This is a genomic window from Acidovorax soli (assembly GCF_900107605.1).
GTDB lineage: Bacteria > Pseudomonadota > Gammaproteobacteria > Burkholderiales > Burkholderiaceae_C > Acidovorax > Acidovorax soli.
In genome coordinates this window covers 1-86952 of record NZ_FNQJ01000013.1, presented here as the reverse complement: position 1 = coordinate 86952, position 86952 = coordinate 1, and the positions used below count along the sequence as shown (strand labels likewise).

The following is an 86952-nucleotide window of genomic DNA, read 5'->3' as shown; positions in this document are numbered from 1 at the left end:
CTTCGAGCGCCGCATCGACATTCACGTCGCGTTGCTCTCCCTGGCTTGCTGTGTCATCTGCGTCCGAAGGCTCTTGCCGTTTTGTTAGCCGCTCTTATTGCTTGACAGCTTCGATCTGCATTACCAGACGCACGTTCTTCGGGAAGCCCCAGTCGATGCCGTAATTCAAACCGAACGCCGTGCGGTCAATGGTGGTTTCAAAGTCGCCACCGCAGACTTCGCGCTTGAGCATGGGGTTTTCATAGCAGGCAAACTGGTTGGCCTTGAGCGTGACGGGCTGGGTGTTGCCCAGCAGCGTCAGCTTGCCATCGACAGAGGCGAGTTTGTCGCCGTTGAAGTGGAACTTGTCGGAGACAAACTTGGCGGTGGGGTACTTGGCTGCGTTCAGAATTTCTTCAGCGATCAGATCCTTGTCAAAAACAGCGGTGCCGGTGTTGACCGAAGCGACGTCAAAGGTGATCTCGACCTTGCCGCTCTTGCCTGCCTTGTCGAACTGCACGGTGCCTTGTTTCTTGTCAAAGCGGCCGCGGTTCACGGACGCGCCAAAGTGGCTGATCTCGAAAGTGGCAAAGGTGTGCGTAGGGTCAATGGCGTAAGTGGCGGGGGCTGCATGGGCGGCAGTGGCCAGCACGGCGGTGGCAGCCAAGGCGAAGAGGGATTTACGCATCAAAAAACTCCTGAAGAAAAGGTTGGGAAAACAGGGGGAACAAAAAAAGCGATCAGAACTTGCCGACACCGCTGAGTGCCAGCTTGAATTTCACCTGCACATCGTCGGCCACCATGGACGTGTCAGCCCACTCGTTCTCGCCGATCTTGAATGCCAGGCGCTTGAGTGGCAGCACGCCGCTGGCGGTGGTGGTGGCGCCGTTTTGCACCAGCGTCACGGGCACCACCACGTCGCGGGCCACGCCCTTGATGCTGAGCTTGCCGGCCACCTCGAATTTGCCTGCGCCCAGGGCCTTGATGGCGCTGGACTGGAACGTGGCCTGCGGGAACTGGGGCACGTTGAACCAGGTGGGCTTGGGCAGTTCGGAGTCGGTTTCGCGCGAGCCCATGGTGGCGCTGCCGGTGTCCACCGTGAAGGCGATCTTGCTGGTGGCCAGCTTGGCGGGGTCAAAACTGACCTGTGCGTCGAACTTCTTGAAATGGCCTTGCAGTGGCACGCCCATCTGGCGCGCGGTGAACTGCACTTCGCTCTGGGCGGGCACCAGCTTTTGCTGCGCCAGTGCAGGCTGGGTCGCCAGCAGGGCGGCGCTGCCCAGGGCCAGGGCCGAGAAGTAGGAAGAAACTTGCATGGGAGGCACTCCTGAAAAATGGGGCGACGGGGATCAGCGGCGACCCGGCAGCATGCGCTGCAGCAGCCCGTCGCGGTCAATGAACTGGTGCTTGAGCACGGCAGCCACATGCGCCAGCACGAGTGCGGCCATGGCCATGGCGCTGAGCTTGTGCAATGGTTTCAGTGCATCGGCCAGATCCGGGCTGACCGGGGCGAAGTCGGGCAACTGCCACAGTCCGAGAAACACGATGGGAAAGCCCGCCGCCGAGCTGTAGGCCCAGCCCAGCAGCGGCACGGCGAAAAACAGCAGGTACAGCAGGTGGTGCGCGCCTTGGTGCGCCATCTGCTGCCACCGGGGCATGGCGTTTAGCATGCGGGCCGGCAGGTGCGGTGGCCGGTGCACCAGGCGCCAGGCCAGGCGCAGCAGCGACAGCACCAGGATGCTGACCCCGGCCCACTTGTGCCAGTTGTAGAGCTTCAGGCGCTGGGGGGAAAAGGGCAGGTCGGCCATGTACAGGCCGAGGCCAAACAGGGTGACCAGCGCAATGCCCAGCAGCCAGTGCAGCAGCATGGCGGTGTGGGTGTAGCGTGGGGCGGCGAGGGCCTGGCCGGGGTCGGAGGAAGGCATGTCGGGGAAAGCGTTGAGGGTTGTCCGTGGCGCGAGGCTGCACGGTATGCAGCAGTTGCCAGACGGATGCCGTGCAGGAATGGCTCCAGTTTAGGGAGTCATGGGACGGACGGGTTTCAGATGGATTGACGGTTCAATTCAAAAAAACTGAATTGATCGACCGTCTGCGCTCAAAGTTCCCCAATGCACGCCGTGCAGAGGGGCTGACCGCCAGGGCGGCGGCCCACTGCGCCAGCGCCGCTTCAATGCGCGAGTGCGGCCTTTTTCCAGGCGGCTGCGGCGGCTTCGCTGTCGTTGCGGCGCTCGGCCAGCTCGGCGAGATGGCGCCAGGCACTGGCGCGCAGGCCGGCGTCGGGCAAATGCGGGGTGGCCTGGGTCAGCAGTTGCTGCGCCTTGCCCCACAGCTCGCGTTTCAGGCAGGCCACGCCCGCCAGGTATTGCAGGCGGGCATCGCGCGGGTTGGCCTGCTGGGCGGATTCGATGCGCGCCAGCCAGGAGGCATCGAGCGTATCCAGGGTCGATTCGAGGGCCCGCACCAGTTTGAGCGCATGCGGGTCGGGCAGGGCTTGCGGCTGCTTGACCATGAGGTCCCAGGCCGGCAGCAGCCAGGCCCTCACCTGTGCCGGTTCGCCCCCCACGGTTGCCAGGCGCTGGGCAGCGTGGATGGCCAGCTCCGGCATGCCGCGTTCGGACTGTTCCAGGTGCAGCCAGGTCTGTTGCAGCTGGGCCGTGTCGCGCGCGCCATTGATGAGCTCGGTGGCCAGGCCGCGCACGATGCTTTGCGCGGCGCCGGCCGAGAAGGCGTGGTGCTTGCCCAGCAGGCGCGCCGTGTCCAGCGCGTCCTGCGTCTGCCGCGCCAGGCGGGTGGCCTTGAGCCGGATGCGCAGCGCCAGCGTGCGCCGGGCGGCGCCCTGCGGCAGAACGGCAAGCCGTTCGAGGGCGGCACGGGCGTCGCGGTCATCCAGCAGCCAGCGTGCGGCACGCATGTGCACGCCTTCGCGCAGTTCCTGCTCGTGCGCGGTGCCGCCTGCCGACACCTGGCCCAGGGCCTGTTGCAAATGGGTGTCGCGCGTGGCGCGGTCCTGCAGCGCGTGTGAGCTTTCGGCGGCCACCATGTGCGCCATGGTCCTCAGGTGGAGGCCGTGGGGCACTGTTTCACCGTCGGTGGTGAGTGCTGCTTCCTTGGACAGGGCCGTCAGTGCCGCCTTGCGTGAGCGGATGAAGCGACCGGCGAGCATGTGCGTCAGGGCATCCAGCATGGCGCCGTGCATGGCGCGTTCTTTTTGCTGCACGCGCCACCGCAGGGCCTGGCGCGGCAAATCCAGCAGGGCGGCCAGCGCGCTCATCGCGGCATACACCGTGACGAAGGTGCTCACCAGCAGCAGCACCACCATGTTCAGGGACAGGTCGATGCGGTAGGGCGGCCAGTACAGCGTGATGGTGCCCTGGTTGTTGCCCGCAAACAGGGCCGCGGCCACGGCCACGCCAAACAACGCCAAAAGCCAAAGTGCAGCACGCATATCAGTGATCCAATGTGCTATGCGCCGACCGGTGAAACTGGCACGGCCAAAGCCAGTACCCCCGCGCAAGGGCCGCCCCGCCGCGCTGGGGGCGTCCCCCTCCCGCTTCGCGCAGCGAAGCGAGAGAGGGGGAAGGCGCGAAGCGACTCAGGGGGCGCTTCATCATCTTCCCGCAGCGGCCGTGGCCAGTGCAGAGAGGGTTTCGTCCAGACGGGGCTGCTCGGCGGCCTTCATGCTGGCCTGGGCGGTCTGCAGCAAGGAGGCGGCGGCCTGCGTGCGGCGCGATGCAGGGTCGAAATACTTGTTGAGTGCCGCGGTGGCGGCGGCCAGGTCGGCGCGGGCCGACTCGAACTGGCGCGCCAGCACCCCCAGGCGGGCGTTGAGCAGCTTGAGCTTGAGGTTCTCGCGCAGGAAGAAAGTCTGCTCGGGGGCCAGCAAAATGGCCTCGGGCTGGTCGATGCGGCTCACGCGCACCAGGTTGCGGGCCTCGTCGCGCACGACCTCCCAGCTGCGCTGCAGCGTGGTCTGCCACCAGGCTTGGTCACCCTGCGGGGCTGCCCCCGCGTTTGCAGGGCCGGGGGCTGCGGCTGCCAGGCGGCGCGTGGCGGCGGCCTGGGCCACGGCATTCTGCACGGGCAGTTCATCCACCTGGCGCACCAGGTCGTCGAGGCGGACCAGCAGGCCGGCGGTGTCGGTGACGGTGGCGCGGGTGAGCCGGTCGAGGTCACGGCCGATGGCGCGCTGCACCGGGGCCAGGCGGGGCTGGGCCGCGCGCTCGATGCGCTGGTTTGCGCTCTTGAGCGTGGCCACCAGGGGTTCGAGGCTGCCCGTGAGCTGGGCCTGCTGTTGCGCCAGGCGGATGGCCGATTCAATATCGACCACGAGGTTTTCGTCGCGCGATCGCGACAGGCTTTGCATGAGTTCTTCGAGCTGGCTGCGCTGCAGTGCCACCTCGCCCACCCGGGCTTCAGTCACCGAGAGGCGGGCGGCCGTGTCGCGTACCAGTTCTTCGGCCTGGCGCGCCACGGTCCGCGCTTCGACGGCCTGTGTGCCTGCATCGGCCGACTGGCGTGCCAGCTGCTCCTGGATGGTGCTGAGCTTTTGCCACAGCAGCCCGCTGCTGACCAGGGCCGCGATGGCCATCGCGGCCAGCAGGTAGGTGCCAACGCCGGTGTGTCGCGGCGTGGCGACCGGGGCGACGCCCCCCGCCGGGCCCGCGCCGGATGCGGCGCTCACCGGGGTGCCGGGGGCGGCTGGGGTGGACGGATCGATGGAGGGCTCGGGGCTCATGCCGCCGATTCTATCGAGGCCATCACGTCGTCCAGTGCGGGCCGGCATTCCTGTACCTGGCCAAAACCGGCGGCGCGTGCCGCTTGCGCAATGCGCGGGTGCGTGGCCAGGGCGCGCGCTGCCTGCAGAGCCAGGCCTGGCACGGCGCTGGCCAGGTGCGTGAGGGCTTCCGAGCTGCTGAGCAGCCACCACGAGCCGTCGCTCGCGGCCGCATGGGCCAGCGCGGTCTGCTCGGGCGTGAGGCGCGGGGCGCCGCGGGTGTAGGCCACCACAAAATCCACCGTGGCGCCGGCCTGCTCGATCTGGCGTGCCAGCCAGTCCCGGCCCTGGCCCGGACCGGGAGCCGAGCCCTCGGAGCAGCCACGCACGATGAGAATGCGGTCGCCTGCGCGCACCTGCGGCGCCACCCGCTGCCACAGGGCTTCCGAATCAAACTGCAGGGCATCGGGCGCCGGGCTGTCGATGCGCTCGCGGGGAACCCCCGCATGCACCAGCGCCTGCACGGTTCCGGGGCCAGGTGCCCATGCTCTTGTTTTGATCGCTGATGGCGCAATCGCATCAGGCGCCAGAGGCGCTTCTTGTTCAAAAAAATAGTCCGCGGCATTGCCGCTGACAAACATGGCGGCGCGGTAGCGGTCGAGGTGTGCGCGGGCCTGGGCCAGCGCGGCCCGGGCAGCGGGGTCGGTGCAGGGGCCAATGGCAATCAGGGGCAGCGCCGCGGCGGCATGGCCGCGCGTGCCCAGTTGCTCCACCCAGCGCGCTGCCTCGCGCGCCGGTCGGGTGACGATGATGCGGGCGCTGGCCACCGCAGGCTCAGCCGGCCACCGGGTCAACGCCCCGGGCGCCACCGGCGCGCAGGCGGGCGGCAATCTCGACGCCCAGGGCATCGGCCGCCGCCAGCGTGGCCACCGGGGCGCTGGCGCTGGCGCGCACCAGGGGCGTGCGGCCGTCGGGGTCGCCCCAGGCGGCTTCCAGGTGCAGGGTGCCCTGCACCAGTCGGCCATGCGCGGCCAGCGGCATCGAGCAGCTGCCGCCCATGGAGCGGCTGACGGCACGTTCGGCCGTCACGGTGAGCCAGGATTCCTGGTGCGCCAGCGGTGCCAGGGCCTCCATCAGGTCCTGGCGGTCGCTGCGGATCTCGATGCCCAGGGCACCCTGGCCCGCGGCGGGCAGCATGTCGCTGGTGGCGAATTCGGTGCGTATGCGATCCTGCAGGCCCAGGCGCTTGAGGCCCGCGGCCGCCAGCACGATGGCGTCGTAGTTGCCTTCATCGAGCTTGCGCAGGCGCGTGTCGAGGTTGCCGCGCAGGGGCTCGATCCTGAGGTCGGGCCGCAGGGCCTGCAGCAGCACCTGGCGGCGCAGGCTGGAGGTGCCGACCACCGCGCCCTGGGGCAGGGCGTCGAGCGATGCGTAGCGGGGTGAGACAAAGGCATCGCGCGGGTCTTCGCGCTCCATCACGCAGGCCAGGGCAAAGCCTGCGGGCAAATCCATGGGGACGTCCTTGAGCGAGTGCACGGCGATATGGGCACGGCCTTCTTCGAGCGCCACCTCCAGTTCCTTGACGAACAGGCCCTTGCCGCCCACCTTGGAGAGGCTGCGGTCCAGGATCTGGTCACCCTGGGTGGTCATGCCCAGCAGCGATACGGAGTGGCCGCGCGCGCGCAGCAGGGCCTGCACATGTTCGGCTTGCCACAGGGCCAGGCGGCTTTCGCGCGTGGCGATCACCAGGGAGAGGGGTTGTGTCGGGCTCAATTTCGTAACCTATTTGTAATCATCGGGCAAGCAGCAATGCTAGCATCGCGCCGCACCGGTGGCTGGTGTCCGCACAGGCCTGCGCAGCAGGCGGGTAGCGGCCGGCTACCCCCTCAATCCGGAGACAAACCCATGAAACGATCCGACAAGGACCAGCCCCTGATAGACGACATCCGCCTGCTGGGGCGCATTCTGGGTGACGTGATCCGAGAGCAGGAGGGCGTGGAAGCCTACGAACTGGTGGAGCAGGTGCGCAAGCTCTCGGTGGCTTTCCGGCGCGATGCCGACCAGGAGGCCGACCGTGCCTTGAAAAAACTGCTCAAGTCGCTGTCGGGCGACCAGACGGTGAGCGTGATCCGCGCCTTCACCTACTTCAGCCACCTGGCGAATCTGGCCGAGGACCGCCACCACATCCGCCGCCGCGCCGTGCACGAGCGCGCGGGCGACACGCAGGAGGGCAGCATCGAGGTGGCCCTGTCGCGCCTGCGCTGGGCCGGCATTGCGCCCAAGACCATTGCGCAGACGCTGGCCAGCAGCTACGTGGCGCCGGTGCTCACGGCCCACCCCACCGAGGTGCAGCGCAAAAGCATCCTGGATGCCGAGCGCGACATCGCCCAGCTGCTGGCCGTGCGCGACGATATCCAGGTGCGCGCCCAGCTGTACAACAGCGCCAAGGATGCGCTCACACCGCGCGAGCTGGCGGCCAATGAAGCTCTGCTGCGCGCCCGCGTGGCCCAGCTGTGGCAAACGCGCCTGCTGCGCTACAGCAAGCTCACGGTGGCCGACGAGATCGAGAACGCGCTGTCGTATTACGAAGCCACTTTCCTGCGCGAGATTCCCAAGATCTACGCGGACCTGGAGCGCGAACTGGGGCAGTACCCGGTGCACAGCTTCTTGCGCATGGGCCAGTGGATCGGCGGCGACCGCGATGGCAATCCCAACGTGACGGCACAAACCCTGCAATATGCCTTGCGCAGCCAGTCCGACATGGCGCTGCGCCACTACCTCACCGAGGTGCATTTTCTGGGGGGCGAGCTGTCGCTGTCGGCGCGGCTGGTGGCGGTATCGCCCGAAATGCAGGCGCTGGCCCAGCGCTCGCCCGACACCAATGAACACCGCCAGGACGAACCCTACCGCCGTGCCCTGACCGGTATCTACGCGCGCCTGGCGGCGTCGCTCAAGGACCTGACCGGCGGCGAGGCCGCCCGGCATGCGGTGGCGCCGCAGAATGCCTATGCCAGTGCGCAAGAGTTCCTGGCCGACCTGCGCGTGATCGAAACCTCGCTCCAATCCCACCACGGCGAAGCCATGGCCGCAGAGCGCCTGCACCCGCTGATCCGCGCGGTGGAGGTGTTCGGCTTTCACCTGGCCACGGTGGACCTGCGCCAAAGTTCCGACAAGCACGAGGAGGTGGTGGCCGAATTGCTGGCCACGGCCCGCATCGAGCCCCACTACAGCAGCCTGCAGGAGGCCGCCAAGCGCGCGCTGCTGATCAAGCTGCTCAACGACGCGCGCCCGCTGCGCGTGGTGGGCGCCCCGTATTCAGCCCACACGCAAGGCGAGCTGGCCATCTTTGAAACGGCCCGTACGCTGCGCCAGCGCTTTGGCCACGAGGCGATTCGCCACTACATCATCAGCCACACCGAAACGGTGAGCGATCTGCTGGAAGTGCTGCTGCTGCAAAAAGAAGTGGGCCTGATGGACGGCACGCTCGATGCCGAGTCGAAAAACCACCTCATCGTGGTGCCCCTGTTCGAGACCATCGAAGACCTGGCGCATTCCGCGCCCATCATGCGCGAGTTCTATGCCTTGCCCGGCGTGGCTGCGCTGGTGCAGCGCAGTGGTGGCGAGCAGGACATCATGCTGGGCTACAGCGACAGCAACAAGGATGGCGGCATCTTCACCAGCAACTGGGAGCTGTACCGCGCCGAGATCGCGCTGGTGGAACTGTTCGACGAACTGGCCACCAGCCACGGCATCCAGCTGCGCATGTTCCACGGCCGCGGCGGCACCGTGGGCCGGGGCGGCGGCCCGAGCTACCAGGCCATCCTGGCGCAACCCCCGGGCACCGTGCGGGGGCAGATCCGCCTGACCGAGCAGGGCGAGGTGATTGCCTCGAAGTACGCCAACCCCGAGATTGGCCGGCGCAACCTCGAAACCCTGGTCGCCGCCACGCTCGAAGCCACGCTGCTGCAGCCCACCAAATCGGCCACCAAGGCGTTTCTGGACGCCGCCGCGCAGCTGTCAAAGGCCAGCATGGACGCCTACCGCGCGCTGGTGTACGAAACACCGGGCTTCACCGACTATTTCTTCAATTCCACGCCCATCCGCGAGATTGCCGAGCTCAACATCGGCTCGCGCCCGGCATCGCGCAAGGCCAGCCAGAAGATCGAAGACCTGCGCGCGATTCCCTGGGGCTTCAGCTGGGGCCAGTGCCGCCTCACGCTGCCCGGCTGGTACGGCTTTGGCGCTGCGGTGGAAGCCTTCGTCAACCTGGAGGGCAAGGACCCCAAGACCCAGATGGCTTTGCTGCAGCGGATGTACCGCCAGTGGCCGTTCTTTCGCACGCTGCTGTCCAACATGGACATGGTGCTGGCCAAGAGCGACCTGGCGCTGGCCTCGCGCTACAGCGAACTCGTCACCGACGCCCGCCTGCGCAAGAGGGTGTTCAGCGCCATCGAGGCCGAGTGGCACCGCACGGCCGATGCGCTGACCCGCATTACCGGCGACAAGCAGCGCCTCACGCACAACACGGCGCTGGCGCGCTCCATCAAGCACCGTTTTCCCTACATCGATCCGCTGCACCACCTGCAGGTGGAACTGGTGCGCCGCTGGCGCGCAGGCCAGGGCGACGAGCGGGTGCAGACGGGTATCCACATCTCGATCAACGGGATTGCGGCCGGGTTGCGCAACACGGGTTGATTTGTGGAGGTGCTGGGCGCGCGATCAGTCCCCCAGCAGCTCGCCCACCGGCTTCAGGTCCTCCACCCGGTCGCAGACGGCCTTCACGGCCATCATCACCGGGATGCCCAGCAGCAGCCCCCACAGGCCCCACAGCCAGCCCCAGGCGAGCACGCTCACGAACACCGCCACGGGGCTCATGCTGCTGGCGCGGCTGGTGAGCCAGGGGGTGAGCAGGTTGCCGACGATGGTGTGGATGACCAGCGAGGCGCCGCCGATCGCCAGGGCCATGTCCAGCGTGCCGAACTGCAAAAAGGCCACCAGCCCCGACGCCCCCGTCACCAGCGCCGAGCCGATGTAGGGCGCCAGGTTGAGCACCGCGGCCACCACGCCCCACACCGCTGCATTCTCCAGGCCCAGCGCCCAGTAGGCCGCACCGGTTGCCAGCCCCACCAGCACACTCGTGAAGACCTGGACCAGCAGGTAGCGCTGGATCTGGCTGGTGATGTCTGCGAGCACATGGATGGTGATCTTGCGCCGCTCCAGGCTGGTGCCCGCGATGCGCACCAGCTTGTCGCGCAACAGGTTGCCCGAGGCCAGCGCAAAGTAGGTGAGAAAAATCACCACCATGAGCTGCCCCAGCGCCGACATGAGCCCCTTGGTTCCGCTCCAGAGGTAGTCGCGGATATTGAAGGGCGGGCGTTCGATGATGACCCGCTGCACGCCGCGGCGTGCCGGGGTGCTGGCGCCCGTGTCAGTGGTGGCCTGCTCGATCTGCGTCGCGGCCTTTTGCACGGTGTCCAGGGGGCTGCTGGCGCCCGTGCGGTTCTTGAGGCTGTCGCGCACTTTCTTGGCCGCCACGGGCAGCGAGTCCACCAGCTGCGCTGCACCGTCGCTGAGCGACCAGGCCGTGGCTGCCAGGCCCGAGACAATGGCAATCAGCAGCACGCCCGCCCCCAGCCAGCGCGGCACATGCCAGCGCCACAGGGCTTCCACCATGGGCCTGAGGGCCGTGGTCAGCAGCAGGCTGAGCATGATGGGAATGAACACCGCGCTGGCCCAGTGCAGCAGTGCCACGCTGGCAAACAGTGCCAGCAGCGCCAGCGACAGGTTGCGCACATCCACCGGCATCTGCAGCATCACCGGCGCCCGCTGGCGGGGTGCGGCGGAGGCGGGCTGCGCGGGTGCAGCCAGTGTGGGGGCGGGCTCGCTGGCGGCGGTGGGCCGTGCATCGGCGGGATGGGGCGGCGAGGCAGGCGGCACCGGCGAAGCCTGCGGTGGGGGCGGGATGGGCTCTGTGGGCTCGGTCATGCGCGGATTGTGCGGCAGCCGCAACCCCTGCCCTGTAGGCGGCCATCGCTTGTCTGTGGGGGCAAAGTGCACGCCAAAACCCTCGTTGCCGACCTTCCTGGCCGAGTGCTGGATCAGCAGGCTCCCAGGCGTTGCCCCCCCTGAATTCTGCGCAGGGTGTTGACAGCGGCTGCAAACCCTCTTTTTTTGCGCTTTGGCAACCCAGGTTGCCGGATCTGGCCCTTTCAGCCTTTTTCGACGGGGCGGTCGGGGTCGGAGCACCATTCGCTCCAGCTGCCGGCAAACAGTGCGGTGGAGCCCAGGCCCGCCACTTCCATGGCCAGCAGGTTGGGCACTGCACTCACGCCACTGCCGCACTGGTGCACCACGGTGGCCGGGTTGCGGCCGGCGAGCAGTGCGTCAAACTCTGCACGCAGCACGGCCGCAGGCTTGAAGCGGCCATCGGTGCCGATGTTGTCGGCGAACGGGCGGTTAAGGGCGCCCGGAATGTGGCCTGCCACGGGATCCAGCGGTTCCACCTCTCCCCGGTAGCGGGCGCCTGCGCGGGCGTCGATCACGGTCTGGCCGGGCTGTTGCAGCCGTGCCAGCACCTCGCATGCCGTGGCCAGCTGGCGCAGGGGCGCGCCCAGCTGAAAGTTCGACTGGAAGTGCGCGGGCTCTGCACCGCTGGCGACCGCGCCGCCCGCTGCCTGCCAGGCCTGCAGGCCGCCATCGAGCACCGCCACGGCATCGTGCCCTGCCCACTTGAGCATCCACCACAGGCGCCCGCAGTAGTTGGCGCCGTTGCGGTCGTACACCACGGCCTGCATGCCGTTGGCAAAGCCCACGCTGGAGAGCCAGATGGCAAAGCGCTCGCGGCTGGGCAGTGGGTGGCGGCCGCCTGATGCGGGCTGGTCGGCCTCCTGCGCGGTGACGGTGCCGTGCGGGCCGGGTGTGCCGTGTTTGGCGCTCAGGTCGTTGTCGAGGTGGGCATACACCGCGCCGGGGATGTGGGCCTGTGCGTACTGCTGTGCACCGGCCGCTGGTTGCGTCAGGTCAAAGCTGCAGTCAAACACCATCAGCGGCGCGCCGCTGGCGATCAGGGATTGCAGGTCGGGGGCGGATACCAGGGTGGTGTAGGTCATGGGCTGTCGGGTACGCGCAGGCACCAGGGCGAAGGTGGAGGGCAATGGAGTGCCTCCATTGTGTCAATGTTCCTCGGCCGGTGCTCCGGGCGCGGCGCGGGTGCGCAGCACGGTGGCCACGATGCCGCTGCCCACGATCAGCACCATGCCGATCCAGCCCATGGGCGGAAGCTGGTCGCCAAACAGCGCCACGCTGTAGATGGCCGCAAACACGATGCCCGAATACTGAAGGTTGGCCACCACCAGGGTGCCGCGCTGGGTCTTGGCGCTGGCGTAGGCGCGGGTCATGCACAGCTGCCCGCCCGCCGCCAGCACGCCAATGGGCAGCAGCCACAGCGCGGGCCAGCCCGGCCAGGGCGAGGTGCCGGTGACCAGCAGGGCGGTGCCGCCGGCCACGGCCGAGCCCACCGCGAAGTAGAAGACGGTGCGTGACTCGGGCTCGCCCAGCCGCGACAGCGCGACCACCTGCATGTAGGCAAAGGCGGCTGTCATGCCCGACATGAGGCCGATCAGGCCGGCAAATGCCTGGTTCTGGTCGAGGCTGGGGCGCAGCATCATCACCACCCCGACAAAGCCGGTCAGCACCGTCAGCACCAGCGGGCCCTGGAACGCCGGACGTGGCGACGCGGCCGAGGGGCGCCAGGCCAGCAGCGCGCCGCCCACCAGAAAGGCGGCAATCCACACGCTGCTCATGTAGTTGAGCGTCATGGCCGTGGCCAGGGGCAGGTGGGCAATGGCATAGAACCAGGCGCCCAGCGATGCCACGCCGACCAGGCTGCGCCAGGCGTGCATGCCGGGGTAGCGCGTGGCCAGTGCCACGCGCTGTGAGCGTGCCAGCAGCCACAGGATCACGATGCCGATCAGGCCGCGATAGCAGACCAGCTCGGCGGCGTTGAAATGGGCCGAGGCGATCTTGACGCACACGCCCATGCTCGCAAACAGGAACGCGGCCAGCACCATCCAGAGGGCTTGCATGGGATCAATCGGGAAAAAGTGGGTTGAGCAACAAAAATAGCTGCCAGTGCTTGAAAAGCAAGCACTGGCAGCTATTGTAATGAGAGCGCCTGTGCGCTGTCGGGCTTATTGGGTGGGTTGGCTCGCCGTATTCAGGCCTTTGGCGTCGTCTGGCCCATGGCCTCGCGGTACCACTCATGAAAGTGCTGCATGCCGTCTTCCATGGGGCTCTGGTAAGGGCCCACCTCATTGTCTCCGCGCGCCAGCAGGGCCTTGCGGCCGGCGTCCATGCGCTCGCCGATCTCGTCGTCCTCGATGCAGGTCTCCATGTAGGCGGCCTGCTGGGCCTCGACAAACTCGCGCTCGAAGGCCGCGATTTCCTCGGGGTAGTAGAACTCCACCATGTTCAGTGTCTTGGTTGGGCTGACGGGGTGCAGCGTCGAGACGGTGAGCACATGCGGATACCACTCGACCATGATGTGCGGGTAGTAGGTGAGCCAGATGGCTCCGCGCTCGGGCATCTTGCCGCCGCGGTAGTTCAGCAGCACCTCATGCCATTTCTTGTACACGTCGGAGCCGGGCTGGCCGAAGGCCGAAGACACCCCCACGGTCTGCACCGAGTATTGCTTCTGGAATTCCCAGCTCAGGTCGTCGCAGGTGACGAAATGGCCCAGGCCCGGGTGGAAGGGGCCGACGTGGTAGTCCTCCAGATAGACCTCGATGAAGGTCTTCCAGTTGTAATTGCACTCGTGCAGCTCGATGCGGTCGAGCGCGTAGCCCTCGAACGAGAGCTCGGCACGCGGGCCCATGCCTGCGAGGTCGGCCCCGATGTCGCGGCCGTTGTCCTCGAAGAGCAGGCCGTTCCACTCGCGCAGCTGGTAGTTGTTGAGGTTCAGGCAGGGGTCGTGCGCGAAATGTGGCGCGCCCAGCAATTCGCCGCTGGCCTTGTAGGTCCAGCGGTGCAGGGGGCACACGATGTTGCCGCCCGCGCTGCCTTTTTGCTGGGTGTTCAGCGAACCGCGGCCCTTGAGCATGACCGCCTGGCGGTGGCGGCAGACGTTGGAGATCAGCTCCACGCCGCCCTGGGCGTTGCGCACCAGCGCGCGCCCTTCGCCCTCCTGGGGCAGGGCGTGGTAGTCGCCCGGATGGGGCACGGAAAGCTGGTGCCCCACATAGCGGGGCCCGCGCTGGAAGATGGTTTCCAATTCGCGCTGGAACAGCGCCTCGTCAAAGTAGCTTGAAACTGGTAGTTGGCTTGCGGCCTGCTGCAGTCGAAGACTTAAATCAGACATGGGGGACCTGACCTAAAGACTCCCCACAGGGAGGTTGTGGGAGGTGCGCCGGGGCGCATCTGGAAAAAGAAAACCGGCTAGGTGACTAGCCGGCTCGAAAGGAATGGGATTATAGGCGGTGGGGTTATTCCCGCACCCCCCTTACGTGTATTGCCAATCGCGTTAGGGCATGTGGCGGCTGCATGGCTCGGGGGTATCGGGCCGTGCGGCAGCCTGGTCTCCGGCGGGGTGCCGGGGCCTGTCGCGGGCGTGCGGCAGCGCCGTCTCATGGGTAGGCCTAAAATCGTTTGTTTTATCTGCGCAACTTCTGCCGTCCTGCCCATGCCCAAGGCCTCTGCCTCCACCGCCCCACCCGCCGAACCTGCCAGCTATGAAGCGGCGCTGGAAGAGCTGGAGCAGCTCGTGGGCCGCATCGAGTCGGGCCAGCTGCCGCTCGATCAGATGCTGGCCGGCTACCAGCGCGGTGCGGTATTGCTGGCGTTTTGCCGCCAGCGGCTCGAAGCGGTGCAGGACCAGATCAAGGTGCTCGATGAAGGCATGCTGCAGCCATGGGCGCAGGAATGATGGCGGCGCACGGCATCTCCACGGCTTTTGATCTGGCCGGCTGGAGCGGTCAGCACCTCGATCTGGTCGAGCAGGCCCTGGGGCAGTGGGTGGGCCGTGATGCGCCCGCCGGCCTGGGCGAGGCCATGCGCTATGCGGTGCTCGACGGTGGCAAGCGCCTGCGGCCGCTGCTGGTGCTGGCGGCCTATGAGGCCGTGCAAAGCGGGGCGGACGGCGCAGCGCGCGAAGCCGCCCCATGCGCCGGCATGGACCAGGCCGCTCTGCGTGCCGGCATGGACCAAGCGGCCCTGCGTGCCGGCATGGACCAAGCGGCCCTGCGTGCCGCGTGCGCCGTCGAGCTGATCCATGCCTATTCGCTGGTGCATGACGACATGCCCTGCATGGACAACGATGTGCTGCGCCGCGGCAAGCCCACGGTGCATGTGCAGTTTGGCGAGGCGCAGGCCTTGCTGGCGGGCGACGCGCTGCAGGCGTTTGCCTTTGAATTGCTGACACCCGATGACGAACGTGTTGCTCCGGCCGTGCAGGCCGCGCTGTGCCGCCAGCTGGCGCGGGCTGCCGGATCGGCGGGCATGGCGGGCGGGCAGGCGATCGATCTGGCCAGCGTGGGGCTGGCCCTGACGCAGGACCAGTTGCGCCAGATGCACCGCCTCAAGACCGGTGCGCTGCTCCAGGCCAGCGTGATGATGGGCGCGGCCTGTGGCGCGTCAGGTGCCGCAGCGCACAAGGCGCTGGCGGATTACGGCGCGGCGCTCGGCCTGGCATTTCAGGTGGTGGACGATATCCTGGATGTGGTTGCCGACTCGGCCACATTGGGCAAGACCGCCGGCAAGGATGCCGCCAGCGACAAGCCCACCTATGTCTCCCTGCTGGGGCTTGCCCCTGCGCAGGCCCATGCGCAAGAGCTGCTGGCGCAGGCGCAAGCCGCGCTGGCCGCCTCGGGCCTGGCCGATACGCGTGCGCTGGCGGCTCTGGCCGACATGGTGGTGAACCGATCGTATTGACGCCCGGTGCTTGTCCGAACCCCATGCTTTGAATGTCAAATTGGCCTCTGGTGCTTTTGTATGAAGCGTCAGCAGCTATTCCATAAATAGTAAATGTCCATGACATCCTTTCCCCTGCTGCAGACCATCAACGACCCCGCCGACCTGCGCAAGCTGTCCCGCGCCGACCTCAAGCAGCTGGCCACCGAGCTGCGCGCGTTCGTGATCGAAAGCGTGTCCCAGACCGGGGGGCACCTCAGCTCCAACCTGGGCACCGTCGAGCTCACCGTGGCGCTGCACCATGTGTTTCACACGCCTGAAGACCGGCTGGTGTGGGATGTGGGCCACCAGACCTATCCGCACAAGATCCTGACCGGGCGGCGCGACCGCATGCACACGCTGCGCCAGCTGGGTGGTATCTCTGGCTTTCCGCAGCGTGCTGAAAGCGTCTATGACACCTTTGGCACGGCGCATTCGAGCACCAGCATCTCGGCAGCCCTGGGCATGGCGCTGGCTGCGCAGCGCAAGGGCGAAGAGCGGCATGCCGTGGCCATCATCGGCGACGGCGCCATGACGGCCGGCATGGCCTTCGAGGCCTTGAACAACGCCGGCGTGGCCGATGCCAACCTGCTCGTCATCCTGAACGACAACGACATGAGCATCAGCCCGCCCGTGGGCGCGCTCAACCGTTATCTGGCCCAGCTCATGAGCGGCCAGTTCTATGCGGCCGCCAAGAACGTGGGCAAGAGCGTGCTCAAGAACGCGCCACCGCTGCTGGAACTGGCCAAGCGCCTGGAGCAGCAGGCCAAGGGCATGGTGGTGCCGGCCACCCTGTTCGAGAAATTCGGCTTCAACTATATCGGGCCCATCGACGGACACGACCTCGATTCGCTCATCCCCACGCTGGAAAACATCAAGGGCCTCAAGGGCCCGCAGTTCCTCCATGTGGTCACCAAGAAAGGCCAGGGCTACAAGCTGGCCGAGGCCGATCCCGTGGCCTACCACGGCCCCGGCAAGTTCGACCCGGCCGTGGGCCTGGTCAAAAGCGCGGCGGTGCCGAAACAGACCTTCACGCAGGTGTTTGGCGAGTGGCTGTGCGACATGGCCGCGCAGGACGACCGGCTGGTGGGTATCACCCCCGCCATGCGCGAGGGTTCGGGCATGGTCGAGTTTGAAAAGCGCTTTCCCGGCCGCTACTACGACGTGGGCATTGCCGAGCAGCATGCCATCACCTTCGCTGCCGGCATGGCCTGCGAGGGGGTCAAGCCGGTGGTGGCGATCTACTCCACCTTCCTGCAGCGCGGCTATGACCAGATGATCCACGACGTGGCGCTGCAGAACCTGCCGGTGGTGTTTGCGCTGGACCGCGCCGGCCTGGTGGGGGCCGACGGCGCCACCCATGCGGGCGCCTACGACATCCCCTTTGTGCGCTGCATTCCCCACATGAGCATGGCCTGCCCGGCCGACGAGCGTGAATGCCGCCAGCTGCTGAGCACTGCGTTCGAGCAGGACCACCCTGTGGCCGTGCGCTACCCGCGTGGCAGCGGAGCGGGCGTGCCCACCCTGCGCGGGCTGGAAGGTCTGCCGTTCGGCAAGGGCGAGATCCGCCGCGAACGCCAGGCCGGCGAGGCCGCTGCGGGCACGCCGCGCATTGCCATTCTGGCCTTTGGCACCTTGCTGTACCCCGCGCTGCAGGCCGCCGAGGCACTGGATGTCACCGTGGTCAACATGCGCTGGGCCAAGCCGCTCGATACCGAGCTGCTGCTGGAGGTGGCGGCACGCCACGATGCCCTCGTGACGCTGGAAGAGGGCGCCATCATGGGCGGCGCGGGCAGTGCCGTGCTGGAGGCGCTGGCCGCCGCCAAGGTGGTGCTGCCCGTGTTGCAGCTGGGGCTGCCCGATGCCTTCATCGAGCATGGTGATCCGGGCAAGCTGCTGTCGCTGCAGGGGCTGGATGCGGCCGGTATCCAGGCGTCGATTGCACGGCGGTTTCCCGCTTGAACGGAGCGCCTGGATAAGACCCGTGCGGTGGTGCTCGCGGGGTGGATCCCGCGGCGGGGGCGCCGCCATTCCTACAATGCTGGCGATGGCAAGACCATGGGCCTGCGTTGGGCCCCTGGTACGTGGCCGCTTGAGGCGTCTTGTTCCTTTCCTCCGGAGACAACTTCATGGATTCCATGGATCGCCGCAAACTCATCCAGCATGCGGGCATGGCTGGCGTGCTGGCTGCAGGTGCCGCGCCTGCGATTCACGCACAGCCGGTCCTGCGCTGGAGGCTGGTGTCGAGCTTTCCGCGATCGCTCGACACCATCTATGGTGTGGCGGAGGTCTTTGCACAAGCGGTGCGGGTGATGTCCAACGGGAGGTTCCAGATCTCCGTGCACGCTGACGGCGAACTCGTGCCGGCATTCGGTGTGGTGGATGCGGTGCAGTCCGCCGCGGTCGAGGCTGCGCACACGGCACCGTATTACTTCTATGGCAAGAGCCCCGCCTTCGCGCTGGGCTCCGCCATACCGTTTGGCTTCAATGCCCGGCAAATGAATGCCTGGATGCTGCATGGCAATGGCCGCAAGCTCATGGATGAGTTCTATGCGGGCTACAACATGCGCAGCTTTGCGGGGGGCAACACCGGCACGCAGATGGGTGGGTGGTTCCTTCAGGAGGTCCGCAGCCCGTCGGATTTCAAGGGCCTGAAGATGCGCCTGGGCGGTGGGCTGGTGGGCGATGTCCTGGCCAGGCTGGGGGTGATTCCCTCCAATCTGCCGGGGGGCGATATTTACCAGGCATTGCAGAAAAGGGAGCTCGATGCCGCGGAATGGGTCGGTCCCTACGACGACCAGAAGCTGGGGCTCCACAAGGTGGCACCGTACTACTACTATCCTGGTTGGTGGGAGGGCGGCCCGGAAATGGACTTCTACATCAACCTCAAAGCCTTCAATGCACTATCGGCCGATTACCGGGGCATCGTAGAGGCCGCGGCAGCTCTGGCGCACACCGACATGCTGGCGAAGTACGACGCACTGAACCCCGCGGCACTCAAGCAGCTGGTGGTGGCCAAGACCAAGGTGTCGCCATTCTCCCAAGGCATCATGGATGCCGCATTCAAGGCTTCGATGGAGGTGTTTGCCGGCAACGATGCCAGAAGCCCCGAGTGGAAGAAGATCTATGGAGACATGCGCAATTTCCAGCGCGACCAGATCCTCTGGTTCCGCTTTGCGGAGGCGCGGTACGACAGCTTCATGTCGGCCCAGAAAATCTGAAGCCCGTCCGTTGCTGGCCGCCGCGCCGCTAATGCTTGCAAAAGCCTGAATACACGGCCCAATATCGGTCTTGCGCGGGAAAACCCGCAAGAATAGCGGGAGGGGTATTTCTACAATGATCGATGGCTGAAAGAGCCCCTGGAGCACGTCCGCACAACGGGCGCAACTGAGTCTTGCAATCAATTTTCGGAGATAACCCTCATGGATCGTCGTTCCATCATCAAGCACGCCGGCATAGCTGGCGTTCTGGCGGCAGGTGCCGCACCTGCGGTACACGCGCAGGCCGCGGTCCGCTGGCGTCTCGCTTCGAGCTTCCCCAAGTCCCTGGACACCATCTTCGGCAGCGCTGAAACGCTGTCCAGGACGGTCAAGGCCATGTCGGGTGGCAAGTTTGAAATCTCCGTGCACCCTGCGGGCGAACTGATGCCCGCTTTCGGCGTGGTCGATGCGCTGCAATCCGACACCATCGAAATGGCCCAGTCGGCGGCTTATTACTTCACCGGCAAGGACCCTGCCTTTGCTTTCAGTTGCGCCGTGCCGTTCGGCCTGACCGCGCGCCAGAACACCTCCTGGAAGAAGTACGGCAACGGTGGCAAGCTGCTGGATGCCTTTTTCGAGAAATACAACTTCCGCACCGCCAGCGCGGGCAATACCGGCACCCAGATGGGCGGCTGGTACCGCAAGGAAATCAAGACCGTTGCGGATCTCAAGGGTCTGAAGATGCGCATGGGCGGCGGCGTTTTCGGTGAGGCCATGGCCAAGCTGGGCGTGGTGGCGCAGAACATGCCCGCCGGCGACGTGTACCAGGCGCTCGAAAAAGGCACGCTGGATGCCGCCGAGTTCGTGGGCCCCTATGACGATGCCAAGCTGGGCTTCAACAAGGTGGCGCCTTTCTACTATTACCCCGGCTGGTGGGAAGGTGGCGCGGACCTGGAATTCTTCGTCAACAACAAGAAGTTCGCCGCCCTGTCGGACGAAAACAAGGCCATCCTGAACGCTGCCATGGCCGTGGCAGCCACCGACATGACGGCCAAGTACGATGCCTACAACCCGATTGCACTGAAGAAGCTCGTGGCAGAAAAGACCAAGCTCACCGCTTTCCCCAAGGCAGTGATCGATGCCGGTTTCAAGGCCTGCATGGAAGTGTATGAAGAGCACAACGCCAAGTCGCCCGAGTTCAAGAAGATCTATGAAGACATGCGTGCCTTCCAGCGTGACCAGATCCTGTGGAACCGCTTCTCCGAGTATCCGTACAACCAGTACATGAACGGCGTCAAGATCTGAGAGCCGTTGCTGCGGGTGGCCCGCAAGGGCCCCCACATGTATTCAAGCCGCGCATGTCGCGGCTTTTTTGTTGGTGTTCCACGGGCGCCTGGCAGATGCATCTGGGTGCCAGGATTTGCAGGGGCGGCGTGGGCTGCACCACTCGTCCCTGGCTGGTTGTTCCTGTGCTGGTGGTTTGCAAAAAACCAGGAGGAGGTGCCGGCGCACAAGAAAAAGGCCCCGAAGGGCCTTTGAGGAGGTTGGCGTGGCGCATCGGGGGCGATGTGCACCGGATCCGCGCGGACCCGTTGCCGCGCGTCAGTTCGCCGGTTTCTTCAGCGCATCCTGCATCGCCTTCATCGGGTCGTCGGCAGGGGCTTCTTGTGCAGGTGCGGGGGCCGGGGTTTGTGCATCGGGGGTTGCGTCCGGGGCCGGGGGTGCGGTGGGCTCCTCGCTGCCGCCAAATGGTTCTTCGCCATAGGTTTCGCTTCCGGCGGGTCCACCCAGGGTGCCGCGCATCTGGTCGCCAATGCTCTCCATGTTGTATTCGACCTTGGCATCCAGCGCGCCGGTGACAATTTGCGGGAAGGCAATCAGCACGCCCACCATGGTCAGCTGGATCAGCAGGAACGGAATGGCGCCACGGTAAATCTGCATCGTCGTGACGGGTTCCATGGTCTTGCGCGTCACGCGGTCGACGTAGGGCTTGTCGGGTGCCACCGAACGCAGGAAGAACAGCGCAAAGCCGAACGGCGGGTGCATGAACGAGGTCTGCATGTTCACGGCCAGCAACACGCCGAACCAGATCAGGTCGATGCCCAGCTTGTCGGCCACGGGCGCCAGCAGGGGCACCACGATGAACGACAGCTCGAAGTAATCGAGGAAGAACGCCAGGAAGAACACCATGATGTTCACGGCGATCAGGAAGCCGACCTGGCCGCCGGGCAGGTTGGTGAGCAGATGCTCCACCCAGACCGGGCCGTCGGCGGCCTGGAACACCAGGCTGAACGTGGTGGCGCCAATCAGGATGAACATCACGAAGCTCGACAGCTTGGTGGTGGAGGCGAGGGCCTGCTTGAGCAGCTTCATGTCCAGGCGCTTGCGGCTCCAGCCCATGATCAACGCGCCCATGGCTCCCATGGCGCCCCCTTCGGTGGGGGTGGCGATGCCCAGGAAGATGGTGCCCAGCACCAGGAAGATCAGCAGCAGCGGCGGAATCAGCACAAAGGTCACACGTTCCGCCAGGCGCGAGAGCAGGCCCAGCTTGAAGCCCTTGTTGATCAGCGCAATGACCAGTGCCACCGCCGTGCCACCGCACATGGCCACCACGATTTTTTCGTCGGTGGCCACGGAGGTGACCAGCTTGCCTTGCCACCAGCTGTGCACCTCGGCCATGTGGCGTGCCAGGAAGACCGACACGGTGGCCGACAGCGCGGCCAGAACGGTCAGCGAGGTGTAGCCGCCACTGCCATTGGGTTCGCGGTAGGTGCGGGCTTCCGGGGGCAGGGCCGGCACCTGGTGGGGCTTGAAAATCGCCAGAAACATCACGTAGGCCACGTACATGCCCATGAGAAGGAAACCGGGGAGGAAGGCACCCTTGTACATGTCGCCCACGCTCCTGCCCAGCTGGTCGGCCATCAGGATCAGCACCAGCGATGGCGGAATGATCTGTGCCAGCGTGCCGGACGCTGCAATCACACCGCTGGTCAGCCGGCGGTCGTAGCCGTAGCGCAGCATGATGGGCAGCGAGATCAGGCCCATCGAGATCACCGACGCGGCAACCACCCCTGTCGTTGCAGCCAGCAGGGCGCCGACAAAAATCACAGCCAGGGCCAGACCACCGCGCATGGGGCCAAACACCTGGCCCACGGTATCGAGCAGGTCCTCCGCCATGCCGCTGCGCTCAAGAATCAAACCCATGAGCGTGAAGAAGGGGACCGCCAGCAAGGTGTCGTTGGCCATGATGCCAATCAGGCGCTGGGGGAGCCAGGCCAGCACCGAGCTGGGGAAAATGCCCATCTCGATACCCACAAAGCCGAAGAACAGGCCGCAGGCGCCGAGGCTGAAGGCCACGGGGAAACCCAGCAGCAGGAACATGATCAGCCCCGCAAACATGAAGGGGGCGAAATTGGCAGCGAAGAATTCCATGATGAAGATGCTCCGTGGGCTCAGCGTGCGGGCGTGGCAGGTGGGGTGGTGCCCGCGGCACTGGCTGCAGCCGCGGCGTCTTGCTGCTGCCGCAGGATTTCGACCAGTTCTTCCTCGGAGGACTTGTCGACGAGGCGACCCATGGGGTCGGGGCCCTGGCCGCGCAGGAAGGCGATGCGCTTGATGAGTTCAGACCAGCCCTGCAGCATCAGCAGCGCGAAGCCGACGGGCAGGGCCATCCACACGGGCCAGCGGATCAGGCCACCGGGGTTGCCCGACATTTCGCCGGTCTGGTACATCTGCACGACCAGGGGCCAGCTCAGGTACAGCACCACGATGCACAAAGGGGTGAGAAAGAGTGCAAAGCCCACGATGTCGATCCACACCTGCACGCGCTTGGGCAGGCGGCTGTTGACCACGTCGATGCGCACATGCTCGCGGTGCAGCAGCGTGAACCCGGCAGCCACCAGGAAAGACCAGGCAAACAGGTACCACTGTGCTTCCAGGAACGCATTGGAGCTGACCCCGAAAATCTTGCGCACCAGCGCGTTGACGGCGCTGACAGCGGTGGCGGCAAAGATCAGCCAGATGACGTACTTGCCGACAAAGGCATTGAGCCCGTCGATGGCGCGTGAAAATTTGAGAAGAGCCTGCATGGTGTCTCCAATGGAAAGGCTGTGCGTGCGACATCCCTTCCGCCCCGCGGGTAGGCGGGATGGCGGGACACATTTTTACAAAGGCGCGATTTTACGTAGCACTATAGTGGGAGCCTGACGGGAGTGTGACGGTGTAATCCCTTTGCACCGACTTGGCTTTTGTGCTCTTATATATATAGCAATCAGGGCTGCTTCCGGGGCAGCGGAGCGCGTTTCTTGCTTGCAAATTGCCACCATGGAAGCACCGTGCTCATGGCCAGCACTTCGCCACAGTGCAGAGGGGTGTAGCCCGGCAGTGCCTTCATGTGTGCCTGCCACTCGGGTGTTTGCAGCAAGCGGCGCAAGGCCTGCGTGGCGGGTTGGTCCAGGCTGGCCTTCAGGCAGGCCAGGTGGTAGCGCTCCTGCACCAGCGGCACGAAATCCAGCCCCCGGGTGCGCGCAGCCACCTCGATGCCCATGCCCACATCGGCCGCACCGGCCGCCACCGCCTGGGCAATGGCGGTGTGCGACGGTTCGTTGCGCATGTAGCCCGGGATGGCCTGGGCGTCCACACCCGCCTGGGCCAGCAGGTCATCGAGCAGCACGCGCGTGCCGCTGCCGAGTGGCCGGTTGATGAAGCGGGCGCCGGTGCGCACCACGTCCGCCAGGCTGTGGAGGCCGAGCGGATTGCCCGGGGCCACGATGAGGCCTTGCGTGCGCTGGGCAAAGCCGATGATCTTGTGCAGCCCGGGCTGCAGCAGGGGCTTGTAGGAGCGCGCTGCCACAGAGTCGGCGGCGGGCTGATCCACCGTGTGAAAGCCGGCCAGCGTGCAGCGCCCCTCGTTGAGTGCGCGGATTGCATCCACACTGCCGGTGAAGCGGATATCGAGGTGCAGCGCTCCGGCATCGGCCTGCGTGGCCGCATGGGCACGCAGCGCCACCAGGGCATCGTCGTGGCTGGCGTACAGGGTGAGCACATGGGCATCGGCGTCAAAGGCCACGGCAAAGGCGCGCTCCAGGTCGGCATGCAGGGCGGCGATCTGCGGCGCCAGGCGGGCCTGGGCCTGGCGCTCGGCCCACAGCAGCTTGGTGCCGAACTCGCTCAACTGGGCCGACTGGCCCTTGCCCCAGGTGACGAGTTCCCCACCGAGCTGGTCTTCCCAGCGCTTGAGGGCCCCCCACACATGGCGATAGGACAGCCCCAGCGCGCGCGCGGCGGCCGAAATCGAGCCTTGCTGCGCCACGGCCTGCAGCATCTCGGGCAAGGGGTTGCGGATCAGGGCGTCGCCGGCATCGCGGCTGAGCGTGTAGTGGAGTTGGACCCTATGCACAGGTGTTCATATCGCTGGAGATTGATTCGGTGCATACGATAGTCGAATCCATGTCCACTCTCTCTGAAAGCGTCCTCACGGCGCTGCATCTCACGGTTTCGGCCGACCCTGCTTTGTGGACCATCGTGGGTCGCTCCCTTGCTGTCAGCGGCACGGCCTGCCTGCTGGCCTGCGGCGGTGGCCTGGTGCTGGGCGCGTGGCTGGGCGTGGCGCGGTTCGCGGGCCGGGGGGGCGTGCTGGCCTGGCTCAACACCCTGCTGGCAGTGCCTTCGGTGGTCGTCGGACTCGTGGTCTATCTGCTGCTGTCGCGCAGCGGCCCGTTGGGCGCCATGGGATGGCTCTTCACCTTCAAGGCCATGGTCATTGCCCAGACCCTGCTGGTGCTGCCGGTCGTCACTGCCCTGACCTGCCAGTCGGTGGCCGATGCCGAGCGCAGCCATGGCGAGCAGTTGCAATCGCTGGGAGCGGGCCCCGTGATGCGCAGCCTGTTGCTGGCCTGGGACGAGCGCTATGCCCTCCTGACGGTGCTGATCGCATCGTTCGGGCGCGCCATTTCCGAGGTGGGCGCCGTGATGATCGTGGGCGGCAACATCGACGGTTTTACGCGCGTCATGACCACCGCCATCGCCCTGGAAACCAGCAAGGGCGATCTGCCACTGGCCCTGGCGCTGGGCCTGGTGCTGCTGGCCGTGGTGCTGGCACTCAATGTGCTGATTGCCGTGCTGCGGCGCTGGCGGGAAGGCGTGGACGGCACCTCGCAGGGCACCATGCCGGGGGTGCTGGCATGAGCGCAGTGCCCGCCGCGGGCGCGGCTGCGTCCTGGCCCGATGGTGTGAAGGTGGCGCGGGCGTCGTTGAGTCCGCCCGATCATCCCCCTGTTTTTTCCCTGCACGGCGTGGGTGTGCGCTATGGCCGCGTGCAGGCGCTCCTGGGTGTGAATCTGTCGGTGGCCCCGGGCGAGCGCGTGGCGTTGATCGGTGCCAATGGCTGTGGCAAGAGCACGCTGCTGCGCGTGCTGCACGGCCTGGCCAAACCCAGCAGCGGCCAGTTGCTGCGGAGCGATGGCCGCCGCCAGGCCATGCTGTTCCAGCGCCCGCACATGCTGCGCACCAGCGCCCAGCACAACGTGGCGCTGGGCCTGTGGCTGCAGGGTGTGCGCTGGCGTGACGCGCGCGCGCAGGCGTTGCTGGCATTGCAGCGCGTGGGGCTGGAGGGCATTGCGGCGCAAGGCGCGCGCACCCTCTCGGGCGGGCAGCAGCAGCGGGTGGCGCTGGCGCGGGCCTGGGCGCTGCGACCCGATGTGCTGCTGCTCGACGAGCCCACCGCCAGCCTCGACCCGCACGCCAAGCGCGAGGTCGAGCTGCTGATGGCCGACCTGGCCGCCAGCCACGGCCAGGCGGGCCCGGCCCACCCCGTGACCATGGTCTTCAGCAGCCACAACCTGGGCCAGGTCAAGCGGCTGGCCAGCCGGGTGATTTATCTCGAACACGGCGCTGTGCTGGCCGATTTGCCCGTGCACGACTTTTTCAACGGCCCCCTGCCCGACGCCGCCCGGTTGTTTGTCAAAGGAGAAATGGTATGAAGAACATGCAGTCTTTTGGGCTTCTGACGCTGACTTGTAAAGCGCTTTCAGCCATTGTTTTGGCCGTTTGTGGAGTCGCCAGCGCGCAGTCCATCACCATGGCGTCCACCACCTCCACCGAGCAGTCGGGCCTGTTCGGTTATCTGCTGCCCGAGTTCAAGAAGGCCAGTGGCCTGGACGTGAAGGTGGTGGCCCTGGGTACGGGCCAGGCGCTGGACACGGCGCGCCGCGGTGACGCCGATGTGCTGTTCGTGCACGACCAGGTGGCCGAGGAAAAGTTTGTGGCCGATGGCTGGGGCGTGAAGCGCTACCCCGTGATGTACAACGACTTCATCCTGGTCGGCCCCAGGAACGATCCCGCCGGTATCAAGGGCAAGGACATCGTGGAAGCGCTGAAAAAGCTGGCCGCTGGCAATGGCGAATTTGTCTCGCGTGGCGACAAGAGCGGCACCCACGCCGCCGAACTGCGCTACTGGAAGCTGGCGGGCGCCGATGCCGCCAAGGGCAGCGGCTACAAGGAGTGCGGCTGCGGCATGGGCCCGGCGCTCAACATTGCCGCCTCCAGCGGCGCCTATGTGCTGGCCGACCGGGGCACCTGGCTCAACTTCAAGAACCGCGCCGACCTGGCCGTGCTGGTGGAGGGTGACCAGCGCCTGTTCAACCAGTACGGCGTGATGGTGGTGAATCCCGCCAAGCACCCGCATGTGAAGGTGCAGGCTGCGCAGAAATTCGTGGACTGGGTGGTTTCACCCGTGGGCCAGACGGCGATCGCCAACTACAAGATCGGTGGTGAGCAGTTGTTCTTCCCGAACGCAGCGAAGTGACCCCCTGGGCCGCGTCGAGGCATCCCCTATGGGGACGCCACCAATGGCACGGCGCAGCCGGTTCCTCGGTGGCACTGGCATGGGCCATGCCGACTTTGTGGCGGTGGGGCCTTGTTTTGGGTAAGCAGCCGTAGCGCTTTGCGGGGCTGCTGCCTTAAGGGTGATCTTGCAGATCCTCCTCAATCCTCGTCTCTATGGTGGCTGCTGCGCCAGATGGCGCGCACCAGCCACAGCCCGCAGACCACGGCACCAAAGAAGCCCAGGAAGCCAAAGGCCGGTAGCCCGAACAGCGTGGGCCCGCCCTGCACGGTCATCACGATGGATGAGCCGATGATGAGGGCCGAGATGATGAGCGCCATCGACAGCCGGTTGGCAGAGCGGTCGATCTGGTCGCCCACCCGCTTGAGATGGGCCAGCTCGATACCCACCTGCAGGCGGCCCCGGCGCGCGTTGCGCAGCAGGCGCGCCAGGTCGTCGGGCAATTGCTCGGCGGTGGCCAGCGCCCGGCGCAAGGCCTGCCAGGCACGGCCGGCCAGTGCGCGCGGTTCATACCGTGTGCGCACCACCTGGTGCAGCAGCGGCAGGGCCTCGGTCGCCATGTGAAAGTCCGGGTCCAGGTTGCGGCCCATGCCTTCCAGCGAAATGAAGGCCTTGATGAGCAGGGCCAGGTCGGGTGGCAGGCCCAGGTGGTGCTCGCGCAGGATGGAGGTCACATCGGCCAGCATCTGGCCCAGCTGCAGTTGGGCCAGGGGCACGCCGTGGTACTGGTCGACAAAGGCCTCCACCTCCACCTCCAGTTGCCCCAGGTCCACGCCGTGGGCATCGCCCGCCCAGTCCAGCAGCACCTCGGCCACCGCCTGTGGCTGGCGCTCTACCAGGCCCAGCAGCATCTGCAGCAGCTCGTCGCGTCGCCGCTGCGACAGGCGTCCCACCATGCCGAAGTCGATGAAAGCGATGCGGTTGCCTTCCAGGTAGAACACATTGCCGGGGTGCGGATCGGCGTGGAAGATGCCGTCCTGCACAATCATTTTCAGCACGGCCTGGGCGCCGCGCCGGGCCAGTAAGGCGCGGTCAAAGCCGGCTTCGGGTGTCAGCACATCCAGCTGCCCGCCGGACACGCCCTCGATGAATTCCTGCACGTTGATGCGCTCACTGGTGTGCTCCCAGTAAACGCGCGGCACCACGATGTGGGGCAGACTGGTGAGGTTGCCGGCAATGCGCTCGGCGCTGCGGCATTCGCCCGCCAGGTTGAGTTCGCGCCGCAGTGAGCGTGCGAACTCGCGCACCAGCTGCTGCGGGCGGTAGGGCTTGAGGGCGGCCAGTTCGGCTTCGGCCAGCGCGGCCAGCCGCTCCAGCAGGCGCAGGTCGGCCTCGATCACCTCGCTGATGCCAGGCCGGCGTATCTTGACCACCACCTCGCTACCGTCGGGCAGCTGTGCGCGGTGCACCTGTGCGATCGAGGCCGCGGCCAGCGGCTCGGTGTCAAAGCGCGCAAAAACTGCCTCGGGCTCATCCCCCAGGTCCTGGCGCAACTGGGGGCGCAGCGCCTCCAGGGGAACGGCCGGGACATGGCTGTGGAGCTTCTCGAACTCGGCAATCCAGTCGGGGCCGAACAGATCGGCCCGGCCCGCCAAAAGCTGCCCGAACTTGACGAAGGTGGGGCCCAGCTCTTCCAGTGCCAGCCGTACCTGCACGGGCGGCTCGACGCGGGCCAGGTCGCCCGCCAGGTTCCAGTGGAGTGCCTGGCCGGCGCGCTCCAGCTTGTCGGCCAGGCCGAGGCGGCGCACGGTGTCGCCAAATCCGTGGCGCACCATCACGCCCAGAATCTCTTTCAGGCGCCCCAGGTCGCGCGCGGTGTCCAGGGTCTCGATCAGCATGGGGCGATGATAGTCCGGTGCTTTCAATGGCCCCCTGCAGGGCCATGCCGTCGCCTGGCGGTTGTGCGGGCCCGCCGCCGGGTATTCATGTCCAGTGGTAGTGGCCCGCGGCATGCAACGCCCAGCGGCCGTCGCCCGCCAGTTCCAGTACCTGGTGGTGGTATTCCAGCACGCTCCGGTGGTGGCTCACACTCACTGGCGTGATCGACAGGCCCGCCAGCTGTCCGTACAGCAGCGCCTCGTTGGCGGCATCGAGCGCACTGGTGGCTTCGTCCAGCAGCAGGTAGCGGGGCTTGGCCAGCAGCGCACGGGCAAAGGCCAGGCGCTGTTGCTCGCCGACCGACAGCACCTTGGCCCAATCGAGGTGGGCGCCCAGCCCGCCGAAGCGCTCGGCCAGTGTGGGCAGGTTCACCCGCTCCAGCCATTGCTGCAGCTCCGCGTCCGTAATTTCACGTTCCGTCTGGGGGTAGAGCAGCTGGCAGCGCAGGTCGCCCAGGGGCAGGTAGGGGTTCTGGGGCAGAAAAAGCATGTCGGGGTCGGCGGGGCGCACCACTTCGCCAGACCCGGTGGCCCACAGCCCGGCCACCACGCGCAGCAGCGAGCTTTTGCCCGCGCCGCTGGGCCCCACGATCAGCAGGCCCCGGCCAGGGTGCACGCGGAGCGTGAGGTCGCGCAGCAGCAGGTGTTCGCGGTTGGGGGTGAGCACCGTCAGCTGCGTGACCCCCAGTTCGAAGCCGGGCACGGTGTGGATATGGACCGCGGGTTCGAGGCTGGGCTCGCTGGTGCCCTGCGGTGCGGGGGGCACGGGGGGCACGGGGGGCAGCGCCTGGCCTTCGAGGGTGGTGGCAAACGCATGCAGCCGGTCCACGCCGGCCGAGAAGCGGCTCAGGCTTTCGAAATGCTCGACGATCACCGTCAGCGCGCTCAGGATGGCCGCAAAGGCGCCTGCGGCCTGAATGGCCCGCCCGACCTCCAGGTCGCCCGAGAGCACCTGGTTGGCAATGATCACGCTGGGCAGCACGATGGTCAGGAAGCTGTGGGTGTACTGGAACAGGTTGAGCTTGAACTGCCAGCGCAGCACCTGCTGGTAGTTGGCATACAGGGCGTCAAAAATGCGTCGCAGGGTGGACATTTCACGCTGCTCGCCACTGTGAAAGGCGATGGGCTCGGCATGCTCGCGCACCCGCACCAGGCTGAAGCGGAAATCGGCCTCGCGCTGCAGCTGGCGGTAGTTCAACCCGATCAGGCGCTGGCCAAAGACCTTGGCGGTGAACACGGTGCTGAAGATGGCGTAGCCGATCAGAAAATAGACCAGCCCCTGCGAGATGGCCCACAGCACACTGGCAAACGCAATCAGCTGGATCACCGCGCCCAGCGCGATCATCGAAAAATACAGCGACTGCTGCGTGAACGCGTTGATGTCTTCCGCGATGCGCTGGTCGGGGTTGTCGATGCCCACGATGGCATTCAGCCGGTAATAGGCCCGCTGCTCGAAATAGCGCGCCAGAAAATGCTGCGTGAGCCAGCGTCGCCAGCGCAGGCCCAGGGTGTCGCGCACGTAGTAATACAGCGCGTAGATCGGCACGGCCGCTACCAGGATGAGGGTGTAGCGCCGGATGGAAGCCCAGAAGCGGTCTGCATCGTGCGCCGCCAGCGCGGACGTGAATTCGCCGGTTTCGTGGTTGAACCACACATTGAAGGCGGTCTGCCCCAGCAGCAGCAACACCAGCAGCGCCAGCAGACCGCGCGAGCGCCAGCGCTCCTCGGATTGCCAGTAGGGCCGTGCAATCTGCACGAAACGGCGCCACAGGCGGGCGTTGAAGCCTGATGGATTTTCGTGGGGCATGGGTTGTTCGGTGTGGTGCACGGCTTGCCCTGAGGATTGTCGCCGCAGCCCAGCCTGCCGTGCGCAGGCCGAGAACCTTGCGGACAGTCGCAAGAGACAAGAAAAGCAACAAGATCGCTATTGAAAATATAGCTTTTGACGCTTTGTAGGAATGGGCGGATTCAAGTCCAAGCGCTATGGCCGCTTTTTACCAAAATTCGCGTGAACCCTGTCTTTTGACTGTCCCGAGCTTGCGGTACACCGTGGCGCGGCTGATGCCCAGTGCGCGGGCGGCTTCGGCCACGTTGCCGCGCGCATCCTGCACAGCCTGGCGGATGAGGGCGGCTTCGGCCGCGCGCAGCGGCGCCGGGCTGCTGGCGCCGGCCACCGCCGGGACGGTGTGCGCCAGGCGGGATGGCGTGCGGGCCGGATGGGATCGCAGGGCCAGGCCCTGCAGGCGCAGGCCCGACCACAGGGGCAGGTCCAGCGGCACGGCCGGTGGGCGCTGCCCCGCATCGAACAGCAGGGGCCACGGCAGGGCCAGCAGATCGCTGCAATGCACTGGCGCGCCGGGCTCGCGCAGCGGCTGCGGCACCAGCTGGCGTGCCATGGTGTTGGTGCCCAGCACGGCGCCGTCGGCGTCCAGCGCCATCAGGCCGTCGCCGTCGCCACCCAGCGTGCTGCCCGGCCAGTTGATGCGCAGCAGCAGCGCGTGCGGCAGTTGCAGCAGCAGGGCGTCCTCGATGGCGCGGGCCGAGCAGGCGACCAGGTGGCGCAGCTCGGGCCGCTCGGGCACATCCACGCCGGTCAGGTCGAGCATGTCCACGCACTGGCCCTGGGGCCCGAACAGGGGTGCGCCGGCGCAGCTGTAGCCGCTGTTGGCGTCAAAGAAATGTTCGCCCCGGTGCAACCACACCGGCTGCAGCTCGGCCAGTGCAGCGCCGATGGCGGTGGTACCCACGGCGGCCTCGGACAGGTCGATGCCCACGCGGCCGATGGCGCGGGCGCGGGGGTCATGGCGGTCCAACGCGCCCTGCACCGCGATCACCATGCCGCGCGCGTCGGTCAGCAGGGCGAAATAGTGCACGTCTGCAATGGCGCGGGCGAGTTGTTCCAGCACGGGCCGGGCCGCTTGCAGCAGCGTGGCGTGCTGCTCGGCGGTGCGCTGCACGGCGCGGGCGCTGACGACGTTGAACACCAGCGCCTGCGCGGGCCGGTGCCCGCTGGCCAGGCAGCGCTGCCACGAGCGCACGATCCAGGGCTCGATGGCCAGCGTGGCGGGCAAGGGCCCCTGGCTGAGCATGGCGCTGCGCGCCTGGGCAATCAGGTGCTGGCGCTCGGTGGGGATGGGCGGGGCAACGGCAAGCATGGAACCTCCGGTAGAGGGGGTGGCGCTGGGTGCGCGGCAGATGTGGCGCCGCCCTTGGGATGCAGTCCGCATGTGCACTGCAACATGTTTCATTTTGAGAATATCCCCTGCGGCCTTCCAGGAACCGAGGGTTCTCCCTAGGAATCAGTGGGTGCGCTCGGCCCAAGATGCGGTTTGCAGTTCCAGCCAACACCGCTTCAGGAGACAGCCAGATGCAAGTCCAGTTCACGGTCAACGGGCGTGCCGCCCGTGTTGACGTTCCTCCCAACACCCTGCTTGTCCATGCGCTGCGCGAGCACCTGCTGCTCACCGGCACCCATGTGGGCTGCGACACCAGCCAGTGCGGCGCCTGCACCGTGATCGTCAACGGCCGTGCCGTCAAATCCTGCGCCATGCTGGCCGTGCAGGCGCAGGGCGCCGAGGTGCAGACCATCGAAGGCCTGGCCGCGCCCGACGGCACCATGCACCCCATGCAGGCGGCCTTCAAGGAGTGCCATGGCCTGCAGTGCGGCTTCTGCACCCCCGGCATGGTGATGAGCGCGGTGGACCTGTGCAAGAACCACCCCCACGCCAGCGAAGGCGAGATCCGCGAGCTGCTCGAAGGCAACATCTGCCGCTGCACGGGCTACCAGAACATCGTGCGCGCGGTGCAGGTCGGCCAGAAGGCCATGGCGTCGGCATAAACACAGGGGAGAACAACCATGGGTGCATCCGACTTTTCCAAGCTGCCGCACATCGGCGAATCGCTCAAGCGCAAGGAAGACTACCGTTTCCTGACCGGTGCGGGCCAGTACACCGACGACGTGGTGCTGGCCGCGCAAAGCCACGCGGTGTTCGTGCGCTCGCCGCACGCGCACGCCAAAATCAACCGCATCAACGCCAGCGCCGCCCAGGCCGCGCCGGGCGTGCTGGGCGTTTTCACCGGCGCCGATGTGGCCGCCGACAGCATCAACGGCCTGCCCTGCGGCTGGCTCATCACCAGCACCAACGGCGAGCCCATGAAGGAGCCGCCGCACCCCATCCTGGCGCAGGGCAAGGTGCGCTACGTGGGCGACCATGTGGCCATGGTGGTGGCGCAAACCCAGCAGCAGGCGCGCGACGCCGCCGAGCTGGTGGAGGTGGACTACGACGTGCTGCCCGCCGTGGTCAACGTGGCCGATGCCGCCGCCGGCAAGGTGGCCGGGGCGGTGGTGCACGACATCGCTGCCGACAACCATTGCTTCAAATGGGCGATCGGCGACAAGGGCGCGGTGGACGCCGTGTTCGCCGGCGCCGCGCATGTGACGAAGCTCGATCTGGTCAACAACCGCCTGATCCCCAACGCCATGGAGCCGCGCGCCGCCATTGGCAGCTACAGCCGTGCGAACGACGAATACACGCTGTATGTGAGCAACCAGAACCCGCATGTCGAGCGCCTCTTGATGACGGCCTTTGTGATGGGCCTGCCCGAGCACAAGGTGCGCGTGATCGCGCCCGATGTGGGCGGCGGCTTCGGTTCCAAGATCTTTCTGTATGCCGAGGACGTGTGCCTGACCTGGGCCGCCAAAAAGCTCAACCGCAACATCAAGTGGGTGGCCGACCGCAGCGAGTCCTTCCTCTCGGATGCGCATGGCCGCGACCATGTCAGCCACGCCGAAATGGCCATGGATGCCAACGGCAAGTTCCTGGCCCTGCGCGTGCACACCGACGCGAACGTGGGCGCCTACCTCTCCACCTTTGCCAGCGCGGTGCCCACCATCCTGTATGCCACGCTGCTGGCCGGGCAATACAGCACACCGCAGGTCCATGTGGAAGTGGATGCCTGGTTCACCAACACGGCCCCGGTGGATGCCTACCGCGGTGCGGGCCGGCCCGAGGCCACCTACCTGCTGGAGCGCCTGGTCTCGCGCTGCGCCTGGGACATGGGGCTGGCGCAAGACGAGATCCGCAAGCGCAACTTCATCACCAGCTTCCCCTACCAGACGCCGGTGGCGCTGCAATACGACATTGGCGACTACCACGCCTGCATGGCGCAGGCCGAGCAACTGGCCGATGTGGCCGGCTTTGCCGCACGCCGGGCGGCCAGCGAGGCGAAGGGTTTGAAGCGTGGCATCGGCTACAGCAGCTACATCGAGGCCTGCGGCATTGCGCCGTCCAACATCGCGGGCGCCCTGGGCGCGCGCGCCGGGCTGTTCGAATGCGGCGAGGTGCGCGTGCACCCCACGGGCAGCGTGACGGTGTTCACCGGCTCGCACAGCCACGGCCAGGGGCACGAGACCACCTTTGCGCAGGTGGTGGCCGCGCGCCTGGGCATCCCGGTGGAAAACGTGGACATCGTGCACGGCGACACGGGCCGCGTGCCGTTTGGCATGGGCACCTACGGCTCGCGCTCCATCAGCGTGGGCGGCGCGGCCATCATGAAGGCGCTGGACAAGATCGAGGCCAAGGCCAAGAAGATTGCCGCGCACCTCATGGAAGCCAGCGATGCCGACATCGACTTCAGCGGCGGCGAATTCACCGTGCGCGGCACCGACAAGAAGATCCCCTTCGGCCAGGTGGCGCTCACGGCCTACGTGCCGCACAACTACCCGCTCGACAAGCTCGAACCGGGTTTGAACGAGACCGCGTTCTACGACCCGACCAACTTCACCTTTCCTGCGGGCACCTACATCTGCGAGGTGGAAGTGGACCCGGCCACGGGCTTGACCCGCGTGGACCGGTTCACTGCGGTGGACGACTTCGGCACCATCATCAACCCCATGATCGTGGAAGGCCAGGTGCACGGCGGCCTGGTGCAGGGCATCGGCCAGGCGCTGCTGGAAAACTGCGTGTACGACCGCGAAACGGGCCAGCTGCTCACCGGCAGCTTCATGGACTACGCCATGCCGCGCGCCGACGACTTTCCCACCTTCCAGCTCGGCCATGTGTGCACGCCCTGCACGCACAACCCGCTGGGCACCAAGGGCTGCGGCGAGGCCGGGGCCATCGGCTCGCCGCCGGCGGTGATCAACGCCGTGCTGGATGCTTTACACCCGCTGGGCGTGAAGGACTTCGACATGCCCGCATCGCCGCATCGCGTGTGGGAAGCCATCCAGAGCGCCAAAACATGAAGCCCCCCCTGAGTCGCTTCGCGCCTTCCCCCTCCAGCGGGACGCCGCCAGCGCGGCGGGGCGGCCCTTGCGCGGCGGCCGCTGGCCTTTGCCGCGCGTTTTTCACCGGTTGCGAGCCTTTGCTGTCGCAGCATGAAAACTGACAGGAGTTCCCTATGTACGCATTCATCTTTGAGGCGCCTTCCTCCACCGCCGCTGCCGCGCAAATCATCGCCCAGGGCGGCAAGCTGCTGGCAGGCGGTCAAAGCCTGCTGCCGTCCATGCGCCTGCGCCTGGCCCACCCCGAGAAGATCGTCGATCTGAACCAGATTGCCGAACTGGCGGGCATCCGCCGCGAGGGCAATGCGCTGGTCATCGGCGCCATGACGCGCCACGCCGACGTGGCGGCGAGCAGCGAGGTCAAGGCCGCCATTCCCGCGCTGGCCGACCTGGCCGCCCACATCGGCGACCGTCAGGTGCGGGCACGTGGCACGCTGGGAGGCTCGGTGGCCAACAACGACCCCGCCGCCTGCTACCCCAGCGCGGTGCTGGGCCTGGGTGCGACGGTCATCACCAACCAGCGCGAGATCGCGGCCGACGACTTCTTTGTGGGCATGTTCACCACGGCGCTGGATGAGGGCGAGATCATCACCGCCATCCGCTTCCCCATCCCCAAGCGCGCCGCGTACATGAAGTTCAAACAGGCGGCATCGCGCTTCTCGCTGGTGGGGGTGTTTGTGGCGCAGACCGACAGCGGCGTGCGCGTGGCCGTCACCGGTGCGGCCAGCAGCGTGTTCCGCCATGCGGGGCTGGAGGCGGCGCTCAACCAGAGCTTCACGCCGCAGTCGGCGACCAGCGTCAAGATCGACGCGAGCGACCTGAACGCCGACATCCACGCCAGCGCTGCCTACCGCGCCAACCTCATCAGCGTGCAAACCCAGCGCGCTGTGCAGCAGATGCTGGGATGACATGAGGGCAACCCCGCCACCGCGGTGCGGCACCCGGTGGTGGGTTTTTGAGTGAAATGGGCCGCTAGCGATAGAAGAACATGCGCTGGCAGCTATGAATTGGATAGCAATGAACTCGTTGAACGCCGCGCCGGTTCCGGCTTCCATCGACGCCCTGGTAGAGGCCCTGCAGAGCGTGGGCTATTTTGCCGACCGTCGCCTGGCCACGGCGGTGTTCCTGGCGCTCAGGCTGCAACGGCCTTTGTTGCTGGAGGGTGAGCCCGGCGTGGGCAAGACGGCGCTGGCGCAGGCGCTCTCCAAGGTGCTGGCGCGCAGCCTGATCCGTCTGCAGTGCTACGACGGCCTGGAGCAGCGCGAGGCGCTGTACGAATGGAACTACGCTGCCCAGCTGCTGCACATGCGGGCTGCGGAGGGGCAGGGCGGTGCCGACATGGCGCAGGTGGAGCGCGAGGTCTACCAGGACCGCTACCTCATCCGCCGCCCCCTGCTGCAGGCGCTGCAGGCCCCGGCGCCCGGTGCCGTGCTGCTGATCGACGAAGTGGACCGCGCCGACGAGCCCTTCGAGGCCTTTTTGCTCGAATACCTGGGCGAGTACCAGGTGAGCATCCCCGAGATCGGCACCGTGCGCGCCACGGCCACGCCGGTCACCATCTTGACCAGCAACCGCACGCGCGACCTGCACGACGCCGTCAAGCGCCGCTGCCTGTACCACTGGCTGGACTACCCCGAGCGCGAGCGCGAGCTGGCCATCGTGCGTGCGCAGGTGCCTGGCGCCAGCGAAGCGCTGGCCACCCAGGTGGCCGAGTTTGTGGGCCGCCTGCGCAGCCAGCCCTTTGCCAACGCTTTTCAGCGCGCCCCCGGCATTGCCGAGAGCGTGGAATGGGCCAAGGCGCTGGTGGCGCTGGACACCATCGTGGTGGACCCGGAGGTGGTGTCGGACACCGCCGGCATCCTGTTCAAGCAGCGCGAGGACGTGGCGGCGCTCACGCGCGACATGGCGGTGCAGTTGCTGCAGCCCGCCGATGCCGATGCATGAAGGCCGGGCCATGGCGCAGGGCGCAACGATCTCGCAGCTGGGCGATGCCCGCACCGGCAAGCTGGCCGACAACCTGAGTGGCTTTGGCCGCACGCTGCGCCGCGCTGGCGTGCGCGTGGACGCCGCGCGCATGGCCTTGGCCCAGCAGGCGGTGATGCTGGTGGGTCTTCTGCGCGAGGATTTCAGCGCCGCGCTGGAGGCCGTGCTGGTCAGCCGCGAGCAGGACCGCATGGTGTTCCGCGAACTGTTCGACGCGTACTTCCGCAACCCCAATGTGGCGCAAAAGCTGCTCGCGCAGATGCTGCCCAGTGCCGAATCCAGGGCCGAGCCCGCCAAGCGCCGCCCCCGCGTGAGCGAGGCGCTGGCACCCGTGCGCGCCGCCCGCAGCGCGCCACCGCCGCGCGAGGACGACAAGGTGGATTTCGATGCGGCCATGACGGCCAGCGACCTGCAGCGCTTGCGCCAGGCCGATTTCAACCAGCTCTCGGCCAGCGAGTACCTGCTGGTCGAGCGCCTGGCGCGCGACATCCCTTTGCCTTTGCCGCACTACGCTGCCCGCCGCACCCGGCCGGGCCTGCGCGGCAGCCGCCCGCACTGGCCCGGCGCCATGCACCTGGCCGCCCGCAGCGGTGGCGAGGTGCTGCGTGTGCCCTTGCTGCAGCGGCGCCAGCAACCCCTGCCGCTGCTGGTGCTGGTGGATGTGTCCGGCTCCATGGAGCGCTATGCGCGCCTGCTGTTGGCCTTCTTGCACGCCGCCACCGCGCCGCACCACACGGGGGCTGTCGTGCGCCGCGATGTGTTTGCTTTTGGCACGGGCCTGACCGACCTCACGCCCGCCTTTCGCCTGGCCGACACCGATGCCATGCTGCAGGCGGCCAGCCATGCCATCCACGACTTTGCCGGCGGCACCCGCATGGGCGAGAGCCTGGCCCAGCTGCGCGCGCAGCATGCCCGGCGGCTGGTGGGGCGGCGCACGCTGGTGCTGCTCATCAGCGACGGGCTGGACACCGGCGCGCCCGAGGTGCTGGCTCAGGAGCTGGGCTGGCTGCGCCGCCACGCAGGCCGGCTGCTATGGCTCAACCCTTTGCTGCGCTTTGAGGGCTACGCGCCCACGGCGCGGGGTGCGGCCGAGCTGCACCGCCAGGCCCATGGCATGCTGGCCGTGCACAACCTCGGCCGCTTGCAGGACCTGGCGGCCAGCCTGGCCACCTTGCTCCGGCAATGACCGATTTCAGAGAAACGAAAAACACGAGAGGAATCCGCCATGGAAATGCAAGCGACCCGCACCCTTGCCGTCAGCCAGCAACAGGCCTGGGATGCGCTCAACGACCCCGAGGTGCTCAAGCTGTGCATCCCCGGTTGTGACAAGGTCGAGCCCACGGGCGAGCACCAGTACGCCGTGGCCATGGCCGTCAAGATCGGCCCCGTGTCGGCCAGATTCACGGGCAAGATCACGCTGGCCGACATCGTGCCGCCCGAGAGCTACACCATCGCCTTTGATGGTTCGGGCGGCGTGGCCGGCTTTGGCAAGGGCCATGCGCGGGTCTTGCTGGTGCCGTTGCCAGCCGATGGCGCAGGGCAGGAGAGTTGCGAGCTGAACTACACCGTGCAAGCCAGCGTGGGCGGCAAGATTGCCCAGCTGGGCCAGCGCCTGATCGACGGCGCCGCCAAGGGCATGGCCGAAGACTTCTTCAAGCGCTTTGACGACGAGATGCAGCGGCGCTACCCGCGTGACGATGCGGTGGACACGGTGCCGTCGGAATACGATCAATTGCGCGATGTGCCGGATGCAAGGGCGGGTGATGGCCATCCCCACGCTGGCATCCCGGTATGGGTGTGGGTGGCTGGCGCGGTGGCGCTGGTGCTGTTAGCGTGGTGGCTGACTTGAGCTCCTCCTGTGCCGCTTCGCGCCGGTCCCCAGAGGGGACTTCACCTGTGGCCCGGCACAGCCGGTTCCACGGTGGCACTGGCAAGGGGCGCGCCAGTTTCATATGGAGTGAGTGCAGCAGCGCAGGGCGATGTTGAAAACGGTGCAAATAGATGGGGTGATGAAGCCATGGAAAACCTGGATGTGATGGTGCTGCGCACGCTGCAGGGCTGGCGTGCGGCGGGGCGGCGTGCGCTCCTGGCCACGGTGGTGCGCACCTGGGGCTCGTCGCCCCGGCCGGTGGGTTCCATCATGGCGCTGTGCGAGGACGGCGCGGTGGTGGGCTCGGTGTCGGGCGGCTGCATCGAGGACGACCTGATTGACCGGCACACCCGGGCCTATGTGCAGGGCGCGCCGTCAGCCGATGCAACCGCCGGTGCGGACCACCGCATGCCCAGCGGCCCGCCATCCTTCGTCAAATATGGCGTGTCTGCGGACGAGGCGCACCGCTTCGGCCTGCCCTGCGGCGGCACGCTGGAGTTGTTGCTGGAGTACGACCCCGATCCCGCCAGCCTGGGCGCGCTGATCGCGGCGCTCGACGCGGGCCGGCTGATGCGGCGCAGCGTGCGCCTGGCCGATGGCGGCGTCACCCTGTCGTTGGCCGATACCCCCGGCGACCTGGTGGTGGATGCGGTGCAGCTCACCAACACCTTCGGGCCCGAGTACCGCATGCTGCTGATCGGCGCGGGCCAGCTGGCCGAGTACCTGGCGACCATGGCCCTGTTCAACGGCTTTGCGGTGACGGTGTGTGATCCGCGCGAGGAGTACCGGGGCAGCTGGGGTGTGCCCGGCGCCACCGTGCTGAGCGACATGCCCGACGATGTGGTGCTGGCCTTCAAGCCCGATCGCCGCAGCTGCGTGGTGGCACTCACGCATGATCCCAAGCTCGACGACCTGGCGCTGCTGGAGGCATTGAACACCGATGCGTTCTACGTGGGCGGCATCGGCTCGCGCCGCAACAACGAGGCGCGCCGGGCCCGCATGATCGAACACTTTGACCAGACGCCGCAGAGCCTTGCGCGCTTGCGTGGCCCCATCGGTATCTACATCGGCAGCAAGACCCCTCCCGAGATCGCCGTGAGCGTGATGGCGGAAATCCTGGCGGTCAAGAACGGCGTGACCCTGCCGCGCGACATGGCGGTGGCCCAGGCCAAGCAGGCCCGCGAGGTGCAGCCCAACGACCCTGGGGCGTTGATCTGCGGTGTGCGCTAGGCATTGCGGGTGTGCCAGGGGCCATGCGCAGAGCTGCACTGCGTGGCGCCCAGAAAAAAGCCCTCCGAAGAGGGCTTGTTTTCGCAGTGGCCCCGTGGGGCCATTGGGCCGATCAGCCGCCCTTCTTGGAGCGCTTGCCGGGGTTCTTCTTGCTGCGCGTAGCCACGCCACGCTCCAGGCTGACGCGCTGACCACGGCCAGACGTGGGCAGGCTCACGCCGGGCATGGGCTTGGGTTGGGGGGTGTGCTTGCGGTCTGCTTCGGTGACGATCTTGTTGCCCATGGTAGGTCTCTGAGGGAGTGGAAAAAGGGGGATATTAGGCCACAGCCGAAATAGGGGCTCTTCGGCGGACCTGCGTTGGACCACCACAGGAGCAGGGCGATGCCGGGACGGGTGGGCTGCGCGTCAGGCCGCAGGCTGGAAGGCATAGCCATTGCCCGAGGCCGCCATGCGGCCCAACGCCGGGAACGGGAAATGGAAGCCGCCCAGCATGGCATTGCGGTCCGTGATGCGCTGGAACATCTCGCGGCGCACCTTGCGTGCGGCTTCGGCATCCATGTCAAAGGCCACGGCCCAGTCGGGGTTGCGGGCGAACAGGGCCGGCACATTGGTCAGGTCCGCCACATAAAAGAAACTCTGGCCGGCCGAGTTCAGTTCGAACAAGGTGTGCCCGGGCGTGTGGCCATAGGCCGCCACCGATTGGATGCCGGGTGCCACCTCGGCCCCCGCGGCAAACTGCACCAGCGTGTCGGCGGGCATGGTGGCAAAGGTGCGGCGCACGTTCTCGAACGCGCCCTTCATGCCTGCGGGAGCTGCGGCCATGCGGGCATCGTCCATCCAGAAGGCGTGCTCGGCGGCAGGCACCAGCACCTTGGCCTTGGGAAAGGTCCATGCACCCGCCTTGTTGCGCAGGCCGTTGATGTGGTCGCCATGGAAATGGCTGATCAGCACCGTGTCAATGTCGGCCGCCTGCAGGCCTGCTGCCCGCAGGTTCGCCAGCAGCTTGCCCGTGGTGGGGCCGCCAAACTCGCCCAGGCCGGTGTCGATAAGGATCTTGCGCGCACCCGCTACCACGAGGAAGGGTGTGTAGGGTACGTCGATGTGGTCCGTGGGCAGGCCCTGGGATGCCAGCAGGGAGCGCGCTCCGGCCAGGGGCGCGTTCTTGACAAACTCTTCGCCCAGCGGGCGGCGCGTGACGCCGTCGTTCAGCGCAATCACCTCCACATCGCCCACCTTCATGCGACGAAAGCCGGGGCCGGGCAGGGTGGGCGTGCCGAAATCGGGCGCGTTCTGGGCCCAGACAGGGACAAAAGAGCCCGCTGCGTAAACGGTGGTGGCCAGGCTTGCACCCAGGAAGTGGCGGCGTGACAGCATGAAACTCTCCAGTATTGGGTTGAACCAGTGAGTCGAATGTAGCGCCGCCGGCACGATCGAAGGCGTTCCGTGCGCGAACCTGTTGGCAAGCTGGGGTCTTTGGTCGGTAACAGGGGTTAACCCTGTGTTTCCTGGTGCTTCGTCCGCTGGCTAACCGATTTCGAAGGCTTCACGAAAAGCGGCACAGAAATCGGCATGCCCGCTGATGGTCAGGGTGATAGCGGTTCGCGGTGGTGCCGGGTGGCCCGCCACCGTGCGCAGCTGGCCGCAGGCCACATCAAACTCCAGCACCAGCGGCGTGCTGACCTCCTGCGCACCTTGCAGGTCGTATTGCCATGCACCCCCGTCTTCCGCGGGGCCGCAGGCATCGGGCCAGTGCCGGTGCGCCCATGCCAGCACGGCGCTGATCTCGGCCTGCAAAGCGGGCACCTGTGCGGGCAAAACACTGGCCATGGCATCGAAGCTGCCGGTGCCTTCGGCGTCTTCACTGAAATCGAAATCGAGGTAGCGCAGGGGCATGGCGATGAAAAAGGGGGGAACGGTACCGGATTGTCGTGCACGGCGGCAAGATGCCCGGCATGGCAACTTTCCGATGGCACGCTGGTACCCTGCCGGGATGTCCTCGCCCCTTTCCATGACCCACTCACCGCTTGTCTTGCAGGTCCAGGGCCTGTCTTTTGGCTACCCACACCGCGCCTTGCTGGCCAATGTTCACGCCACCCTGTCCCCAGGGCTCACGCTGGTGCGCGGGGACGAAAGCTGCGGCAAGACCACGCTGCTGCGGCTGCTGGCCGGCGAGCTTGCGCCGCAGGCGGGACGGCTGGTGCTGGCGGGGCTGGACCGGCAGACCGCCCCTGACGCCTATCGGGCGCAGGTGTTCTGGGCCGATCCGCGCTCGGATGCGCTCAATGAACTGACGGCGCGCGGGTGGTACGCCCGTTTGCTGCAGCAGCATGCGGCCTGGGATGCTGCCGCGCTGGAGGCGCATATCGCCGGTTTTTTGCTGCAACCCCACCTGGACAAACCGTTGTATGCGCTCTCCGCCGGCAGCCGGCGCAAGGTGCTCATGGCGGGGGCGTTCGCTTCGGGCGCGCTGCTCACGCTCATCGACGAGCCCGTCGCCGGTCTTGACAAGCCCTCGGTGGCTTACCTCACGCAGGTGCTGGCCCGGCTGGCTGCACAGACAACCCGCATCGTCGTGGTGGCCCACCACGAAGGGCTGGCGGGCGTGCCGTGGGGACTGGTGGTGGATCTGCCTGCTGCGTGATGTTCTGGCGCGACAGGGATAGACTTGCGCTTTTTCGTCTTCATCTCCCAGGATCCGCTATGGACGCTCTTCTCTTTGTGCCGGTGGCCGTGGCCATTTCACTGACGCCCGGGCCCAACAATTTCTGCGGGTTGAACAACGGCATTCGTGCGGGCGTGGGCGCGGCACTGGTCGCCACCCTGGGGCGGGTCGCGGCTTTCGCCATTTTTCTTGCGGTGTCTGCGGTGGGACTGGGCGCCATGCTGCTGGCCTCCGAGGCCGCCTTCACGGCGGTCAAGTGGGTGGGGGCCTGCTATCTTTTCTGGCTGGGCTGGCGGGCCTGGCACAGCCGCGAGTTCAGCGGACTGGCCGTGGTCGAGGGAGAAGGGGCGGTGGCGTCCGGTGCACCCGTGAAGGTGCGCAGCCTGATCGCGCAGGAGTTCCTGCTGGGCATCACCAACCCCAAGGCCATCATTTTGTTTGCGGCCATCTTTCCGCAGTTCATCGACCCGGCGCAGCCCGCTGCGCGGCAGTTTTTCGTGTTGGGCTCGATCTACCTGGCCAGCGAGTTTGTCGCGACCGCCGTGTATGCGACGGGCGGGCGGCAGATTCGCCGGTTCATTCGCAGCTCGCGCGGGGTGGTGCGCCTGAACAAGGCCACGGGCGGGTTCTTCATGGGGGCGGGCGGCCTGTTGCTGGCCACCAACCGCTAACCTGTCGCGCCAGCGCCTGATGGCCTGGCCAGCGGCGGCCGGTAATACCAAGGTAAAGCCACCGTAAATTTCCGGGCAGAGAGGGCGGGGTGTGGCGGGGCGTGGCTACCATAGCCCGACTTCACTCTGCGCCGTCCCATGCTGCCCCACCGTTCCCACTGCCTTCCCCTGCGGTCTCCCCTGCACCAGAGAGGCCGCGCACTGTGGTGGGGACTGCTGTTGATCGTGATCGCCCTGGCCGCGGGCGGGGGCTGGTGGTGGAAGCAGCGCAACACGGCCGCCGATGGGGCCTCGGTGGCGGCGGGAGCACCTGCTGCGCGTGCGCCGGGGCGCTTCAGCGCCGGCGGGCAGGTGCAGCCGGTGTCGGTGGGCGTGGTGCGGCGCCAGGATGTGCGCGTGATGGTCCAGGCCATCGGCACCATGAGCGCGCGCGCCACGGCGGTGGTGCGGGCCAAGGTCGGTGGCGAACTGACGGCGTTGCACTTCAGGGAAGGCCAGCAGGTCAAGGCGGGCCAGTTGCTGGCCGAGATCGACCCGCGCAGCTACCAGGCCGCGCTGGGCCAGGTGCAAGGCAGCCTGCAGCGCGACCAGGCCCTGCTGCGCAACGCGCAGCTCGATCTGCAGCGCTACAAGGACCTGCTGGCCCAGGATTCGATTGCCACCCAGCAGGTGGACACGCAGGCGGCCCTGGTGCGCCAGCTCGAAGGCACCGTCGCCGCCGGCCAGGCGCAGGTGGATGCCGCGCGCCTGCAGCTGGGCTACACGCGCATTACCGCGCCCATTGCCGGGCGCCTGGGCCTGCGCCAGGCCGACCGGGGCAACGTGGTCGGCCCGTCGGATGCCAATGGCATCGTCACCATCAACCTCGTGCAGCCCATCGATGCGGCCTTTGCGGTGCCCGAGGCGCACCTGGCGTCCATCACCCGGCGCCTGGCCGAAGGTGCCGATCTGCCCGTGGAGCTGTGGGACCGCGAACAAAAGCGGCGCCTGGCACGCGGGCGCATGAGCGCGCTCGACAACGCCATCGACCCCACCACCGGCACCATCAAGGTGAAGGCGTCTTTCGCCAACGAGGACGGCGGGCTGTTCCCCAACCAGTTCGTCAATGTACGCCTGCAGCTTGATGTGCTGCCGAACGCGCTCACCGTGCCCGGCACGGCGGTGCAGAACAACTACGTCTATCTGGTGCAGCCAGACGGCACGGTGACGCAGCGGCGCATCCGCGTGGGCGTGGCCGATGGTGACCGGGTCAGCGTCGAGGGCGAGCTGAACGACGGCGACCAGGTCGTGACCGATGGCATCGATCGCCTGCGCGAAGGCGCCAAGGTGGCCGTGATCGATGCCGGTGTGGCCGCCCGCGCCGACGAGGCCGCGCAGGACGCTGGCGCGCGCCGTGCAGCGCTGTTGCGCAGCCTCACGCAGGCCGAGCGCGACAAGCTGGCCACCATGTCGCCCGACGAGCGCCGCGCCTTCCTGCGTGCCCGCCGCCAGCAGGCTGGCGGGGCTGCGCCGCCGGCAGCCGCTGCTTCGGCTGCATCAGCCACCGTGCGTTGAGTTCATGGATCGCGCCTTGCGGGCACTGCTGCCATGAATCTCTCGCGCATCTTCATCCTGCGCCCCATCGCCACCTCGCTGCTGATGGTGGCGCTGCTGATCGCCGGCCTGCTGGCTTACCGGCAGTTGCCCATCTCGGCCCTGCCCGAGGTGGACTACCCCACCATCCAGGTCACCACGCTGTACCCCGGCGCCAGCCCCGATGTGATGACATCGAATGTCACGGCGCCGCTGGAGCGCCAGCTGGGCCAGATGCCGGGTTTGGCCCAGATGTCGTCCACCAGCTCGGGCGGGGCCTCGGTCATCACGCTGCGCTTTGCGCTCGACGTGTCCATGGATGTGGCCGAGCAGCAGGTGCAGGCCGCCATCAACGCAGGCAGCAACCTGTTGCCGAATGACCTGCCCATGCCGCCGCTTTACAGCAAGGTCAATCCGGCCGATGCGCCCGTGCTCACGCTGGCCATCACCTCGCCATCGCTGCCCGTCATCCGCCTCAATGACCTGGTGGAAAACCGCCTGGCGCCCAAGCTCTCGCAGGTCAAGGGCGTGGGGCTGGTGGCGATTGCGGGCGGTCGCCGGCCGGCCGTGCGCATCCAGGCCAACCCCACGGCGCTGGCCGGCCTGGGCCTGACGCTGGAAGACGTGCGCACCGTGATCGCGGCGGCCAACGTCAAGCAGGCCAAGGGGGGCTTTGATGGCCCGGCGCGGGCCTCGACCATCGATGCCAACGACCAGTTGCAGTCGGCGCAGGAATACCGTGATCTGATCCTGGCCTTCAAGAACGGCAACCCCATCCGCCTGCGCGATGTGGCGCAGACGGTGGACGATGCCGAAAACACCCGCCTGGCCGCCTGGGCGGGCACGCCCGCCACCGGATCGCGCGCGGGCGTGATCCTCAACATCCGCCGCCAGCCCGGCGCCAACGTCATCGAGACGGTGGACCGCCTCAAGGCGCTGCTGCCGCAACTGCAGGGCACGCTGCCGGCATCGCTGGATGTGCAGGTGCTGACCGACCGCACCACCACCATCCGCGCTTCGGTGAAAGACATGCAGGCCGAGCTGGCCCTGGCCATCGGCCTGGTGGTGGCGGTGATCTTTGTCTTCTTGCGCAGCGCCTCGGCCACGCTCATCCCCAGCCTTGCGGTGCCGCTGTCGCTGGTAGGCACGTTTGGCGTGATGTACCTGGCGGGCTTTTCCATCAACAACCTCACGCTGATGGCGCTGACGATCTCCACCGGCTTCGTGGTGGACGACGCCATCGTGATGATCGAGAACATCGCCCGCCATGTGGAACAGGGCGAGCCACCGCTGCAGGCCGCACTCCAGGGCGCCAGGCAGATCGGCTTCACCATCATCTCGCTGACCATTTCGCTGATTGCGGTGCTGATTCCGCTCTTGTTCATGGGCGACGTGGTGGGACGGCTGTTCCATGAATTCGCCATCACCATGGCCGTGGCCATCCTGCTGTCGGCCGTGGTGTCGCTCACCCTCACGCCCATGCTGTGCGCGCGCCTGCTGCGGCGCACGCCCGAAGAAAGCCATGGCCGCATTTACCAGGCCACGGGCCGGTTCTTTGACCGCACCATTGCCCTGTATGGCCGTGCGCTCCAGTGGGTGCTGAACCACCGCGGGCTGACCTGGCTGGTGTTTGCGGCCACGCTCGCTCTCACCGTGGCGCTGTATGTGCTGGTGCCCAAGGGCTTCTTTCCAGTGCAGGACACCGGCACCCTGCAGGCCACCACCGAGGCCGACCAGTCCGTCTCGTTCGCCGCCATGGCCGAGCGCCAGCAGCAACTGGCCGGGCGCATCCTTCAAGACCCGGCCGTGAGAAGCGTGTCGTCCTTCATCGGCGTGGATGGCACCAACGCCACGCTGAACACGGGCCGCCTGCTCATCGACCTGAAACCCCACGCCGAGCGCGACCGCGCCCCCGTGGTGCTGCGCCGCCTGGCCGATGCCACGCGCGACCTGCCCGGCATCCGCCTGTATGCCCAGCCCGTGCAGGACCTCACCATCGAAGACCGCGTGGCGCGCACGCAATACCAGTTGCTGGTCTCGTCGCCCGACCGGGCGCAGCTGCAGACCAGCACCGCCGACCTGGTGCAGCGCCTGCGCGCGCTGCCGCAACTGGCCGATGTGGCCAGCGACCTGCAAAACCAGGGCCTGCAGGCCTTTGTGCAGATCGACCGCGCCCAGGCCAGCCGCCTGGGGGTGACGGTGGCAGGCATCGACACGGCGCTGTACAACGCCTTTGGCCAGCGGCTCATCTCCACCATCTTCACGCAGTCCAACCAGTACCGCGTGGTGCTGGAGGTGGCGCCGCAGTTCAAGCTGGGGCCCGAGGCGCTGGACAGCATCTATGCCACATCGAGCGCCGGCAAGCCGGTGGCGTTGTCGTCGGTGGCGCGCGTCGAAGAGCGCCCCATGCCACTGGCCGTGAACCATGTGGGGCAGCTGCCTGCGGCCACCCTCTCGTTCAACACTGCGCCCGGCGTTGCGCTGGGCGATGCCGTCAAGGCCATCCAGGCCGAGCAGGCGGCGGCGCGCGCTGCGGGCTTGCTGCCGCTGTCGGTGGAAACGGCCTTCCAGGGCGCGGCGCTGGCGTTCCAGGCGTCGCTCTCGAACACGCTGCTGCTGATCCTGGCGGCGGTGGTGACGATGTACATCGTGCTGGGCGTACTGTACGAGAGCACCATCCACCCGGTCACCATTTTGTCCACCCTGCCGTCGGCCGGGGTGGGGGCGCTGCTGGCGCTGTGGATGGCAGGGCTGGATGTGGACATCGTGGCGGTGATTGGCATCGTGCTGCTGATCGGCATCGTCAAGAAGAACGCCATCATGATGATCGACTTTGCACTGGAGGCGCAGCGCGAGCAGGGGCTGCCTGCGCGCGAGGCGATCTACCAGGCCTGCCTGCTGCGGTTCCGGCCGATTTTGATGACGACGCTGGCGGCGTTGCTGGGGGCTTTGCCGTTGATGCTGGGCGGCGGGGTGGGCAGCGAGTTGCGGCATCCGCTGGGGGTGACGATGGTGGGGGGGCTGGTCGTGAGCCAGTTGCTCACTTTGTTTACCACGCCGGTGATTTATCTGACGTTCGAGGGGTGGGCGGGGCGGTGGCGTAATCGGGTTGGGGTGAAAAGTGCCTGAAGCGTTTGTTTTATCTGCGCTGGCAGTTATTACTTTGGAAGCGGGTTGTGTGCTTGTGCTGAGGGAGGGGGCCGGGGTGTGCGCCCGGCGGCGCAGTAACTTTCTTTTGCTTCGCCAAAAGAAAGTCACCAAAGAAAAGGCGACCCTGCTGTGCGTGACCCCTTCGCTTCGCTGCGGGGCAACCTGTGGTGCTCGGTCATGGGGCGTGCCGCAGAACTCACTGCGCGCCTGCGGCGCTCCGTTCAAACAACTGCGGCAAGTCAGTTCACGAAGGCGTGTGTCCTGCGGCACACGCCCGCCCCACGCCCTGCGCTCCTCGGCACGCACAGAAGGGAACCCGGGGGGCGGACATCCATACGGGCCATCGCTGCGCTCGGCGCCATCTCGCGGGCGCAAGCGCCTCGCGCTGCGCAGACTGGGCCGAGCGCAGCGATGGCCCGTGTGGCTGTTGGGATGCTCTTTCCCCACCCCCATCTGGCTGCGCCTGCGGCGGGGCGGTTGCGGGGTGGCGGGTGTGCCGCAGGACACACCCGCTTCGTTAACTGACTCGCCGTGGTTGTTCGAGCGGCGCGCCGCAGGCGCAAAGCGAGTTCCACGGCGCACCCCGCAACCGCCCCGCCGCAGGTTTGCCCCGAAGGGGTCGCAGACTGTGGGTCGCCTTTCTTTTGGGTACGTTTCTTTGGCGAAGCAAAGAAAAGTACCTCGCCCGCCGGGGCGAGACCCGGCCTCCGCCCCATGCAGAAGCACGCTTAATGCTTCCAAAAAAATAGCTGCCAGCGCAATCACAGCAAGCGTCAGAGCCCAAAAACACACCGAGAGAGGCACAAAATGAGCCTCTCCACCCCCTTCATCCACCGCCCCATCGCCACCACGCTCCTCACCCTGGGCCTGGCCCTGGTGGGCACGGTGTCCTACTTCCTGCTGCCCGTCGCCCCGCTGCCGCAGGTGGACTACCCCACCATCTCGGTCAGCGCCAGCCTGCCCGGCGCGAGCCCCGACACCATGGCCGCCACGGTGGCCACGCCGCTGGAGCGTTCGCTGGGCGCCATCGCGGGGGTCAACGAGATCACCTCGCGCTCCATCCTGGGCAGCACCAGCATCACGCTGCAGTTCGACCTGAGCCGCGACGTGGACAGCGCCGCGCGCGACGTGCAGGCCGCCATCAACGCCGCGCGCACGCTGCTGCCCACGGGCATGCCCAGCAACCCCAGCTACCGCAAGGTGAACCCGGCCGATGCGCCCATCATGATCCTGGCGCTCACGTCCAGCGCGCACACGCGCGGGCAGATGTACGACGCGGCCTCCACCGTGCTGGCGCAAAAGCTCTCGCAGGTCGAGGGCGTGGGCCAGGCCACGGTGAGCGGCGGGGCGCTGCCCGCCGTGCGCGTGTCGCTCGATCCGGTGCGGCTGGCGGCCAATGGCGTGTCGCTGGAGCAGGTGCGTGGCGCCATCAGCAGCACCAACGCCAACCGCCCGCTGGGCGCGGTGGAGCGCGAAGACCATTACTGGCAGATCGCCGCCAACGACCAGGCCCGCGTGGCCTCCGACTACGCACCGCTGGTGCTGCGCTGGCAGAACGGCAACGCCATCCGCCTGGCCGACGTGGCCGAGGTGACCGACTCGGTGCAGGACGTGCGCAACTTCGGCGTGGCCAACGGCAAGCCGGCGGTGCTGCTGCAGGTGTACAAGCAGCCGGGCGCCAACATCCTGGAGGCGGTGGACCGCGTGCGCGCGCTGCTGCCGCAGCTCAAGGCGTCGATCCCGGCAGCGATTGATGTGCAGATTGTTTCCGACCGCACGCCCACGCTGCGCGCCTCGGTCAAGGAAGTGGAGCGCGCCCTGCTGATTGCCGTGGCGCTGGTGGTCCTGGTGGTGTTCCTGTTCCTGCGCAACGGGCGCGCCACGCTCATCCCCGCCGTGGCCGTGCCGGTGTCGCTGGCGGGCACGTTCGGCGTGATGTACCTGGCGGGCTACACGCTCGACAACCTCTCGCTCATGGCGCTGACCATTGCCACCGGCTTCGTGGTGGACGACGCCATCGTGGTGCTGGAAAACATCATGCGCCACATGGAGCGCGGCAAGACGGCGCTGCAGGCCGCGCTCGACGGCGCGCGCGAGATCGGTTTCACCGTGGTGTCCATGAGCCTGTCGCTGATCGCCGTGTTCGTGCCCATCGTGTTCATGGGCGGGATCGTGGGGCGGTTTTTCCGCGAGTTTTCCATCGTCATGGCGGCGGCCATCCTGGTGTCGCTGCTGGTGTCGCTCACCACCACGCCCATGATGTGCGCGGCGCTGCTCAGGCCGCACAGCGCGGTGGCTCGCACACCCGTTGCGTCCCGTTGGGCGCGGTTCTCGCGCTGGCTGGACGGCCTGCAGGCCCGGGGCCTGCGCGGCTACCGGCGCAGCCTGGCCTGGTGCCTGCGCCACCAGCCGCTGGTGCTGCTGGTGCTGGCGGGGGTGGTGGGGCTCAACGTGACTCTCTACACCGCCATCGACAAGGGCTTCATGCCCGAGCAGGACACGGGCCGCATCTCGGGCTTCATCCGGGCCGACCAGGCCACTTCGTACCAGGCCATGGAGCAGCGGCTGCAGCGCTTTCTGGCCATCGTGCAGGCCGACCCGGCGGTGGAGCATGTCACCGGCTTCACCGGTGGCTGGCAGCGCAATGCCGCGCAGATGTTCATGACGCTCCGGCGCGGGCCGGGGCAGGAAACCTCCGAGGCTGTCATCACCCGCCTGCGCGCCCAGCTCAAGGACGAGCCCGGCGCGCGCCTGTTCATGGTGCCGCAGCGCGACATCCGCATCGGCGGGCGGCAAAGCAGCGCCTCGTACGACTACACCCTGCAGGCCGACGACATTGCCGAGCTGCGCACCTGGGAGCCACGCATCCGCCAGGCCCTGGCGCAACTGCCCGAGCTGGAAGACGTGAACAGCGATGTCTCCGACTACGGCCTGCAGACCACGCTGGTGATCGACCGCGACGCCGCCACGCGCGCGGGGCTGACCATGGCGCAGATCGACGCTACCCTGAACGACGCTTTTGGCCAGCGCCAGGTGGGCGTCATCTACAACCCGCTCAACCAGTACCGCGTGGTGATGGAAGCGGCGCCCCGGTATCTGCAAAGCCCCGAAACGCTGCGTGGCTTCTTCTTGGTGAACAGTGCGGGCCAGCAGGTGCCTTTGAGCGCGTTTGCGCGCATCACCACCACCAACACGCCGCTGTCGGTCAGCCACGAGCGCGGCACGCCGGCCAGCACCGTGAGCTTCAGCCTGGCGCCGGGCGTGTCGCTGTCGCAGGCCACCGATGCGGTGCACAACGCGGTGGCCGAGCTGGGCGTGCCGGTAGGAATACGCGGCACCTTTGGCGGCACGGCGGGGGCGTTCCAGGACGCGCTGGCGGGCCAGCCGCTGCTGATCCTGGCGGCCATCATCACCATCTACCTGGTGCTGGGCATGCTGTATGAAGACCTGGTGCACCCGCTCACCATCCTTTCCACGCTGCCCTCGGCCGGGGTGGGGGCGCTGCTGGCGCTGATGCTGTTCAAGACCGAGTTCTCGCTGATCGCGCTGATCGGCGTGATCCTGCTGATCGGCATCGTCAAGAAGAACGCCATCATGATGATCGACTTCGCCCTGGTGCGGCAGCGCACCGGACACCGCACGGCCGCGCAGTCCATCTACCGCGCTTGCAGCCTGCGCCTGCGCCCCATCCTCATGACCACGCTGGCCGCCATTTTTGGCGCACTGCCGCTGGCATTGAACCGGGCCGATGGCGCCGAACTGCGCCAGCCCCTGGGCATTGCCGTGGTGGGCGGGCTGCTGCTGAGCCAGCTGCTCACGCTGTACACCACGCCCGTGGTCTATGTGGCGCTGGACCGGCTGCGCGGCCGCGTGCAGCGCGGGGCGCGCTGGCGCCGCCACCCGGCCGCCGGCCCGGCGCCCGCGCTGCAAGGAGATTCCTGATGTCCCCTGATAACTACTGTTTGGATAGCTGCTTGCGCATTTCCAGCAAGCGCTGGAAGGCATTGTTGCTGGTAAGCGCTGCACTGCTCACGGCCTGCAGCACCCAGCCGCCCTACGAACGCCCCACGCTGCCGGTGCCCGCCGCCTACAAGCAGGCTGCCAGCGCCAGTGATGGCGGTGTCTGGCAGCCTGCGCAGCCCGGTGGCGCCGTGCCCGATGCGTGGTGGACGCTGTATGGCGACAGCACCCTCAATGCCTTGCAGCAACAGGCCGCCGCCGGCAACCAGAACATTGCCTTGTCCGTGGCCCGCCTGCGCGCCGCCCAGGCCGCACTGGCCGGCAGCAGCGCCGGCCAGTGGCCCACGCTGGGCGCCAGTGCCAGCAGCGGGCGCGCCCGCAGCGGCGGCACTGCGGCAGACGGCAGCAGCAGCGCCCGCGTCAGCACCAGCCATGCACTGGGCTTGAACGCCAGCTGGGAGCTGGACCTGTGGGGCCGCGTGGCTGCCAGCGTGGATGCTGCGCGCGCCAGCGCCCAGGCCAGTGCCGACGACCTGGCCGCCATGCGCCTGTCGGTGCAGGCCACCGTGGCGCAGACCTACTTCGCGCTGCGCGCCGCCGAGCTGCAGACGCAACTGCTGGGCGAAACCCTGGCCGCCTACCAGCGCAGCTGGGCGCTGACGCGCAACCGCCAGAAGGCCGGCGTGGCCTCGGCCGCCGATGTGGCCCAGGCCGAGGCGCAATACAAATCCACCCAGGTGCAGCGGCTCGAAGCAGAAACCAGCCGCGCCCAGCTGGAGCACGCCCTGGCCGCGCTGGTGGGGCAGGCGCCGGCGGCGTTCAACCTGCCCGTCACGGCCACGTTGCCGGCGCCCCCGGTGGTGCCCGCGCAGCTGCCCTCGCAATTGCTGGAGCGCCGCCCCGACATTGCCGCGACCGAGCGCCGCGTGGCCGCAGCCAATGCGCAGATCGGCGTGGCACGCGCGGCGTTCTTTCCGGCGCTCACGCTGTCGGGCACGGCGGGCTACCGCGGCGCGGAGCTGTCCGGCCTGCTCAGCGCCCCCAGCCTGTTCTGGTCGCTCGGTCCGGCCCTGGCCGTTTCACTGTTCGACGGCGGCGCCCGCAGCGCGGCGGTGGAGGCGGCCCGTGCCGCCAACGAGCAGGCTGCCGCCAGCTACCGCCAGACCGTGCTCACGGCCCTGCAGGAGGTGGAAGACAACCTGGCCGCGGCGGCGGCGCTGGCGCAGGAACAGCAATGGCAGACCGAGGCCGTGGCGGCGGCCCAGCGCGCGCTCGACGTGGTGGGCAACCAGTACCGCGCGGGCACCGTGGGCTATCTGAACGTGCTGAGCGCCCAGACCACCGTGCTGGCGGCCCAGCGCAGCCTGATCGACGTGCGCAACCGGCGGCTCGCCGCGGTGAACGCGCTGCTCAAGAATGTGGCGGGGGACTGGGGGCTGGCAGGAACGGGTGCGGGCTGAATGGGGTGATGTGTGAAAAAAAATCAAAAATGGCAGTAACCCGCCGCGTCCTCACGCCTTGCCTTGCACCCCGATCACCGCACTGGCAAGCGCGTTCAACGGCCGTTGCCAGGTTGAAGGCGTTACGCGCGCTGAACCACGGCTGAGTAAAGTTGCCAGCCCAGCCCATGGGACGGCAGCCCGGAGCCCCTGAAAATCCCACTTCATGAACACCACGTCCCCTGCCACCACCGCCCGTTGGTTCACCCCGCTGTATCCCCTGTTTTTTGTCGTGCTGTGGAGCACGGGCTTCATCGGTGCCAAATTTGGCTTGCCCGATGCCGAGCCGCTCACCTTTCTCTCGCTGCGCTATGGGGCGGTGCTGGTGCTCATGGGGGCACTGGCCCTGCTGACCCGTGCCCCCTGGCCCCGATCTCCCCGTCAGTGGCTGCACATTGGCATGTCGGGCCTGCTGGTCCACGCGGTGTATCTGGGGGGCGTTTTTATCGCCATCGGCCATGGCTTGCCTGCAGGGGTCACGGCGCTGGTGGTGGGTTTGCAGCCAGTGCTGACCGCCTTGGGCGCCGGGGCATTTTTGGGCGAGCGGGTGCGCACGACCCAGTGGGCTGGTCTGGCAACCGGGTTTGCGGGCGTGGGGCTCGTGGTGGCGCACAAGGTCATTTCGGTCACCACCGGCGGTGCGCTGTGGGCCATGCTGGTGCCCGCCGTATTGGCGCTGCTGGGCATCACGGCGGGCACGCTGTACCAGAAGCGGTTCTGTCCAACGTTTGACTTGCGCACCGGCTCGGTCATTCAGTTCGTGCCCAGCCTGGCGGCCACCTGGCTGCTGGCCAGCCAGACCGAAACCATGCAGGTGCACTGGACGGGCGCCTTTGTCTTTGCGCTGGCCTGGCTGGTGCTGGTGCTGTCGCTGGGGGCCGTCAGCTTGCTGAATGTGCTGATTCGACAAGGCAGCGCGGTGAACGTGGCCAGCCTGTTCTACCTCACGCCCCCCACCACGGCGCTGATTGCCTGGGCGTTGTTTGGTGAGACGCTCACGGGCCTGGCGCTGGTGGGCATGGGACTGGCGGTGTTTGGGGTGTGGCTGGCGCGCAAGTAGGGTAGCGGCAGGCCTGTCCAACGTTTTTTTCCCGGAATTGCCGGGGATCTGTTCGTGGCGAACATGCTGCCTTATCGGGGAACGCGCCGGGAGGCGAAAATTCGATGGTCAGGTGACAGGGACCGGGTTGAACAGCACCAACGCGTTCTGCAGCTTCCAGTGCTCGGCCCAGGTGCGGCGGCCGCTGGCCACGTCGAGCAGCAGGTGCAGCAGCTCCCAGCCGGCTTCCTCGATGGTGATTTCGCCGTCGGCGATGCGCCCTGCGTTCAGGTCCATCAGGTCGTGCCAGCGGCGCGCCAGATCGGTGCGCGTGGCCACCTTCACCACCGGGCAGGCCGCCAGGCCATACGGCGTGCCGCGCCCCGTGGTGAACACATGCAGGTTCATGCCCGCGGCCAGCTGCAGCGTGCCGCAGATGAAGTCACTGGCGGGTGTGGCCGCGAAGACCAGGCCCTTCTGGTTCGGCCGCAGCTTGTCGCCGGGCGCCAGCACGCTGGCAATGGCCGCGGTGCCGCTCTTGATGATCGAGCCCATGGCCTTCTCGGCGATGTTGGACAAGCCCCCGGCCTTGTTGCCCGGCGTGGTGTTGGCGATGCGGTCCACGCGGCCGCGGTCGAGGTAGGCGTCGTACCAGGCCAGTTCGCGCACGATGTCCTCGGCCACCTGGGGCGAGGCCGCCCGGGCGGTGAGCTGCTCGACGGCATCGCGCACCTCGGTGTTCTCGGAGAACATCACCGTGGCGCCCGCGCGCACCAGCAGGTCTGCCATGTGACCCACCGCCGGGTTGGCCGTGACGCCCGAGAACGCATCGCTGCCGCCGCACTGCACGCCCACCACCAGCGCGCTGGCGGGCACGGTCTGGCGCTTGCGGGCATTCAGGCGTTCCAGGTGGGGGCGGGCGCGGGCCACGATGTCGTCGATCATCGACATGAAGCCCACATGCGCATCGTGCTGCAGGCAGACCACATCGGGGCCGGCTTCGCGCCCGTCGCGCATGGGGATGCTGCCCGGCGGCAGCAGGCGCTCGGGCTGCAGCTTTTCGCAGCCCAGGCTCACCACCAGCACCTCGCCTCCGAAATTGGGGTTCAGGCTGATGTGGCGCAGCGTGCGGATCGGGATCTCGGCGCCGGGCGCGTCGATGGCCACGCCGCAGCCATAGGTGTGCTCCAGCGCCACCACGCCATCGACGTTGGGGTACAGGGGTAGCAGTTCGTCCCGGATGCGCTGGGTGGCCACGCCCACCACGCCGGCTACGCACTGCACCGTGGTGGTGATGGCCAGCAGGTTGCGCGTGCCCACCGAGCCATCGGCATTCACATAGCCCTCGAAGGTGAGGTTCGCGAGCGGCTCCCATGCCGGGGCCGGCCGGGTGGCCATGGGCAGGCCTTGCAGCGCACGGGCTTCGGGAATGTCGAGCAGCCGCTCGTGCACCCAGCTGCCGGCCGGAATGGCCTGCCTGGCGTAGCCGACCGGCACGTTGTAGCGGACCACTGCCTCGCCTGCGGCCAGATCACGCAGTGCGACCTTGTGGCCCTGGGGAACCTTGTCGCGCAGTACCAGGCCTTCGGGCAAGGCGGTGCCGGCAGGCAGGCCGCCGTCGGTGGCGACGATGGCCACGTTGTCCGCCGCGTGCATGCGGATCAGCACCGGCTGGGGTGCCGGCGGATGGGAGTCTGGAGTGTTCATGGTGTAGGGGGAAAAGGGTGCCTTGCTCAGGCCGCTGCCGAGATAAGTTGCCCCGTGGCATAAAAGCGGGCCAGGTTGTCCAGCACGCGCCGGGCCATCGCCTGGCGGGTCTCTTCGGTGGCGCTGGCGATGTGCGGCAGCACCACCACGTTGTCCAGCGCCAGCAGCGCGGCCGGCACCTGCGGTTCGTGCTCGAACACGTCCAGGCCAGCACCCGCGATGCGCCGCTCGGCCAGGGCGCGCACCAGCGCCGCCTCGTCGACTACGGAGCCGCGCGCCACGTTGATGAGGTAGCCGCGCGGCCCCAGCGCGTCGAGCACGGCCGCATCGATCAGGTGCCGGGTCTCGGGGCCACCGGCGGTGATGACGACCAGGTAGTCAGCCCAGCGTGCCAGTTCCACCAGTGCCGGCTCGTGCGCCCAGGGCACGCCGGCCACCGCGCGGCGGCTGTGGTAGCGCACGTCCATGTCGAACCCGCTGGCGCGGCGCGCGATGGTCTGGCCGATGCGCCCCAGGCCGACGATGCCCAGGCGCGCTCCGCTGACCTTGCGGCCCAGGCCGAAGGTGGCGCCGGCGGCCCAGCGTCCGGCGCGCACGAAGCGGTCCGCCTCGGCGGTGCGGCGCGCCACGTCGAGCATCAGCGCGAAAGCGGTGTCGGCCACGCAGTCGTTGAGCACGTCGGGTGTGTAGCCGACGGCGATGGCGCGCGCACGCGCCGCCGCCAGATCGATCTTGTCCAGGCCGACGCCGAAGCTGGAGATCACGCGCAGCTGCGGCAGCGCGGCGATCAGCGCGGTCGGGGCGCCGGCGCCGCCGGCCGAGGTCACCAGGCCGGTGAATTCGGCGCCGTGGCGCGCCAGGAAGGCGTCGGGATCGGCCTCGTCGGCGAGGCGGTGCAGGTCATGGTCGGCGGCCAGCTGCGCTTCGAGCGCTGGCAGCAGACGTCCGGCCTGGAGGATGCGGTGTTTCATGGAGCAGGGTCTGTCAGTCGGTAGTGATGCCACGTTCACGGATGATGCGGGCGTAGCGTTGGCGATCGTTTTCGATCAGGCTGGTGAACTGCGCCGGCGTGCTGCCGGCGGGCACGCCACCGAGTTCGCTGATGCGCGTCTTCACGTCCGGCTGCGCGAGCACCTCGCGCACGTCGGTCGATATCTTGTCGATCAGGGGCGCTGGTGTGCCGGCCGGCGCGAGCACGCCAATCCAGCTAATCGAGTTGAAACCGGGCACCGCACTTTCCGCCAGCGTCGGAACGTCGGAAAGAGCATCCACGCGCCGCTCGCTGGTCACGGCCAGGGCGCGCAGCTTGCCGGCCTTGATCTGGCCGCTGGCCTCCATCACGGTCATGAAGGACAGCTGCACATGGCCGGCCAGCAGGTCGGCGATGGCTGGCCCGCCACCACGGTAGGGTACGTGCAGCAGGTAGGTGCCGGTGGCCTGCTTGAACATCTCGGCCGCCAGGTGTGGACCGCCGCCAGCGCCCGAACTGCTGTAGCTGAGCTTGCCGGGCTGGCTGCGCGCCAGCTCGATGAAGGCCTTGGCCGTCTGTGCCGGCACCGACGGGTTGACCATCATCGCCAGCGGCAGTTCGGCCACCAGCGAGATGGGCGCGAAGGCCTTGTCCGGGTCGTAGGGCAGCTTCCGGTAGAGCACCGGGTTGATCGCCTGGGTGCCGATGTTGCCCATCAGCAGGGTGTAGCCGTCTGGGCGGGCCTTGGCCACGGCCTCGGCGCCGATCTGGCCGGCGGCGCCGCCCTTGTTGTCCACGATGACCTGCTGGCCCCATTTGACAGACAGCTTCTGCGCCAACAGGCGCGCGCCGGTGTCGGTGCCGCCGCCGGGCGGGAACGGCACGACCAGGGTCACCGGCTTGGTGGGGTACGGTACCTGGGCCAGGGCCGGCGCCGGCGCCAGCGCACCCCCCAGCAGGAGGATGGCGCCCAGTGCTACACAGCGTTTTTTCATGGTTTGTCTCCTTTTTTTAGATGGATCATGGGATCCCGGCTCCCCCGGAGCCTCTCACTCCAGCGTCACCTTGCCGTCCTTGACCACCTTGGCCATGGATTTGACCTCGGACCCCAGCCAGGTCTTGAACCGGGAAGGCGGCATGTCGTAGGGATCGGCGCCCAGCACTTGCAGACGGCCCCGGACCTCGGGAATGGCCAGGATGCGCTGGACCTCTTGATGGAGCCTGTCCACCACGGGCTGCGGCGTTCCGGCGGGCGCCAGAAGGCCTTGCCAGCTGCCCGTGAGGAAGCCCGGCAGCGTTTCACCGACGGTGGGCACTTCGCCCAGTACCGTGTTGCGCTTGGCGCTCGATACGGCGATCAGCTTGATCTTGCCGGACTTCACATGCGGATAGGTGGCCACCATGCCGTTGAAGGTCACGTCCACCTGTCCGCCGATCAGGTCGGTCATGGCCTGGGCGCCGCCCTTGTAGGGCACATAGCCCCAGTCCAGGCCGGCACGCTGCGCAAACACCACGCCGGCCAGGTGCGTGGCCGAGCCCATGCCCGCCGCCGCGGCAAAGTTCACCTTGCCCTTCTGGGACTTGGCCCATTCGATGAGCTCCTTGGTGGTGTTGGCGGGCACCTGGCTGCTGGTCACCAGCAGGTGGGGGGAGTAGGCGACCATGGTCACCGGCGCGAAGTCGGTTTCGAGATTGAACGGCAGCTTGTACAGCGACGGGGCGATGGAGAGGTTGCCTACGTCCGTCAGCAGCAGGGTGTAGCCATCGGGTGCCGACTTGGCCACCGCGTCGGCGCCCAGGTTGCCGCTCGATCCGGGCTTGTTGTCCACCACCACGGGCTGCCCCAGGGATTCCGACAGCTTCAGCCCGATCAGGCGGGCCAGCACGTCCGAGGTGCCGCCGGCGGGAAACGGCACCACGATCTTGAGGGGCTTGGCTGGCCAGGTCTGGGCCTGGGTGAATGTGGCCGTGGCGGCCAGCGCAAGGACGCACAGGGTGCGCAGCGGGTGCTTGTTGAACATTGTTGTCTCCTGAGGGGTCTCGAAAAAAGGACGGCGCGCTCCCAGGCCGCGCCGTGGCGCCAGGTCAGCAGGGCTGGCCCTGCCGCGCGGCCAGCCAGTCCGGCGCATCCTGCAGCGCCACCGGGCGCAAAAAGCGGTCCATCGCGGCCCAGCCCACCGATGTGCTGCCCGGCTGGGTGGAGGAGGGGAAGGGGCCGCCATGCTGCTGGCCGGCCGAGACGGCCACGCCCGTGGGGTAGCCCGAGAACAGAACCCGCCCGGCCACCTGCGAGGCGGCACGTACCAGTGCAAGCACTTCGTCGGAGGGTTCGTCGGCACCCCAGACCGTCACCGTGAGCGAGCCGCCAATGGCCTGCAGCACCTGGATCACCTGCGCCGTGCCGGCCACGCGCACGACCAGGGCGGCAGGGCCAAACACTTCCTCATGCAAGGCCGGGTTGGCGAGGAAACCGGCGGCGTCGATCTGCGCCAGGAAGGGGCGCGGCGGCAGGCCTTCGGCGGCCGTCTCGCCCAGCACGATGGCCAGACCGGGCTGCGCGGCCCAGGCGGCGCGGCCGGCGTCGAAACCCGCGCGCATCTGCGCCGTGAGCATGTGGTGCGGGGTGCTGGTTTTCAGTGCAGCGGCCAGCTGCGCGACGAAGGCGTCAGCTTGCGCGCCCTGCGGCACGACGATGACGCCGGGGCTGGTGCAAAACTGGCCGCAGCCCATGGTGATGGAACCGGCCAGGCCCTGGGCCAGTTCGGTACCCTTGGCGGCCAGGGCCGACGGCAGGGCAATGAGCGGGTTGACCGAGCCCAGCTCGCCGAAGAACGGAATGGGCCGCGGACGCGACTGCGCCGCTTTCTCCAGCGCCAGGCCACCGCGCACCGAGCCGGTGAAGGCGGCGGCCGCGATCAGCGGATGCTGCACGAGCGCTACGCCGATTTCCGCGCCGCGGCCGTCCACCATGTCCAGCACACCGGATGGCAGGCCCTGCGCCGCGACCACGCCGCGCGCCAGGTCGGCCACGGCATGCGACAGGGCGCGATGCCCGCGGTGTGCCTTGACCACGACCGGGCAACCGGCCGCCAGTGCCGCAGCGGTATCACCGCCCAGCACCGAAAAGGCAAAGGGGAAGTTGCTCGCGCTGAACATGGCCACCGGACCCAGCGGCACGCGCACGCGCATCAGGTGCGGGTGACCCACCGGCGGCGCACCCGCCACGGCCGGATCATCGGTAAAGGCAAATGCCGCCCCTTGTTCGACCTGGGTAGCGAAGCCGCGCAGCTGGAATGCCGTGCGATCGAGCTCGCCATTGAGCCGGGCCGTGCCGAGGTGGGTCTCCTGGTCGGCCAGTGCCACCAGCGTTTCGCGCTGGGATTCCAGTGCGTCGGCCAGGCCGCGCAGCAAGGCGGCGCGGGTGGCTGCCGGCGAGGCGCCGAACGTGGCGAACGCATGGCTGGCAGCGCTGACGATGGCGTCCAGCTGGCTGGCGGAGGTGTCCTGGAAGGTCATGGGGTCGAATGAGTGAGGGTGAAAATTCTGTGCGGACAAGCCGCTGGCGGACCGCCGAACCGCTGGCACCCAGGCGATGGGTACCGCGATCCGGGCGGTCGAGGTCGTCAGTCCGCAGTGATCTTGCGGGCCACGATGAGCTTTGCCCAGCGGGCGTATTCCGCCGCCTGGAAGCTGGCGAACTGCTCGGGCGTGTTCAGCACCATCTCGAAGCCCAGTTCCAGCAGCCTGGCCTTGGTTTGCGGCTCGTTCAGGATCGAGGCGATGGCGGTGTTGAGCTTTGTCTTGATGTCGGCAGGCAGGCCTTTGGGGCCGGCGATGGCCTGCCATGAATACACGTTCGCGTCCTTGATGCCGCTTTCTTCCAGCGTGGGCACGTTGGGCAGCAAGGTGGACCGCTTGGCGCTGGTGATGGCCAGTGCCTTGAGCTTGCCCGCCTGGATTTGCGGCATGGCGGTATTGATGTTCATGAACGAAGCATCCACCTGGTTGCCCAGCAGATCGGTCATCACGGGACCGCCGCCGCGGTAGGGCACATGGATGCCGCTGGTGCCGGTCTGCTGCCAGAACAGTTCGGCCGTCAGGTGGTCGCTGCTGCCATTGCCCGAGGACGCAAAGGTCATCTTGCCCGGATTGGTCTTGATGAAGGCAATCACATCGCTCAGCGTGTTGTGCCTGGATGCTGCCGGCACCACCAGCACATTCGGGGCCTGCACCGCCACGGTGATGGGGTCCAGGTCCTTCAGTGCGTCATAGGGCACCTTGATCAGGTGCGGTGCAATCACGAAGGGGCCGAGCGATGCCACCAGCAAGGTGTGGCCGTCGGCCGGGCTGCGTGCCACCTGCGCTGCGCCGATGGTTCCGGTGGCCCCGGGCTTGTTCTCGACGATCACCGTGCCGCCCAGTTTATCGGGCAGCTTGCTCGACAGGGTGCGGGCGATCATGTCGGTGGAGCCTCCCGGCGGGAAGGGCACCAGCAGCGTGATCGGCTTGGTCGGCCATGCGAGGGCGCTCGTGGATGCGAGCGCGCCCAATGCGAATGTGCAAAGAGTTTTCCTGATCATCGTGTGTCTCCTCTGGATGGAAAGGGTGCTTTACTGGGAGCCCAGCTTGGCGATGAGTGCCGCGAGTTCTTCACACTCGGATGGCGTCAGTTCCGACAGCGGCGCGCGCACCGGCCCGGCATCGTGGCCGACGATGCGGGCGCCTGCCTTGATCATCGAGACGGCGTAGCCCTGCTTGCGGTTGCGGATATTGAGCAGCGGATGGAAGAATTCGCGCAGCAGGTGGTGCTGGGTGGCCATGTCGTCGGTGCGCACTGCTTCGTAGAACTGCATGGCGGTGCGGGGGATGAAGTTGAAGACCGCCGACGAGTACACCGGCGTGCCCAGCGCCTTGTAGGCAGCGGCATACACCTCCGCCGTCGGCAATCCGCCCAGGTACGAGAAGCGGTTGCCCATCTTCATGAAGATGGAGCTCATCAGTTCGATGTTGCCCACGCCATCCTTGAAACCGACCAGATTGGGGCAGCGGTCGGCCAGAATGGCCAGGGACTCGGGGGTCAGCTTGCTGACGCTGCGGTTGTAGACAATCACGCCGAACTTCACGCTCTTGCAGACCTGCTCGACATGGTTGATCAGGCCTTCCTGGCTGGCTTCGGTCAGGTAGTGGGGCAGCAGCAGGATGCCATGCGCGCCCTGGCGCTCGGCTTCCTGCGCGCACGCAATCGCAAAGCGCGTGGGGCCGCCCGCGCCTGCAATGATGGGCACCTTGCCACGGCAGGTCTGTACCGCGGTCTTGATGATTTCTGCATATTCGCTGCCTGTCAGGGAAAAGAATTCGCCCGTGCCGCCCGCGGCAAAAAGGGCGGATGCGCCATAGGGTGCCAGCCATTCAAGCCGTGCGGCATAGCCCTTGGGGTTGAAGTCGCCGTTGGCGTCGAAGTCCGTCAGCGGGAACGACAGCAGGCCGCTGGACATGATTTGCTTGAGGTCTTGGGGATTCATCGGGGCGGTTCCTGTGGAAGGGGCTCAATAACGGGGGAAAGCGGCTTGGGCGGGCGGTCTGTTGCAGGAGTGCCATTTCGATGGGCCTGCGTGTTACAGTCAAACCTGACATTGATATACGTTATCAGTTGTCGTACAAGTTGGATTGAATTATTACGTGATCACGGCATCCGTGAAGCTAGGGAATACCCTATGAATCTTCCCCTCCTGCCCCGCCGCAAGCCGCGCAGTCTCGCCATCGAAGTGGTGGAAAAGCTCACCCAGGACATTCGGGGCGGGCTGCTGCCTGCAGGCAGCAAGCTCCCTACCGAGGCTTCCTTCATGGAAGCCTTCGGTGTGAGCCGCACCGTGGTGCGCGAGGCCATCTCGCGCCTGCAGGCGGCCGGGCTGGTCGAAACCCGCCACGGCATTGGCACTTTCGTGCTGGCCCAGGACAGCGGGCCGTCATTTCGTGTCAGCCCCGATCAGCTGGGAACCTTGCGCGACGTCATTGCCCTGCTGGAATTTCGCATCAGCGTCGAGACCGAAGCCGCGGCCCTGGCCGCCATACGGCGCAGCGACGACAACCTGCGCGAGATGCGCGGTGCGCTCTCGGCTTTCACGGCGGCCATGGAAGAGGGCCGCGATGCGGCCAGCGCCGACCTGCGGTTCCACCAGGAAATCGCCCGCGCCACCCAGAACCACCATTTTCTGGACCTGATGAAGTCCCTCGGGTTGGGTGTGATACCGCGCACCCGACTGGAAGCGCCCGCCATGGCGCCGCCTGAGCGCGTGGCTTATCTGCGCGGCGTCAACCAGGAGCACGAGAGCATTTACAACGCGATTGCAGCGCAGGATTTTGAGGCAGCACGCGCAGCGATGCGCACCCATCTTTCCAACAGCCGGGATCGGCACCGGCGCAGCGAGGCCGGGAGCCTCTAAACGGGTTTTGAAGGAATTCCAAGGGTTTTCCCTTGGGGTTTATTTGCAATCTAGTTGTACGATGTCTGTTGACTTTTGGCTCTGTTTTGTTTTATCCCATGCCCACACCCCATCCAACCCCCATCGTGACCCGCATGCAGGTGGTCCCTGTCGCGGGCCGCGACAGCATGCTGCTCAACCTCAGCGGCGCCCATGGCCCCTTCTTCACGCGCAACCTGGTGATCCTGACGGACTCCAGTGGCCACACCGGCGTGGGGGAGGTGCCCGGTGGCGAAAAGATCCGGCAAACCCTGGAAGATGCCCGCGCCCTGATCGAAGGGCAGCCCGTCGGCGACTACAACCGGCTGCTTAACGCCATGCGCAAGCGCTTTGCCGACCGCGACAGCGGCGGGCGTGGCCTGCAGACCTTTGACCTGCGGATCACCATCCACGCGGTCACGGCCGTCGAGAGTGCCTTGCTGGACCTGCTGGGCCAGCACCTGAATGTGCCACTGGCGGCGCTCCTGGGCGAAGGACAGCAGCGCGAGCGCGTGCAGATGCTGGGCTACCTGTTCTACATCGGCGACTGCCGCAAGACCGGTCTGGACTATCGCAGCGAGCCCGACGCCGCTGACGACTGGCTGCGCCTGCGCCACGAAGAGGCCATGACGCCGGAGGCCGTGGTGCGGCTGGCTGAGGCGGCCCAGGCGCGCTACGGGTTCCAGGATTTCAAGCTCAAGGGCGGCGTGCTGCGCGGCGAAGACGAGATCGAGGCCGTCACGGCCCTGCACGAGCGGTTTCCGCAGGCCCGCATCACCCTCGACCCCAATGGTGGCTGGCTGCTCAAGGATGCGGTGCGCCTGATGCGCAACATGCACAACGTGGTCGCCTATGCCGAAGACCCCTGCGGCGGCGAGGGTGTGTTTTCAGGCCGTGAGGTGATGGCCGAGTTTCGCCGTGCCACCGGCCTGCCCACCGCCACCAACATGGTCGCTACCGACTGGCGCGAGATGGCCCACAGCATCCAGCTGCAGTCGGTCGACATTCCGCTGGCCGACCCGCATTTCTGGACGCTGCAGGGCTCGGTGCGCGTGGCGCAGCTGTGCCAGATGTATGACTTGACCTGGGGCTCGCACTCCAACAACCATTTCGACGTGTCGCTGGCGATGTTCACCCATTGCGCCGCCGCCGCGCCGGGCAAGGTCACCGCCATCGATACCCACTGGATCTGGCAGGACGGCCAGTTCCTGACCAAGGAGCCACTGCAGATCCGGGACGGCTATGTGGACGTGCCCGCCAAACCTGGCCTGGGCATCGCGCTGGACATGGATGCCGTGCAGCAGGCCCACCAACTGTACCTGCAGCACGGCCTGGGTGCCCGGGACGACGCCGCAGCCATGCAGCACCTGATCCCGGGCTGGAAGTTCAATAACAAAATGCCTTGCATGGTGCGTTGAACCACGCGCGCAGAGGGCCCGCCACGTCTCCTGAGCGGGGCGGCCCCCTGGCAAGCTCAGAGCACCAGAAAGGCCAGCGCCGCCACGGCCGTGGGCCCCAGCGCTCCCAGCAGCAGTCCGCCCGCGCCAATGGTTTCATCGGCAAAGCCGCGCTTGAGCAGGGCGATGCCGGCCGGATTGGGTGCGTTGGCAATCACCGTCAGGCCGCCACCGGCCACGGCCCCCGCCACCAGCATGTATTTGGCGGGGTCGGAAATGCCCTCGATCAGCGAGCCCAGGTAGGTCAGCGCTGCGTTGTCGGTGATGGCTGTCAGGCCGAGGGCGCCTGCGAACAGGGCCAGCGGCTGCAGGCTGGAGACGATGGGTTGCAGCCACCACTGCTGCATGCCGCCCAGCACCACCAGACCCGCCAGGAAGAAGCCCACCAGCAGTGCTTCTTTCAGGATGAGCGGGCTCTGGTGGCGTTCATAGGCCTGCGTGAAGGCCAGGAACAGCAGAAAAAGCGCCAGAAAAACCACCGGGTGGTGCGCGAACAGCACCACGCCGGCCAGCAATGCCAGGTGCACGGCCGCCACCGTGGCGGAAACGGGTGCGCGGGCCTGCTGGCCGGCTGCCAGAGTACTGGGGTGGGGCAGGTGCTTGCGCAGCAAGAAGGTGCAGACCGTGGCGTTGACCAGCACCGCCAGCGCTGCCTTCCAGCCGAAGGTGGCCAGCATGAAGGCGCTGTCCCATTGCCAGGTGGCGGCCACCATCAGCACCGGCGGTGCGGCATACGAGGTGAGCGTGCCGCCGATGGACACATTCACGAACAGCACCCCCAGCGCCAGGTATTTGCGGCCTTCGGGCACCGAGTTGCGAAAAATCTGCGGCGCCAGCATGAGGGCGGCAATGGTCATGGCGGCCGGTTCAGTGATGAGCGAGCCCAGCAGCGGCACGGCGGAGAGCCCCAGCCAGGCGGTGGCCATGGGGGTGGGCAGGGGCATGACGCGGGCCATGGCATCCACCAGGGCCACCACGGTGCGCAGCACCGGGCGCGAGGCGGCAATCACCATCACCACGAAGACGAACAGGGGTTCGGTGTAGTTGCGCGACTCGGCATATTGCAGCGCCTGCCCGCCACCATCCACCAGCGCCATGGCGACGATCAGCACCATGGCCCAGAAGCCGAACACCACCTCCACCTCGCCCAGCAGATGGAACAGGCCTGCGTGGCGCGGAAAGCGGTGCGATAGCCGTTCGAAATGCTTGACGCTAAAGGTGTGGAGCAGGGCAATGCCGAACAGGGCGGCGGCAATCCATTGAAGGATGGTGGGTGTCATGTGTTTGCGGGCGCAAAAAAACCGCGTGGCGGCCCGACCAGCGCATGAACCTGTCGCGCCTGCTGGCGCGTACACCCGCCACCATCTTACCAGCGGCGCCTGGGGCCAACGGGTGTCAAGCGGGATGCCATGATTGCTTCAAAAAAATAGCTATCAGCATATTTGGAAAAAGCGCTGCAGGCCATTCTGGCAAGTTCATTCTGGAAGTTCGCAGGCAGCGCTGTGGGACGAGGAAACTCCTCTGCGGTGCACGGAATGCCGCTTCACCCGGAGGATAATTCGCTCTTTTGCCAGCCCCAAGGGCTTGAAGGACGCACGCGTGGACATTGTTTTGCTGGTCAAGGCCGCCATCATGGGCGTGGTCGAAGGACTGACCGAGTTTCTTCCCATCTCCTCCACCGGCCACCTGATTCTTGCGGGGTCGCTGCTGGGCTTTGACGACGCCAAGGCCAAGGTGTTCGACATTGCCATCCAGACGGGCGCCATCTTCGCGGTCATCCTGGTGTACTGGCAAAAGATCCGCGCCACGCTGGCGGCTCTGCCCACGCAGCGGCAGGCGCAACGGTTTGCGCTCAATGTGCTGATTGCCTTTGTGCCGGCGGTGGTGCTGGGGCTGCTGTTCGGCAAGGCCATCAAGGCCCATCTGTTCACCCCTGTGGTGGTGGCCAGCGCCTTCATCATTGGCGGCTTCATCATCCTGTGGGCCGAACGCCGCCCCGCCGCGGCCACCCGCATCCACGAGGTGGAGGACATGACGGCGTGGGACGCCGTGAAAGTGGGCCTGGTGCAGTGCCTGGCCATGGTGCCTGGCACCAGCCGCAGCGGCGCCACCATCATCGGCGGCATGCTGCTGGGACTGTCGCGCAAGGCCGCCACGGATTTCTCGTTTTTTCTGGCCATTCCCACGCTGATCGGCGCGGGGGCGTACAGCCTGTACAAGGAACGCGCCCTGCTGTCGGTGGCCGACGTTCCGATGTTTGCCGTGGGCCTGGTGTTTTCCTTCTTCAGCGCCTGGCTGTGCGTGCGCTGGCTGCTGCGCTACATCAGCACCCACAGTTTTGTGCCGTTTGCGTATTACCGCATCGCGTTTGGCGTGGTGGTGCTGATTTCGGCATGGACTGGCTTAGTGCAGTGGGCCGGCTGATAATGGCGCCATGACTTACCTGCCGCGCATTCTTCGGGGCTTTTGGGGCTGCACTGTGTTGTGGGGCCTGGGCGCCGGTCTGCCCGCCCTTGCCGAGGAAGCGCCACCCTCCGTCAATGCGGATGGATCCCCCAAGCTCAACTACGTGCTGGGCGCCATCGTGAGCAACAGCCCGGACTATGCCGGCAGCAGTGATCGCTCCACCCATCTGCGCCCGGCCTGGGCGCTGGAATACGGGCGGTTTCGCCTGAGCACCTCGCGCGGCAGCACGCTCATGGGCCATGGGCTGGAGCAGCGCGAATCGGGTGCCACCGCCGTCCTGGCCGAAAGCGACCGGTTCAACCTGAGCGCATCGCTGCGCTATGACAGTGGTCGCAAGGGCAGCAATTCGCCGCTGCTGGACGGCTTGCCCGAGGTGCGCTCCACCGTGCGCGCCCGTCTCAGCGCAGGCTATGCCATCACACCCCGGTGGTCGGTGGGCGCCGGGTTGTCGCAAGACATCCTGGGGCGCTCCGGCGGGGCGCAACTGAACACCAGCGTCTCCTACACCCTGCCCGTCACGCAACAGACCCGGGTGGTTTTTGGTGCTGGCGCCAGTTTTGGCGACCGCACCTACCTGCGCTCCCGGTTTGGTGTGCCTGCCGTGGCGGGTGGCGCCGGGGCCGCCCGGCTGCCCGCGTATGAGCCCGGCGGCGGCCTCTACGGCGTGGATCTGGGCGTGGATGTCATGACGGCGCTCAATCGCCATTGGGTGCTGTGGGGTGGCGTGGGTGTCTCGCAAGTGCAGTCCGACGCCCGCCGCAGCCCCCTCACCGTGCGGCCCACCGGCTACAGCGCTTCGGTGGGGCTGGCCTACCGCTGCTGCCGCTGATCGAAGCCTGGCGGCGCGGGCGGCACGCTGGTTCTTGCCTCAGGCGGAAGCCGGCGCGAGATCATCCCTGTTGCGCCGCAGACAGAACTTGCCCGCCTGCTTTCCGCTGTACATGGCGGCGTCGGCCCGCTTGAGCAGGGTGCTGGCGTCCTGGGCGTCGAGAGGCGCGATGGCATAGCCGATCGTGAGGCCCACGCTCAGCTGGAGGTCGTCCAGCGCAAACGGGGTGCGAAACGCCTTCAGCAGCTCAAGACCCAGGTCCTGGGCCTGCCCTGGCGTGGCCAGGCCACTGGTCATCACCACGAACTCATCGCCCCCCACGCGCGCCACCACATCGTTGTGCCGCACCTGGGCCAGCAGGCGGCGCGTAGCGGCCACCAGCAAGGCATCTCCCACGTCGTGGCCATGCTGGTCATTGACGGGCTTGAATCCATCCAGGTCCATCACATACACCGCCAGCAAGGACTGCGGATCGCAGCGCGCAAGGGCCGATGACAGCGCCGCGTGCAGCCCCCGGCGGTTGACCAGGCCGGTGAGCGGATCGGTATGCGCCAGCGAGCGCATGGCATCGCGCTCCTGGCTGGCAACCTGCGCCGCCTTGCGCAGCCGGCGCGCCTGCTCGCCCAGCACCCGCATGAACAGCAGCATGTCGATGGTGGCCCCGAACTGGAACGAGTGCAGCGTCCAGAAGTTCACCGGCAGCCAGCCGCGTATCACCCCGACGACCACGGCCGTGGACCCAAAGTACACCAGCCAGGCCAGCAAGAAGGTGGTGCCGATGCTGTCGCCACTGCGCGCGCGCTGCACCGCACCGGGAATCCCCATCAGGGCGGGCACCAGCCCCAGAATGCTGACAATGCGTGCGATGGTGTGCGTGGAGACCCCATCGAGCGCGTAAACCAGCGCCAGCACCACGCACAGCACCGCACCGGAGCGCATCGCCCACAGCAGACGGCTGCGCGGCAAATGGCCGACCAGGGACTGGCTGATGAACAGGAACGAGCCACAGGTGGCCATGAGCGCGGCCAGCGAGGCGCCATGCACTTCAAACCAGGGGTTGTCGGTCCACAGGTACTGCTGGCCCACCCCGAAGAAGTGCAGCGAAAACAGCAGGCTGCCCGTCAGCAGCAGCGCATATTGCACAAACAGCGGGTCCCGCAGGCTGGCCCATTGCGCCAGGCTGTACACCAGCAGGCACAGCGCCAGCCCGGTCAGCACGCCCTGCAGCATCTGCTCATGCACGGCGCGGCTCAGTTGTGCGGCCGGCTTGTTGAGGGTGATGGGCAAGACCATGGCCCCGGTGGTTTCCACGCGCAGCCACAGTTCATACGGTTGCCCCGGCACCAGGTTCATCGCCACGGTGTGCGAGCGCGTGCGCAAGGGGCGCTGGGAGTAAGGCTGCAGATTGCCCAGGGTGGCGTGCTGCACGACTTGCCCGCCCAGGGTAAGGAACATGTCAATGCGGTTCAGTGGCGGGTAGTCGATGTCCAGCGCCCAGCGGCCATCGGACAGATGCTCGGCCATCAGTTCCATGCGCAGCCACATGGCTTCGGGCCGTACACCGAGCGTGCCGCCAGCGCCGGCTGGGGCTTCGAAGCGCGACACCTGCGCCTGCATGTCCGCCAGCGTGTGCTGCCGGGTGGCATCGGCCAGCACCGTCACGGCGGGCCAGGCCTGCACCGTGGCGGCCGCTTCCCGCAGCACGAGCACGGCGGGCGCGGGCGCGGCGTTCGCCCAGGTGCCAACACACAGCCACAACAGGAACAGGGCCCAGCGCAAGATGGACCCTGGTGGTTGGGGGGCGGGGCAGGGCGGCATGGCGAACAAGGCTGGGGCAAGATAGCCATTGTTTTGTATCGCAGTGTAACTTGCTCGCCCCGGAGCTGCTGGTAAAAAGCTGCCTGCGCCTGCATTGGCGGCGCGCAGATTGTTCCCGCGTTACGCCTGGCCCGCATTCATGGCTCTTGGCCCGCCGGGCGCAAGGCTCTCAGCGCCCTGCAGCCGGCAGCGCCGCCAGGTTCAGCAAGGCCGCCTCCATGGCGGCGGCGGTGGCCAGCGGCTGCTCCATCGGAAACAGGTGGCTGCCGTCCAGCATCATGATGCGCCCGTGCGTCACGCGCTGCGTCAGCGCCATGCCCACCTGGCGCATCTCCACCGATGCGCGCCCGCCGATGAAGGCGGCCGGGCAGCCCAGCGGGTGGCGGCGCAGCAGGCGATCCAGGTTGTGCGGCAAGGTGTTGTAGATGGCGGTTTCCACTGCGCGGTCAAAGCCTAGCACCCGGCGTCCGTCTTCGTCGTGCAGGCCGTGGGTGACATAGTCTTGCAGCACCTGCGGGTTCCACTGCGCAAACACCTTTTTCTTGCGAAAGTGCTCCAGCGCCTCTTCGGTGCTGGCCCAGCTCATGCGGCGCTGTCGGCTCACGCGGCCGGGCGACACGGCGCCCACGACCTGGGTGCGCTTGGCCACGCCCACGGTGGTGGCACGCCAGCCGCTGATCAGCGGGGAGTCGAGCATCAGCACGCCGCGCGCCAATGCGGGGTGCTGCGCCGCCGCCATCACGCTCAGGATGCCGCCCAGCGAATGCCCCACCAGATACACCGGCTCGCCCGCGGCCCCCACCTGCTGCGCGGCAAAGTCGGCCAGCTGCTGCACCAGGTGTGGCCAGTTGCTGGTGACCGGGTATTTCTCATCGTGGCCGAAGCGGTCGATGGCGGCCACCTCGAAACCGCGCTGGCGCAGGTGTTCGAAAAGTACGTTGTAGGTGCCCGCCGGAAAACTGTTGCCGTGCGAAAAAACGATCTTGGTCATCGATGAATCTGCAGGGGTTCAGATCAGCTTTTCGCGGAAGTTGGTGATCTTCTTGAGCGGCCTGCTGCGCGCCGGGTTCACCAGAATGGGCGTATCGGTCGAGCGGCCGTCCCAGGCCGGGTCCTCGATGCTGTCGAACACCGCGCGCAGCTTCTGCCCCCAGCTGTCATGCAGCATGCGAAAGTAGGGGTTGTGCTCGTCAATGCACACGATCTTGTCGGTGGTGAGCCGGTCGGCCTCGTACACCACCAGGTCCATGGGCAGGCCCACCGAAAGGTTGGACTTGAGCGTGCTGTCCATCGACACCAGCGCGCACTTGGCGGCCTCATCCAGCGGCGTTTCGGGTGTCAGCACACGGTCGAGCACCGGCTTGCCGTATTTCGACTCGCCCACCTGGAAATACGGCGTCTCGGCGGTCGATTCAATGAAATTGCCCGCCGAATACACCTGGAACAGGCGCATGCCCTCACCCTGGATCTGGCCGCCAAACACCATCGACACGTTGAAATCCACCCCCGAGCGCTTGAGCGCCGCGCCATCGCGCTCATGCACATGGCGCACGGCGGCGCCCAGCACGCGGGCGGCGTCGAACATGCTCTTGGCGTTCCAGATGGTAACGGGCTCGCCGTCTGCCTCATCCTTGATCTGCGTGGTCTGCAAGATCTCGCGCACCGACTGCGAAATGCTCAGGTTGCCCGCCGACAGCAGCACCATGAAGCGCTCCCCCGCCTTTTCATAGACCATCATCTTGCGAAAAGAGCTGATCTGGTCCAGCCCGGCGTTGGTGCGCGAATCGGACAGGAACACCAGCCCGGCATTGAGTTTGATGGCGACGCAATACGTCATGGGAGTGCGAAAAAGAGGAAAGGCACCGAGTGTAGTGCCGCACGGCAATGCGCCCGAACCACTGCTGCCGCCCAAGGAAAGAGGACGAACGAATACTATTGAATATGTAGCTAATGGTGTATATGACGTAATAGCTGCACGGTGATTTTGATCCGTCTTTGCAGGCGACTCCGATCGCTTGCGCCCAGCATCACGACCCCGCCAGCTTTTTAAGCTGGTACAGCGCATCCAGTGCCTCGCGCGGGCTGAGCTGGTCGGGATGGATGGCGGCCAGGGCGGCTTCTACCGGGCTGGCGCCAGCGCTCTCGGGCACTTCGGGCGTGGCGAACAGGTCCACCTGCAATTCATCTTCGCCCGCGCGCTCTTCCAGCGCGGCCAGGGCGTGGCGCGCATGGTGCAGCACGGGGGCGGGCACCCCGGCCAGTTTGGCCACCTGGATGCCGTAGCTGCGGCTGGCGGGGCCGGGTTGCAGTTCGTGCAGAAACACGATGTCGGTGCTGGCCTCGGCGGCGGCCACATGCATGTTGACGGCGTGGCGCGCCTTGGCGGGCAGCTCGGTCAGCTCGAAGTAGTGCGTGGCGAACAGCGTGAAGGCGCGGGTCTTGTCGTGCAGGTGCGTGGCAATGCCGCTGGCCAGGGCCAGGCCGTCAAACGTGCTGGTCCCGCGGCCGATCTCGTCCATCAGCACCAGGCTGTGGGGCGTGGCGGCGTGCAGTATCTGCGCGGCCTCGGTCATCTCCAGCATGAAGGTGGACTGCGCGTTGGCCAGGTCGTCCGCCGCGCCAATGCGCGTGTGGATGGCGTCAATCGGCCCCAGGCGGCAGCTCGCGGCGGGCACATGGCTGCCCATGCTGGCCAGCAGCACGATGAGCGCCACCTGGCGCATGTAGGTCGATTTGCCGCCCATGTTGGGGCCGGTGATGACCTGCATGCGCGTATTGGCATTCAGGCGTGTGTGGTTGGCGATGAAGGCGCCGCTCGATGTCTCGGCCAGGCGTGCCTCGACCACGGGGTGGCGGCCGGCCTCGATCTCGATGCAGGGCTCGGGTACGAACTGCGGGGCGCACCAGTTCAGCGTGAGCGAGCGCTCGGCCAGCGCACACAGCACATCGAGCGTGGCCAGCGCATGCGCCAGGCGGGTGAGCTGCGGGATGTGGGGCTGGAGCTGGTCCAGCACCTGTTCGTACAGCCATTTTTCGCGCGCGAGCGCGCGCTCGTTGGCCGACAGGGCCTTGTCTTCAAACGCCTTGAGCTCGGGCGTGATGAAGCGCTCGGCGTTCTTCAGCGTCTGGCGGCGGCGGTAGTCGTCGGGCACCTTGTCGAGGTGGCTGCCCGTCACCTCGATATAGAAGCCGTGCACCTTGTTGAACTGCACGCGCAAATTGGGAATGCCGGTGCGCGCCTTCTCGCGCGTTTCCAGGTCGAGCAGGAAGGTGTCGCAGTTGCTCTGAATGGCGCGCAGTTCGTCCAGCTCGGCATCGAAGCCGCTGGCGATCACGCCGCCGTCGCGCACCAGCGCGGCGGGTTCCTCGTCGATGGCGCGGTGCAGCAGCTCCGTGCAGCCTGGTGGCGGTTGCAGGTGGCTGAAAATTTGAACCAGATACGGCTCAGGTGCCCGCCCATTCTGCGCCAGAAGCGCTGCTTTCTGTAGCGTTTTGCCCAGACCCACCAGTTCGCGCGGACGCACCTGGCGCAGGGCGGTGCGGGCGGTGATGCGTTCCACGTCGCTCACGCCCTTGAGCTGTTCGCGCAGGGCCTGCCAGGGTGCCTGGGTGGCGCTACCGTTGCCGCGCAGCGCGGTGGTGGCAGCCAGGCGCTGGCGGGCCTCGGCGCGGTCGCGCTGCGGCTCCAGCAGCCAGGTCTTGAGCAGGCGGCTGCCCATGCCGGTCATGCAGGTGTCGAGCAGCGAGAACAGCGTGGGCGCGTCCTCACCGCGCAGGGTCTTGACGAGTTCGAGGTTGCGGCGCGTGCTGGCGGGCAGGTCGATCAGGTCGTCGCCGCGCTGCACCTGAACGCTGTGCACATGCGTGAGCGCGCGGCCCTGGGTGTGCTCGGCGTATTGCAGCAGCGCGGCGGCGGCGGCATGCGCCTGGGCCAGGTCCTGCGCGCTCCAGGCCTGCAGGCTGGCGGCGCCCAGGTGTTCGAGCAGCTTGCGCTCACCCAAAGCACTGTCAAACTGCCAGTCGGGCCGGGGGCTCATGGGGCAGGTGAAGGCGCCACCCTGGCGCAGCACCTGCAGTTGCTGTTCAAACCGCTCGGTCACGCCGGCGCTGTAGATCAGTTCGCTGGGCGCAATGCGGGCCAGCCAGGCGCCCAGTTCGTCGTGCGCGCATTCGGCCAGAAAGACGCGACCCTGCGTCACGCTCAGCCACGCCAGGCCACAGCGCGCGCGCGGCGCCTGTTGCACGGCCAGCAGCAGCGATTCGGATTTGTCGGACAGCAGCTCGGTGTCGGTCAGCGTGCCGGGGGTGACCACGCGCACCACCTTGCGCTCCACCGGCCCCTTGGCCGCGCCCACCTCACCCACCTGCTCGGCAATGGCCACCGACTCGCCCATCTTGATCAGGCGTGCCAGGTAGTTCTCCAGTGCATGGAAGGGCACACCAGCCATCACCACCGGCTGGCCGCCCGACTGGCCGCGCTGCGTGAGCGTGATGTCGAGCAGGCGCGCGGCCTTCTCGGCGTCTTGCCAGAAGACCTCGTAGAAATCGCCCATGCGGTAAAACAGCAGCGTGTCGGGGTACCCGGCCTTGAGGGACAGGTACTGGTGCATCATGGGCGTGTGGGCCGAAAAGTCCTTCGCGATCTCTTGCGTTTCCCTCTGGGAAGTGCCTGTTTTTTTGTTGTTTTCAGAGGGTGAAGTCATCGTTGTCTATCAAGCCATGTTGTCCTGCATTGTGCCTCTAACGCGCCATGTCGATCCGCCAAAAAATCCGCCAAGTCGCCGCCAAGCGCGCTTTTGGGCCTAGAATTTGGCGAACTTGGCGGCGCGGCTGCTATTCGAGGTCCGCCAAGTTCGCCAAGGAGTCCGCATGAAGCTCGCCCTGACCGACGCCCTCGTCCAAAAGCTGTCTCTCGATAATGCCCCTCGGTGGGCCGAGAATGAAGAGACAAACGAAATCGAATTGCAGTGGGGGAGGACCGACAAGCCCAATTATCTCGTCTACGACACCCACAAATTGGCTCCGCCCGGATTCGCCGTCCGCGTGGGCGCTCGGGCGACGGTCTACCTGGTCGAGAAGATGGTCCGGGGCAAGAAGCTCAAGATCGATGTCGGATTGGCGTGGGGCAAGCGCGGGGGCGATGCGATCATGTCCTTGGCCAAGGCGCGCGCCGAGGCTCTCGACAAGATCGCCCAAGCTGTCAAGCATGGAACCAACCCCAATAGGATCTCCGAGGAGATCGAGGCCAGCGAGCTGACCTTCGGCATGGTCTGGGACCGCTACATCGCCGACTTGAAGGGGAGGGCGAGGCCCATCAAGAGGAATTCATTGGATTCCATCAACAAGGCCCGCGACAAGTTCAAGGATTGGGAGGACCGCAAGGTCCGTCTGATCATCGGGCAGGAAGTCCTCGACCGCTTCGACCTGCACGCCTTCGAAAAGGGGCACAAGACGGCCGCCGAGGCCATGGGCCGCTGGGCCACCGCCGCCGTCAACAACGCCATCCAAAACGAGTCCCACAACGCCCACGCCGAGAAGCGCCAACCCTCGCTGACCTACAACCCCTTCACGATCCTGATCACCAAGCAGAAATATCGCGACCACGACCAGCTTGAACGCGAATACAAAGCCAAGGGCGTGCGCAACCCATTGTCCTTCTCCGAGTCGGTCGGCCCCTTCCTCGAGGCCGCTTGGGAATACCGCAAGGAGAACCCGAGGGCGGCCGATTTCCTGATGATCGACCTGCTGTGGGGGCTGCGCGGCGATGAATGCCGCAGCCTCAAATGGCGATCGCAAGTTCCCGACGACAAGGCCCACATGGAGCGTTGGGTCGATCTCGACAAGAAGGTGGTCTTCATCCACGACGCGAAGAACCGTGGCGACCACGAGTTCCCTATCGGTCCCTTTGCCATGACCCTGTTGAAGCTTCGGCGCTCGGAGTGCCGCAAGGATGCCCTTTGGCTCTTCGAGGCCAAGATGCCGGGAAGCAAGAAGGGCTTGATCTACGTGAAGGGCGGCAAGGAGGTCGATCACAGGGAGGAGGAGAACGCGGGCGGAAAATGGGTCCTGCCTTCGGGGATCCCATGCGAGGTCGGCCACTACGGCGATCCCTCCGTCGCCATGGACACCGTCCGCGAGCGGGCCGGCATCAAGGCGGTGCGGGGACACGACCTGCGCCGGACCTTCGGCGCCGCCTGCGAAAAGCTGGGCCTCGTCGATCGCCAGGTCAAGCGGATGCTCGGGCATGCCGTCGGCGGCGGCGAGACGCTGGGCCGCTACACCGCGCCGGAATGGAAGGATCACATCGAGCGCATGGAGAAGATCGAGCAGCTCATTTTGAAGTCGGCGCCTTCGGTCTACAACGCCTTGCGGCCATCCAAAGTTGCGGCCCTGCCCGAGAAGACGGAGCCAGTGATCAAGCCTGGGCCAGCCCGCAAGTCCAGGAAGGCGGCCTGAGCATGGCAACGCCAGCGGCGATCGAGGTCGAGTTGATCAACTTCGTCGAGGCCTTGGCCCCGTCGGCCAAGCTCACGCCCAAGGAGGCGGGCGCATTCCTTCGGGTTTCTCAATCCACTTTGGAGCGTTGGCGCAGGGATGGCAGCGGCCCCGAATACATCCAAAGCGGAGGCCAAGGGGCCAGGGGCACCAACCAGGCTGTCCGCTACCGCAAGCAATCCCTTATCGACTGGGAGGCCGCTCACACTGTCAAGAGCAGCATGCAGGCAGCCATCCGCAAGGGCCAGATGTAGCGGTTGCCCCATCTATCCGGTCGGTTTGCCTCCTTCATAATGCGGAAAACAATCGATGAGGAGACGACATGGCAACCTCCGCCGCCGTGGCCGATGAGAAATCCGAGAAGAGAGCCAAGACAGGAGGCCGTCCGGCCAAGAAGTCGCTCGACGCAATGATCGCCGACGCCGAGCGCCGAGGCCGGTTGGCTGCGCTGCCAGACGACACGACCGTCGAGGCGGAGTTGGCGGCGTTCTTCCTGATCATCTCCATGTCGCAGTTGCGCGAGCTTCGCAAGGAGGCGCTCCCCAGCGAGGAGGACAAGAAGGCGGCCAGGATCGAGAAGGCTGCCGAAGCTGCGGCCAAGGCTGCCGGACGGACGAGGAAGAAGCCCGACGATTCTGACGCCAAGCCCAAGGGCCTTCGCATGATCAAGATCAGCGAAAAGGACGCCGTCGGCACCAACCAACCCGTTACCTACAAGATGGGCGATCTCAAGGAATTCCAGAGGCAGCACTCGGGCTACGGCACTTTCGAAGTCAGGCTCGCCTCCGCTGGCCTGCTCGGATTCGTGTCGGAGGCCGTTCCATTCTTCGCCTCTCCCAAGCCCGACCGCAAGGGACGGACGATCCTTCAATGCGCGGGATGGGGCATGGACCAAGCGGGCAGGGAGAATCTGGTCGCATCGACATTGGCAGGCAAGACGCGGTGCGTTTGGCTCACGCCCGCAGAAGCGCTGCATTCTCTGTGGTCCAGCGAGAAGGAGCACAAGAGGTTCGCCAAGCCATGGCTGGCTCTTCTGAAAGAGGAGATCGGCGCGGCAAAGTCTGCTATCGATCGGACCGCGCTTCACTCCGTTGCCCTTGAAGGCAAGCCTTCGAAACAAAAGGCATAGGCCTTTCGGAAGCGCTAACGGCCAAAAGGAGCTCCATGCCATCAAAGCCCTCGCTCGACAGCATTCCGGAAGTGTTCGTTCCAGAAAAGATGGTTGTCGAGTGGGAGAAGTTCCAAGCGTTGCCCGAGAGCGAGGAGATGGCTGCCAAGGAGCTTTGCTATTTGCTGGACATGAGTCCTCGCAAGCTTCAAATGCTCCGGACCCTCGGAGGCGGCCCCGACTACATCAAGAACGGAATCAAGTTCGACGGCTCCCAGCCAGCCGCTCCGGAAGACTTGATCAGCCGCCACCGCATCGGCTACGTCAAGGCTGATGTCCTCTCTTGGATGGAGTCCAACAGGGCGTCAGTGCTGATGCTCTCGAAGCCAGCCAAGTCGAAGGTTCGCCGCTTTGAGACGGTTGCCGACCTCTTCGATGAGCAAGCCTTCTGGGTCGATATCGACGGCCAGGTGGCCGGCTTTGTCGATGACAGCTCCTTGGAGCAATACCTGGACTTGCGGACAAAGCTCGATATCGAGTTCCTTCCCGTGGCCCAGGCCGCGACGGCGCGATGGTCGGATCCTGCCGCCCATAGGGCTCTGGCGGATTCGGTGGCCCAGGGCCTCAGGGGGTTGTCGCAAGACATCGAGGCCAAAGTTGTCGCCAGCGAGATGCATGCTGAGCTTCGCAAGCCCGAAGAGCGAAGCGTCAACCCGCGTTGATATCGCTGCCCATGGCGACGGCACCCACACTTGCCCCCTCAGCCCTGCCAAGGCCGGTTGGGCGGGCTCTGGCCCATGAAGAGGCATGGTCGAGGCTCAACGCCTGGCCGGGGCTGGCGATGCTCGATATCAGCAAGACGGCGGTGCTGTTGCAGTGCTCGCTTCGGACTTTGCAGACGCTGAGGGAGAACGGAAACGGCCCCGACTACTTCAAGCTGGGCGTTCGGATGTCCTGCGCCGACTCGCCGCGCCAGGATGGCCAGACGGTCCTCTATCGCAAGCAAGATGTGGTCGACTGGTTCAAGGAAAACAAGCTCGACCTGAGATATCCCGACCTCTACCACCAAGCCTCAGCGTTGAAGCGATTCGATGCGGGTCAATGGATGCTCGACGATATCGCTTACTGGGTTGATCCGGAAGGCTGCATTGGCGGCCCGGTTGAAGAGTCCTCGCTTGCTGAACTTGCCGAGCGAATCGAGTCTTGGGATGTCGACTGGCTTCCGCCAGTCGAAGCGGCCCTGCGGAAGTGGTCGGATCCCGTCCAGCACAAGGAGCTCTCCACGAGGCTGATATCCGAGTTCGACAGCCTGTCCGCTAGGGCGGCCGATATCGCCCGCGCCTACCAATCTGGCGGTTAGATATCGCCTGGTGGCAGCCTCGCCGCCTGCTGTGTTGCTCTTCCAGCCATCCGGAACGCTCGTAGGGCGGGAACAAAGCGCAAGCTCGCGCGCGTGCCAGTCGCTTAGAGCCCCCTCGGGAAAAAATCTCCCCAAGCGCGTCGCGGTGGCGAGCTGCAAAGGAGATTGAAATGGGTCAAATCACGGCTGTTGAGTGGGCGAAGTTGTTTTTAACTGATGTATTGAGCCGGGACGCTCAGTCGTTGGAGGAGACGCTTTCGGTGGGTGAAGCTGGCGGAATCACACCATGGGATTTCGATTTTGAGATTCACGATCCAAAACAGCATCCGATCCTCGGCCATCTGGACAGCGTGCCGAAGCTTCTCATCGGCCAACGCAATTGGAGCTGCCTGCGCGTCATTGTCCATGCCGATCAAATCAGCAAGGAGTTGCATGCGCGCGAGCCCTTGTGGGAAGTGGTCGAGGCTCTATGGGATGCAGGAGGCAAGCACAAGCGCGATGCGGAGGCTGCTATTCAAGCAATGGCTTTTGGCGTGTTCGAAAGCTCTGTGACCAATTCGCATCATGTCAGTTCATTTTTGTGCGCGGGACGGGCAGATATCAACCTGCAATGGTTCAAAGCCTATGAAGTCGCATTCAAGTCAGACAAAGGCATGGATTCGAGCCTGCGCGCTTTGTTTAAGGCTCGCAACGACTTCAACATGAAGATTGCCCGAGGCGAAAAGGGTCAACTTGCAACTACCTTTTGGAATGTCTTGCGAGAAGCACTCCCATTTGATGGCCAATGGCTTCATGGCGAAGACTTCAAAGCTTGGAGCTGCAAATTTATCTTTAGCATCCCGCTCATCAGCATGGTTTGCGGCCAGTATGGAAATCTGGTCGCATGTGCGGAAATCAATCAAGATTTGGCGAGCAACTCGGCCCTTGTCGATTGCCTGAGTCTCCCCTTTGACAATGATGTCGATTCTATGGTCTTCGCACTCCATGAAATGTCGATGTTGGCCAAATGCAAGGGGCTGAAAGTCGACGAGAACAAGGCTCGCGCGGCGATCGAGGAGGTGGCGTTTTCCCTTTCAACTGACTTCGCCATGGACAAAATGAATTTTCTGTTTGAGCAAATGCAGGGTGGTTTTCTCCAAGACTATGGGGACGATGTTTGCCGTGGACTGCACCGTCGCATCGCATTTGACGAGACAAAGGAGTTGGTCGAGCTGTATGGCAAGGAGCCTGAAAACAACGATCCAATTCTCATGCCTCAAGCAGCTACTCCGCAGCGAAACCCACTCCGCATGTGATGGGGCTTATCTAGTTGAGATGGTGGCTGTCTCGATCTGTGGTGAATCACTGTATACACCTGACGCACTAAAGTGTCTCATTCCTATAAGACGTGGGATTCGGGCGGCCCTTTCGTGCCGTCCGTCCCCAAATTGATGCGCTTTTGTCTTATTGGCATAAGACAGCGGTCACTGTTCCGAAGTGAACAGCGTTGTCGGCCCCAAGGAGCCCTGAGGGCCGATCTCTCGGATAGTCAGAAGCCAAAAGCTGGCCTCGTTGCGCTGGCATGCGATGTAGAAGTCCTTGAACAGGATCTTTGAGTGCGCTTCGAGCGGAGCCAACACTCGGCCTATTCGAACGACGCATGGCGGAATCTTGATGCGAGCGCCTGGCTCGTCCTGCTTGGTGGCGACTCTTTCGACCAGGACATCGAGGTCGGCCTTGGTCTCCCCACGGCGTTCCAGACCCTGCCAAGTTGCTCGCGCCAAAAGGTATTTGAGATTGGGCTCTTCGGCAGCGATGCGGTTTAGCCAGTCTGATATCGGCATCGGCTCATTGCCGTCAGACTCAGATGCAGCGGAATCCGCCAAGAGCGCAAGGAACTTGCGCATCTCATCCAGCTTCCTGTCCATTGAGTCGTGGGTGTCGGTGCCATGAATGGCGTGGCGGCTGATATCGGCCATGCTGCCTGAGAGCTGGTTCAGTTGATCCGATATCTCAATTAGCTCCTCGCTGTGGCGCCCGATGCCGCTGATATCCGCCTCGGCGATTTCAATACAGCGATCCAGGGCGTGATATGGAGTCGTGCCAACTTCCATTGACTTCGCGACAGCGGAAAGCCTGCGGGCTCGCTCTCCTGCAAGCCGAATCGTCAATGTCTTGTTGCTCCACGGGTTTTTGTTGATCGGCTTGCTCATCGTCTCGCCTCCCTGGCTTGCGATATCGCGGCGGCTGCGCGGCGGAGGAAGCTTGGCTTCTTGTGGCCGATATCGAGCTCGGTTGTTGGCTGCTGTCCCTCAGCATTGCCGTAGTCAAGAGAAGTGCCTTTGGCCCCGCTGCGCTTCATCCGAATTGAAAGCGCCTCGATTGCTCGACCTCGACCTTTCGGGGCCTGCTCATCCTGGCGATGCGACTCCGGGTCCACAAGGCCAAGCTTCGACGCGTCGACGTAGATCGTCGTTGCGAAGCGCGAGCGGCTCGCGGCGACGTAGGTCCACTCCCTGTCCGCCATGCTTGGATTGGCTAGAACATGCGCCGAGTCGAACGTCCGTCCCTGTCCTTTATGGTTTGTCAGGCAATAGGCATGATCGAAGCGGGCGAAGCTCGCCGGGATGGCGACCTCCTTCTGGCCGATATCGTTGGGATCGTCGAGCTGGACGAGCAGGGTGGGGCCTGAGCCGCCTCTGGCGATATCGGCGATGGTGGCTGTCACGCCATTGGCGACGCCGAGCGCCTTGTCATTCATGGTGAAGACGATGCGGTCTCCTGGCGCGAACCGCCTTGGCGATATCGTTTCGTCGCGATGGATGATGTCGATATCGATGCCTTGGGCATCACGGATTCGACCGATATCGATGAGCTTCTGCCGGGCAGCGTCGTTGAGCTCGGCAACCTCCGCGCGCGTCGCCGCGATGATGGCTTTGCTCTCCAAAGGGGTCTTGTCAGCCTCCCACGCTTTCATGAGTTCCGATATCGCGTCTTCATGGTTGCGCAGGAGCTTCAATCGCCCTTTGGTTTCCATGGCGATCAATGCATCGTAGGCCTTGCCCTTGGCGAAGTCTTCGACGACATCGCGCATCCAGGCGTGGTCATACCGCGCCTTCCACTTTTCAAACGCGCGGGAAAGCTTGGCATCTCCTGAGCACAACTCCGACAAGGCATTCGACCTGGCGTCCTCAGGCAGGGACATCAAGGTCGCCCGCTTGGCCTTGGTGATCTCCCTGTCCGTATCGCGCAGCTTTTTGGCAAGCCAATCGATCAAGGGCTCGAAGTCCGTCCGCTGGCGTTGGATGTTTGATATCTCAGCTTTGCCATGCTCGCACATCAGGGAGGCGAATATGCCGCCGGCATCGATTGGTTGGAGCTGCTTGGGATCGCCGACGCAGACCAGCTTCGCTCCGGCCTCAATGGCAGCCTTTTGCAGCAGGCCGAACTCCCGCGAGCCGACCATGCCAGCCTCGTCCAGGAAGAGGATCGACTTTGCTCCCAATTTGATGCGCCCGGAGCTGATGGAGATCAGCAGGCTGGCGATGGTCTTTGAGCGGATCCCGGTTTCGCGCGAAAGGTTCTGAGCGGCAGCAGCCGATTGGCAGCAGCCCAAGGTGTCGAAGCCTGCTCCCTTGTATGCTTTGGCGACAGCCTTGAGCATCGTGGTTTTGCCTGTTCCGGCCCAACCTTCGACGAATGCATGGTTGCCGGTTTCGCATCCGATGTGCAGGGCGGCGGCCCGTTGTTGCGCAAGTGAAACCGAAACGCCCAGCTTGCCAGAGAGTTCGGATTCAAGTTGGTCGAATTGCTTGTCGAGAGCCTTGCGGTCGAGAGAATGCTTCGCGCTGGACTTGCCGTCTCGAACCCGGTCGCTGATCGCTCGCTCCATCTCCAAGGTCGCTTTCGAGGTGAAGACCTCGATGAGCTGCTCGGTCCTTCCAAGCTGGACCACATCGGTATGGATCATGAAGGCTTTGAGCTCATCCAGGCAGCGGGCGGCGCTCCATCGACCCATGCCGGCCTGGCAGATGAGCGATAGGGCCTCGTTTGCCGTCGCGCATGACTGGGACGCCATGAGCTGCTCAAGGATTTGGCCATGGTCGATTTGGACGCTAGGCGCGGCAGGCATGTTTGCGCGCAGAGCTGCCACCGTCTGCGGGGTCAGTCCGATGTCCTGGGCCTTGGCCCTGAATAGCTTCAAGAGCTCGGGGAGGGGCGGCTCCTTCTTTGCGCCTCGGGTTGCCATGGCGGCCATCTCGCGGGCGGCGGCGCCATCGACTTCCAGGAGGCCGCACTCCTTCATGTAGTCGGCGATCTCCTTGCTGCGCTTGGAGAGGGCTTCGCGCAGCTCGTCGCTGATCCCGTCGACTGCAAAGTAGGGTCCGGCAGGCTGGACGCCAAACCCCATTTGCGAAAGCCGCCAGGCCAGCTCGGATCTGAACAAGATGCCCGTAGCCATCTTGCGCTCGAACTGGGGCCGCTGCTCCAATGCGCTCCATTCGTCGATGCCTATGCGCTTGCCGACATTGAAGAGGAAGGCGTGGACATGCAGTTGCGGATCGAGGGCTCGGCTTGCGAAGTGGGTGTAGCAACTGGCGATGGCCGCCTCGGCGATCTGCTTGACCTTGCCGCCGACGCCATGCCGGGTGACTGTCGCGGCCTCGGCGTAGTCGAGGGCGGCCTTGGCTGCGCCATGAAGGCATTCGAGCAAGGCCTGCTGGGTTGCCTGGTCGGCGCCGGCATAAAGGGCTGAGAAGTCCTTGGGGGCGGAGAAGGTCAGGTCTAGCCCCATGGAGTGGCCGTCCCCGGCGCCGATGACCATGGGCGCTCCGGTGATGGGGTGGAAGCCCTTGGCCAGCCGCTCAACCTGCTCGGCTTCGGCGATGGCGTCAAGGCCTAAGAGCGCGGCTCCCTTGCATGCCCAAAAAGGCTTTGGGGCGCTGTCCTGATGCTGGCCGCGAGCGTATTCGTCAAATTCGGCTCGCTGGGCTGGATCCTTCGCCTTGCCAGGCTCGAGGTATCCAAGGTAGCCGCCATTCTTCCCGTTGCTTGGGCGGGTCGAAGCCGGCCCGATTTTGGTGATCGAAAGCATGGCTCACGCTCCCTTCGAGCTGCTGAAGAGCTCATCGAATTCGCTGGCCAGGAAGGTAGGTTCAGTCTGTGATTTCGGCGGAGCTGCCAGGCCTCCTGCCGCTGCGATGTATGCGTCAAGGTGCCTGCGGAAGAACGCGGAGCGGCTGATTCCGGACTGCTCGCAGAAGGCGTCGAGGATCGCTGCCTGGCCCTTGTCCAGGCGGATCAAGACCCTGTCGCGCTTTTGCTTCTCCCGTTGATATGTGCCCTTGGAAATTTCGCTCCTGCGGGCCTTCTTGTCTTTGATTGTCTTGGTGTCCATCGGCATCTCCTTTTTGGTGGTGGATATGCCTAAAGGCGATCCACGAGCGATATCTGCTCGTGGATCCCGATGGTTCGGACAAGCGGCGCACCCGCGCCGCAAACCTCAACGCCGATCGCGACGATTTGGGTCTTGGGATCTCAGCGCCTTGGCCAGTTCCTCCGCTCGCAAGTTGGCGTAGCGCTCAAGCATCTCCGGACTGCTGTGGCCGACGATCTTCATGATGGCGTAGATGTCAGGCGAGCGGCACACCATTCGTGAAATCGCCTCATGGCGCAGATCGTGAAATTTGAATTCCACCAGGCCTGCAGCCCTGCTGTAGCGGCGGAATAGGTTGGAGACGGAGCTGGGATCGCCAAGCAGATGGAAAGCCCTGGGATTGGCTGGAACGGCCATCAGCCGAAGGATGGACACAGCCCTCATGGCGGCGGGAGTCAGCGGCACAGTTCGGCGCTTGCCAGTCTTCTCGCGCGTCTCAGGAATGGTCCAGCAGCAGGCCTTGAAGTCGATCTCCTTCCATTGAATGCCGACGAGCTCCTGGAGGCGGGCGCCTGTTTCCAAGGCGAGCTTGACAAGCAAGCGCCAGTGGTGGCGCGAAGGCGTCGACAGTTCGCGCAGCTTGCCAATCAACGCGGTTTCTTCATGGGGCTCGAGCCTGCGCTCGCGCTTGCCTTCCCAGTTCTTCGGGAAGAGCCTTCGGCTGAATGGGAACTTTGGAGGCTCGGTTTCGAGCTCCTCGGCCTGCCACTCGATCGCTGCTTTCAGGACGCCCATTTGGCGGACGATGGTGGCGTAGGCGTAGGGCTTGCCCGTGTAGCTCGCCGTAGCCCGCATGCCGGCGATGTAGTTGGCGATCCAACTCTTCTTGATCTCGCGGATGGATGAGCTTTTCGCTTGCTTTGCGATTGCCGGAATGGCGAACTTGTTGGTTGGCGATGCCAGCCCGGATTCCTCATAGCCCGCGAGAGCAATCTTGATGGGCGTGTCCAGCAGCTCGGATTGGCGGCTCTCCGGACTCTTGTGGGCTTTGGCCAGCATTTCCTGCCGGGCCTTGCGCTCGCGAGCTTCGTTTTGAGCCGCCATATCCGTGGCGATAGATTCGAGGAAGATGCGGGCGTCCTCCGGATCGTCGAACGACTTGACGATGGCTCTGCCTCCTTTGATCTTGAATGTCGCCTGGTAGCTGACGGTCCCGTCCTTGCGCGGCCTGGCGGCGATGCTCCCTTTTGTTTCTCTTGCTCCCATGGTTTTCTCCTTGTAGTTGTTGGGATGTTGTTGTGGTGCTGCTACGCCTAAAGGCGATTGGGGAGATGTGTTTGCTTGCTCGTTCGTCGGGAATTTCGCGCTGCCTGAGCCAGCGCGCGGGCCTTCGAGCAGCGCTGCTTTTCGAGTGCGCCATACCTCTCGTTTTCAGAGGGGGCGGCAGCGGTTGCTCAAATGATCGCCATCGAGTCGGCTGGCTGCCGAGGGCGCCAAATATGGAACCGAACCGATATCGCGCTTTGACGCTTCGATGTCGATTCGTCCGGCTTTTGGTTCAGTCCGCTGCAAACGAGTCAATGGTTGACCTGTTTGAGCTTGCGGCTGATGCCAGGCGTTGAGTCGATGCGTGTCAACAGTTGCCAAGCTGGCTCCTGAGTGATGGCATTCCTTCCCTGATCCTCCTTTTTCTTCGAATGCGGACTGTTTCAGTCCTGTCCAGTTCGTCTCGTTCAGCCTACTTCCGTCCAGCGCGAAAAGCAGCGCTGCTCGAAGCTGGGGCCGACGAACGGTTGCTTTTGAGGCTTAGCAATTTGCCGACGAAGAGGCGCGCAATGCGCTGCCCTGGGTCGCATATCCAGCAGGGAGGCAATATGCGATGGATCAGAAAATTCAAGGCGATGGTGTTCGGGAGTCGAGGCTGCAGATGCTCAGAGGCCTCGGCATTGAAGGCATGGTTGTCACCATTCCAAACCTGTCCAAAGTGATCGGAACGCCTCGGTCGACTCTCTATGCTCGGATCAGCAAGGGCAGATTCTTCTTGCCAGTCCGCCAACTGCACGGTTCCCCTGTCGTTTTGGTGGATGACTTGCTGGATTGGATGCAAGGAGGCGAGCAGGCAGAGGTGCCCAATAGCGCGCCTGCTGCAGAGGCAGCTATTTCCGAGCGTGCTCGACAGTCAGTGAGAGACCGGGCGCTGGGGGCAGTTGCAAACGCAACAAGGCGTCACCTCAGAAAACCATGAAGCCATGCCCAACAAGCTCCTTGTGCGCTGTCTTCGCATTCACAGATTCCTCCGCTGCCGCTTTCGAAATTGATATGCATGTGAGTGAAAAGGAAGGCGTAAATGCATTGACCCCGATGGCCAGGTCAAATTCCCCCACCCTTGGCCACCCCAAATTCCCCCAGGCAGGACGACCAGATTATGACGACTCGGGTGTGATGGCGATG

At 66.1% G+C, this 86952-nt stretch carries 69 protein-coding genes; 33 read left to right on the top strand and 36 right to left on the bottom strand.

The window, feature by feature from the left end:
• Window positions 1–94: 94 nt before the first annotated feature.
• The 7 genes from BLW02_RS10660 to hemC form a co-directional block, all read right to left on the bottom strand.
• Window positions 95–667, bottom strand: coding sequence for a YceI family protein (locus BLW02_RS10660; RefSeq protein ID WP_092698392.1), 573 nt, complete (start codon window positions 665–667; stop codon window positions 95–97).
• Window positions 668–719: 52 nt separating this feature from the next.
• Complete coding sequence (locus BLW02_RS10655; RefSeq protein ID WP_092698390.1) at window positions 720–1295, bottom strand: YceI family protein; 576 nt, start codon at window positions 1293–1295, stop codon at window positions 720–722.
• 33 nt (window positions 1296–1328) lie between these two features.
• On the bottom strand, window positions 1329–1904 hold the full coding sequence (locus tag BLW02_RS10650) for a cytochrome b (RefSeq protein WP_092698388.1): 576 nt from the start codon (window positions 1902–1904) through the stop codon (window positions 1329–1331).
• A 242-nt stretch (window positions 1905–2146) separates the two neighbouring features.
• Window positions 2147–3424, bottom strand: coding sequence for a heme biosynthesis HemY N-terminal domain-containing protein (locus BLW02_RS10645; protein WP_092698386.1), 1278 nt, complete (start codon window positions 3422–3424; stop codon window positions 2147–2149).
• Between the two features lie 162 nt (window positions 3425–3586).
• Window positions 3587–4714 (bottom strand): uroporphyrinogen-III C-methyltransferase, encoded by a 1128-nt coding sequence (locus BLW02_RS10640; protein WP_092698384.1) that lies wholly within the window; start codon window positions 4712–4714, stop codon window positions 3587–3589.
• Window positions 4711–5520 (bottom strand): uroporphyrinogen-III synthase, encoded by an 810-nt coding sequence (locus BLW02_RS10635; RefSeq protein ID WP_244273674.1) that lies wholly within the window; start codon window positions 5518–5520, stop codon window positions 4711–4713. The genes BLW02_RS10640 and BLW02_RS10635 overlap by 4 nt, the downstream gene beginning before the upstream one ends.
• 7 nt (window positions 5521–5527) lie before the next feature.
• Complete coding sequence (gene hemC, locus BLW02_RS10630; protein ID WP_092698380.1) at window positions 5528–6466, bottom strand: hydroxymethylbilane synthase; 939 nt, start codon at window positions 6464–6466, stop codon at window positions 5528–5530.
• Between the two features lie 132 nt (window positions 6467–6598).
• On the opposite strand from hemC, the gene ppc reads away from it, so the two are divergent.
• Window positions 6599–9388: a phosphoenolpyruvate carboxylase gene (ppc, locus tag BLW02_RS10625; protein ID WP_092698378.1), complete on the top strand. Its 2790-nt coding sequence runs from the start codon at window positions 6599–6601 to the stop codon at window positions 9386–9388.
• A 24-nt stretch (window positions 9389–9412) separates the two neighbouring features.
• Here the strand turns inward: ppc and BLW02_RS10620 are convergent, their stop codons facing one another.
• The 4 genes from BLW02_RS10620 to BLW02_RS10605 all read right to left on the bottom strand — a co-directional run bounded on the left by BLW02_RS10620 (window position 9413) and on the right by BLW02_RS10605 (window position 14048).
• A complete protein-coding gene (locus tag BLW02_RS10620; RefSeq protein ID WP_092698376.1) occupies window positions 9413–10678 on the bottom strand; it encodes an AI-2E family transporter in 1266 nt (421 codons plus the stop codon).
• Window positions 10679–10902: 224 nt separating this feature from the next.
• A complete protein-coding gene (locus tag BLW02_RS10615) occupies window positions 10903–11802 on the bottom strand; it encodes a sulfurtransferase (RefSeq protein ID WP_092698374.1) in 900 nt (299 codons plus the stop codon).
• A 63-nt stretch (window positions 11803–11865) separates the two neighbouring features.
• Window positions 11866–12777: a DMT family transporter gene (locus BLW02_RS10610; protein ID WP_092698372.1), complete on the bottom strand. Its 912-nt coding sequence runs from the start codon at window positions 12775–12777 to the stop codon at window positions 11866–11868.
• 131 nt (window positions 12778–12908) lie between these two features.
• Entirely contained in the window at window positions 12909–14048 is a 1140-nt protein-coding gene (locus BLW02_RS10605; protein WP_092698370.1) for an aromatic ring-hydroxylating oxygenase subunit alpha, read from the bottom strand.
• A 321-nt stretch (window positions 14049–14369) separates the two neighbouring features.
• Between BLW02_RS10605 and xseB the strand changes: the two genes are divergently transcribed.
• From xseB to BLW02_RS10580, 5 genes are all read left to right on the top strand, one after another.
• Complete coding sequence (xseB, locus tag BLW02_RS10600) at window positions 14370–14612, top strand: exodeoxyribonuclease VII small subunit (RefSeq protein WP_092698368.1); 243 nt, start codon at window positions 14370–14372, stop codon at window positions 14610–14612.
• Window positions 14597–15616: a polyprenyl synthetase family protein gene (locus tag BLW02_RS10595; RefSeq protein ID WP_244273673.1), complete on the top strand. Its 1020-nt coding sequence runs from the start codon at window positions 14597–14599 to the stop codon at window positions 15614–15616. Before xseB ends, BLW02_RS10595 begins: the two co-directional genes overlap by 16 nt.
• Before the next feature lie 93 nt (window positions 15617–15709).
• Window positions 15710–17596, top strand: coding sequence for a 1-deoxy-D-xylulose-5-phosphate synthase (gene dxs, locus BLW02_RS10590; RefSeq protein WP_092698364.1), 1887 nt, complete (start codon window positions 15710–15712; stop codon window positions 17594–17596).
• Window positions 17597–17772: 176 nt separating this feature from the next.
• Entirely contained in the window at window positions 17773–18855 is a 1083-nt protein-coding gene (locus BLW02_RS10585; protein WP_092698400.1) for a TRAP transporter substrate-binding protein, read from the top strand.
• A gap of 201 nt (window positions 18856–19056) precedes the next feature.
• Entirely contained in the window at window positions 19057–20139 is a 1083-nt protein-coding gene (locus BLW02_RS10580) for a TRAP transporter substrate-binding protein (RefSeq protein WP_092698362.1), read from the top strand.
• Window positions 20140–20436: 297 nt separating this feature from the next.
• On the opposite strand, the gene BLW02_RS10575 is transcribed toward BLW02_RS10580, so the two are convergent.
• The 3 genes from BLW02_RS10575 to BLW02_RS10565 form a co-directional block, all read right to left on the bottom strand.
• Window positions 20437–22266, bottom strand: coding sequence for a TRAP transporter large permease (locus BLW02_RS10575; protein ID WP_092698360.1), 1830 nt, complete (start codon window positions 22264–22266; stop codon window positions 20437–20439).
• Window positions 22267–22286: 20 nt separating this feature from the next.
• A complete protein-coding gene (locus tag BLW02_RS10570) occupies window positions 22287–22922 on the bottom strand; it encodes a TRAP transporter small permease subunit (protein ID WP_092698358.1) in 636 nt (211 codons plus the stop codon).
• A gap of 182 nt (window positions 22923–23104) precedes the next feature.
• Window positions 23105–24232, bottom strand: coding sequence for a substrate-binding domain-containing protein (locus BLW02_RS10565; protein ID WP_092698356.1), 1128 nt, complete (start codon window positions 24230–24232; stop codon window positions 23105–23107).
• Window positions 24233–24282: 50 nt separating this feature from the next.
• Between BLW02_RS10565 and BLW02_RS10560 the strand changes: the two genes are divergently transcribed.
• From BLW02_RS10560 to BLW02_RS10550, 3 genes are read left to right on the top strand one after another with little or no spacing between them, the layout of a single operon-like run.
• Window positions 24283–25020, top strand: coding sequence for an ABC transporter permease (locus BLW02_RS10560; protein ID WP_092698354.1), 738 nt, complete (start codon window positions 24283–24285; stop codon window positions 25018–25020).
• Window positions 25017–25814: an ABC transporter ATP-binding protein gene (locus tag BLW02_RS10555; protein WP_092698352.1), complete on the top strand. Its 798-nt coding sequence runs from the start codon at window positions 25017–25019 to the stop codon at window positions 25812–25814. The genes BLW02_RS10560 and BLW02_RS10555 overlap by 4 nt, the downstream gene beginning before the upstream one ends.
• Window positions 25811–26638: an ABC transporter substrate-binding protein gene (locus tag BLW02_RS10550; protein WP_092698350.1), complete on the top strand. Its 828-nt coding sequence runs from the start codon at window positions 25811–25813 to the stop codon at window positions 26636–26638. Before BLW02_RS10555 ends, BLW02_RS10550 begins: the two co-directional genes overlap by 4 nt.
• A 179-nt stretch (window positions 26639–26817) precedes the next feature.
• Here the strand turns inward: BLW02_RS10550 and BLW02_RS10545 are convergent, their stop codons facing one another.
• From BLW02_RS10545 to BLW02_RS10535, 3 genes are all read right to left on the bottom strand, one after another.
• Window positions 26818–28515: an ABC1 kinase family protein gene (locus BLW02_RS10545; RefSeq protein ID WP_092698348.1), complete on the bottom strand. Its 1698-nt coding sequence runs from the start codon at window positions 28513–28515 to the stop codon at window positions 26818–26820.
• Between the two features lie 85 nt (window positions 28516–28600).
• Window positions 28601–30361: an ABC transporter ATP-binding protein/permease gene (locus BLW02_RS10540; RefSeq protein WP_092698346.1), complete on the bottom strand. Its 1761-nt coding sequence runs from the start codon at window positions 30359–30361 to the stop codon at window positions 28601–28603.
• 187 nt (window positions 30362–30548) lie between these two features.
• The gene (locus BLW02_RS10535) at window positions 30549–31709 is read right to left on the bottom strand and encodes a helix-turn-helix domain-containing protein (protein WP_092698344.1); all 1161 of its coding nucleotides are present in this window, start codon (window positions 31707–31709) and stop codon (window positions 30549–30551) included.
• Between the two features lie 212 nt (window positions 31710–31921).
• On the opposite strand from BLW02_RS10535, the gene BLW02_RS10530 reads away from it, so the two are divergent.
• The 7 genes from BLW02_RS10530 (at window position 31922) to BLW02_RS10500 (ending at window position 39920) form a co-directional block, all read left to right on the top strand.
• A complete protein-coding gene (locus BLW02_RS10530; RefSeq protein WP_092698342.1) occupies window positions 31922–32392 on the top strand; it encodes a (2Fe-2S)-binding protein in 471 nt (156 codons plus the stop codon).
• A gap of 18 nt (window positions 32393–32410) precedes the next feature.
• Window positions 32411–34798, top strand: a complete 2388-nt coding sequence (locus tag BLW02_RS10525; RefSeq protein ID WP_092698340.1) for a xanthine dehydrogenase family protein molybdopterin-binding subunit — start codon at window positions 32411–32413, stop codon at window positions 34796–34798.
• A gap of 155 nt (window positions 34799–34953) precedes the next feature.
• A complete protein-coding gene (locus BLW02_RS10520; RefSeq protein ID WP_092698338.1) occupies window positions 34954–35745 on the top strand; it encodes an FAD binding domain-containing protein in 792 nt (263 codons plus the stop codon).
• 109 nt (window positions 35746–35854) lie between these two features.
• Window positions 35855–36781: an AAA family ATPase gene (locus BLW02_RS10515; protein ID WP_092698336.1), complete on the top strand. Its 927-nt coding sequence runs from the start codon at window positions 35855–35857 to the stop codon at window positions 36779–36781.
• On the top strand, window positions 36768–38006 hold the full coding sequence (locus tag BLW02_RS10510; RefSeq protein WP_244273672.1) for a vWA domain-containing protein: 1239 nt from the start codon (window positions 36768–36770) through the stop codon (window positions 38004–38006). Before BLW02_RS10515 ends, BLW02_RS10510 begins: the two co-directional genes overlap by 14 nt.
• A gap of 39 nt (window positions 38007–38045) precedes the next feature.
• Entirely contained in the window at window positions 38046–38669 is a 624-nt protein-coding gene (locus BLW02_RS10505) for an SRPBCC family protein (protein ID WP_092698334.1), read from the top strand.
• A gap of 168 nt (window positions 38670–38837) precedes the next feature.
• Complete coding sequence (locus BLW02_RS10500; RefSeq protein WP_092698333.1) at window positions 38838–39920, top strand: XdhC family protein; 1083 nt, start codon at window positions 38838–38840, stop codon at window positions 39918–39920.
• A gap of 112 nt (window positions 39921–40032) precedes the next feature.
• Here BLW02_RS10500 and BLW02_RS20025 read toward each other — a convergent pair whose 3' ends face one another.
• From BLW02_RS20025 to BLW02_RS10490, 3 genes are all read right to left on the bottom strand, one after another.
• A complete protein-coding gene (locus BLW02_RS20025) occupies window positions 40033–40203 on the bottom strand; it encodes a hypothetical protein (protein WP_167544072.1) in 171 nt (56 codons plus the stop codon).
• A gap of 123 nt (window positions 40204–40326) precedes the next feature.
• Window positions 40327–41295: an MBL fold metallo-hydrolase gene (locus BLW02_RS10495; RefSeq protein ID WP_092698331.1), complete on the bottom strand. Its 969-nt coding sequence runs from the start codon at window positions 41293–41295 to the stop codon at window positions 40327–40329.
• A gap of 150 nt (window positions 41296–41445) precedes the next feature.
• Window positions 41446–41814, bottom strand: a complete 369-nt coding sequence (locus BLW02_RS10490; protein WP_092698329.1) for a hypothetical protein — start codon at window positions 41812–41814, stop codon at window positions 41446–41448.
• Window positions 41815–41929: 115 nt separating this feature from the next.
• On the opposite strand from BLW02_RS10490, the gene BLW02_RS10485 reads away from it, so the two are divergent.
• From BLW02_RS10485 to BLW02_RS10455, 7 genes are all read left to right on the top strand, one after another.
• The gene (locus BLW02_RS10485; RefSeq protein WP_092698327.1) at window positions 41930–42562 is read left to right on the top strand and encodes an ABC transporter ATP-binding protein; all 633 of its coding nucleotides are present in this window, start codon (window positions 41930–41932) and stop codon (window positions 42560–42562) included.
• 59 nt (window positions 42563–42621) lie between these two features.
• Window positions 42622–43254 (top strand): LysE family translocator, encoded by a 633-nt coding sequence (locus tag BLW02_RS10480; RefSeq protein ID WP_092698325.1) that lies wholly within the window; start codon window positions 42622–42624, stop codon window positions 43252–43254.
• 225 nt (window positions 43255–43479) lie between these two features.
• Window positions 43480–44808, top strand: coding sequence for an efflux RND transporter periplasmic adaptor subunit (locus BLW02_RS10475; RefSeq protein WP_425285659.1), 1329 nt, complete (start codon window positions 43480–43482; stop codon window positions 44806–44808).
• Between the two features lie 33 nt (window positions 44809–44841).
• Window positions 44842–47955 carry a multidrug efflux RND transporter permease subunit gene (locus BLW02_RS10470; RefSeq protein WP_092698321.1) on the top strand — a complete coding sequence of 1038 codons (3114 nt, stop codon included), beginning with the start codon at window positions 44842–44844 and terminating at the stop codon, window positions 47953–47955.
• Window positions 47956–48783: 828 nt separating this feature from the next.
• A complete protein-coding gene (locus BLW02_RS10465) occupies window positions 48784–51918 on the top strand; it encodes an efflux RND transporter permease subunit (RefSeq protein WP_092698320.1) in 3135 nt (1044 codons plus the stop codon).
• Window positions 51919–51950: 32 nt separating this feature from the next.
• Window positions 51951–53396 (top strand): efflux transporter outer membrane subunit, encoded by a 1446-nt coding sequence (locus BLW02_RS10460; RefSeq protein WP_092698318.1) that lies wholly within the window; start codon window positions 51951–51953, stop codon window positions 53394–53396.
• A 205-nt stretch (window positions 53397–53601) separates the two neighbouring features.
• Window positions 53602–54495, top strand: coding sequence for a DMT family transporter (locus BLW02_RS10455; RefSeq protein WP_092698316.1), 894 nt, complete (start codon window positions 53602–53604; stop codon window positions 54493–54495).
• 108 nt (window positions 54496–54603) lie between these two features.
• Here BLW02_RS10455 and garD read toward each other — a convergent pair whose 3' ends face one another.
• From garD to kdgD, 7 genes are all read right to left on the bottom strand, one after another.
• A complete protein-coding gene (gene garD / locus BLW02_RS10450) occupies window positions 54604–56181 on the bottom strand; it encodes a galactarate dehydratase (protein ID WP_244273671.1) in 1578 nt (525 codons plus the stop codon).
• Window positions 56182–56207: 26 nt separating this feature from the next.
• A complete protein-coding gene (locus tag BLW02_RS10445; RefSeq protein ID WP_092698314.1) occupies window positions 56208–57152 on the bottom strand; it encodes a 2-hydroxyacid dehydrogenase in 945 nt (314 codons plus the stop codon).
• Window positions 57153–57165: 13 nt separating this feature from the next.
• Entirely contained in the window at window positions 57166–58146 is a 981-nt protein-coding gene (locus tag BLW02_RS10440) for a Bug family tripartite tricarboxylate transporter substrate binding protein (RefSeq protein ID WP_092698312.1), read from the bottom strand.
• A gap of 54 nt (window positions 58147–58200) precedes the next feature.
• Window positions 58201–59172: a Bug family tripartite tricarboxylate transporter substrate binding protein gene (locus BLW02_RS10435; RefSeq protein ID WP_092698310.1), complete on the bottom strand. Its 972-nt coding sequence runs from the start codon at window positions 59170–59172 to the stop codon at window positions 58201–58203.
• A gap of 64 nt (window positions 59173–59236) precedes the next feature.
• Entirely contained in the window at window positions 59237–60667 is a 1431-nt protein-coding gene (locus BLW02_RS10430; protein WP_092698308.1) for an aldehyde dehydrogenase (NADP(+)), read from the bottom strand.
• A 107-nt stretch (window positions 60668–60774) separates the two neighbouring features.
• Complete coding sequence (locus BLW02_RS10425) at window positions 60775–61731, bottom strand: Bug family tripartite tricarboxylate transporter substrate binding protein (RefSeq protein ID WP_092698306.1); 957 nt, start codon at window positions 61729–61731, stop codon at window positions 60775–60777.
• 30 nt (window positions 61732–61761) lie between these two features.
• Window positions 61762–62673: a 5-dehydro-4-deoxyglucarate dehydratase gene (gene kdgD / locus BLW02_RS10420; RefSeq protein ID WP_092698304.1), complete on the bottom strand. Its 912-nt coding sequence runs from the start codon at window positions 62671–62673 to the stop codon at window positions 61762–61764.
• A 192-nt stretch (window positions 62674–62865) separates the two neighbouring features.
• Between kdgD and BLW02_RS10415 the strand changes: the two genes are divergently transcribed.
• Window positions 62866–63594, top strand: coding sequence for a FadR/GntR family transcriptional regulator (locus BLW02_RS10415; RefSeq protein WP_092698303.1), 729 nt, complete (start codon window positions 62866–62868; stop codon window positions 63592–63594).
• A gap of 98 nt (window positions 63595–63692) precedes the next feature.
• Complete coding sequence (gene gudD, locus BLW02_RS10410; RefSeq protein WP_092698301.1) at window positions 63693–65030, top strand: glucarate dehydratase; 1338 nt, start codon at window positions 63693–63695, stop codon at window positions 65028–65030.
• A gap of 56 nt (window positions 65031–65086) precedes the next feature.
• On the opposite strand, the gene BLW02_RS10405 is transcribed toward gudD, so the two are convergent.
• The gene (locus tag BLW02_RS10405) at window positions 65087–66349 is read right to left on the bottom strand and encodes a putative Na+/H+ antiporter (protein WP_092698299.1); all 1263 of its coding nucleotides are present in this window, start codon (window positions 66347–66349) and stop codon (window positions 65087–65089) included.
• 319 nt (window positions 66350–66668) lie between these two features.
• Between BLW02_RS10405 and BLW02_RS10400 the strand changes: the two genes are divergently transcribed.
• Together BLW02_RS10400 and BLW02_RS10395 are read left to right on the top strand one after the other, a co-directional pair.
• On the top strand, window positions 66669–67493 hold the full coding sequence (locus BLW02_RS10400; protein WP_092698394.1) for an undecaprenyl-diphosphate phosphatase: 825 nt from the start codon (window positions 66669–66671) through the stop codon (window positions 67491–67493).
• Between the two features lie 10 nt (window positions 67494–67503).
• Window positions 67504–68364: a MipA/OmpV family protein gene (locus BLW02_RS10395; protein WP_092698297.1), complete on the top strand. Its 861-nt coding sequence runs from the start codon at window positions 67504–67506 to the stop codon at window positions 68362–68364.
• 39 nt (window positions 68365–68403) lie between these two features.
• Here the strand turns inward: BLW02_RS10395 and BLW02_RS10390 are convergent, their stop codons facing one another.
• The 4 genes from BLW02_RS10390 to mutS all read right to left on the bottom strand — a co-directional run bounded on the left by BLW02_RS10390 (window position 68404) and on the right by mutS (window position 74795).
• Window positions 68404–70182, bottom strand: a complete 1779-nt coding sequence (locus BLW02_RS10390) for a diguanylate cyclase (protein ID WP_092698295.1) — start codon at window positions 70180–70182, stop codon at window positions 68404–68406.
• A gap of 169 nt (window positions 70183–70351) precedes the next feature.
• Complete coding sequence (locus BLW02_RS10385) at window positions 70352–71173, bottom strand: alpha/beta fold hydrolase (protein ID WP_092698293.1); 822 nt, start codon at window positions 71171–71173, stop codon at window positions 70352–70354.
• 18 nt (window positions 71174–71191) lie between these two features.
• Window positions 71192–72019, bottom strand: a complete 828-nt coding sequence (locus BLW02_RS10380; RefSeq protein WP_092698291.1) for a proteasome-type protease — start codon at window positions 72017–72019, stop codon at window positions 71192–71194.
• Between the two features lie 190 nt (window positions 72020–72209).
• Window positions 72210–74795, bottom strand: a complete 2586-nt coding sequence (gene mutS, locus BLW02_RS10375) for a DNA mismatch repair protein MutS (RefSeq protein ID WP_092698290.1) — start codon at window positions 74793–74795, stop codon at window positions 72210–72212.
• 256 nt (window positions 74796–75051) lie between these two features.
• On the opposite strand from mutS, the gene BLW02_RS10370 reads away from it, so the two are divergent.
• From BLW02_RS10370 to BLW02_RS10345, 6 genes are all read left to right on the top strand, one after another.
• Window positions 75052–76638 (top strand): tyrosine-type recombinase/integrase, encoded by a 1587-nt coding sequence (locus BLW02_RS10370; protein WP_139285356.1) that lies wholly within the window; start codon window positions 75052–75054, stop codon window positions 76636–76638.
• A gap of 2 nt (window positions 76639–76640) precedes the next feature.
• Window positions 76641–76931 carry a helix-turn-helix transcriptional regulator gene (locus tag BLW02_RS19935; protein ID WP_092698286.1) on the top strand — a complete coding sequence of 97 codons (291 nt, stop codon included), beginning with the start codon at window positions 76641–76643 and terminating at the stop codon, window positions 76929–76931.
• Between the two features lie 68 nt (window positions 76932–76999).
• Complete coding sequence (locus BLW02_RS10360) at window positions 77000–77806, top strand: hypothetical protein (RefSeq protein ID WP_092698284.1); 807 nt, start codon at window positions 77000–77002, stop codon at window positions 77804–77806.
• Between the two features lie 35 nt (window positions 77807–77841).
• Window positions 77842–78507 carry a hypothetical protein gene (locus BLW02_RS10355; RefSeq protein WP_092698282.1) on the top strand — a complete coding sequence of 222 codons (666 nt, stop codon included), beginning with the start codon at window positions 77842–77844 and terminating at the stop codon, window positions 78505–78507.
• Between the two features lie 11 nt (window positions 78508–78518).
• Window positions 78519–79145 (top strand): hypothetical protein, encoded by a 627-nt coding sequence (locus BLW02_RS10350; protein ID WP_139285354.1) that lies wholly within the window; start codon window positions 78519–78521, stop codon window positions 79143–79145.
• 170 nt (window positions 79146–79315) lie between these two features.
• Window positions 79316–80440 carry a hypothetical protein gene (locus BLW02_RS10345; protein ID WP_092698278.1) on the top strand — a complete coding sequence of 375 codons (1125 nt, stop codon included), beginning with the start codon at window positions 79316–79318 and terminating at the stop codon, window positions 80438–80440.
• Between the two features lie 168 nt (window positions 80441–80608).
• Here BLW02_RS10345 and BLW02_RS10340 read toward each other — a convergent pair whose 3' ends face one another.
• The 4 genes from BLW02_RS10340 to BLW02_RS10325 all read right to left on the bottom strand — a co-directional run bounded on the left by BLW02_RS10340 (window position 80609) and on the right by BLW02_RS10325 (window position 85767).
• Complete coding sequence (locus BLW02_RS10340) at window positions 80609–81337, bottom strand: hypothetical protein (RefSeq protein WP_139285353.1); 729 nt, start codon at window positions 81335–81337, stop codon at window positions 80609–80611.
• Window positions 81334–84219, bottom strand: coding sequence for a MobF family relaxase (gene mobF, locus BLW02_RS10335; RefSeq protein ID WP_092698273.1), 2886 nt, complete (start codon window positions 84217–84219; stop codon window positions 81334–81336). The genes BLW02_RS10340 and mobF overlap by 4 nt, the downstream gene beginning before the upstream one ends.
• 3 nt (window positions 84220–84222) lie before the next feature.
• Window positions 84223–84522, bottom strand: coding sequence for a ribbon-helix-helix protein, CopG family (locus BLW02_RS10330; protein WP_159433784.1), 300 nt, complete (start codon window positions 84520–84522; stop codon window positions 84223–84225).
• A gap of 105 nt (window positions 84523–84627) precedes the next feature.
• Window positions 84628–85767, bottom strand: coding sequence for a tyrosine-type recombinase/integrase (locus tag BLW02_RS10325; RefSeq protein WP_092698269.1), 1140 nt, complete (start codon window positions 85765–85767; stop codon window positions 84628–84630).
• Window positions 85768–86952: the final 1185 nt, after the last annotated feature.

Excerpts from the sequence above, each read along its gene's own strand:
- BLW02_RS10660 (WP_092698392.1), bottom strand. The coding sequence starts at position 667 with ATGCGTAAATCCCTCTTCGCCTTGGCTGCCACCGCCGTGCTGGCCACT.
- BLW02_RS10655 (WP_092698390.1), bottom strand. The coding sequence starts at position 1,295 with ATGCAAGTTTCTTCCTACTTCTCGGCCCTGGCCCTGGGCAGCGCCGCC.
- BLW02_RS10650 (WP_092698388.1), bottom strand. The coding sequence starts at position 1,904 with ATGCCTTCCTCCGACCCCGGCCAGGCCCTCGCCGCCCCACGCTACACC.
- BLW02_RS10645 (WP_092698386.1), bottom strand. The coding sequence starts at position 3,424 with ATGCGTGCTGCACTTTGGCTTTTGGCGTTGTTTGGCGTGGCCGTGGCC.
- BLW02_RS10640 (WP_092698384.1), bottom strand. The coding sequence starts at position 4,714 with ATGAGCCCCGAGCCCTCCATCGATCCGTCCACCCCAGCCGCCCCCGGC.
- ppc (WP_092698378.1), top strand. The coding sequence starts at position 6,599 with ATGAAACGATCCGACAAGGACCAGCCCCTGATAGACGACATCCGCCTG.
- BLW02_RS10620 (WP_092698376.1), bottom strand. The coding sequence starts at position 10,678 with ATGACCGAGCCCACAGAGCCCATCCCGCCCCCACCGCAGGCTTCGCCG.
- BLW02_RS10615 (WP_092698374.1), bottom strand. The coding sequence starts at position 11,802 with ATGACCTACACCACCCTGGTATCCGCCCCCGACCTGCAATCCCTGATC.
- BLW02_RS10610 (WP_092698372.1), bottom strand. The coding sequence starts at position 12,777 with ATGCAAGCCCTCTGGATGGTGCTGGCCGCGTTCCTGTTTGCGAGCATG.
- BLW02_RS10605 (WP_092698370.1), bottom strand. The coding sequence starts at position 14,048 with ATGTCTGATTTAAGTCTTCGACTGCAGCAGGCCGCAAGCCAACTACCA.
- xseB (WP_092698368.1), top strand. The coding sequence starts at position 14,370 with ATGCCCAAGGCCTCTGCCTCCACCGCCCCACCCGCCGAACCTGCCAGC.
- BLW02_RS10595 (WP_244273673.1), top strand. The coding sequence starts at position 14,597 with ATGGGCGCAGGAATGATGGCGGCGCACGGCATCTCCACGGCTTTTGAT.
- dxs (WP_092698364.1), top strand. The coding sequence starts at position 15,710 with ATGTCCATGACATCCTTTCCCCTGCTGCAGACCATCAACGACCCCGCC.
- BLW02_RS10585 (WP_092698400.1), top strand. The coding sequence starts at position 17,773 with ATGGATCGCCGCAAACTCATCCAGCATGCGGGCATGGCTGGCGTGCTG.
- BLW02_RS10580 (WP_092698362.1), top strand. The coding sequence starts at position 19,057 with ATGGATCGTCGTTCCATCATCAAGCACGCCGGCATAGCTGGCGTTCTG.
- BLW02_RS10575 (WP_092698360.1), bottom strand. The coding sequence starts at position 22,266 with ATGGAATTCTTCGCTGCCAATTTCGCCCCCTTCATGTTTGCGGGGCTG.
- BLW02_RS10570 (WP_092698358.1), bottom strand. The coding sequence starts at position 22,922 with ATGCAGGCTCTTCTCAAATTTTCACGCGCCATCGACGGGCTCAATGCC.
- BLW02_RS10560 (WP_092698354.1), top strand. The coding sequence starts at position 24,283 with ATGTCCACTCTCTCTGAAAGCGTCCTCACGGCGCTGCATCTCACGGTT.
- BLW02_RS10555 (WP_092698352.1), top strand. The coding sequence starts at position 25,017 with ATGAGCGCAGTGCCCGCCGCGGGCGCGGCTGCGTCCTGGCCCGATGGT.
- BLW02_RS10550 (WP_092698350.1), top strand. The coding sequence starts at position 25,811 with ATGAAGAACATGCAGTCTTTTGGGCTTCTGACGCTGACTTGTAAAGCG.
- BLW02_RS10545 (WP_092698348.1), bottom strand. The coding sequence starts at position 28,515 with ATGCTGATCGAGACCCTGGACACCGCGCGCGACCTGGGGCGCCTGAAA.
- BLW02_RS10540 (WP_092698346.1), bottom strand. The coding sequence starts at position 30,361 with ATGCCCCACGAAAATCCATCAGGCTTCAACGCCCGCCTGTGGCGCCGT.
- BLW02_RS10535 (WP_092698344.1), bottom strand. The coding sequence starts at position 31,709 with ATGCTTGCCGTTGCCCCGCCCATCCCCACCGAGCGCCAGCACCTGATT.
- BLW02_RS10530 (WP_092698342.1), top strand. The coding sequence starts at position 31,922 with ATGCAAGTCCAGTTCACGGTCAACGGGCGTGCCGCCCGTGTTGACGTT.
- BLW02_RS10525 (WP_092698340.1), top strand. The coding sequence starts at position 32,411 with ATGGGTGCATCCGACTTTTCCAAGCTGCCGCACATCGGCGAATCGCTC.
- BLW02_RS10520 (WP_092698338.1), top strand. The coding sequence starts at position 34,954 with ATGTACGCATTCATCTTTGAGGCGCCTTCCTCCACCGCCGCTGCCGCG.
- BLW02_RS10515 (WP_092698336.1), top strand. The coding sequence starts at position 35,855 with ATGAACTCGTTGAACGCCGCGCCGGTTCCGGCTTCCATCGACGCCCTG.
- BLW02_RS10510 (WP_244273672.1), top strand. The coding sequence starts at position 36,768 with ATGCCGATGCATGAAGGCCGGGCCATGGCGCAGGGCGCAACGATCTCG.
- BLW02_RS10505 (WP_092698334.1), top strand. The coding sequence starts at position 38,046 with ATGGAAATGCAAGCGACCCGCACCCTTGCCGTCAGCCAGCAACAGGCC.
- BLW02_RS10500 (WP_092698333.1), top strand. The coding sequence starts at position 38,838 with ATGGAAAACCTGGATGTGATGGTGCTGCGCACGCTGCAGGGCTGGCGT.
- BLW02_RS20025 (WP_167544072.1), bottom strand. The coding sequence starts at position 40,203 with ATGGGCAACAAGATCGTCACCGAAGCAGACCGCAAGCACACCCCCCAA.
- BLW02_RS10495 (WP_092698331.1), bottom strand. The coding sequence starts at position 41,295 with ATGCTGTCACGCCGCCACTTCCTGGGTGCAAGCCTGGCCACCACCGTT.
- BLW02_RS10490 (WP_092698329.1), bottom strand. The coding sequence starts at position 41,814 with ATGCCCCTGCGCTACCTCGATTTCGATTTCAGTGAAGACGCCGAAGGC.
- BLW02_RS10485 (WP_092698327.1), top strand. The coding sequence starts at position 41,930 with ATGACCCACTCACCGCTTGTCTTGCAGGTCCAGGGCCTGTCTTTTGGC.
- BLW02_RS10480 (WP_092698325.1), top strand. The coding sequence starts at position 42,622 with ATGGACGCTCTTCTCTTTGTGCCGGTGGCCGTGGCCATTTCACTGACG.
- BLW02_RS10470 (WP_092698321.1), top strand. The coding sequence starts at position 44,842 with ATGAATCTCTCGCGCATCTTCATCCTGCGCCCCATCGCCACCTCGCTG.
- BLW02_RS10465 (WP_092698320.1), top strand. The coding sequence starts at position 48,784 with ATGAGCCTCTCCACCCCCTTCATCCACCGCCCCATCGCCACCACGCTC.
- BLW02_RS10455 (WP_092698316.1), top strand. The coding sequence starts at position 53,602 with ATGAACACCACGTCCCCTGCCACCACCGCCCGTTGGTTCACCCCGCTG.
- garD (WP_244273671.1), bottom strand. The coding sequence starts at position 56,181 with ATGAACACTCCAGACTCCCATCCGCCGGCACCCCAGCCGGTGCTGATC.
- BLW02_RS10445 (WP_092698314.1), bottom strand. The coding sequence starts at position 57,152 with ATGAAACACCGCATCCTCCAGGCCGGACGTCTGCTGCCAGCGCTCGAA.
- BLW02_RS10440 (WP_092698312.1), bottom strand. The coding sequence starts at position 58,146 with ATGAAAAAACGCTGTGTAGCACTGGGCGCCATCCTCCTGCTGGGGGGT.
- BLW02_RS10435 (WP_092698310.1), bottom strand. The coding sequence starts at position 59,172 with ATGTTCAACAAGCACCCGCTGCGCACCCTGTGCGTCCTTGCGCTGGCC.
- BLW02_RS10430 (WP_092698308.1), bottom strand. The coding sequence starts at position 60,667 with ATGACCTTCCAGGACACCTCCGCCAGCCAGCTGGACGCCATCGTCAGC.
- BLW02_RS10425 (WP_092698306.1), bottom strand. The coding sequence starts at position 61,731 with ATGATCAGGAAAACTCTTTGCACATTCGCATTGGGCGCGCTCGCATCC.
- kdgD (WP_092698304.1), bottom strand. The coding sequence starts at position 62,673 with ATGAATCCCCAAGACCTCAAGCAAATCATGTCCAGCGGCCTGCTGTCG.
- BLW02_RS10415 (WP_092698303.1), top strand. The coding sequence starts at position 62,866 with ATGAATCTTCCCCTCCTGCCCCGCCGCAAGCCGCGCAGTCTCGCCATC.
- gudD (WP_092698301.1), top strand. The coding sequence starts at position 63,693 with ATGCCCACACCCCATCCAACCCCCATCGTGACCCGCATGCAGGTGGTC.
- BLW02_RS10405 (WP_092698299.1), bottom strand. The coding sequence starts at position 66,349 with ATGACACCCACCATCCTTCAATGGATTGCCGCCGCCCTGTTCGGCATT.
- BLW02_RS10395 (WP_092698297.1), top strand. The coding sequence starts at position 67,504 with ATGACTTACCTGCCGCGCATTCTTCGGGGCTTTTGGGGCTGCACTGTG.
- BLW02_RS10390 (WP_092698295.1), bottom strand. The coding sequence starts at position 70,182 with ATGCCGCCCTGCCCCGCCCCCCAACCACCAGGGTCCATCTTGCGCTGG.
- BLW02_RS10385 (WP_092698293.1), bottom strand. The coding sequence starts at position 71,173 with ATGACCAAGATCGTTTTTTCGCACGGCAACAGTTTTCCGGCGGGCACC.
- BLW02_RS10380 (WP_092698291.1), bottom strand. The coding sequence starts at position 72,019 with ATGACGTATTGCGTCGCCATCAAACTCAATGCCGGGCTGGTGTTCCTG.
- mutS (WP_092698290.1), bottom strand. The coding sequence starts at position 74,795 with ATGATGCACCAGTACCTGTCCCTCAAGGCCGGGTACCCCGACACGCTG.
- BLW02_RS10370 (WP_139285356.1), top strand. The coding sequence starts at position 75,052 with ATGAAGCTCGCCCTGACCGACGCCCTCGTCCAAAAGCTGTCTCTCGAT.
- BLW02_RS19935 (WP_092698286.1), top strand. The coding sequence starts at position 76,641 with ATGGCAACGCCAGCGGCGATCGAGGTCGAGTTGATCAACTTCGTCGAG.
- BLW02_RS10360 (WP_092698284.1), top strand. The coding sequence starts at position 77,000 with ATGGCAACCTCCGCCGCCGTGGCCGATGAGAAATCCGAGAAGAGAGCC.
- BLW02_RS10355 (WP_092698282.1), top strand. The coding sequence starts at position 77,842 with ATGCCATCAAAGCCCTCGCTCGACAGCATTCCGGAAGTGTTCGTTCCA.
- BLW02_RS10350 (WP_139285354.1), top strand. The coding sequence starts at position 78,519 with ATGGCGACGGCACCCACACTTGCCCCCTCAGCCCTGCCAAGGCCGGTT.
- BLW02_RS10345 (WP_092698278.1), top strand. The coding sequence starts at position 79,316 with ATGGGTCAAATCACGGCTGTTGAGTGGGCGAAGTTGTTTTTAACTGAT.
- BLW02_RS10340 (WP_139285353.1), bottom strand. The coding sequence starts at position 81,337 with ATGAGCAAGCCGATCAACAAAAACCCGTGGAGCAACAAGACATTGACG.
- mobF (WP_092698273.1), bottom strand. The coding sequence starts at position 84,219 with ATGCTTTCGATCACCAAAATCGGGCCGGCTTCGACCCGCCCAAGCAAC.
- BLW02_RS10330 (WP_159433784.1), bottom strand. The coding sequence starts at position 84,522 with ATGGACACCAAGACAATCAAAGACAAGAAGGCCCGCAGGAGCGAAATT.
- BLW02_RS10325 (WP_092698269.1), bottom strand. The coding sequence starts at position 85,767 with ATGGGAGCAAGAGAAACAAAAGGGAGCATCGCCGCCAGGCCGCGCAAG.